This is a genomic window from Cypionkella aquatica (assembly GCF_030161095.1).
Classification (GTDB): Bacteria; Pseudomonadota; Alphaproteobacteria; order Rhodobacterales; family Rhodobacteraceae; genus Cypionkella; species Cypionkella aquatica.
Genome location: NZ_BSPP01000007.1, coordinates 112,927 through 226,779, shown reverse-complemented (window position 1 = coordinate 226,779; position 113,853 = coordinate 112,927). Strand labels below are relative to the sequence as shown.

The 113,853-nt window shown below is 60.5% G+C and carries 105 protein-coding genes (2 of these 105 cut by a window edge); 42 read left to right on the top strand and 63 right to left on the bottom strand.

Annotated features, from left to right (window positions below; translation table 11 throughout):
* Positions 1–562 carry the beginning of a UDP-N-acetylmuramoyl-L-alanine--D-glutamate ligase gene (murD, locus tag QQJ98_RS09675; RefSeq protein WP_284325129.1) on the bottom strand. It extends 839 nt beyond the left edge of the window, so the window shows 562 of its 1,401 coding nt (coding positions 1–562); its start codon is at positions 560–562; its stop codon lies beyond the left edge, outside the window.
* Positions 563–918: 356 nt separating this feature from the next.
* Here murD and QQJ98_RS09670 point away from each other — a divergent pair, with 356 nt between their 5' ends.
* Positions 919–1,617 (top strand): hypothetical protein, encoded by a 699-nt coding sequence (locus tag QQJ98_RS09670; protein WP_284325128.1) that lies wholly within the window; start codon positions 919–921, stop codon positions 1,615–1,617.
* Between the two features lie 146 nt (positions 1,618–1,763).
* On the opposite strand, the gene mraY is transcribed toward QQJ98_RS09670, so the two are convergent.
* The 8 genes from mraY to QQJ98_RS09630 form a co-directional block, all read right to left on the bottom strand.
* Positions 1,764–2,846, bottom strand: a complete 1,083-nt coding sequence (gene mraY / locus QQJ98_RS09665) for a phospho-N-acetylmuramoyl-pentapeptide-transferase (protein ID WP_284325127.1) — start codon at positions 2,844–2,846, stop codon at positions 1,764–1,766.
* On the bottom strand, positions 2,846–4,288 hold the full coding sequence (locus QQJ98_RS09660) for a UDP-N-acetylmuramoyl-tripeptide--D-alanyl-D-alanine ligase (RefSeq protein WP_284325126.1): 1,443 nt from the start codon (positions 4,286–4,288) through the stop codon (positions 2,846–2,848). The genes mraY and QQJ98_RS09660 overlap by 1 nt, the downstream gene beginning before the upstream one ends.
* Positions 4,285–5,778 (bottom strand): UDP-N-acetylmuramoyl-L-alanyl-D-glutamate--2,6-diaminopimelate ligase, encoded by a 1,494-nt coding sequence (locus QQJ98_RS09655; RefSeq protein ID WP_284325125.1) that lies wholly within the window; start codon positions 5,776–5,778, stop codon positions 4,285–4,287. Before QQJ98_RS09655 ends, QQJ98_RS09660 begins: the two co-directional genes overlap by 4 nt.
* Before the next feature lie 16 nt (positions 5,779–5,794).
* Positions 5,795–7,582, bottom strand: a complete 1,788-nt coding sequence (locus QQJ98_RS09650; RefSeq protein ID WP_284325124.1) for a peptidoglycan D,D-transpeptidase FtsI family protein — start codon at positions 7,580–7,582, stop codon at positions 5,795–5,797.
* On the bottom strand, positions 7,579–7,953 hold the full coding sequence (ftsL, locus tag QQJ98_RS09645; RefSeq protein ID WP_284325123.1) for a cell division protein FtsL: 375 nt from the start codon (positions 7,951–7,953) through the stop codon (positions 7,579–7,581). Before ftsL ends, QQJ98_RS09650 begins: the two co-directional genes overlap by 4 nt.
* Before the next feature lie 3 nt (positions 7,954–7,956).
* Positions 7,957–8,970, bottom strand: a complete 1,014-nt coding sequence (gene rsmH / locus QQJ98_RS09640; RefSeq protein ID WP_284325122.1) for a 16S rRNA (cytosine(1402)-N(4))-methyltransferase RsmH — start codon at positions 8,968–8,970, stop codon at positions 7,957–7,959.
* Position 8,971: 1 nt separating this feature from the next.
* Entirely contained in the window at positions 8,972–9,469 is a 498-nt protein-coding gene (locus tag QQJ98_RS09635; protein WP_284325121.1) for a division/cell wall cluster transcriptional repressor MraZ, read from the bottom strand.
* A gap of 814 nt (positions 9,470–10,283) precedes the next feature.
* Positions 10,284–11,372 carry an Mrp/NBP35 family ATP-binding protein gene (locus tag QQJ98_RS09630; RefSeq protein ID WP_284325120.1) on the bottom strand — a complete coding sequence of 363 codons (1,089 nt, stop codon included), beginning with the start codon at positions 11,370–11,372 and terminating at the stop codon, positions 10,284–10,286.
* A 414-nt stretch (positions 11,373–11,786) separates the two neighbouring features.
* Here QQJ98_RS09630 and QQJ98_RS09625 point away from each other — a divergent pair, with 414 nt between their 5' ends.
* Together QQJ98_RS09625 and QQJ98_RS09620 are read left to right on the top strand one after the other, a co-directional pair.
* A complete protein-coding gene (locus QQJ98_RS09625; protein ID WP_284325119.1) occupies positions 11,787–12,002 on the top strand; it encodes a DUF1127 domain-containing protein in 216 nt (71 codons plus the stop codon).
* Positions 12,003–12,713: 711 nt separating this feature from the next.
* Entirely contained in the window at positions 12,714–13,862 is a 1,149-nt protein-coding gene (locus tag QQJ98_RS09620) for a benzoate/H(+) symporter BenE family transporter (protein WP_284325118.1), read from the top strand.
* A 39-nt stretch (positions 13,863–13,901) separates the two neighbouring features.
* Here the strand turns inward: QQJ98_RS09620 and QQJ98_RS09615 are convergent, their stop codons facing one another.
* Complete coding sequence (locus tag QQJ98_RS09615) at positions 13,902–16,334, bottom strand: ATP-dependent helicase (RefSeq protein ID WP_284325117.1); 2,433 nt, start codon at positions 16,332–16,334, stop codon at positions 13,902–13,904.
* A 338-nt stretch (positions 16,335–16,672) separates the two neighbouring features.
* On the opposite strand from QQJ98_RS09615, the gene QQJ98_RS09610 reads away from it, so the two are divergent.
* A complete protein-coding gene (locus tag QQJ98_RS09610; protein WP_284325116.1) occupies positions 16,673–20,113 on the top strand; it encodes a pyruvate carboxylase in 3,441 nt (1,146 codons plus the stop codon).
* A 209-nt stretch (positions 20,114–20,322) separates the two neighbouring features.
* On the opposite strand, the gene QQJ98_RS09605 is transcribed toward QQJ98_RS09610, so the two are convergent.
* The 5 genes from QQJ98_RS09605 to phaC all read right to left on the bottom strand — a co-directional run bounded on the left by QQJ98_RS09605 (position 20,323) and on the right by phaC (position 24,975).
* Positions 20,323–20,844: a PhnA domain-containing protein gene (locus QQJ98_RS09605; RefSeq protein ID WP_284325115.1), complete on the bottom strand. Its 522-nt coding sequence runs from the start codon at positions 20,842–20,844 to the stop codon at positions 20,323–20,325.
* A gap of 53 nt (positions 20,845–20,897) precedes the next feature.
* A complete protein-coding gene (locus QQJ98_RS09600) occupies positions 20,898–21,845 on the bottom strand; it encodes a LysR family transcriptional regulator (RefSeq protein WP_284325114.1) in 948 nt (315 codons plus the stop codon).
* A 15-nt stretch (positions 21,846–21,860) separates the two neighbouring features.
* Positions 21,861–22,415 carry a polyhydroxyalkanoate synthesis repressor PhaR gene (gene phaR / locus QQJ98_RS09595; protein ID WP_284325113.1) on the bottom strand — a complete coding sequence of 185 codons (555 nt, stop codon included), beginning with the start codon at positions 22,413–22,415 and terminating at the stop codon, positions 21,861–21,863.
* A 145-nt stretch (positions 22,416–22,560) separates the two neighbouring features.
* Positions 22,561–23,016 (bottom strand): Phasin, encoded by a 456-nt coding sequence (locus tag QQJ98_RS09590; protein ID WP_284325112.1) that lies wholly within the window; start codon positions 23,014–23,016, stop codon positions 22,561–22,563.
* A gap of 153 nt (positions 23,017–23,169) precedes the next feature.
* Positions 23,170–24,975, bottom strand: a complete 1,806-nt coding sequence (gene phaC, locus QQJ98_RS09585) for a class I poly(R)-hydroxyalkanoic acid synthase (protein WP_284325111.1) — start codon at positions 24,973–24,975, stop codon at positions 23,170–23,172.
* A gap of 103 nt (positions 24,976–25,078) precedes the next feature.
* Between phaC and phaZ the strand changes: the two genes are divergently transcribed.
* Positions 25,079–26,353 carry a polyhydroxyalkanoate depolymerase gene (phaZ, locus tag QQJ98_RS09580; RefSeq protein WP_284325110.1) on the top strand — a complete coding sequence of 425 codons (1,275 nt, stop codon included), beginning with the start codon at positions 25,079–25,081 and terminating at the stop codon, positions 26,351–26,353.
* A 222-nt stretch (positions 26,354–26,575) separates the two neighbouring features.
* On the opposite strand, the gene QQJ98_RS09575 is transcribed toward phaZ, so the two are convergent.
* Positions 26,576–27,292, bottom strand: a complete 717-nt coding sequence (locus QQJ98_RS09575; RefSeq protein ID WP_284325109.1) for an alpha/beta fold hydrolase — start codon at positions 27,290–27,292, stop codon at positions 26,576–26,578.
* Positions 27,292–28,062, bottom strand: coding sequence for an alpha/beta hydrolase (locus QQJ98_RS09570; protein ID WP_284325108.1), 771 nt, complete (start codon positions 28,060–28,062; stop codon positions 27,292–27,294). The genes QQJ98_RS09575 and QQJ98_RS09570 overlap by 1 nt, the downstream gene beginning before the upstream one ends.
* Positions 28,063–28,187: 125 nt before the next feature.
* On the opposite strand from QQJ98_RS09570, the gene thrS reads away from it, so the two are divergent.
* Positions 28,188–30,134, top strand: coding sequence for a threonine--tRNA ligase (thrS, locus tag QQJ98_RS09565; RefSeq protein ID WP_284325107.1), 1,947 nt, complete (start codon positions 28,188–28,190; stop codon positions 30,132–30,134).
* A gap of 171 nt (positions 30,135–30,305) precedes the next feature.
* Here thrS and QQJ98_RS09560 read toward each other — a convergent pair whose 3' ends face one another.
* Positions 30,306–30,662 carry a hypothetical protein gene (locus tag QQJ98_RS09560; RefSeq protein WP_284325106.1) on the bottom strand — a complete coding sequence of 119 codons (357 nt, stop codon included), beginning with the start codon at positions 30,660–30,662 and terminating at the stop codon, positions 30,306–30,308.
* A 148-nt stretch (positions 30,663–30,810) separates the two neighbouring features.
* On the opposite strand from QQJ98_RS09560, the gene QQJ98_RS09555 reads away from it, so the two are divergent.
* Positions 30,811–31,017, top strand: coding sequence for a cold-shock protein (locus tag QQJ98_RS09555; RefSeq protein ID WP_054008012.1), 207 nt, complete (start codon positions 30,811–30,813; stop codon positions 31,015–31,017).
* Between the two features lie 163 nt (positions 31,018–31,180).
* Here the strand turns inward: QQJ98_RS09555 and QQJ98_RS09550 are convergent, their stop codons facing one another.
* The 3 genes from QQJ98_RS09550 to QQJ98_RS09540 all read right to left on the bottom strand — a co-directional run bounded on the left by QQJ98_RS09550 (position 31,181) and on the right by QQJ98_RS09540 (position 33,236).
* On the bottom strand, positions 31,181–31,504 hold the full coding sequence (locus tag QQJ98_RS09550) for an arsenate reductase family protein (protein ID WP_284325105.1): 324 nt from the start codon (positions 31,502–31,504) through the stop codon (positions 31,181–31,183).
* Positions 31,501–31,905, bottom strand: coding sequence for a DUF2177 family protein (locus QQJ98_RS09545; RefSeq protein WP_284325104.1), 405 nt, complete (start codon positions 31,903–31,905; stop codon positions 31,501–31,503). Before QQJ98_RS09545 ends, QQJ98_RS09550 begins: the two co-directional genes overlap by 4 nt.
* Before the next feature lie 128 nt (positions 31,906–32,033).
* On the bottom strand, positions 32,034–33,236 hold the full coding sequence (locus QQJ98_RS09540) for an acyltransferase family protein (protein ID WP_284325103.1): 1,203 nt from the start codon (positions 33,234–33,236) through the stop codon (positions 32,034–32,036).
* A gap of 181 nt (positions 33,237–33,417) precedes the next feature.
* Here QQJ98_RS09540 and QQJ98_RS09535 point away from each other — a divergent pair, with 181 nt between their 5' ends.
* The 4 genes from QQJ98_RS09535 to QQJ98_RS09520 are packed head-to-tail and all read left to right on the top strand — an operon-like array spanning position 33,418 to position 37,574.
* Positions 33,418–34,023, top strand: coding sequence for a CDP-alcohol phosphatidyltransferase family protein (locus tag QQJ98_RS09535; protein ID WP_284325102.1), 606 nt, complete (start codon positions 33,418–33,420; stop codon positions 34,021–34,023).
* 52 nt (positions 34,024–34,075) lie between these two features.
* Positions 34,076–35,260 (top strand): ABC transporter substrate-binding protein, encoded by a 1,185-nt coding sequence (locus QQJ98_RS09530; protein WP_284325101.1) that lies wholly within the window; start codon positions 34,076–34,078, stop codon positions 35,258–35,260.
* Positions 35,257–36,948 carry an ABC transporter permease gene (locus QQJ98_RS09525; protein ID WP_284325100.1) on the top strand — a complete coding sequence of 564 codons (1,692 nt, stop codon included), beginning with the start codon at positions 35,257–35,259 and terminating at the stop codon, positions 36,946–36,948. The genes QQJ98_RS09530 and QQJ98_RS09525 overlap by 4 nt, the downstream gene beginning before the upstream one ends.
* 44 nt (positions 36,949–36,992) lie before the next feature.
* Entirely contained in the window at positions 36,993–37,574 is a 582-nt protein-coding gene (locus QQJ98_RS09520) for an ATP-binding cassette domain-containing protein (protein ID WP_284325577.1), read from the top strand.
* Positions 37,575–37,668: 94 nt separating this feature from the next.
* Here the strand turns inward: QQJ98_RS09520 and QQJ98_RS09515 are convergent, their stop codons facing one another.
* Positions 37,669–38,145, bottom strand: coding sequence for a dihydrofolate reductase (locus QQJ98_RS09515; RefSeq protein WP_284325099.1), 477 nt, complete (start codon positions 38,143–38,145; stop codon positions 37,669–37,671).
* 12 nt (positions 38,146–38,157) lie between these two features.
* Positions 38,158–38,991, bottom strand: coding sequence for a thymidylate synthase (locus QQJ98_RS09510; RefSeq protein WP_284325098.1), 834 nt, complete (start codon positions 38,989–38,991; stop codon positions 38,158–38,160).
* A gap of 255 nt (positions 38,992–39,246) precedes the next feature.
* Here QQJ98_RS09510 and QQJ98_RS09505 point away from each other — a divergent pair, with 255 nt between their 5' ends.
* The 3 genes from QQJ98_RS09505 to QQJ98_RS09495 all read left to right on the top strand — a co-directional run bounded on the left by QQJ98_RS09505 (position 39,247) and on the right by QQJ98_RS09495 (position 42,073).
* The gene (locus tag QQJ98_RS09505) at positions 39,247–40,194 is read left to right on the top strand and encodes a hypothetical protein (RefSeq protein ID WP_284325097.1); all 948 of its coding nucleotides are present in this window, start codon (positions 39,247–39,249) and stop codon (positions 40,192–40,194) included.
* A gap of 17 nt (positions 40,195–40,211) precedes the next feature.
* Entirely contained in the window at positions 40,212–41,576 is a 1,365-nt protein-coding gene (locus tag QQJ98_RS09500; protein WP_348523135.1) for a tetratricopeptide repeat protein, read from the top strand.
* 68 nt (positions 41,577–41,644) lie between these two features.
* Positions 41,645–42,073 (top strand): VOC family protein, encoded by a 429-nt coding sequence (locus QQJ98_RS09495; protein ID WP_284325095.1) that lies wholly within the window; start codon positions 41,645–41,647, stop codon positions 42,071–42,073.
* 78 nt (positions 42,074–42,151) lie between these two features.
* Here the strand turns inward: QQJ98_RS09495 and ribD are convergent, their stop codons facing one another.
* From ribD to QQJ98_RS09480, 3 genes are all read right to left on the bottom strand, one after another.
* Positions 42,152–43,219, bottom strand: coding sequence for a bifunctional diaminohydroxyphosphoribosylaminopyrimidine deaminase/5-amino-6-(5-phosphoribosylamino)uracil reductase RibD (ribD, locus tag QQJ98_RS09490; protein ID WP_284325576.1), 1,068 nt, complete (start codon positions 43,217–43,219; stop codon positions 42,152–42,154).
* A 14-nt stretch (positions 43,220–43,233) separates the two neighbouring features.
* Complete coding sequence (gene nrdR / locus QQJ98_RS09485; protein ID WP_284325094.1) at positions 43,234–43,701, bottom strand: transcriptional regulator NrdR; 468 nt, start codon at positions 43,699–43,701, stop codon at positions 43,234–43,236.
* Positions 43,702–43,849: 148 nt separating this feature from the next.
* Positions 43,850–44,296, bottom strand: coding sequence for a thiol-disulfide oxidoreductase DCC family protein (locus QQJ98_RS09480; protein WP_284325093.1), 447 nt, complete (start codon positions 44,294–44,296; stop codon positions 43,850–43,852).
* Between the two features lie 220 nt (positions 44,297–44,516).
* Here QQJ98_RS09480 and yghX point away from each other — a divergent pair, with 220 nt between their 5' ends.
* Complete coding sequence (gene yghX / locus QQJ98_RS09475; protein WP_284325092.1) at positions 44,517–45,404, top strand: YghX family hydrolase; 888 nt, start codon at positions 44,517–44,519, stop codon at positions 45,402–45,404.
* 22 nt (positions 45,405–45,426) lie between these two features.
* On the opposite strand, the gene QQJ98_RS09470 is transcribed toward yghX, so the two are convergent.
* Complete coding sequence (locus tag QQJ98_RS09470; RefSeq protein WP_284325091.1) at positions 45,427–46,812, bottom strand: NAD(P)/FAD-dependent oxidoreductase; 1,386 nt, start codon at positions 46,810–46,812, stop codon at positions 45,427–45,429.
* A gap of 131 nt (positions 46,813–46,943) precedes the next feature.
* Positions 46,944–47,843 carry a LysR family transcriptional regulator gene (locus QQJ98_RS09465; RefSeq protein WP_284325090.1) on the bottom strand — a complete coding sequence of 300 codons (900 nt, stop codon included), beginning with the start codon at positions 47,841–47,843 and terminating at the stop codon, positions 46,944–46,946.
* Positions 47,844–47,920: 77 nt separating this feature from the next.
* Between QQJ98_RS09465 and QQJ98_RS09460 the strand changes: the two genes are divergently transcribed.
* A complete protein-coding gene (locus QQJ98_RS09460; protein WP_284325089.1) occupies positions 47,921–49,141 on the top strand; it encodes an acyl-CoA dehydrogenase in 1,221 nt (406 codons plus the stop codon).
* 236 nt (positions 49,142–49,377) lie between these two features.
* Here the strand turns inward: QQJ98_RS09460 and QQJ98_RS09455 are convergent, their stop codons facing one another.
* The 4 genes from QQJ98_RS09455 to QQJ98_RS09440 all read right to left on the bottom strand — a co-directional run bounded on the left by QQJ98_RS09455 (position 49,378) and on the right by QQJ98_RS09440 (position 53,514).
* The gene (locus QQJ98_RS09455) at positions 49,378–50,247 is read right to left on the bottom strand and encodes an ABC transporter permease (RefSeq protein WP_284325088.1); all 870 of its coding nucleotides are present in this window, start codon (positions 50,245–50,247) and stop codon (positions 49,378–49,380) included.
* A 10-nt stretch (positions 50,248–50,257) separates the two neighbouring features.
* Positions 50,258–51,181 (bottom strand): ABC transporter permease, encoded by a 924-nt coding sequence (locus QQJ98_RS09450; protein ID WP_284325087.1) that lies wholly within the window; start codon positions 51,179–51,181, stop codon positions 50,258–50,260.
* A complete protein-coding gene (locus tag QQJ98_RS09445; protein WP_284325086.1) occupies positions 51,181–52,263 on the bottom strand; it encodes an ABC transporter ATP-binding protein in 1,083 nt (360 codons plus the stop codon). The genes QQJ98_RS09450 and QQJ98_RS09445 overlap by 1 nt, the downstream gene beginning before the upstream one ends.
* Positions 52,264–52,389: 126 nt before the next feature.
* Positions 52,390–53,514 carry an extracellular solute-binding protein gene (locus QQJ98_RS09440; RefSeq protein WP_284325085.1) on the bottom strand — a complete coding sequence of 375 codons (1,125 nt, stop codon included), beginning with the start codon at positions 53,512–53,514 and terminating at the stop codon, positions 52,390–52,392.
* A 487-nt stretch (positions 53,515–54,001) separates the two neighbouring features.
* On the opposite strand from QQJ98_RS09440, the gene QQJ98_RS09435 reads away from it, so the two are divergent.
* On the top strand, positions 54,002–55,264 hold the full coding sequence (locus QQJ98_RS09435; RefSeq protein WP_284325084.1) for a D-amino acid dehydrogenase: 1,263 nt from the start codon (positions 54,002–54,004) through the stop codon (positions 55,262–55,264).
* Between the two features lie 52 nt (positions 55,265–55,316).
* Positions 55,317–56,552 carry an aminopeptidase gene (locus QQJ98_RS09430; RefSeq protein WP_284325083.1) on the top strand — a complete coding sequence of 412 codons (1,236 nt, stop codon included), beginning with the start codon at positions 55,317–55,319 and terminating at the stop codon, positions 56,550–56,552.
* Positions 56,553–56,660: 108 nt separating this feature from the next.
* Here the strand turns inward: QQJ98_RS09430 and QQJ98_RS09425 are convergent, their stop codons facing one another.
* The 12 genes from QQJ98_RS09425 to QQJ98_RS09370 form a co-directional block, all read right to left on the bottom strand.
* Positions 56,661–57,074, bottom strand: a complete 414-nt coding sequence (locus QQJ98_RS09425) for a c-type cytochrome (protein WP_284325082.1) — start codon at positions 57,072–57,074, stop codon at positions 56,661–56,663.
* Between the two features lie 63 nt (positions 57,075–57,137).
* Positions 57,138–57,821 (bottom strand): ABC transporter ATP-binding protein, encoded by a 684-nt coding sequence (locus QQJ98_RS09420; protein ID WP_284325081.1) that lies wholly within the window; start codon positions 57,819–57,821, stop codon positions 57,138–57,140.
* Complete coding sequence (locus QQJ98_RS09415; protein ID WP_284325575.1) at positions 57,814–59,103, bottom strand: lipoprotein-releasing ABC transporter permease subunit; 1,290 nt, start codon at positions 59,101–59,103, stop codon at positions 57,814–57,816. The genes QQJ98_RS09420 and QQJ98_RS09415 overlap by 8 nt, the downstream gene beginning before the upstream one ends.
* Before the next feature lie 87 nt (positions 59,104–59,190).
* Positions 59,191–59,526, bottom strand: a complete 336-nt coding sequence (locus QQJ98_RS09410) for an AAA+ family ATPase (RefSeq protein WP_284325080.1) — start codon at positions 59,524–59,526, stop codon at positions 59,191–59,193.
* 35 nt (positions 59,527–59,561) lie between these two features.
* On the bottom strand, positions 59,562–60,599 hold the full coding sequence (locus tag QQJ98_RS09405; RefSeq protein ID WP_284325079.1) for an endonuclease/exonuclease/phosphatase family protein: 1,038 nt from the start codon (positions 60,597–60,599) through the stop codon (positions 59,562–59,564).
* Positions 60,596–61,309, bottom strand: a complete 714-nt coding sequence (locus tag QQJ98_RS09400) for a molecular chaperone DjiA (RefSeq protein WP_284325078.1) — start codon at positions 61,307–61,309, stop codon at positions 60,596–60,598. Before QQJ98_RS09400 ends, QQJ98_RS09405 begins: the two co-directional genes overlap by 4 nt.
* A 31-nt stretch (positions 61,310–61,340) precedes the next feature.
* On the bottom strand, positions 61,341–61,814 hold the full coding sequence (locus QQJ98_RS09395) for a GNAT family N-acetyltransferase (RefSeq protein ID WP_284325077.1): 474 nt from the start codon (positions 61,812–61,814) through the stop codon (positions 61,341–61,343).
* The gene (locus QQJ98_RS09390; protein WP_284325574.1) at positions 61,811–62,425 is read right to left on the bottom strand and encodes a VOC family protein; all 615 of its coding nucleotides are present in this window, start codon (positions 62,423–62,425) and stop codon (positions 61,811–61,813) included. Before QQJ98_RS09390 ends, QQJ98_RS09395 begins: the two co-directional genes overlap by 4 nt.
* Positions 62,412–63,959: a Ppx/GppA family phosphatase gene (locus tag QQJ98_RS09385; RefSeq protein WP_284325076.1), complete on the bottom strand. Its 1,548-nt coding sequence runs from the start codon at positions 63,957–63,959 to the stop codon at positions 62,412–62,414. The genes QQJ98_RS09390 and QQJ98_RS09385 overlap by 14 nt, the downstream gene beginning before the upstream one ends.
* 39 nt (positions 63,960–63,998) lie before the next feature.
* Positions 63,999–66,161 (bottom strand): RNA degradosome polyphosphate kinase, encoded by a 2,163-nt coding sequence (locus QQJ98_RS09380; protein ID WP_284325075.1) that lies wholly within the window; start codon positions 66,159–66,161, stop codon positions 63,999–64,001.
* A gap of 45 nt (positions 66,162–66,206) precedes the next feature.
* A complete protein-coding gene (locus tag QQJ98_RS09375) occupies positions 66,207–66,878 on the bottom strand; it encodes a P-loop NTPase family protein (RefSeq protein ID WP_284325074.1) in 672 nt (223 codons plus the stop codon).
* The gene (locus tag QQJ98_RS09370; RefSeq protein WP_284325073.1) at positions 66,875–67,960 is read right to left on the bottom strand and encodes an AI-2E family transporter; all 1,086 of its coding nucleotides are present in this window, start codon (positions 67,958–67,960) and stop codon (positions 66,875–66,877) included. Before QQJ98_RS09370 ends, QQJ98_RS09375 begins: the two co-directional genes overlap by 4 nt.
* Positions 67,961–68,241: 281 nt before the next feature.
* On the opposite strand from QQJ98_RS09370, the gene QQJ98_RS09365 reads away from it, so the two are divergent.
* The 8 genes from QQJ98_RS09365 to QQJ98_RS09330 all read left to right on the top strand — a co-directional run bounded on the left by QQJ98_RS09365 (position 68,242) and on the right by QQJ98_RS09330 (position 73,793).
* Positions 68,242–68,508 (top strand): PepSY domain-containing protein, encoded by a 267-nt coding sequence (locus tag QQJ98_RS09365; RefSeq protein ID WP_284325072.1) that lies wholly within the window; start codon positions 68,242–68,244, stop codon positions 68,506–68,508.
* The gene (locus QQJ98_RS09360; RefSeq protein WP_284325071.1) at positions 68,508–69,149 is read left to right on the top strand and encodes a cytochrome b/b6 domain-containing protein; all 642 of its coding nucleotides are present in this window, start codon (positions 68,508–68,510) and stop codon (positions 69,147–69,149) included. The genes QQJ98_RS09365 and QQJ98_RS09360 overlap by 1 nt, the downstream gene beginning before the upstream one ends.
* 6 nt (positions 69,150–69,155) lie before the next feature.
* The gene (locus tag QQJ98_RS09355) at positions 69,156–69,677 is read left to right on the top strand and encodes a helix-turn-helix transcriptional regulator (protein WP_284325070.1); all 522 of its coding nucleotides are present in this window, start codon (positions 69,156–69,158) and stop codon (positions 69,675–69,677) included.
* Between the two features lie 172 nt (positions 69,678–69,849).
* Positions 69,850–71,187 (top strand): proline--tRNA ligase, encoded by a 1,338-nt coding sequence (gene proS, locus QQJ98_RS09350; protein ID WP_284325069.1) that lies wholly within the window; start codon positions 69,850–69,852, stop codon positions 71,185–71,187.
* Positions 71,187–71,771, top strand: a complete 585-nt coding sequence (locus QQJ98_RS09345) for a DUF998 domain-containing protein (RefSeq protein WP_284325068.1) — start codon at positions 71,187–71,189, stop codon at positions 71,769–71,771. Before proS ends, QQJ98_RS09345 begins: the two co-directional genes overlap by 1 nt.
* A 66-nt stretch (positions 71,772–71,837) precedes the next feature.
* Complete coding sequence (locus QQJ98_RS09340; protein ID WP_284325067.1) at positions 71,838–72,827, top strand: potassium channel beta subunit family protein; 990 nt, start codon at positions 71,838–71,840, stop codon at positions 72,825–72,827.
* A gap of 87 nt (positions 72,828–72,914) precedes the next feature.
* Positions 72,915–73,574 carry a ThuA domain-containing protein gene (locus QQJ98_RS09335; RefSeq protein WP_284325066.1) on the top strand — a complete coding sequence of 220 codons (660 nt, stop codon included), beginning with the start codon at positions 72,915–72,917 and terminating at the stop codon, positions 73,572–73,574.
* Positions 73,575–73,793 (top strand): DUF4287 domain-containing protein, encoded by a 219-nt coding sequence (locus QQJ98_RS09330; RefSeq protein WP_284325065.1) that lies wholly within the window; start codon positions 73,575–73,577, stop codon positions 73,791–73,793.
* Positions 73,794–73,841: 48 nt separating this feature from the next.
* Here QQJ98_RS09330 and scpA read toward each other — a convergent pair whose 3' ends face one another.
* The 8 genes from scpA to QQJ98_RS09290 all read right to left on the bottom strand — a co-directional run bounded on the left by scpA (position 73,842) and on the right by QQJ98_RS09290 (position 81,814).
* Positions 73,842–76,007, bottom strand: coding sequence for a methylmalonyl-CoA mutase (gene scpA, locus QQJ98_RS09325; protein ID WP_284325064.1), 2,166 nt, complete (start codon positions 76,005–76,007; stop codon positions 73,842–73,844).
* Between the two features lie 67 nt (positions 76,008–76,074).
* Positions 76,075–78,078, bottom strand: coding sequence for an acetyl-CoA carboxylase biotin carboxylase subunit (locus QQJ98_RS09320; RefSeq protein WP_284325063.1), 2,004 nt, complete (start codon positions 78,076–78,078; stop codon positions 76,075–76,077).
* Positions 78,079–78,195: 117 nt separating this feature from the next.
* Complete coding sequence (locus QQJ98_RS09315) at positions 78,196–78,405, bottom strand: hypothetical protein (RefSeq protein ID WP_054007663.1); 210 nt, start codon at positions 78,403–78,405, stop codon at positions 78,196–78,198.
* Between the two features lie 360 nt (positions 78,406–78,765).
* Complete coding sequence (locus QQJ98_RS09310; RefSeq protein ID WP_284325062.1) at positions 78,766–79,167, bottom strand: hypothetical protein; 402 nt, start codon at positions 79,165–79,167, stop codon at positions 78,766–78,768.
* Positions 79,168–79,227: 60 nt separating this feature from the next.
* Entirely contained in the window at positions 79,228–79,359 is a 132-nt protein-coding gene (locus tag QQJ98_RS09305; protein ID WP_284325061.1) for a hypothetical protein, read from the bottom strand.
* 174 nt (positions 79,360–79,533) lie between these two features.
* On the bottom strand, positions 79,534–79,674 hold the full coding sequence (locus QQJ98_RS09300; RefSeq protein WP_284325060.1) for a hypothetical protein: 141 nt from the start codon (positions 79,672–79,674) through the stop codon (positions 79,534–79,536).
* 202 nt (positions 79,675–79,876) lie between these two features.
* Positions 79,877–80,239 carry a DUF6497 family protein gene (locus tag QQJ98_RS09295; RefSeq protein WP_284325059.1) on the bottom strand — a complete coding sequence of 121 codons (363 nt, stop codon included), beginning with the start codon at positions 80,237–80,239 and terminating at the stop codon, positions 79,877–79,879.
* Positions 80,240–80,287: 48 nt separating this feature from the next.
* Positions 80,288–81,814, bottom strand: a complete 1,527-nt coding sequence (locus tag QQJ98_RS09290) for an acyl-CoA carboxylase subunit beta (protein ID WP_284325058.1) — start codon at positions 81,812–81,814, stop codon at positions 80,288–80,290.
* Between the two features lie 251 nt (positions 81,815–82,065).
* On the opposite strand from QQJ98_RS09290, the gene QQJ98_RS09285 reads away from it, so the two are divergent.
* The 3 genes from QQJ98_RS09285 to QQJ98_RS09275 all read left to right on the top strand — a co-directional run bounded on the left by QQJ98_RS09285 (position 82,066) and on the right by QQJ98_RS09275 (position 85,182).
* Positions 82,066–82,419 carry a DMT family protein gene (locus QQJ98_RS09285; protein ID WP_284325057.1) on the top strand — a complete coding sequence of 118 codons (354 nt, stop codon included), beginning with the start codon at positions 82,066–82,068 and terminating at the stop codon, positions 82,417–82,419.
* Positions 82,420–82,518: 99 nt separating this feature from the next.
* Entirely contained in the window at positions 82,519–83,736 is a 1,218-nt protein-coding gene (locus QQJ98_RS09280; protein ID WP_284325056.1) for a multidrug effflux MFS transporter, read from the top strand.
* 48 nt (positions 83,737–83,784) lie between these two features.
* Positions 83,785–85,182 (top strand): helix-turn-helix domain-containing protein, encoded by a 1,398-nt coding sequence (locus QQJ98_RS09275; RefSeq protein ID WP_284325055.1) that lies wholly within the window; start codon positions 83,785–83,787, stop codon positions 85,180–85,182.
* Between the two features lie 263 nt (positions 85,183–85,445).
* Here QQJ98_RS09275 and betA read toward each other — a convergent pair whose 3' ends face one another.
* The 3 genes from betA to betI form a co-directional block, all read right to left on the bottom strand.
* Positions 85,446–87,110 (bottom strand): choline dehydrogenase, encoded by a 1,665-nt coding sequence (betA, locus tag QQJ98_RS09270; RefSeq protein ID WP_284325054.1) that lies wholly within the window; start codon positions 87,108–87,110, stop codon positions 85,446–85,448.
* Between the two features lie 101 nt (positions 87,111–87,211).
* Complete coding sequence (gene betB, locus QQJ98_RS09265; RefSeq protein ID WP_284325053.1) at positions 87,212–88,663, bottom strand: betaine-aldehyde dehydrogenase; 1,452 nt, start codon at positions 88,661–88,663, stop codon at positions 87,212–87,214.
* The gene (gene betI, locus QQJ98_RS09260; protein ID WP_284325052.1) at positions 88,660–89,244 is read right to left on the bottom strand and encodes a choline-binding transcriptional repressor BetI; all 585 of its coding nucleotides are present in this window, start codon (positions 89,242–89,244) and stop codon (positions 88,660–88,662) included. Before betI ends, betB begins: the two co-directional genes overlap by 4 nt.
* Positions 89,245–89,330: 86 nt before the next feature.
* Here betI and choX point away from each other — a divergent pair, with 86 nt between their 5' ends.
* The 3 genes from choX to choV all read left to right on the top strand — a co-directional run bounded on the left by choX (position 89,331) and on the right by choV (position 92,215).
* The gene (gene choX, locus QQJ98_RS09255) at positions 89,331–90,266 is read left to right on the top strand and encodes a choline ABC transporter substrate-binding protein (protein ID WP_284325051.1); all 936 of its coding nucleotides are present in this window, start codon (positions 89,331–89,333) and stop codon (positions 90,264–90,266) included.
* Positions 90,267–90,358: 92 nt separating this feature from the next.
* Positions 90,359–91,189, top strand: a complete 831-nt coding sequence (gene choW, locus QQJ98_RS09250) for a choline ABC transporter permease subunit (protein WP_284325050.1) — start codon at positions 90,359–90,361, stop codon at positions 91,187–91,189.
* A 3-nt stretch (positions 91,190–91,192) separates the two neighbouring features.
* Positions 91,193–92,215 (top strand): choline ABC transporter ATP-binding protein, encoded by a 1,023-nt coding sequence (gene choV, locus QQJ98_RS09245; protein ID WP_284325049.1) that lies wholly within the window; start codon positions 91,193–91,195, stop codon positions 92,213–92,215.
* A gap of 1 nt (position 92,216) precedes the next feature.
* Here the strand turns inward: choV and topA are convergent, their stop codons facing one another.
* Positions 92,217–94,994 carry a type I DNA topoisomerase gene (gene topA, locus QQJ98_RS09240; protein ID WP_284325048.1) on the bottom strand — a complete coding sequence of 926 codons (2,778 nt, stop codon included), beginning with the start codon at positions 94,992–94,994 and terminating at the stop codon, positions 92,217–92,219.
* Between the two features lie 208 nt (positions 94,995–95,202).
* Positions 95,203–96,330, bottom strand: coding sequence for a DNA-processing protein DprA (gene dprA, locus QQJ98_RS09235; RefSeq protein WP_284325047.1), 1,128 nt, complete (start codon positions 96,328–96,330; stop codon positions 95,203–95,205).
* A 277-nt stretch (positions 96,331–96,607) separates the two neighbouring features.
* On the opposite strand from dprA, the gene QQJ98_RS09230 reads away from it, so the two are divergent.
* The 4 genes from QQJ98_RS09230 (at position 96,608) to QQJ98_RS09215 (ending at position 100,076) form a co-directional block, all read left to right on the top strand.
* Positions 96,608–97,897 (top strand): 4-aminobutyrate--2-oxoglutarate transaminase, encoded by a 1,290-nt coding sequence (locus QQJ98_RS09230; RefSeq protein WP_431307805.1) that lies wholly within the window; start codon positions 96,608–96,610, stop codon positions 97,895–97,897.
* A 262-nt stretch (positions 97,898–98,159) separates the two neighbouring features.
* Positions 98,160–98,885, top strand: a complete 726-nt coding sequence (locus QQJ98_RS09225) for an energy-coupling factor ABC transporter ATP-binding protein (protein WP_284325046.1) — start codon at positions 98,160–98,162, stop codon at positions 98,883–98,885.
* Positions 98,860–99,453 (top strand): energy-coupling factor transporter transmembrane component T family protein, encoded by a 594-nt coding sequence (locus tag QQJ98_RS09220; protein WP_284325045.1) that lies wholly within the window; start codon positions 98,860–98,862, stop codon positions 99,451–99,453. The genes QQJ98_RS09225 and QQJ98_RS09220 overlap by 26 nt, the downstream gene beginning before the upstream one ends.
* 80 nt (positions 99,454–99,533) lie before the next feature.
* Positions 99,534–100,076 carry a biotin transporter BioY gene (locus QQJ98_RS09215; protein ID WP_284325044.1) on the top strand — a complete coding sequence of 181 codons (543 nt, stop codon included), beginning with the start codon at positions 99,534–99,536 and terminating at the stop codon, positions 100,074–100,076.
* Positions 100,077–100,174: 98 nt separating this feature from the next.
* Here the strand turns inward: QQJ98_RS09215 and QQJ98_RS09210 are convergent, their stop codons facing one another.
* The 4 genes from QQJ98_RS09210 to metF all read right to left on the bottom strand — a co-directional run bounded on the left by QQJ98_RS09210 (position 100,175) and on the right by metF (position 103,856).
* On the bottom strand, positions 100,175–101,275 hold the full coding sequence (locus QQJ98_RS09210) for a thiolase family protein (protein ID WP_284325043.1): 1,101 nt from the start codon (positions 101,273–101,275) through the stop codon (positions 100,175–100,177).
* The gene (locus QQJ98_RS09205) at positions 101,272–102,354 is read right to left on the bottom strand and encodes an AMP-binding protein (RefSeq protein WP_284325042.1); all 1,083 of its coding nucleotides are present in this window, start codon (positions 102,352–102,354) and stop codon (positions 101,272–101,274) included. The genes QQJ98_RS09210 and QQJ98_RS09205 overlap by 4 nt, the downstream gene beginning before the upstream one ends.
* Before the next feature lie 46 nt (positions 102,355–102,400).
* Positions 102,401–102,838 carry a type II 3-dehydroquinate dehydratase gene (aroQ, locus tag QQJ98_RS09200; protein WP_284325041.1) on the bottom strand — a complete coding sequence of 146 codons (438 nt, stop codon included), beginning with the start codon at positions 102,836–102,838 and terminating at the stop codon, positions 102,401–102,403.
* A 139-nt stretch (positions 102,839–102,977) separates the two neighbouring features.
* Positions 102,978–103,856: a methylenetetrahydrofolate reductase [NAD(P)H] gene (gene metF / locus QQJ98_RS09195; protein ID WP_284325040.1), complete on the bottom strand. Its 879-nt coding sequence runs from the start codon at positions 103,854–103,856 to the stop codon at positions 102,978–102,980.
* A gap of 87 nt (positions 103,857–103,943) precedes the next feature.
* On the opposite strand from metF, the gene QQJ98_RS09190 reads away from it, so the two are divergent.
* From QQJ98_RS09190 to QQJ98_RS09165, 6 genes are all read left to right on the top strand, one after another.
* On the top strand, positions 103,944–104,864 hold the full coding sequence (locus tag QQJ98_RS09190; protein ID WP_284325039.1) for a LysR family transcriptional regulator: 921 nt from the start codon (positions 103,944–103,946) through the stop codon (positions 104,862–104,864).
* 86 nt (positions 104,865–104,950) lie between these two features.
* Positions 104,951–105,412 carry a MarR family winged helix-turn-helix transcriptional regulator gene (locus tag QQJ98_RS09185; RefSeq protein WP_284325038.1) on the top strand — a complete coding sequence of 154 codons (462 nt, stop codon included), beginning with the start codon at positions 104,951–104,953 and terminating at the stop codon, positions 105,410–105,412.
* Between the two features lies 1 nt (position 105,413).
* Positions 105,414–106,571 (top strand): HlyD family secretion protein, encoded by a 1,158-nt coding sequence (locus QQJ98_RS09180; protein WP_284325037.1) that lies wholly within the window; start codon positions 105,414–105,416, stop codon positions 106,569–106,571.
* A gap of 6 nt (positions 106,572–106,577) precedes the next feature.
* Positions 106,578–108,116, top strand: coding sequence for a DHA2 family efflux MFS transporter permease subunit (locus QQJ98_RS09175; RefSeq protein WP_284325036.1), 1,539 nt, complete (start codon positions 106,578–106,580; stop codon positions 108,114–108,116).
* Positions 108,117–108,323: 207 nt separating this feature from the next.
* A complete protein-coding gene (locus QQJ98_RS09170) occupies positions 108,324–109,838 on the top strand; it encodes an ATP-binding cassette domain-containing protein (protein WP_284325035.1) in 1,515 nt (504 codons plus the stop codon).
* Between the two features lie 100 nt (positions 109,839–109,938).
* Entirely contained in the window at positions 109,939–110,727 is a 789-nt protein-coding gene (locus QQJ98_RS09165; protein ID WP_284325034.1) for an inositol monophosphatase family protein, read from the top strand.
* A 203-nt stretch (positions 110,728–110,930) separates the two neighbouring features.
* Here the strand turns inward: QQJ98_RS09165 and QQJ98_RS09160 are convergent, their stop codons facing one another.
* Positions 110,931–111,668, bottom strand: a complete 738-nt coding sequence (locus QQJ98_RS09160) for a rhomboid family intramembrane serine protease (RefSeq protein ID WP_284325033.1) — start codon at positions 111,666–111,668, stop codon at positions 110,931–110,933.
* Between the two features lie 137 nt (positions 111,669–111,805).
* Positions 111,806–113,853, bottom strand: the 3' portion of a protein-coding gene (gene putA, locus QQJ98_RS09155; protein ID WP_284325032.1) for a bifunctional proline dehydrogenase/L-glutamate gamma-semialdehyde dehydrogenase PutA. It continues 1,381 nt past the right edge of the window; the window shows 2,048 of its 3,429 coding nt (coding positions 1,382–3,429); the start codon falls outside the window, past its right edge; the stop codon is at positions 111,806–111,808.

Genomic DNA, 113,853 nt, shown 5'->3' with positions numbered 1-113,853 from the left:
GCGTCAGGCTGCGGGCGAGGTCGGTTTGATAGGAGGACAACTCCAGCACCACGACCTCGCCATCCTGCGCGGGCTCGATATCCAGCACGCCACGGCCGATGTTTCCGGCCATCTGGGTGGCACGGCCCGCCACGTCCAGAATGTGATGGATCAGCGCCGTGGTGGTGGATTTGCCGTTCGATCCGGTGACGCAGATCACGCGCGGAGTGATGTCGAAATCGTCCCACTCTGGCCCGGCAAAGCTGCGAAAGAACAGACCGATATCGTTATCCAGCGGCACGCCTGCTTCTAGCGCCCGCGCGATCACTTTGTTGGGGGTGGGATAAAGATGCGGGATACCGGGCGAGGTGATCAGCGCCGCCACCCCGTCAAACGCGCCCGCACGGGTCAGATCGGTGCAGATGAAACCCTCGGCCTCGGCCTTGGCGCGGGCCTCGGGGCTGTCGTCCCACAGCAGCGCCTCGGCCCCCCCGGCAATCAGAGCGCGGGCGGTGGCAAGGCCCGAGCGGCCCAGCCCCAGCACGGCCAGTTTTTGGCCCTCATAGCCTTTTACGGGAATCATCGCAGCCTCCGGTTTTAACTCGGGCAGACAATGCCCCGAGCCGGGGGGGCGCGGCAAGCGGGCATCGTGTCCACGCGTGGACAGGGTTTCTGTTCATGACTTATCAACGCGTTAGCGAATGGCTTTAGGAAGTTGTTAAGCTTTGCCGCGCCGCAGCCCCACCGCATATCAAAGCGCCTGACAGGGCGGGTTCAATCCCTTGCCGGATTGCCGAAACCGCAAGCCCCTCGCCCCAAGGTGAGTCTAACCCGCAACACCATCGCAACAGCTGACGCGATCTTGCCACCAAAGCTAGAGCCGCATGCGGTAGAGGTCTATGCTGCACCCAAGCAGTCAACGATAAGAAAGAGTGTATGATGATGGTTCATAGCCCCAAAACCCTGGCGACCCTTGCCCTGATCCTTGCCGCCTCGACGGCGCAGGCTGAAATCACCGGCGGGCAGGTCAAGCTGTCGCAATCTGGATTTACCGATGATTTCTCGGTCGCCAAGACCAATATCAGCGGCTCGCTCGAACTTGGCTTTGGCGAGCGTTTTGGCATGCAGATGGATCTGGGCGTCAACCTGCTGAATTTCGCCGACGAGACCGCGATCAACTACGTGACCCACGGAACCTACAAATTGTCCGACAGCACGGCCTTGGGCGCGTTCATCGGTATGGATTCGGTGAACGGCGGCAGCACCAGCATCTACGGGATTGAAGCCGCGCAAAACTTTGGCACCGGCGGCGTGCAGGGCTATGTGGCGCATGCGCAGGATGGCAATGGCAACGGCAATGCACTGGGCGTCAGCGGCGGCATGGTGATGGGCAATGGCGTCGGGATCGGCGCGTCCTTGGACCACGGCTCGTTCGATGGCACATCGCTGACCCGCTACGGATTGCGCGGTTCGTTCGGCTTGGGCGAAAGCTCTAAAATGTATGCGGAACTGGGTGCGTTGAACACGGATGTTGGCTCGGAAACCTATGCCAAGATCGGCGCCAGCTATAACTTTGGCAGCAATTCCGGCCTGATGTTCGGCGACCGCAGCCTGTTCAACTTGCTGCCCGGTTCCTGAATCCTATCCAAGTTTGCGGCCAAGACCCGCAGGGGCGAGGCCGCCGAAGCGGGACGCAAAATAAGGCTCTGCACAGCAAAGCGCCTGACATTTCAAATGTCAGGCGCTTTTGTTTGACGCGGGTAAGTGGCGGCGAAGTCTGCGGTTCAGCGGACTTTCAGCGTCGCGAGGCCAATCATCGCAAGGATCAGGCTGATGATCCAGAACCGGATCACGATTTGCGGCTCGGCCCAGCCTTTTTTCTCAAAATGGTGGTGGATCGGGGCCATCAGGAACACGCGCTTGCCGGTTTTCTTGAAGTAAAGCACCTGAATGATCACCGACAGCGCCTCGACCACGAACAGGCCGCCGACGATGGCAAGCACGATTTCATGCTTGGTGCAGACGGCGATTGCGCCCAAGGCCCCGCCCAAGGCAAGGCTACCGGTATCGCCCATGAACACCGCAGCCGGCGGGGCGTTATACCACAGAAAGCCCAGACCAGCACCAAACAGCGCTGCGGCGAACACCAAAAGCTCGCCGGTCTGCGGCACGAAATGCACGCCCAGATATTCCGAAAAGTTGAAGTTGCCGACAACATAGGAAATCACCCCCAGAGTCGCCCCGGCGATCATCACCGGCATGATGGCAAGCCCGTCCAGCCCGTCGGTCAGATTGACCGCATTGGCGGCACCGACAATCACGATCATGCCAAACGGGATGAAAAACACCCCAAGGTTCAGCAGGACGTTTTTCAGAAGTGGCAGCGCCAGTTGGTTGGTAAGCTCGGGCGGGTGAAAGCTGGACGCCGCATAGGCGGCCATGGCCGCGATGGCCAGCCCCGCCAGCATCCGCACCCGTCCCGACACGCCCTTGGTGTTCTGTTTGGTGACTTTGGCGTAATCGTCGGCAAAGCCGATCAGCCCGAAGGCCAGCGTCACCAGCATGACAATCCAGATATAGGGCGTGTCCAGTCGCGCCCACATCAGGGTAGAGACCATCAGCGCAGACAGGATCAGCAAGCCGCCCATCGTCGGAGTGCCCGCCTTGATGAAATGGCTTTGTGGGCCATCGTCGCGGATCGGCTGGCCCTTGCCCTGTTTGCGGCGCAACAAGTCAATCAGGGGTCGCCCGAAGATAAAGCCGAAGATCAGCGCTGTGGCGAAGGCGCAGCCCGCGCGGAAGGTGATGTAGCGAAACAGGTTGAAAAAATCGCCGCCGTCGGAAAACTCGGTGAGCCAGTATAGCATTACGCTTCTCCTTGTGGCGCTTTGGCCGCTGCCTGCCCCAATTTGCGCAGGGCGTCAACGATCAGACTGACTTTTATGCCCTTGGAGCCCTTGACCAGCAGAATATCCCCCGCGTCAATCAGGCTGCGCGGGCGGTGGGCAAGATCGCGGGCATCGGCCACCCATTCGCCACGCTGGCCACGCGGCAGTTTTTTCCACAGCGATTTCATCCGCGGCCCGACGCAATGGATCAGGTCGATTTTATGCAGGCCGGGATGGTCGGCCACGGCCTCGTGCAATGCGATCTCGGTCGGGCCGAGTTCCAGCATATCACCCAGAATGGCGATGCGGCGGCCTTTGCCGACACGGCCAACCCCGTCTTGCGGCGTGGCTGCAATCAGCACCTCCAAGGCCGCGGCGAGCGAGGTCGGGTTGGCGTTGAACGCATCGTCGATCAGATCAAAGCTGGTTTCCTCGACAATATCCAGAACGATATGTTCGCGGGTGCCCCGGCCTGCGGGGGGTTGCCAGCGGCCCAGATCGCTTGCGGCGATCATCGGATCAAGCTGCAGCGCATCGGCGACGGCCAAAGCGCCCAGACCGTTGGCGGCGAAATGGCGACCGGGGGTCAGCACCTTGAACAAAGCGGGCGTGCCTTGACGGCTGGCTTGCACGATGGTGGCGGCATCACAGAGCTTCACTTGCGTCAGCCGGTAGTCGGCATCGTCCGACGCACCAAAGCTCACGGCTTTGGCGTGGGCAGCTACGGCTGCGGCGCGCAGGATCGGGGTGATGCTTTGATCTGACGGGAAGATGGCGGTGCCGCCCGCGCGCAGACCTTGAAAGATCGCGGCTTTCTCGTGGGCGATTGCAGCGAGATCGGCAAAAGCCTCCAGATGCGCCGGCGCGACAATGGTGATCAGCGCCACGTCCAGATCGGCAAGGCGGGCGAGTGGGGCGATCTCGCCGGGGTGGTTCATGCCAATTTCAATCACTGCGAAATCGGCGTCTGTGGGCATCCGCGCCAGCGTCAGCGGCACGCCCCAGTGGTTGTTATAGCTGGCCTCGGCGGCATGGGTGCGGCCCTGCCCGCCCAAAATCTGGCGCAGCATTTCCTTGGTCGAGGTTTTGCCGACCGATCCGGTGACGCCGACCACTTTGGCGCGGGTGCGCGCACGCGCGAACGTGCCAAGGTTTTCCAGCGCTTGCAGCACGTCATCCACGATCAGCAAAGGGGCATCCGGGCTGACGCCCTCGGGGATATGGCTGACAAGGGCAGCGGCGGCACCTTTGGCCAAGGCTGCGGCGACAAAATCATGGCCATCGCGCACATCTTTCAGCGCCACGAACAGATCGCCGGGTTGGATGGTCCGGGTGTCGATCGAGACGCCATTGGCCGCCCATGCGCGGGCGGAGAGGCCCTTGGTGGCGGTTACGGCATCGGTTGAAGTCCACAGCGTCATAACAATCCATCCAATGCGGCCACGGCGATGCTGGCCTGCTCTACATCGTCAAACGGGTAAATATTGCCCATGATCACTTGGCCGCTTTCATGCCCCTTGCCCGCCACCAACAGCGCGTCGCCGGGTTGCAGGGCATCGACGGCCAGCAAGATCGCCTCGGCGCGGTCGCCAACTTCATTGGCCTCGGGGCAAGCGGCCATGATCGCCGCCCGGATCAGGGCGGGGTCTTCGGAACGGGGGTTGTCGTCGGTGACGTAAAGCACATCGGCATTGGCCTGCGCAGCCGCCCCCATCAGCGGGCGTTTTGTGGTATCGCGGTCGCCGCCTGCGCCGAACACCACGATCACCCGGCCCATCACATGCGGGCGCAGGGCGCGCAGGGCAGTTTGCAGGGCATCCGGCGTATGGGCGTAATCGACGAACACCGAGGCGCCATTCAGCCGGGTGCCCGCCAGTTGCATCCGCCCGCGCACGCCCGTCAGTTGCGGCAGCACTGCAAACACGTCGCGCGCGGATTCGCCTGCGCCGATCACCAGACCCGCCGCCAATGCGACGTTTTCGGCCTGAAATCCGCCGATCAGATTAAGCCGCACCTGATAGGGCGTGCCTTTCCAAGCGTAGCGCACATCCTGACCGCCCGCGTCAAAGCGCTGGCCAAGGATGCGCAGATCGCAGCCCTCGCCCTGCCCGACCGAGATCAGGCCTTGGCCGCGCGCCACGGCGATAAGGGCTATGTCATGGCCCTTTGGGTCATTCATGTTGACGACGGCAACACCATCGGGCGGCAGCACGCGGTCAAACAAGGCGGCTTTGGCGGCAAAGTAAGCCTCGAATGTGTGGTGATAATCCAGATGATCTTGGGTGAAATTGGTGAAACCCGCCGCTTTCAACCGCACGCCGTCCATGCGGCGTTGATCAAGCCCGTGGCTGGACGCCTCCATCGCGGCATGGCTGACGCCTTCGGCCGCGGCCTGTGACAGCATCCGGTGCAAAGTGATCGGATCGGGCGTGGTATGGGCCGAAGGCGCGGACCATGCGCCCTCTACCCCGGTGGTGCCGATGTTGATGGCGGGATAGCCCAAAGCCGTCCAGATCTGACGCGCAAAGGTCGCAACAGAAGTTTTACCATTGGTGCCTGTCACCGCCACCATCACGGCAGGTTGCGCGCCAAACCACAAAGCGGATGCCCCCGCCAAAGCCTCGCGCGGGTCTTGAGCAACAATCAGGGCGGCATCCGATGCAGCCAAGGCATCAGCGGCCATAGCCGCCCCTGCGGCATCGGTCAGGATCGCAGCAGCGCCGCGTTCCAACGCCCCGGCTATAAAGCTTGCGCCATGCGCCGCACTGCCCGGCATGGCCGCGAACAAAAAGCCGGGGGCCACCGCGCGGCTGTCCTGCGTGATGCCTGAGAGCGTTGGATTGCGGCCATCGCGGGCGGTCAGGCCCAAATCTGCCAATGTCTTTGCCCGATCTGCCGCCCGATCCGTCATCGCCTATCCCCCAAGCTTAGTTCTTGACGGCTACTAGCCCATCCAAGCTGGCGGCTTCAACCTGTGGCCGCATCCCCAGCAAGGGGGCGGCACGGCGGATGATCTCGGCTGCAACCGGAACAGCCGTCCAGCCTGCGGTGCGGCGCGGCTTCGGACCGGTGGTCTCGACGGGTTCGTCAAGCGTCACCACCAACACATACTGCGGATCATTGGCGGGAAAGACGCTGGCAAAAGTGTTCACCACTTTGCCGTTGTAATAGCCGCCGCCGGGCTTGGCCTTGTCAGCCGTGCCAGTCTTGCCCGCCACCGCATAGCCCGGCACATCGCCCAAGCTGGCGGTGCCTTCTGTGACCACACGGCGCATCATCGCGACCGACATCAAGGCCACGCGCTTGGACAAAACGCGCTCGCCCTGCATCGGCTCGGTGCGCTTCAGCAAGGTCGGCGTGACCTTGATGCCGCCATTGGCAATCGTGGCATAGGCTGCGGCCAAGTTCAGCGGGCTGCCCGCAACGCCGTGACCATAAGCTGCCGTAATCGTGACGATTTCAGGCCACCGCGCCGGGCGCAGAGGTTTGGCACCCTTGGCCTCGACCAGCTCAACCGGCGATGGATCGAACAAGCCGAGTGCCTTCAGGAACGCCTGCTGCCGCTCGCCGCCGATCATCATGGCGATATGAGCGGTGCCGACATTCGAGGATTTGGCAATGACATCGGCCACCGACAGCATCGGGCCATAATTGTGGTTTTCAAACTCTTTGATGGTGAATTTGCCGTAGCGCATCGGCGCATTGGCATCCACCAAAGTCTCGGGTGTCAGCAGGCCCAGTTCAATCGACTGCGCTGCGGCAAAGATCTTGAAGGTCGAGCCAAGCTCGTAAATCCCCTGCACCGCACGGTTGAACAAGGGGCTGTCAGACGGATCGCCCTTGGTTGGGTTGGCGGGGCGGTCGTTGGGATCAAAGGTCGGGCCCGCGGCCAAAGCCACGATTTCACCGGTGTTGACGTTCATCAGCACGGCCGCGCCGCCCTTGGCGTTCATCATGGTGATGCCAGAGCCCAGCACATCCTCGACCGCCGCTTGCACGGTGATATCCAGCGAGGTCACAAGTGGCGTGCCCGCCTGAGCCGGATCACGCAGCCGCGCATCGGCGAATTTCTCTAGCCCTGCGGTGCCGATCACCTCGGCGCTGTGCACGCCCTCGGCCCCAAAGGACGACCCACCCAGCACATGCGCGGCCAAAGTGCCGTTGGGGTAAAGCCGCATCTCGCGCGGGCCGAACAGCAGGCCGGGGTCGCCGATTTCGTGGACTTGCTGCATCTGCTCGGGGCTGAGCACTTTGCGCACCCAGAGAAAGCTGCGACCATCGGTAAAGCGGCGCAGCAGGGTTTTCTCGTCCAGATCGGGGAAAATCCGCGCCAGCTCTTGGGCGACATGCTTGGCGTCGATCAGATCGCGGGTCTGCACATACAGCGCATGGGTCAGCATGTTGGTGGCCAGAATCCGGCCATTGCGATCAACAATATCGGCGCGGCCCGCATCAATGTCGGTGCCAGCGGATGCGGTGCGCGGCTCTACCGGTTCCGAGGCCGCAATCGTGCCCATCCGTGCGCCGATCAGGGTGAACACGCCGAAAAAGAACAGCGCCAGAAACACCAGCCGCACCTGAGCGCTACCACGCGATTTATCGCGCATCACTTCATGGCGCAGACGCAGATTTTCGCGCTCGATTGAATCGGGGTTTTCGCCCTTTTGACGGGCGTTCAGAATCCGGGCCAGCGGGCGCAGCGGGGTGCGGGTCATGGCGTCTGCTCCGCATCAGCTGACGTATCAAGCACACCCGAGACCATTTCCGTGCCATCCAGCGGCAGATTGGTGACCAAAGGCGCGGGCGGAAACGCCACCGCGTTGACCGCGCCAAACTGCGACGGCTCCATCGGCAACAGGCCCAGACGATCAAAGTTCAGCGTACCCAGATCGCGCAGACGGTCGGGGCGGTTGAGGTAAGCCCATTCGGCGCGCTCAATCGACAGGCTTTCGCGCAAGCCCGCGATTTCATTCTGCAAATCCGTCACATCGCGCAAAGCGGCCTGGGTCGCGTAATTCTCGCGATAGGCCCAGAAACCCAATGCCATCACGGCAAGAAACGACAGAACGTAAAGCACGGGGCGCATGGCTTAGCGGTGTCCTTTTTTGGGGTTGGATTTTGGCAGATCGGGGGCGTTCAGGCTTGCGCCTTCCACGTCTTTGGCAGGCGCTGCGGTGCGACGGGCGACCCGCAACTTGGCCGAGCGCGCGCGCGGGTTTTCTTCCAGTTCAACATCATCCGGGCCGACGGCCTTGCGGGTTACCAGTTCAAACCGCGCGGTGGTGTTTTCCTTGACCGGGGCATAGCGGTTGGAATTGGGCTCTTCGCCCGCCGCTTGTTGGAAAAACCGCTTCACAACCCGGTCTTCCAGCGAATGAAAGGTCACAACCGCCAGCAAGCCGCCGGGTTTCAGCGCGCGTTCCGCCGCCAGAAGCCCCTGCACCAACTGGCTGAATTCTTCGTTCACCGCGATGCGCAGGGCTTGGAAAGACCGCGTGGCGGGATGGCTTTGCCCCGGCTTCGGGCGCGGCAGGCATTTGGCAACGATTTCGGCCAGCCGCAGCGTTGTGGTGATCGGCTCGGCCCGCTGTTCCACAATCGCATGGGCAATGCGGCGCGAGGCGCGTTCTTCGCCGAAATGATACAGAATGTCGGCCAAGCGCTGTTCAGACGCGGTGTTGACGATATCGGCGGCGGATTCGCCAGATTGGCTCATCCGCATATCCAAGGGGCCGTCTTTCTGGAACGAAAAGCCGCGCTCTGCCTGATCAATCTGCATCGACGACACGCCAAGATCCAGCACAACGCCGTCCAGCAGCGCGCCCGCATGCACGTCCATGTCCGAGAAATTGCCCGCCACCAGCCGCAGACGATCGCCATATTGACCCGCCCAAGCAGACGCCATCTGCAAGGCCAATGGGTCACGATCCACGCCGATCACGCACTCCGCCCCGGCGTGCAACAGACCTTGAGTATAGCCCCCTGCCCCGAACGTGCCATCCAGCCACAGCCCCCGCACAGGGGCGACGGCTGCCAGCAACGGGCGCAACAACACCGGGATATGGGCAGAGCGGCCGATGTTCTGGTCGCGGACCTCTTCCATCTCAGCCCGCCCGCGCGGCCCGGCCCACAAGGGCCAAGGGATCTACGCCGTCATCGTCATCATCATTGAACTCGGCATCGTAAACTTCGCGGCGATACAGCTTGAAGCGGTTGGTATAGCCCGCGAACACGGCCTCTCCGGCATCATCTGCGCCAAATCCCATCTTGGCGCGCACCTTCAACGGCAGCACGACGCGGCCATCGGGTTCGACTTCGACCATGACAGAACGCGAGATCAAATCGCGCTCGGCGCGGTCACGCTCGGGGGAACCAAGTTCCATCGCTTCAATCTTGTCGGCCAGAATATCCGCGCCGACTTTCGAATAGCACTCGACGAAATTGCGGTTCTTGCCACCGTACACCATGTAAACGCGGGGGCGGCTGCCGTTTTCGGACGGATCATCGGCTTCCAGAATACGGCGGAAGGCTGCTGGGATGGATACCCGCGCCTTGCTGTCTATCTTCTGATAGACCTCGCCTCTGAACGCCTCACTCGCCATTGGCCTTTCGGCTCCTTTTGGGGTTTTTGGCCCCGGAAATAGAAAAGGCGGATCGAGCTGCTGCCACTGCTCGATCCGCCCACTGTCCCATCGCTGGGCGTCCTGCTGCGCAAACCACCTGGGGGAGATGTCTGCTCGCTTGCGCGCCGGATCTGTCAAAGTCGGTAAGGCGGGGTGCCTGTATGAGCCTGTCTTTTTTCGCCTTGTTCGGGGTCTTCAGCCGCCCCTGCTTTTTTTGTCCCGCCGTTCCGTCTTCGTGAGAACAGGGATGCCATGGGATTTCATGGGAAGCAACGGAAATTTTTGGGAAACGACAGGGAATATGTTGTTTCTGCGGCAGGTCGAAAACAGCATCTAGTGGTGCATGTCGCTAAATTTAGGCGGTAACGGCCCAATCACGGGGCTGTGAGCACTAGATATAGGGGGGCAAAAAAATTTCCAGCACCGCCCATGATTTCCCAGAAATTTTCATGCCCCGGTCGAGTCTGTGATCATTTTGCACAAAACGACACCAAATCCCGCGCCAACCCTTGGGCATAAACCCAAAAAACCGGGGTTTCCCCCGGCTTTCCCATGATTTCCCAAGCAAAGTGATTCGGACGGACTGCATGGTTTCAGGCGGAACCGGCATGCAGGCCGGTCGGGAGAGCAGACCGAAACCGGAAAACTCTGCGGGGCAGAGTTTTCCGGTTTGTTGTTCATAAAGCCGAAGGCCGTTGAGCAAGCGGCAGGCAGGTGCTGCCCAACTTGGCGCGGGCCAAATCAGGCAAGAAAAGATCGCATGTTAGATCACAAGCAACGCCCGACCCGCCGCTTACGCCACGCCACCCGCGATAAGCCTTTGCGCCAGTCGCGCGTAGGCCTCGGCATGCGGGCCATCCCCCACCGCAATCGGCGTGCCAGCGTCGCCCGCCAACCGCACATCTATAGACAGCGGCAATTCCCCCAAGAACGGCAGGTCCAACCGCCGCGCCTCTGCCGCCACGCCACCGTGGCCGAACAGATGTTCCTCGTGGCCGCAATTCGGGCAGATATAAGTGGACATGTTCTCGATCAGCCCCAGCACCGGGGTTTTCAGCTTGGCGAACATATCCAGCGCCTTGCGGGCATCCAAAAGCGCCACATCCTGCGGCGTGGACACCACAATTGCCCCGGTCAGATGCGTGCGCTGGCACAGGGTCAGTTGAATATCCCCCGTCCCCGGCGGCAGGTCGATGATCAGCACATCCAACTCGCCCCAAGCCACCTGCCCCAGCAACTGCTGCAACGCGCCCATCAGCATCGGGCCGCGCCAGATCACTGCCTCGTCTTCCTTCAGCATCAGGCCGATCGACATCATGGTGACGCCATGCGCATGCAACGGTTCGATGATCTTGCCATCAGGGGATGCCGGGCGCTTGTTCACCCCCATCATCCGCGGCTGGCTGGGGCCATATATATCAGCGTCCAGCAGCCCGACTCGCCTTCCCTGCTTGGCCAAAGCCACCGCGAGGTTCGAGCTGACGGTGGATTTGCCGACCCCGCCCTTGCCCGAGCCAATCGCAATGATCCGGTCCACCCCGGCAATCCGCGCAGGCCCACCCTGATGCGGCGTCGGGTGCTGGCCGATTTTCACCGGCCCCAGATTCGGGGGGGCCGCGGTGGCAGCTTTCGGCGCAGGACCATGCGCCGTCATCACCGCCTGCACATCTGTCACGCCGGGCAAAGCCTTGACCGCCATCTCAGCCGCCACCTGCGCAGGCGCCAGATCGCGCGCCTCGGCAGGTGTGGGCGCTTCGATCACGAATCGCACCGTGCCGCCATCCACCATCACCGCCCGCACCAGATCGCGGGACACCAGCGTGCCCCCCGGCACCTGCACCCGCGCCAGCACCGCCAACACGTCATCGCGCGATACAGCCATTTTGTTTCCTTCGCCCCATTACTATCCGCCAAGCATCGGCCCGAATCTGCCGCGCACTACATTTGTTCTGCCCACGCGCCGCAATTCGGTATGATTCTTCTGCGCAACCCATCTGCTGCGCAGTCTTCATGCTGCACGGTGTTTAAGCTTACGCTCCGCAAAGTTGTGCGCTTTGTCGGAAAGGGCAAGCCCCCGTTTCAAATCCGGTTTACCAATCGCTCAAATATTCAGCGAAGCGCCTGTTAAGTATGAATATTTTGCGACACTAAGCCATGCGATTTCTGCATGGCAGCAATGAGCACTCGGCCATTGTGCAGTTGCAGCAATTGCCCCATGTTATCCCTAACAGCGGAACAGATGAGGTGAGGCATCCGGCCAAACCAACCCGCTCGCAGAAAAAGAAGTGAGGCTATCATGGCATATGTAAATTCGACCCGCACCGTTTCGGCAACCGCATCCGACCGTTTCTCGGGCATCTTCGCCTCGATCTCGGCCATGCTGGCACGCCGTCGGGTCTATGACCGCACCATCCGCGAACTGCGCCAGTTGACTGATCGTGAGCTTTCCGATCTGGGCATTGCGCGCTCGCTGATCACCGAAATCGCTCGTGAGGCAGCTTACGGCAAGTAATCCTTGAACCGGCCGCTACCTCCTCCCAGCGGCTAGGTTTCACGGCGCGGCGGCGCGCTCCTCCTCCCTTGCGCCGTCGCCTTTTTATTCTCTTCGATGAGCCTTTCCTCCCTTAGGCTCTCGGACACGCAGCGATCTGTTCTCCTCCCTCAGATCGTTGCACCCTATTCGCGCGGCCCACCTCCTCCCGGGCCAAGTGATCAGGCGGTGATCCAACCTCCTCCCTGGATCGCCGCCACCCTATTCGAGCGGCCAACCTCCTCCCTGGCCGAGCGATCAGGCGGTGATCCAACCTCCTCCCTGGATCACCGCCACCCTATTCGAGCGGCCAACCTCCTCCCTGGCCGAGCGATCAGGCAGCGGCCCTTACCTCCTCCCAAGGGTCGCTGCCGCTTCTATCCACCGGCCTACCTCCTCCCGGGCCGGAGATGACGGCAGCTGCGCCCACCTCCTCCCGGGCACAGCACCAAGAGTTCGAGCGGCCAACCTCCTCCCTGGCCTGTGTGATTTGCGGCACCCCTCTCCTCCTCCCTAGGGGTGCCGCACCTCCTTCATCCAAGCCCAAGATTTCAAGGCCGCGCCAGCGCAAGTGCCGCTTTGGGCTGCGATAATCCCCGCCCCCCCAGCTTTCGTGATCACAGCCGCTGACGGCTTGCATCCCCCACCGACAGGCCCGATAGTCCGCGCCAGCGCGGTTGATCAGGCGGACAGATGCGGATTTCAATGATTTCAGCGGCATTGGTCGCATCCCTTGTGGGATATGGCTCGACCATGGCCCTTGTGCTGTCCGCGGCAGCGGCGCTGGGGGCGACACCGCTACAAACCGCAAGTTGGGTGTTTGCCATCGGCATCGCAAAGGCGGTCGGATCAGCCTATCTCAGCACCCGGTACCGCGTGCCTATCGTTCTGGCATGGTCCACACCGGGGGCGGCGCTTTTGGCGGCCACCACTGGCGTCACCTTGCCCGAAGCGGTCGCGGCCTTCCTGTTGGCAGGCGCCTTGATCGCGCTGACCGGCGCGTTTCGCCCGCTGGGCCGGCTGGTCGCGCAGATCCCGGACGGCATCGCTGCGGCCATGCTTGCGGGCGTGTTGCTGCCGTTTTGCCTGAAAGCCAGCCTTGCTGCGCAGGCGCTGCCGCTGCTGGTGCTGCCAATGATTGCGGTTTTCCTGCTGGTGCGGTTGAAAAACCCCGCCGTTGCCGTGCTTGCCGCACTGGGAACCGGGCTGGCGCTGGCCTTCCTGACCAAAGCCGCACATCTGCCGCCGCTGTCATTGCCGCTGCCAACGCTGACCTTCATTGCGCCAGAACTGCGGCTGGATGTGCTGCTGGGCATCGGCGTGCCGCTGTATCTGGTGACGATGGCCTCGCAAAACCTGCCCGGTTTCGCCACCCTGCGCGCGCATGGATTTGAGCCCCCCATCGCCCCTTCCCTGATCACAACCGGCGGCATCTCGGCAGTGGCGGCGCTGTTTGGCGCGCATACCGTCAATATGGCCGCGATCACCGCTGCGATCTGCCTGTCCGATGACACCCACCCCGATCGCAACCAGCGCTGGAAAGTCGGGGTGATCTATGGCGGGTTTTGGGTGGTGCTGGCATTGCTTGGCCCGGTGATCCTGCCGATTCTGGCAAGCCTGCCGCCTGCCTTGATGATGGCGCTGGTGGCGCTGGCCTTGCTCGCCCCACTGATGGGCGCGCTGAGTGCTGCGTTTTCGCCACCAGAAACCCGCTTTGCCGCAACGGTGACGGTGGCGTTCACCGCATCCGGCGTCGCTGCCTTTGGCATTGGCGCTGCGTTCTGGGGCCTGCTGACGGGACTGCTGGTCTACGCGCTAGAGCATTTGAAAACGCGCGCCTGACGCCGCCGCCAAGCCGAAATGCGCAAGAATCCCGCCTGATCAGAACGGCACGTCATCGACCTGATGCGCAGGCACCACCCAGCGCGCCACGATCATCTTTGCCCCGGCATGGTCAAATTCGATCTGCAGCTTGTCGCCTTCGATATCAATGATCTCGCCATAGCCAAACTTGGTGTGAAACACCCGGTCGCCGGTGACATAAGACGAGACCGCCTGCGCATCAATCGTCACATTGCGGGCCTCTCGCGGCTGGGCGATGGGCCGCTGCGCAGAACGATCCTGCATCCGCTTCCAACCCGGCGAGTTATACACATCCGCCTTCACCGCGCGATCTTCCAGCGCCGCGCCATACTGCGGGGCAGCAGCCCCAAACCCGCCGCCATAAAGCCCCGGCGGCGTCAGCACTTCGACGTGCTTTTCGGGCAATTCGTCAATGAAACGGCTGGGAAGCTGGCTTTGCCACTGACCATAGACCCGGCGGTTTGAGGCAAAGGAAATCGTGCACAACTCTTCCGCCCGCGTGATGCCGACATAGGCCAGACGGCGTTCTTCTTCGAGTCCCTTCTTGCCAGACTCGTCCATCGAACGCTGGCTGGGAAACAGACCGTCTTCCCATCCCGGCAAGAAAACCACCGGAAATTCCAAGCCCTTGGCCGCATGCAGCGTCATGATCGACACCTTTTCGGCGGCCTCTTCGTTGTCATTCTCCATGATCAGGCTGACGTGTTCCAGAAAGCCTTGCAGGCTGTCGAACTGCTCCAACGCCTTGACCAATTCCTTCAGGTTTTCCAGCCGCCCCGGCGCTTCTGGCGTCTTGTCGTTCTGCCACATCGAGACATAACCGGATTCCTCCAGAATAATCTCGGCCAGCCGCACATGGCTCAGATCATGCGCAGGCGGCGTATCGGGCAACATCGGCTCGATCAGCGCATCCTCAGGCGGGGTCACGCGCGCGCCCATCAGGCTGGCATGCCAGCGGTCCACCCCCTCGACAAAGCCGCGCAACTGCCCGGCCCCCTTGCCGCCAATGCCGCCCCGCGCCAGCAGACTGCGCGCGCCATCGAGCAGCGGCAAGCCCTGCCCGCGCGCCTCGCGTTGAATTTCCTGCTGCGCCTTGTCGCCAAGCCCGCGCTTTGGCAGATTAACCACCCGCTCAAACGCCAGATCATCCTCGGGGGACACCGCCAGCCGGAAATAGGCCATCGCATCGCGGATTTCCTGCCGTTCATAGAACCGAGGCCCGCCAATCACCCGATACGGCAGCCCGATGGTCAGAAACCGATCTTCAAACGCCCGCATCTGGTGGCTTGCGCGCACCAGAATAGCCATACCGTTCAAAGACTTGGCTTCAATGCCGCGCCGCCCACGCTGCGCGGCCTCAATTTCCTCACCAATCCAGCGCGCCTCTTCCTCGCCATCCCAATGGCCGATCAGCCGCACCTTTTCGCCCTGCTCGCCCGCGGTCCACAAGGTTTTGCCCAAGCGGCCCGCATTGGCGGCAATGATCCCCGACGCCGCCGCCAGAATATGCGCGGTCGAGCGGTAGTTTTGTTCCAGCCGCACCACTTTGGCACCCGGAAAATCCGCCTCAAACCGCAGGATGTTGCCGACCTCGGCCCCACGCCAGCCGTAAATCGACTGGTCATCATCGCCGACGCAGCAGATGTTGCGATGACCCTGCGCCAGCAGCCGCAGCCACAGATATTGTGCGACGTTGGTATCTTGATATTCGTCGACCAGAATGTAGCGGAACCAGCGCTGATATTGCTCCAGCACATCGGGATGGGTCTGAAAAATCACCACGCAATGCAGCAACAGATCGCCGAAATCAGTGGCATTCAGGGTTTTCAGGCGGTTCTGATACTGCTCATACAGTTCCGTGCCCCGGTTGTTATAGGCCGAGGCTTCTGACGACGGCACCCGGTCCGGCGTCATCGCGCGGTTCTTCCAACTGTCGATCATACTGGCCAACATCCGCGCGGGCCAACGCTTTTCATCAATATTCGCCGCTGAAATCAACTGCTTCAGCAGCCGCAACTGATCATCGGTGTCCAGAATGGTGAAATTAGACTTCAGCCCCACCAGTTCCGCATGCCGCCGCAAAATCTTCACCGAGATTGAGTGAAAAGTGCCCATCCACCTCAGCGGCTCTTGCACACTAAACGGCGTCACGGCCAGACGAGTTTTCATCTCAAGCGCGGCTTTATTAGTGAATGTCACCGCTAAAATTTGATCTGCGCGAGCGCTGTGCGTTTCTATCAGATGCGCAACCCGCGCCATCAGAGCTTTGGTCTTACCCGTTCCAGCCCCAGCCAACATCAACACAGGACCATCCAAAGCTTCAACCGCCTCACGCTGAGCGGGGTTAAGCCCGTCCATGTAAAGCGCAGGCCCAGATGGGCCGCGAGCCAAGGCGCGCTGCGAAAGCGGCACCGCCGCTGCGAAAGCATCTTCGTCATCCGTCCAATTCATCACACCAGCCTAAACGTGTTCTCGGTCAAGATAAAGCAGTGTTCCTGCATTGTTCGCTGGAAACTTTACGCAATTTGCGGCCGTGATTCCAACCTCTGCCCGCCGCGATTTTCAGCGCCTTGCCCAATCGCTAGGCCAAAGCCGGCCAAATCGACCACACGATTCATAAACCGCCCAAGAATCAGGCAAATAAACGCCGCATCTGCGATGCTTGGATGTTAGCGTCCGTCATATCGCAAATCTGTCATATCACGGCGTTTCCGCCCCTTGCGCTGCACCGCAGCACGGCTAGTGTCAGTCTCGATCACGCCCCCTCTCCCGTTTTCCCGGAGCCGCTTATGACCGAATTCAAGAAAATCCTGATCGCCAACCGTGGCGAAATCGCGATCCGTGTGATGCGGGCGGCCAATGAGATGGGCAAGAAGACCGTCGCCGTCTATGCCGAGGAAGATAAGCTGTCGTTGCACCGCTTCAAGGCCGATGAGGCCTATTTGATCGGCGAGGGCCTGTCGCCGGTTGGCGCCTATCTGTCGATCCCCGAGATCATCCGGGTGGCGCGGGCTTGTGGCGCCGATGCGATCCACCCCGGCTATGGTTTGCTGTCGGAAAACCCCGATTTCGTCGATGCTTGCGATCAGGCGGGCATCACCTTTATCGGCCCGAAAGCCGATACGATGCGGGCTTTGGGCGATAAGGCCAGCGCGCGGCGCGTGGCGATGGAGGCAGGCGTTCCGGTCATTCCGGCCACCGAAGTTCTGGGCGATGATTTCGACGCCATCAAGAAAGAGGCCGCTGCGGTTGGCTATCCCTTGATGCTGAAAGCCTCTTGGGGCGGCGGCGGTCGCGGCATGCGCCCGATCCTTGGCCCAGATGAACTGGTCGATAAAGTCCGCGAAGGCCGCCGCGAGGCCGAGGCCGCTTTCGGCAATGGCGAAGGCTATCTGGAGAAAATGATCATCCGCGCCCGCCACGTCGAGGTGCAGATCCTTGGCGACAAGCACGGTGCGATTTACCACCTGTATGAGCGCGATTGCACCGTCCAGCGCCGCAACCAAAAGGTGGTCGAGCGCGCCCCCGCCCCTTACCTCACCGACGCCCAGCGCGCCGAGGTCTGCGAATTGGGCCGCAAGATCTGCGCCCATGTTGGCTATGAATGTGCAGGCACCGTCGAATTCCTGATGGATATGGACAACCAGCAGTTCTACTTCATCGAGGTTAACCCTCGGGTGCAGGTCGAACACACCGTCACCGAACAGGTGACAGGCATAGACATCGTCCAAGCGCAAATCCTGATTGCCGAGGGCAAAACTCTGGCCGAAGCCACTGGCAAGCCCGCGCAATCTGACATCCACCTGACCGGCCACGCGCTGCAGTGCCGCGTGACGACGGAAGACCCGCAGAACAATTTCATACCCGACTATGGCCGCCTGACCGCCTACCGCTCTGCCACCGGCAACGGCATCCGTCTGGATGGCGGCACGGCTTACGCGGGCGGCGTGATCACCCGGTATTACGACTCGCTGCTGGTGAAAGTCACCGCCACCGCCCAAACCCCGAAAGCCGCCATCGCGCGGATGGACCGCGCCCTGCGCGAATTCCGTATTCGTGGCGTGTCGACCAATATCGAATTCGTCATCAACCTGCTGAAGCATCCGACCTTCCTGGATGACACCTACACCACCAAATTCATCGACACGACGCCCGACCTGTTCCAGTTCAAAAAGCGCCGTGACCGCGCCACCAAGATCCTGACCTATATTGCCGACATCACCGTCAACGGGCATCCCGAAACCGCAGGCCGCCCGAAACCCCATGCCGAAGCCCGCACCCCGCGCGCGCCAAAAGCCCACGCAGAACCCGCGATGGGCACCCGCAATCTGCTGGAACAACACGGCCCCCAAGCCGTCGCCGACTGGATGGGCAAGCAAAAGAAACTGCTGCTGACCGACACCACCATGCGCGACGGCCACCAATCGCTGCTGGCGACCCGGATGCGTTCCATTGATATGATCAAAGTCGCACCCGCCTATGCCGCCAACCTGCCGCAACTGTTCTCGGTGGAATGTTGGGGGGGGGCTACCTTCGACGTGGCCTACCGCTTCTTGCAGGAATGCCCATGGCAGCGCCTGCGCGATCTGCGCGCTTTGATGCCCAACGTCATGACCCAAATGCTGCTCCGCGCCTCTAACGGCGTCGGCTATACCAACTATCCCGATAACGTCGTGCAAGCCTTTGTGAAACAGGCCGCCCTGACCGGCGTTGACGTGTTCCGGGTGTTCGACTCACTCAACTGGGTCGAAAACATGCGCGTCGCGATGGATGCGGTGATTGAGGCGAACAAGGTCTGCGAAGGCACCGTCTGCTATACCGGCGATATGCTCGACCCCGATCGTGCGAAATATGATCTGAAATACTACGTCGATACCGCCAAGCAGTTGAAAGCCGCAGGCGCGCATGTGCTGGGGCTCAAGGATATGGCGGGCCTGTTGAAACCCGCCGCCGCCAAGCAACTGATCAAGACGCTGAAACAAGAGGTCGGCCTGCCGATCCACTTCCACACCCATGATACCAGCGGTGCTGCAGCGGCGACGATCCTTGCCGCCGCAGATGCAGGCGTCGATTGCGTCGATGCGGCGATGGATGCGTTTTCGGGCGGCACCTCGCAGCCCTGCTTGGGCTCGATTGTCGAAGCTTTGCGCCACACCGACCGCGACACCGGCCTTGATATGGCCGCGATCCGCTCAATCTCGAACTATTGGGAAGCGGTGCGCGGCCAATATGCGGCGTTTGAATCCGGCATCCCTGCCCCGGCTTCCGAGGTCTATCTGCACGAGATGCCCGGCGGCCAATTCACCAACCTGAAAGCGCAGGCGCGGTCTTTGGGGCTGGAAGAACGCTGGCACGAGGTCGCGCAAACCTATGCCGATGTGAACCAGATGTTCGGCGATATTGTCAAAGTCACGCCGTCGTCCAAGGTCGTCGGTGACATGGCGTTGATGATGGTGGCGCAGGGGCTGACCCGCGCGCAGGTCGAAGACCCGAAGGTCGATGTGGCCTTCCCGGACTCGGTCGTCGATATGCTGAAGGGCAACCTTGGCCAACCGCATGGTGGCTGGCCGGAAGCGATCAGCAAAAAGGTGCTGAAAGGCGAAACTGCCTCGACCGCACGTCCCGGCGAAAGTCTGCCCCCCGTGGATCTTGAGGCGACCCGCGCGAAACTGTCCGAAGAACTCGGCGGCTTCAAGATTGATGACGAGGATCTGAACGGGTACCTGATGTATCCAAAAGTGTTCCTCGATTACATGGGCCGCCACAAGGCTTACGGCCCGGTGCGCACCTTGCCGACGCGGACGTTCTTTTACGGCATGGCCCCGGGTGAGGAAATCTCAGCCGAGATTGACGCCGGTAAAAAGCTGGAAATCCGGCTGCAAGCAGTGGCCGAAACCACCGACGACGGCGATGTGAAAGTGTTCTTTGAACTCAACGGTCAGCCCCGCGTCATCCGGGTGCCAAACCGCGCGATCAAGGCCAAAACTGCCGCCAAACCCAAAGCGGTTGAGGGCAATGCGGGCCATATCGGCGCACCGATGCCCGGCTCGATTGCGTCGGTGGGTGTGGTTGTTGGCCAAAAGGTCAGCGCCGGGGATCTGTTGCTGACGATCGAGGCGATGAAGATGGAAACCGGCATCCACGCCGACCGCGCCGCCGTGGTCAAGGCGCTGCATGTGCAGCCGGGCAGCCAGATTGATGCCAAGGATCTGCTGGTCGAGTTGGAGTGAACCAGACCGATTTTTGAGAAAAATCGTGGCCCGGATGATAAACCTCGCGCTGTCTGGCGCGGGGTTTTTTCATGTATCTGCACGGTCCTTTTTGGCTATCTTTGCGAAAATCCACTATATGTTGTGGAAAATAGCCAGAAAATCAGCGAAAAACACAAGTCTGTCCCCGCTGGGACAGATTTTGCCGCGCTGTTTCAGCCGCGCGCGGCTTAGATTTTCTTCACAAACTCGGTCAGGATCACAATGCGCTGATCCTCAACCCGGCCTTCAATCTGGCCCGGATTATCGGCGACCAAGGAAATCCGCCGCACCGCTGTGCCACGCTTGGCGGTGAAATTCGCGCCCTTCACCACCAGATCCTTGATCAGCATGACGGAATCGCCCTGCGCCAGCACAACCCCATTGCTGTCGCGGTGCTCGACCACGCCCGCAACCTCGGTCCAGCCTTGCACCTCATCCGACAGCATCATGCCGTCGCGCACCTCGGCGGCCCAAGGTTGATCCAACTGTCCAAGTTTCCGCCAGACCGCCAGCTGCACCGCAGGTTCGGCAGACCAAGCGGCCCCCTCAAGACAACGCCAGTGCGCCGCATCGGCGGGCACCTCCTCGCGGCAGGTCGGGCAAAGCGCGATCTCGCCCGCAGGCGGCACATCAACCGCCGCCAGATCAGATGTCGCGCCACAAAATTCACACGCATTGCCCGCGCGGGCCAGAAGATCGGAAAGTGCCATGGGATATCCTTTGATTGCCTCTGCCCTATGCCCTGACGGCCGCGAAGACCAGCCTAAAGCACCCGCAGGCTTTCCCCCAGCCAAGGCCATTCCGCCTGCGCCGGGGCCACGATCTGCGCCGCAATCAACCCGCGCAACCGGCCAGCAATCTGGCGCGGCATCTCGCGCAACACGCCTTCGCGCGCCGACAGCGACAGCGTGCGCTGCAACGGTTCAAACGGCAGCGGCGCCACATCAATCGCGCCATGAAACCGCGCGGCATGATGCAACGCCAGCGGCGTCAGGATCGTCCACCCCTGCCCGCCCGCGACCATCGCCAAAATCGCGTGATAGCTGTCCAACTCGAACCGATGCGCCAGCCGCAGGTTTTGCCGCGCCAGATGGCCCGCTATTTGCCGCCCCATCACATGCCGCGCGGTGTATTGGATCAGCGGCAAATCGGTGTGGCTGCGGCCCTTGGGGGTGATGGCGAGGAAGGGTTCGGCCAGCAGCGGATGCACCTCCCGCCAGCCCTGATCGGCGGTGTCGGAATCGAGATCGGCGGCGACGACGATATCCAGCGAGCGGCTTTCAAGCTGGTCCAGCAGGCGGTGGCTGGCCCCGGTTTCAAGAAGGAATCGGCAGCCTTTGAGTTCCCCCGCCAAGGCTGACAGCAGGCTTGGCGTCACCTCGGCATCGAAATCTTCGATCATCCCCAGCCGCAGCGTGGTCAGGCCCGAAAGATCCGCCACGGCCAGATCAGCCCGCGCCTCGGCCTCGGCGTTCAGAATGGTTTGGGCATGGCGGCGAAACATCGCACCCGCAGGGGTCAGCCGCATCGGGCGGGCAGAGCGATCCAGCAGAACGGCGGCGAGGGCGGTTTCCAGCCCGGTCAACTGCTGACTGATCGCCGAGGGACTGACGCCCAGACGCTTTGCAGCCGCAGAAATCGCGCCCTCTTCGGCGACGGCAAGGAAAACCTCGATCCCCCAAAGCGTGACGCGACCTTGTTGTTCTGCCATCTAAAGTCTGGGCATTTACAGCTTCGACAGCTTCTTCTGAAGCTCGGCGAATTGCTTTTTGATCTCGGCCAGCTCCTCAGCCGGGTCCTGCGCCGCGTCTTCCTTGGCGGGCCCCGAAGCCCCCCAGCCCGGCACGCCGCCCATCATGGTTTTCATGAACGCTTCCTGTTGCTTTTTCATCAAATCAAACCCCGGCATCGACGTCAGCGGGTTTGGAATTGCGTTCATGTTTTCAATGACTTTTGTGGGACCATCGCGCAACATCTCAAAGCTGGCTGCCAGAAATTGCGGCACCACGGATTGGATATTGGAAGTATAGCTGCGCACAAGATCGGTCAGCACATTGGTGGGCAGCACAGTGTCGCCCTTGGATTCGTGTTCAGCCACAATCTGCAACAGATATTGCCGGGTCAGATCATCGCCCGATTTCAGATCAACAATCTGCACTTCGCGACCCGCGCGGATAAAACCTGCGATATCTTCCAATGTGACGTAATCAGAGGTCTCGGTGTTATAGAGACGGCGGCTCGCATAGCGCTTGATCAGCAGCGGCTTTGCAGGTTCGGCCATAGTTCTCTCCCCAAGATATTGCAGTGCAGAGAAAGTCTAGGCCAGCGCAGAATAAAAAGAAAGGGCGGGCTCAATGGCCCGCCCGATACTCATTACCTGCGCATCCCAAATCAGGGAGGAGATCAGAATGCGCGATCCTTGCGGATTACTTCGCAGCAGTTGCCGCGGTGGCTTTTTTGGTTGCAGCCGACACTTCGTCGGTGGCTTTTTTCACAACAGCCGAAGCTTCAGCCGAAACGTCTTTGCCAGCAGCCAGCATCAGCTCGACGGTTTCCATTTGGACTTTTTTCGCCACTTCCGCGAAAGCAGCCAGATTTTCCGAAGCCAGTTCAGCAGCAGCCGAAGCGAAATCGGTCACGGCCTTGGAGTAATCCGCAGGCTCTGACTTGGCTTTAGCAGCGCCCGACAGCTTGGAGATGGTCTCTTTTGCCCATTTGGACGAGATTTCGGTCGATTTTTCAGCAGCTTCCAAAGCCACTTTCGACAGTTTCTCGCCGAATGCGGCTTGGGTCTTGAATGCGTTCTGGAACGCCGAAGCGTCAACCGGGAACTTAGCCATCATGTCTTGCATGACTTTGGTGAAATCGTTGGCATTGGTCATTTTCATGCTCCTACTGGTTACACGGGGCAGCCCCGCTTTCCGATGAGCCAGATATAAATGCTGCAGTGCAGCATTGCAAGTGAATTTTCTGCAACGCAGCAATGACAGCGCCGCGAGGGCTTGCAGCTTAACCCTGTGAAAAGCTTCGCAGTCTCAACCTTTTGGAGAGTTTGGCTGCGCTGTCACATAACTGCCCGGCGCAGCGCATAGCACCGGATGGCCCGAATCACCCGGCACGCGCGCGTCAATCTGGTCGCCCGATTGCGCTGCAAGCCATGCCCCCCAGCGCGGCCACCAGCTGCCCTGATTGAACGTCGCGCTGGCCATCCAGGCATCTGGGTCTCCTGCCACCGGACCTGCGTTGGTGTAATGGCCGTATTTGCCCTTGGACGGTGGGTTGATGATGCCTGCGATATGGCCGGACTGTGAGACGATGAAGGTTTTATCGGCGGCCCCCATTTGCTGAAAGCCGTTAAAGCTGCCGCGCCAATGCGCGATATGGTCGGTCTCACATGCGATGGCGCAGACTGGGATCTGCACATCTTTCAGGCTGACATTATGGCCAAAGACTTTGTAAGCGCCATTGGCAAGGCCGTTGTCCTGGCAAAGCCCGCGCAGATATTCCATGGCCATCTTGCAGGGCAAATTGGTGCCATCGCCGTTCCAATACAAAAGGTCGAACGCCGGAGGTGCCTCGCCCAGCATGTAGCTTTTGATCGCGGGGCCATAGATCAGATCGTTGGAGCGCAGATAGCTGAAGGTGCGGCTCATGAAGGTTTTTGACAGGATGCCGTCGGCGTTGCTTTGACGCTCGATGCCGTCAAGGAAGTCATTGTCGAGGAACACCCCGACCTCGCCGGGATCAGAAAAGTCGGTGAGCATGGTGAAGAAGGTCGCCGATTTCACCGAAGTATCCCCGGCGCGGTGCAGATGCGACAGGGTCAGCGACAGCGTGGTGCCGGCGATGCAATAGCCGACCGCGTTGATTTGGGCTTCGCCTGTGATGCGGCGGACTTCGGCCATTGCGGTCAGATAGCCCTCGCGGATGTAATCATCCATGCCGATATCTGCATAAGAAGCGTCCGGGTTGACCCAAGAGACCACAAAAAGGGTAAAGCCTTGATCGACGATCCATTTAATCAGGCTGTTCTGCGGTTTCAGATCCATCACATAGAATTTGTTGATCCATGGCGGAAAGATCAGCAGCGGCGTTTGATAGACGGTTGCGGTGGTGGGGGCGTATTGGATCAGCTCTAGCATGCGGTTGCGGAACACCACAGAGCCCGGAGTGGTGGCGATGTTTTCGCCCAAAACGAAAGCCTCACGGTCGGCCAAGGTCACGGCCAATTCGCCGTTGTTGGCCTCTATATCTGCCACCAGATTTTCAAGGCCACGCACGAGGCTTTCGCCATCGGTCGCCACGGCCTTTTCCAGCGCATCGGGATTGGTGCCCAGAAAATTGGTCGGTGACAGCATATCGACGATTTGCTTGGTGAAATATTCGACCCGCTTTTTATCGCCGGGGTCGATCGAGTCCATCACGCCAATCGCATCCTGCACGGCTTCGGCGTTAAAGAGGTATTGCTGCTTGATGTAATTGAACGCGGGATGCGTGTCCCACAAGGGATTGGCAAAGCGGCGGTCTTTGGGGCCGGTGTCGGCGGGGGCGCGCAATTCGCCCGAGGCCAACGCGGTTTGCGCCTCGACATAATGCTTCATCGTGCGGCCCCAATAGGCGATCTGCTGCTCCAGCACTTTGCCGGGGTTTTGCATCATCGCGGCAAGGTAAGCGGCGGCGGCTTTCATGTAGATTTCCTGCCCCGGCGCCTGCACACCGGGGTCGGTGGCACGTTTGTTCGCCAAAGCCGCCATCAAACGCGTCGACAATGCTTCTATCTTGGCAAGATTGGCTGTCATCTTCTCCAATTTTGCACCGGCAGCATTGTCTTCAGTTGTCATGTTAATCTTTCGCCCCTATTCTTTCTGCTATGCAGCATAGCGCGCCCCTCCCGTGGGCCTCCGTGCAGATCGGGCCGGGGCCCTTCCCCGCCAAGGAGTCGTCATGAAGTATATGGCCACCTACGACCTTATGGAAACTATTCGTAACACCAATGAGTGGATGGGCGCCACCGCGCGCGCCATGGCGTCTTATCCGGCGTTTTCGATGACAATGAACCCGATGCTGAACGTGATGGCCGCTTGGGGTGAGGTAACAGAGCGCAGCTTTAGTCGCATGGTGGTCAAACCTGACTGGGGCATCCGCTCGATCCCCGGACCAGAGGCGCAGGATCATCTGGTCGATGTGGTGCCAGTTGTGGAACGCCCCTTTGGCAGCCTGATGCATTTCAAGGTGCGCCGCCGCGCCCCGATGGCGCGCAAGGTTTTGCTGGTGGCCCCGATGTCTGGCCATTACGCAACGCTGCTGCGGTCCACCGTAGCCAGCCTGTTGCAGGATGCCGATGTCTACATCACCGATTGGCACAATGCGCGCGATATTCCGGTGTCGGCGGGCAAGTTCGATATCGAGGATTACACGCTTTACCTTGTCGAGTTCATGCGCGCGCTGGGGCCTGACATTCATGTCATCGCCGTCTGCCAGCCAGCGCCTTTGACGCTGGCCGCCACGGCCTATCTTGCGGCGGAAGACCCGGATGCGCAGCCGCGCACGCTGACGCTGATCGGCGGGCCGATCGACCCCGATGCAGCAGCAACCGATGTGACCGACTTTGGCCGTCGCATCACCATGGGCCAGTTGGAGCAGATCGCCATTCAGCGGGTGGGCTTCAAATACAAAGGCGTCGGGCGTCTGGTTTATCCGGGGCTGTTGCAGCTGCAAAGCTTTATGTCGATGAACTCTGAGCGGCATAACAAGGCCTTTACCGATCAGATCATGAAGGTCGCGCAGGGTGAGGCTTCGGATCACGACGCGCATAATCGATTCTACGACGAATATCTGGCGGTGATGGATATGACCGCCGAATTCTATCTTTCGACCGTCGAGCGGATCTTCAAGAACCGCGAAATTGCCAAGAATGAATTCGTGGTCGCTGGCAAAAAGGTGGATATTGGCGCGATCACCCGCGTGGCGGTGATGACGGTTGAGGGTGAGAATGACGATATTTCCGCCCCCGGCCAATGCGTCGCGGCGCTGGATATGCTGACCGGCCTGCCTGCCGCCCAAAAGGCCCAGCATCTGGAGCCGGGTGCCGGACATTACGGGATTTTCGCGGGCAAAAGCTGGCGGATCAACATTCGGCCATTGGTTTTGAAGTTCATCGACGCCAATTCCGGCACTGCAAAAGTGACAAAACTGGCATCGGTCAAGGCGGCTAAATAAGCTGGTTTGGCGGGATGACGGGGCTTGCTGCCGCAGGCTTAGCTTTGGGATTTCGGTGGCGAAAACTGTCCCCGCGGGGACAGGGGCGCAAATCTGTCCCCGCGGGGACAGGCGTGTAAATCTGTCCCCGCTGGGACAAATTTATACAGGTTGTGATTTTGCGCCGTGGGCATACCCTATCTAGGGTGCGCGGTGGTATCTGCTTCGGTTTAGCGCCCCATCTTAGCGCAGCATCATGGGGCCGGCCAGAAAAGCGGCGATGGCTTCGGAGACCGCCTCGGGCTGCTCCAGGCTTGCCAGATGGCCTGCACCTTCGATCACCAACAGCTTGCCATAGGGCATCAGATTGGCGGTAAATTCCTGCCTGCGCATCGGCACCAGAGTGTCGGATTCGCCTGCAATCACCAGCACCGGCAGCTTGACCCGGCGCATGGTTTTCTGCTGATCGGGCCGGCGTTGCAGGGCGCGCGATTGCCGGATGAACACGCCTTCGCCCAAACCCAGCGCCATATCCTGCACCAAGGCCATGATTTCGTCGCGCCAAGGTGCCTCGACGATGGCGGCGGCGGGGATCTCTTGTCGCATCGCCTCGGCCAGACGGCCCGATTTCGCGGCAACGATGCGGGCTTCGCGGGCGGCGGCGGTCTGCGGCGGCTCGGCCAACGGATCGGTCGCCATCAGCACCACACGGCTGACGCGGTCTGGGATGCGGCGGATCAGATCAAGCGCGATATCGCCGCCAAGGCCATGGCCCAACAGGGCAAATTTCTCGGGCAGACCGGGCAGGATGGCTTCGGACATCTGCTCGACCGTCTCGCCCTTGGTCGGAAGTGCGATCTGCATGGCGCGGTCGGCGCCCAGTTGCACCATCTGCGGCAGGAACAGCCGGGCATCGGCCATCAGGCCGGGGATCAGCACCAAAGGCTCGGCGAAGGCCATCAGGCGGACCCTTTCAGCACATCCGTGATCGCATCGGTGATCAGCGCCAGACAGGCCGGGGTGGAAAAGCGGTGATCGGCGGCTTTCACCAAGGTCAGGCGGATATCCGGGCCATTGGCGTGATTAAGCAGCCGCAGGGCGACGGCGGGCGGCACGTCGATATCGGCGGTGCCTTGCAGCAGCCGCGTCGGGAACGGCAGGTTCAGGGGGGTGCGCAGCACCAGTTGAGTGCGGCCCTCTTCGATCAGGCGGCGGGTGATGATATAGGGGCTGTCGGCGTAGTCTGACGGTAAAGCGATCTGGCCTTTGTCAATGATTTCAGCGCGTTGCGCGTCAGTGAAATCGGCCCACATGCTGTCTTCGGTGAAATCCGGCGCTGCAGCAATGCCAACCAGGCCCGCGATCCGCTGTGGCATCGCGCGGGCCAGCAGCAAAGAAATCCACCCGCCCATCGAGGAGCCAACCAGCACCAGCGGGCCGGTGGTGGCAGCCTCGATCACCGCGCGCGCATCCTCAAACCAATCGCCAATCGCGCCATCAAGGAAATCGCCCGACGACACGCCATGCCCGGAATAATCAAGCCGCAGAAAGGCGCGGCCCGCAGCCTTGGCCCAATCTTGCAGATACACCGCCTTGGTGCCGGACATATCCGATTTGAAGCCGCCCAGAAACACCACGCAAGGCCCCCCATCCTGATCAGGGCGGCCCGGCGTGACATGATAGGCGATGCGGCGGCCTTGCGGCGTGGTGATGTGATGCGGTTCGGTCATTCTGCCTCGCTTTTTGGCCACCTTAGCCGCCTGCGGTTGACAACACCACGCACCATAGGCAAAACCCCGCCCACATAACCCGCAACCGGGCGTTTCGTAGGCGCCAAAACGACGAGGAGGACTGCATGTCCCAGATTTCCCTGACTTTCCCCGATGGCAATAAGCGCGATTTCGCAAGCGGCGTCACGGCGGGCGAAGTGGCGGCGAGCATCTCGACCAGTCTGGCCAAAAAGGCGATCAGCGCCACGGTCAACGGCGCGCATTACGATCTGCAATGGCCGATCCATGGCGACGCCAGCATCGCCATCCACACGCTCGCCGATGATGCGCAAGCGCTGGAACTGATCCGCCACGATGCAGCCCATATCATGGCGCGCGCGGTGCAGGAAATCTGGCCGGATGTGAAGGTCACCATCGGCCCGGTCCGCGATTACGGCTGGTTTTACGATTTCGACCGGGCAGAGCCGTTCACGCCCGAAGACCTTGGCGCGATCGAGGCGAAGATGAAGCAGATCATCAACGCCCGCGATCCGGTGAAAACCGAAGTCTGGGACCGCGCCCGTGCGATCAAATTCTACGAAGACAAGAACGAACCCTTCAAGGTCGAACTGATCAACCGCATCCCCGAAGGTGAAGACCTGCGGATGTATTGGCATGGGCCTTGGCAGGATTTCTGCCGCGGGCCGCATTTCGCCCATACAGGACAAGTCCCGGCTGATGCGTTCAAGCTGACGCATGTGGCAGGGGCCTATTGGCTGGGCGATGCCAGCCGTCCGATGTTGCAACGCATCTACGGCCTTGCCTTCAAGAACCGCGATGACCTCAAGGCCCATATGACCATGCTGGAAGAGGCCGCGAAACGCGACCACCGCAAGCTGGGCCGCGAGATGGATCTGTTCCACATTCAGGACGAAGCGCCGGGGATGGTGTTCTGGCACCCGCATGGCTGGACGGTGTATCGCCAGTTGGAAGATTACATGCGCGGTCGCCAAAAGGCGGCTGGCTACAAGGAAATCAAGACGCCGCAAGTGGTTGACCGCATCCTGTGGGAGAAATCCGGCCATTGGGAAGCCTACCGCGAGAATATGTTCATCGTCGAGGTTGACGAAGAAGGCGCCAAGGAAAAGCGCATCAACGCGCTGAAACCGATGAACTGCCCCTGCCATGTGCAGATCTTTAACCAAGGCCTGAAATCCTACCGTGACCTGCCCTTGCGGCTGGCCGAGTTCGGCTCTTGCCACCGCTACGAAAGCTCTGGCTCGATGCACGGGCTGATGCGGGTGCGCGGTTTCACGCAGGATGATGCGCATATCTTCTGCACCGAAGATCAGATCGAATCCGAATGTGCCGCCTTCATCGCGCTGCTGTCCTCGGTCTACAAAGACCTTGGCTTTGAGAAATTCGACATCAAACTTTCTACCCGCCCCGAGGTCCGCATCGGCTCGGATGAGACATGGGACAAGGTCGAGGGCGCTTTGACCAGCGCCATCGAAAATCTCGGCCTGCCCTATGAGATCAACGCAGGTGATGGTGCGTTCTACGGCCCGAAGCTGGATTTCAAACTGACTGATGCGATTGGCCGCGAATGGCAGTGTGGCACCTTCCAGGTCGACCCCAACCTGCCCAATCGGCTGGATGCGGAATATGTCGGCGAAGATGGCGCGAAACACCGCCCCTATATGCTGCACCGCGCGATCCTCGGCTCGTTCGAGCGTTTCATCGGTATCCTGATCGAAAACTATGCCGGCAAACTGCCGTTCTGGCTGGCCCCGCGTCAGGTGGTGGTGGCCTCAATCGTCTCGGATGCCGACCCGTTCGTGCACGAGATCACCAATGCGCTGATCAAGGCGGGCGTGCGGGCCGAGGCCGACACCCGCAATGAGAAAATCAACTACAAGGTGCGCGAACATTCTGTCGGCAAAGTGCCGGTGATCCTCGCCATCGGCATGAAAGAGGTCGAAGATCGCACGGTGTCCGTGCGCCGCTTGGGCGACAACCGCACCGAAACGCTGACCTTAGAGCAAGCTTTGGCCGAGTTTGGCTTTGCCGCCCTACCGCCATCCGGGGACTGACCTGCGCAGGTTCACATTGGCCTAAATATTCCCGCCGGAGGCATCTGCGCTTGCCGCGTATGCCTCCGGCGACCAGACTGAGACCATTCCGTTTGTGTCTTTGAACAAAAGCAAATCCTTCCCCGGCAGCGCCGCTTCGGTGGGCTCGATGCCCGCCGAGGCGGCCCTTGGTCAGTGGCTGTCAGGCTGGCGCGCGGCCAAGGCCAGCACGCCGCCAAGGCCACACATCGCAATCGGGAACATCGTGAAGACGTTGAAACCGAAGGCAACATAGATGCCGATGGCTGCAGCCAGCAGCAGAATCCCGGCGGGGACATTCTGCGACCGCGCCATCGCCGCGCCGCCAATCGCCAGGATCGGAGCCAGAAAACTGGCCAGTTTGATCATTGCCGGATGATCGACTTGGGTGCCAAAATCACCGATTGCCCCATTTCGCGCCACAAATTCCGTATAGCCATAGCCGAAAAACCCAACAATCATGGCTAAAACGCCGCCAATCAGGCCTAAAGTCAGTGCTGCGTTTCTCACCCGAATCTCCGTGCTTGATTTTCAATTTAGGTTTGGCATGATTTGCGCAGTGACGACAGACTTTCTGAACGCCTGCTTGGCCCGGAAGACCTGGATTGCACGGCCCGCGGTAATGTCGCCTCGGGAGGGTTGAGATAGGAGAGACGGCATGCCAACCGGCACCGTAAAATGGTTCAACAGCACAAAGGGCTACGGCTTTATCGCGCCCGATGATGGTGGGAAAGACATCTTCGTTCACATCTCGGCAGTCGAGCGCGCCGGGTTGAAGGGCCTGAATGACAACCAGAAAATCGGCTTCGAGCTGCAATCTGGCCGTGACGGCAAAGAATCCGCAGGCGATCTGCGCTTGCTTTAAAGTTTGAAAGCGGCCCCTTTGCCGGGGCCGCTTTTCAGGCGCAGGCCATTTTCTGGCCCAAGATCTTTTGTGGTTTGCCGTCTTTTGTGGTTCGCCGTCTTTTGCGGTTCGGCGACTTTCAGGTTCAACGTCTTTTGCGGTTCGGCGTCTGGACGCCAAAAGCTTACAGCAAAGCCGCCTGCACGGCATCGTCCCAGCCAAGATAGAACTTGCCATCCGCATCAATCACTGGCCGTTTCATCACGGCAGGCTGCGCTGCGATCTGCGCCTCGGGATCAGAGGCTTTCAGAAAATCATTAAAGCCGCGATAGGTGGTGGATTGCTTGTTGACCGCGCGGTCACCAAATTCCATCACGATCTTGTCGATCTCGGACTCGCTGAGGGGTTGTGCGCGCACATCACGAAAGGTCACGGATTTGCCCGCAGCCTCCAGCGCTTTCAGGGCTTTCTTGCAGGTGTCGCAGGTAGAGATGCCGTAAAGGATCATTGCAGGCCTTTGAATATCAACTTGGTCAGATACACCCCGCCCCATGCCGAGATGCCGGTCAGGATTGAGCCCCAGATCACATCGGTTGCGACCATTTCTGGGCTCCATGCTTTCATAATCGCGTAGCTGGTGAATTCATAGGTGCCGTAGGCCATCGCCCCCAGAATTGCCGCCGGAAGCAGCACCGGGCTGTCATCTTTCAGACCGGGGACCGAGACCAGATACAAAAGACCCGCGACATAGGCTGCGTAGAACGCGGCGGCGGGCAGGTAGCGGATGTCGGTCAGCAGCTGGTCGCCCAGATAGCGGCGGAACATCGGCTGCATGTGCAGGGTCAGCATCACCGCATCAAGGATCAGAAAGATCAGCGCCGTAAGGATATAGAGGGTGATGATTTGCATGGAACTCTCCTTTGGGTAACCAAGGTAGGGTAGCGGTCGCATTTGGCGAGGGATATTTGAACGCGCGGCGTGGTTTGAATTTTTCGTTCTTATTTATCAAAGGCTTGCTGCGTTTATTTTCCTGCGCATCACGCCTTGGTGGTGAAGATCCGCTGCATTCCTCGGTTCAGGCGCGGCAGATACCATGCCTCCCAGCGCAGCACGGGATAGGCAAAGACGATGGCAAAGGCCCAAGTGGCGGCAAAGCTTGTGGCAAGCTGGATCTGCGGCCCATAGGGTGCGGTCTGGCTGTAGGCAAAGCTCGCCAGCGTCAAAATCCCGATCGTATGGCTGATGTAGAGCGGGAACGACCACCGCCCCAGAAACTGCCCGAAATCGCCCGTCAGCAGGCGCGGGCTTGCCCCCGGCGTGGTGACGCCCCAGACCAGCAGCGCGGCCCCCAGCATGGCTTGGCCGACGACTGGCGCACCAAGCAGCATCAGCCCCAAAATGCTGCACACAATTGCGGCACCTTTGGGCAAAAACCTTTGTCTGACATAGGCATAAGCGATCAATGCGCCGATTGTGAAGCTCCAACCCAGTTGCTTTGGGATCGCCAGATTGATCGCCACCAGCGCCAGCGCCAACAGCAGGCCGACCACAAGGCGCAGTGGGCGGACGGGCCTGCCTGTCAGCAGATACCCCACCACAAAAGCCGCACACAGCGCCAGCAAACTGCCGTAAAACTCTGCCACCATTGTCCACAGATTGGTGTTGAACTGCAGCGTGCGGAATTTCAGAAACATCCTGACGCTTTCCTTGGCAGCCCGCACCAAACTGGGTGCATGGCTTTGATCGCTATAGGCAAATTGCGCCAGCCAGTCCGAGCCGCTGATCGCCGCCGCCGCGCCATTGCCGTTCAGCTGCAGCACAAGCGCCAGATAACCCAGCAAAACCCCATAAGCCGCAGCGGGCCACAGCCGTGGCAGGCGCTTGACGGCGGCCATCAGCAAGATGCGCGGATCGGTTGTCTGGTAGAATTTCAGCGTCAGCACAAAGCCCGACAGCACAAAGAACACATAGACCGCAGCGGTGCCGTTCAGCAACCAGCCGAAAGTATAGGCCACCACGCCGTCAGACATATTGGCCTTCAACCCCGGCAAAAAGCCCAGCGCGAAATGGTGCAGCACCACGATCACACAGGCATAACCGCGCAGACCTTCTAGCGCGCGCAGGCCGGGTGCCCGTAATTCGGAAGTGCGTAGGTCGGGGGTGCGTGGTTCTGGGGTGCGTAATTCGGGGGCACGCAAAGGTGGCGCGATGGCGCGGTCGGCAGGCAAGGTGGACGGCACGCACATATACTCCGAACTTCACGGCTGCATTACATCACGGCTTTGTGCAATCTGCACAGCGAAAACCGCCATCTTATTGCGGCATTGCGGTGAAGCTCAGCGGCTTGTGGCGAAAAGCTGCAGCGCGGGCGTCAAAATCGTGTCAGATAGATCGGCGATGTGGGTGGAATTGTGAGGCTGGATGATTGATGCGAAACTTCTGCCGTTGCAACGGCGGCTGCTGGCGGCCCCGGCGCGCTGGCTGGGGGCGCGGATGACAGCGGATCAGATCTCTGTTCTGGGGTTTGGCTTGGGCGCGCTGACGGTGCCAGCCTTGGCGGCAGAGTGCTTTGGGATCGCGTTGATTTTGCTGGTTTTGAACCGGCTGGCGGATGGTTTGGATGGGGCGGTGGCGCGGATCAAGGGGGCGACGGATCGCGGCGCATTTCTGGATATTGGCCTTGATTTCGTGTTCTACGCGCTGTTTCCCTTAGGCTTTGCGCTGGCGGATCCGGGCCAGAACGCGCTGCCTGCGGCTGTGCTGATCAGCAGCTTTGTCGGCACCGGATCGTCGTTTCTGGCCTTTGCCAGCATTGCTGCCAAGCGTCGCCAAGTGGCAATATCCTTTCCGAACAAGGGGATTTACTATTTGGGCGGCTTGACAGAAGGCTTTGAAACCATTGCTATCTTTGCAGCCATGGCGCTGTTTCCGGCATGGTTTGCCATTCTGGCCTACAGCTTTGCCGCCCTGTGTTGCATCTCGACGCTGCTGCGTTGGCGGCAGGGTTGGCTTGCCTTTGCCGACTGAAAGACAATCTTAATCTCTCTGCCATAGCTTAATTCTGAACATCGGAGCCACCATGAGATTTCCGCTTTTTGCCGCCCTTTCGCTGCTGCTCGCCACCCCGGCGATGGCAGATTGGTCGCAAACCTTGGCAGAGGCCAAAGGCCAGACGGTCTATTTCAACGCTTGGGGCGGCGATGCACGCACCAACGCTTTTATTGCTTGGGTCAGCACGCAAACCGAAGCGCAGTTTGGCGTCAAGGTGGAACAGGTCAAGCTGACAGATACCGCCGAGGCGGTGACGCGGGTGGTGGCGGAAAAGGCCGCGGGGCAGGATCAGGGCGGCTCGGTCGATATGATATGGATCAACGGGCCGAATTTTCTGGCGATGAAGGAACAGGGGCTGCTGCACGGGCCGTTTGTCGCGAGCTTGCCCAATGCGCAATATTTGGATCTGGGGCCTGCCTCGGCAGCCACGGTCGATTTTACCGTGCCGGTCGACGGCATGGAAAGCCCGTGGCGGCTGGCCAAGTTCGTGTTCAGCTATGACAGCGCCAAAGTCAGCGAAACCCCTGAGACTATGGCAGGATTTGTCGATTGGGCCGCAGCGCACAAAGGGCGGATGACGCATCCCGATCCGTCAAATTTCATCGGAGCGACATTTCTGAAACAGACGCTGATCGAACTCGCGCCGGATCCTGCCGCCTTGCAACAGCCGGTGACGGATGCGGCCTTTGCTGCGGCAACCGCACCGCTTTGGGCATGGTATGACGCCTTGCGCCCCAATCTGTGGCAAGCCGGTGCCAGCTTTCCAGCCAGCGCCGAGGTGCAGGATCAGATGCTGAACGATGGCGAGGTTGATATCTCGATGTCGTTCGATCCGGCCTCGACCGCGGCTGCGATCAAGGCGGGCAGTCTGCCGGATACCGCGCGGGTGTTCGTGCCAAAGGCGGGCAGCATCGGCAACATCAGCTTTGTGGCGATCCCGTATAATGCCGCGCATCAGGCGGGGGCGGAGGTGGTTGCGAACTTCCTGCTTGACCCCGCAACCCAAGCCCATATGCAGAATATTGAGGTTTTAGGCTCGTTTGCGGTGTTGGATGCGGGCAAACTGGATGCGGCAGCGCAGGCCGAATTTGCGGCTTTGCCAACCGCGCCCGCCCTGCCCGCTTTGGCCGATCTGGGGCCGGTGTTGTTGGAACCACATGCCAGCTGGATGACCCGACTTGTCGCAGAATGGGCACAACGCTACACCAAATGAGCCGGGGCCGGGCCTTGCGCGGGCTGGTGCTGGGCGTGGTCGGGCTGGGCCTGATCGCGCCGATCGCGCTGGGGCTGGGGCAAAGCCTGCAGGCGGCGTTTGGGATTTTGCCTGCCCTGGACCTGCGCGTCTGGTCGCTGGAGCCGTGGCGGATGCTGCTGGCGCAGCCGGGCTTTGGCAGCAGTCTGCAGCTAAGTCTGCTGACAGGGCTGGGATCGACGCTGATCGCGCTGGTTCTGGCGTTGGGGTTTTGCGCGGCGGGATCTTTTGGAAGGGGGCCGGGGCGGCTGCGCTGGCTGGCACCGTTTCTGGCGGTGCCGCATGCGGCGATGGCGGTGGGATTGGCGTTTGTGCTTGCGCCCTCGGGCTGGATCGCGCGCGGCTTGGCGCTGGCGTTCGGCTGGAACCGCCCGCCCGATATTGCCAGCGTGCATGACGCTTGGGGCTTGGCGCTGATGCTGGGGCTGGTGGTGAAAGAGCTGCCGTTTTTGCTGTTGGTGATCGCCTCGGGGCTGGCACAACTGCCCGTGGCGCGGCAGATCGCGGCGGGGCGGGCGTTGGGCTATGGGCCGGGAGTGGCGTGGATCAAGCTGATCTTGCCGCAGCTGTGGCCGTTGATCCGGCTGCCGGTCTGGGTGGTGCTGGCTTACGGTTTGTCGGTGGTCGATATGGCGATCATTCTGGGGCCGTCGAACCCGCCCAGTCTGGCGGTGGCGGTGGTGCGGCTGTTCAGCCAGCCGGATCTGGCGATGATTCTGCCCGCCTCTGCCGGGGCAATGCTGCAAGCGGCGCTGGTGGTGGTGTGTATCGCGGCGCTGTGGGGGGCGGAAGCGGCGTTGCGTCTGCTGGGGCGTTGGTGGGTGCCGCGCGGCGGGCGGGGAATGTCTTGGGCGCCGGGGCTGCGGCTGGCGTCGGGCGCGGTTTGGGCGCTGATGGCGCTGGCCAGTCTGGCGCTTGTGTCGCTGCTGCTGTGGTCGCTCGCGTGGCGGTGGAGCTTTCCGCTGATCTGGCCGGAAAGCTGGTCGGCGGCGGCTTGGGCGTCACCCTCGGCCACATGGGGCGCGGCTTTGTACAATACCGTGATACTGGCGGCGGCAAGCACCGCTGTCTCGCTGGCCTTGGCAGTGCTTTGGCTGGAGGCTGAGGCCGATCTGCCGCGCGCGCCTTGGGCCGAGGCGCTGATCTATCTGCCGCTGTTGATGCCGCAGATCGGCTTTCTATACGGGCTGAACGTGTGGTTTTTGCGGGCTGGCCTGTCGGGCGGTTATCTGGCGGTGATCTGGGCGCAGGCGCTGCTGGTGTTTCCCTATGTGATGATCACGCTGTCAGAACCGTGGCGCAGTGTGGATCCGCGCTTGTTGCGGGTGGCTGCGGCTTTGGGTGCCGGGCGCTGGCGGCGGTTGCTTGGCCTGCGGCTGCCGATCCTGCTGCGCCCGATCCTGACGGCGGCGGCCATTGGCGTCGCGGTGTCGGTGGCGCAATATCTGCCAACCTTGTTCATGGGCGCGGGGCGGATCGCCACGCTGACGACCGAGGCGGTGACGCTGGCTTCGGGGGCGGATCGACGTGTGGTCGGGGTATACGCCAGCCTGCAAGCCGCCCTGCCCTTTGCGGCCTATGCAGCGGCGGCTTTGCTGCCGATGTGGTGGCATCGCAACCGCCGCGATCTGCGAGGGGGTGGAGTTTGAGCCTTGAGTTGATTGGGTTTTCGGTAAGCCATGCAGGCAAGCCCATGTTCGCGCCGATAACCCTGCGGGTTGCAGCAGGCGGGGTGGCTGTGGTGATGGGGCCGTCGGGGGTGGGGAAATCCACGCTGCTCGACGGCATCGGCGGCCATTTGGCGCATGGGTTTTTGGCGCAGGGGCGGGTCTTGATTGCGGACCGCGATGTCACCGCTTTGCCCGCCGAGACCCGGCGGATCGGGGTGATGTTTCAGGATGCGCTGCTGTTTCCGCATCTGTCGGTCGGCGACAATCTGGCCTTTGGCTTGACCCCGACCCTGCGGGGGCGGTCGCAGCGTCGCGCCGCGGTCGAGGCCGCTTTGGCGCAAGCGGGATTGGCGGGGATGTATCTGCGCGACCCTGCCACGCTGTCAGGCGGGCAGCGCGCCCGTGCGGCGCTGATGCGGACGCTGTTGGCAGAACCGCAAGCGCTGCTGCTGGATGAGCCGTTTTCAAAGCTGGATGCCAGCTTGCGGGCCGAGATGCGGCAGTTTGTGTTCGACCACGCGCGCGCACGCGGCATTGCCGTGTTGATGGTGACGCATGACCCCGAGGATGCGACTGCGGCGGGCGGGATCGTGGTGGAGCTGTAGGGGTGATCTGGCACAGCCTTGGGGTTTCACAACCCCCGGCCCCCGTGAGATATTTGCGCACAGAGGATGATAATTTTAGATAGATTGCAGCAGGTTAACGCCGCAGGTATTCGGTGGCGATGCAAGCGGGCGCATCCGTGCGCAAAGGGATGGCCGGGCTTTGCTGCCAGTGTTTCGCATCAAACTCGGGGAAAAACGCGTCAGCATCGGTGATGTCGAGCGCGACTTCCGTGATCAGCAGGCGGTCGGCGCGCGGCAAAAGAGCAGCATAAATGCCAGCGCCACCGATGCCATAAACGCGCGCGTAGCCCTGCGCATGGGCGAAATCCAAAGCAGCTTCGGGTGTGGCAAAGACGTGCTCGGCCAAGGTCGGATCCGAGGATACCACGCAATTCAGGCGGTTTTTCAACGGCTTGAATGGCAGGCTTTCCCACGTCTTGCGCCCCATGATGATCGCACCCCCGGTGGTTTCGCGCTGGAAAAATGCCAGATCCTCGGGCGCGTGCCACGGGATTTGGTTGTCTTTACCTATGGCGCCATTGCGGGCGCGCGCGACGATCAGGCTTAACATCAGATCCCTCTTTTACACAGCCACGGGGGCTTTGATCGCGGGGTCGGGATCATAGTTCAGCACCTCAAAATCCTCATATTTGAAATCGAAGATCGAGCTGACCTGCCGCTTGATCCGCAGCCGCGGCGCAGGTTTCGGCCTGCGCGAAAGTTGCAGCTGCACCTGATCCAGATGGTTGGAATAGATATGCGCATCGCCCATCGTGTGGATGAAATCGCCCGGCTCGTAGCCCGTGACTTGCGCGAGCATGGTTTGCAGCAGCGCATAGGAGGCGATGTTGAACGGCACGCCAAGGAACATATCGGCCGAGCGCTGATAGAGTTGCAGATGCAACTTGCGCCCGGCGATGCGGACTTGCCATAACGTATGGCAGGGCGGCAGCGCCATATTCGGCACCTCGCCCGGGTTCCAGGCCGAGACGATCAAGCGGCGACTGTCGGGGGTTTTGCGAATGGCGTCCACCAGATCGGCGATTTGATCCACGCTGTCGGCATAGAAAAGCGGGCGGCCCGCCGCATCGTCACCAGCTGGGGTCAGTTTCGGAAACCGCCGCCATTGCGCGCCGTAAACCGGGCCAAGATCCCCATTGGAATCAGCCCATTCATCCCAGATGCCGACGCCATTGGCCTTGAGATAGCCGATATTTGTGTCGCCGTTCAGGAACCAAAGAAGCTCGTGGATGATGGATTTCAGATGCAGTTTCTTGGTGGTGACCAAGGGAAAACCCATCGACAGATCATAGCGGCTTTGCAGGCCAAAATGCGAAATCGTGCCCGTGCCGGTGCGATCGGTCGAGCTCTGGCCCTCGGCCAGCACGGTGCGCAATGCGTCAAGGTAGGTCTGCACGTCGGGGCTCCGCCAGCTGAAAATTCAGGATTTGCGCCACCGATGACAACCCATTGTCGGCGCCCTGATTTGATTGTCTACATATAGACAGGTTCACCCTGCCGCGCCAAGGCCGAAGCTGTGCGCTTGCCCCAAATGGGGGTGATGCGAGGCGAACACAGGGCTGAAAGATCAAAGCAGGAAAACGAATCCGCTTTGACTTTCAAGGGTTTTGCACGCAAAGTTGATGTGATTTTACTTAGGGTGGTCCAGCATATGAAACCGTATTTTATCCTGTTGGCGGCCGCGCTGACCTTGGCTGCTTGTGGTGGAAATCCGTTTTTGGCCGATCCCGAAGTGCCTGTTGATCCACCTGTTGATCCAGAGGTTCCCGTTGATACGCCAGATCCGGGCACCGGCGTTATCGTGCCAGCCTCGGTGAAAAAGAACATGCAGTCGGCCAGCCTTTCGACTTATGCGCCGGGCGATGCGACGATCAATGTGCAAATGAGCGCGCAAGATGCGGCGGCTTTGCGCGCGACTTACCAGCGCAACGCGGCTTTTGATGTTGGCGGCTATCAAGCCTATACCTATCAGGAAACCACCTCGAACCGCTATGTTGTGGCACTGGTTGCCACTGCGGGCGATGCAAGAGGTTTGATTGCCGTCGAGGCTGGGCAGTTTGCCAATTATCACGGTGGCGGCATTTTCTCGCGCGCGGATGTGTTTACGGTGCCGGTGGGCGATGTCGGGGCGCAGAACAAGTTCAATTATTCTGGCACTTATGCCGGGCTTTTGAACTTTGGGCAAAACCCAGGATCGGGGCCGGGCGGCGACCTTGACCCGGTACGGTCCTATCGCACCACGGGCCGCATGCTGGTCACCGCGGATTTCAACGAAATGACGGTTTCGGGGGGTGTTGATCAACGCCGGATCGTCGATACCAATACAGCCTTGGCGACACAGTTCCTGTTCGAGTCAAATCTGATCGACTCGGCTGGTAACTTTAATGGCAGAACCCAGCGGTTGGACGTTGACCCCGATACGCTGCAAGGCACGCTTTCGGATTCCGGCAGCTATGCGGGCACGTTCTCGGGCACTGATGCGTCAGAAATTGCGATGCTTCTGGTATTCCAGCCGATAAGCGATAGTGCCGAGGCGATGGAACACGGGCTGTTCGTGTCATCAAACTGCGAACTGGTTGGTGGGCCGGCGTGTCCCTGACGAGTCGTGCCTTGACCATGTGGCCACGAAGGGCTGCTTGGGTCGGCGCGGTTTGGATTGCCTTGCTGGGCGCGTGGCTTGGCGAAGGTGCCAAAGCGGAGCCGGGCGGTGATGTGACCATGCAAGTGACGCCACGGGCTGCACGGGTGCTGGTGGCGCAGGCAATCTCGCGCGGCAATCCAGAACTTGCGGTGCGTATTGCGCGGCAAGTGTTGGCGGCCAATCCGAATGATATCGAAGCGCAGGTGCTGCTGGCAGCGGCACTGTCGCGGTCGGGCCAAACTGCCCTTGCAGAAACCACGGGCAAGCGCGCGTTCCGTGCCACCAAAGATCGGCCGTGGAAATTTCAGGCCGCATTTCTGACCGCCGAGGCGTTGGCATCGCAGGATCGCCTTATTGCCGCGAAATGGTGGTTGCGCCGGGCCGACAGCTACCGGACAGCCCCAACGGACATGGACTTGCTGCGGCGCGGCTTCGCGACATTGGAGCAGCGCATGCCGCTGAAATTCAGCGTGAGTCTGGCTGCCGGGCCAAGCAACAACGTCAACGGCGGCAGTCTGCACGAGTCATTTGATTTCTACGGCATCCCGATCCCAATTGAGCAGGCCTTGCCGGGTTATACAGCCGTCGCCGCTGGCACTTTGTCCTACCGATTGCAGAACAATGCGACATCCACCGTCAATGGCTTTGTCAAACTGCGGCGGCGTGAAGTTTGGCTGTCGCACAAAGCCCGCAAGCTGCAACCCTTGGCGAATGCGTCGGATTACTCGAACAATGGCCTCGATCTTGGCATCTCTGGGCAAGTGCGGACCTCGCAAACGCTTGGACTGACCTATGCGGCGCAGGTTGGGCGGCAATGGTATAGCTTTGGGCGGCAAAGCGAGGTGCAGCGCCTGCAATTCGGGCTGGCAAAACTGATCTCGCCGCAGCAAGTAGCGCGGTTGGATCTGACCGCCGAGGCGGTGCAATCGCCTGCGACACCGCGCAACAATTCGGTCCGGCTGGCGGCAGAGGCCTCTTTGGGCATGGCACTGGGCAAAGGGCGGCTGACGGGAATTATCGGGCTTTCGCAGTTGGATGCCGCAGCGCCGGGGCTGCCTTATCGCGGAATTTCCCTTGGGCTAGAGGCACAGCCAGCCGACTTAGTGCAAGGTCTGGATCTGCAGTTTTTCGCATCGGTCGAGGCCAAGGATTACTGGAAGGCCCAATTGGATAACCCTGATCTGGTGCTTGAGGCCGGGGCCACGGCCAGCTTTAGCAATATGTCGCTTTTGGGCTTTCGCCCCACCGCCACCGTGTCGGCAACGCGCTCTGTTTCCGATTTGGTGATCCGCGATTCGATGAATTTGGGCTTGTCTGTCGGCATCCGCTCATCGTTCTGAAGTGACCGCGCCCCCTCGCCTTTTCGCAATCGCCTGCTAAGTTCGCCAGCAGGAAAAAGGAGACTGCGATGACAATTCGGTATTTGCACACCATGGTCCGGGTGCTGGATCTGGACGCCTCTTTGGCGTTCTACAAGCTGCTGGGGCTAGAGGAAACGCGGCGGATCGACAATGATAAGGGGCGGTTTTCGCTGATCTTTCTGGCACCTCCGGGGCAGCCGGAATGTCCGGTTGAGCTGACCTATAACTGGGATGGCGATACCGGTCTGCCATCGGATTCGCGGCATTTCGGGCATCTGGCCTATGAGGTTGATGATATTTACGCCACCTGCGCCGCGTTGCAGGCCAAGGGCGTGCTGATCAACCGGCCGCCGCGCGATGGCCATATGGCGTTTGTACGTTCACCCGACAATATCTCGATCGAGATTTTGCAAAAGGGCGCTGCGCTGGCGCCTGCCGAGCCTTGGGCGAGCATGGGCAACACCGGCAGCTGGTAAGATCCGGGCGATAAACCTCGGATGGGGGCGCGGGTTTATATCTGCGCCTCTGGCGGGGATATTGAGACCAGTGTGAATTTACACAGACCAAAGACTGTAGGCGTCTGGTCCAAAGATTTTGGTCTCGCGCAGGGTCAGGCGCGGGGCGTCTTTCAGGGCGGCAAGGTTCAGGGCGGCAAGACTGGCCTGACCGTCAGCACCGATCAGCGCGCCAGCTGTGAACAATGCCAGATCATCGACCAGTTTGGCGCGGATCAGGCTGGCCGCCAAAGTGCCGCCACCTTCGCAGAAAATCCGGGTCAGGCCTTGCGCGGCAAGCCTCTGCAGCGCAGCGCGCGGATCTAGGTGATTGTTTTCGCAGGCCGATTCCAGAAGGATCGCGCCCTGCCCTGCCCATGCGTCGCGGGCCTGCGCCGGGGCATCGGGGCCATGGATCAGCCATATCGGATGGGTTTTGGCACTGCGCCCCAAGCGGCTGTCGGGGTTGTGTGAGAGATGGGTGTCCATCACGATGCGCAGCGGTTGGTGGCCCGCCCCCAGATCACGCACCGTCAGATCGGGGTCATCGGCGCGCGCGGTGCCTGAGCCGATCATCACCGCATCATGGTTCAACCGCATCGCATGGGTGGCGCGGCGTGCGCTGGCCCCGGTGATCCAACGCGATTCGCCGCTGGCGGTGGCGATCCGGCCATCCAGCGTGGTGGCGAGTTTCAGCGTGACAAAGGGCAGACCTGCGCGCACGCGCTTCAGAAAGCCCGCATTGGCGCGGATGGCTTCGGCGTGCATAACATTTTCAATGACTTCGACCCCCGCCCCGCGCAGGATCGCATGACCCTGACCGCTGACGCGCGGGTCCGGATCTTGCAGCGCCGAGACCACCCGGGCCACGCCTGCCGCCACCAAAGCCAAAGCACAAGGACCGGTTTTGCCATGATGGGCGCAGGGTTCCAGCGTGACATAGGCCGTCGCGCCCTGCGCATTGGCCCCGGCTTGGGCCAGCGCCATCACCTCGGCATGCGGACGCCCGCCGGGTTGCGTCCAGCCGCGCCCGACGATCACGCCTGCCTTGACGATCACACAGCCGACCGCCGGATTGGGCCAAGTGCGACCCAAGCCCCGCGCAGCGATGCGCAGGGCATGGGCCATGTGTTCAGTATCGCTCACTCTTCGGTCAGGCTGCCGGGGCGAAGTTCGGACACGAAGCGGTCGAAATCATCAGCGGCCTGGAAGTTCTTGTAAACGCTGGCAAACCGCACATATGCCACGGTGTCGATGCGGGCGAGCGATTCCATCACGATCTCGCCGATCACCTTGGAAGATATGTCGGTATCGCCCAAAGATTCCAAGCGGCGCACGATTCCCGAGATCATCTGATCAATCCGTTCAGGATCAATCGGGCGTTTTTGCATGGCAATGCGGATCGAGCGTTCCAGTTTGGTGCGATCGAAATCCTCGCGCTTGCCAGAGGTTTTGACCACGACAAGATCGCGCAGCTGGACGCGTTCATAGGTGGTAAAGCGACCTCCGCAGGCCGGACAGAACCGACGCCGCCGGATCGAGACGTGATCCTCGGCGGGGCGTGAGTCTTTGACTTGCGTATCGACGTTACCGCAGAATGGGCAGCGCATAGGCTCCCTCCTTGCTTGTTATTTGTGACTGCCTCTGTCCCGGCTATCTTGCCGAGTTATCCACAGAGCCTAGCGCCATTCGCTAGCCTTCGCATAGGGGCCAGATGCGGGATACTGCATATGGGGCGCGGACTGTGGCGGGTAAGACTCAGGTCAGGTCCAGAAACCGGGATTTCAGCGCGGCATCGGGGATCAGGCAGGCATCATAGCGGCCGAAAATCCGGTATCGGTTGCGGGCGATGGGTTTGTAGATCGCATCCTTCAGCGGTTTGGGCAGCAGGCGGATGTGGCGGGCAAGGCTAAACGGCAGCGGCAATTCGGCCATTGCGGCGGCAAAGGCATCAAGGCGTTGGTGAATTGTGCCCTGTGTGATCACCAGATTGGTTTCAAAATCGACCAGCGGCAGATCGAGGGCGGCATAAAGCGCTTGCCCCAGCGCGCTTTGGGCTGTGGCGTAGTGGAACTTTTCGGCGGTATCGTGGCGCTGCATGAAGCGGAAAAAGGCCGAACAAAACACGCAAGCACCGTCGAACACGATCAGGTTTTTGCCTGACAGCCGCGCGTTCAAGGATTTTGGCAGATCGGCGGTGCGCATGCGGGCAGATTGCTGCAGATTTTGCGCGATGGCGAGGGGGTGAGGGGGTGAGATGTCGCAGAGAGGGCGAGCCCCTTACCCCGGGATATTTGCGTACAAAGGATGCAAATTTTAGCTAAATTGGCGAGAGATGGCTGATCTGTGCTGCGGTCACGCAAGCGTGAGTTGGCGTGCGTTCACTCTGAATTAGCTTTTAGCCTTCACAAGGATGGAGAGCGCGATGACCCGGATGACGGCAAAGGATTTCAGCCCACAACTGCTGGAGCTTTATGATTTCTATGCGCATGGCCAGATCTCGAAGCGCGAGTTTTTGGACAGGGCTGCCAAGTTTACCGTGGGCGGGCTGACGGCGGCGGCGCTGATGGGGGTGATGTCGCCGAATTATGCCTTTGCCGAGCAGGTCAGCTTTAATGATCCTGAGATTTTGGCCGACTACGTCACCTATCCCTCGCCCAATGGCAATGGCGACGTTCGCGGCTATCTGGTCAAGCCTGCGGGGGCTGCGGCCAAGCTGCCCGCTGTGGTGGTGGTGCATGAAAACCGTGGGCTGAACCCCTATATCGAGGATGTGGCGCGGCGTTTGGCAAAGGCCGGGTTTCTGGCTTTGGCCCCGGACGGGCTGACCAGTCAGGGCGGCTATCCGGGTAATGACGAGGAAGGCAAAGCGCTGCAGGCCAAGGTTGATCCTGCCAAGCTGATGAACGATTTCTTTGCCGCGATTGAGTGGATGATGGCGCATGAGGGCTCTACCGGGCGCGTTGGCATCACCGGGTTTTGCTATGGCGGCGGGGTGTCGAACGCGGCGGCGGTGGCCTATCCAGAGCTGGGCGGGGCGGTGCCGTTCTACGGGATGCAGCCGAAATCCGAGGATGTGGCCAAGATCAAATGCCCGTTATTGCTGCATTATGCGGCGCTGGACACACGGGTGAATGAAGGCTGGCCTGCCTATGAGTCCGCGCTGAAGGCGGCGGGGACCAAGTATGAGGCGTTCATCTATGACGGCGTCAACCATGGTTTTCACAATGATTCGACACCGCGCTATGATGAGGCTGCAGCCGAGTTGGCTTGGGATCGGACTTTGGCGTTCTTCCGCGCCAATCTGGCGTGAGCCAATCTGACGTATCAGCGTGTTAATGACGCCCGGTTAACCAATTGCCGAAGGCTGCAAATTTCGATGGCGGGATGCCAAGTTTGGCCTCTCGCTGATCGGCGATGCGCAGCAATTTGTACATCAGATGCACGCCAAACCAGCGGAAGGGTTCGGGCTCCCATTGGCGCACGCGGCGGTTGACCCATGGAAATTTGGCGATTTTGCTGTCGCGGTTCAGCGCAAGGTCAGCGAGGGTGCGGCCCGCAAGATTGGCGGTTGAAACACCCGTGCCAACATAGCCACCGGCCCAGCCGAGGCCAGTTTTGCGATCTAGCCCGACGGTCGCGCACCAATCACGCGGCACGGCGATGACACCGCACCACGCATGGTCGATGGGATAAGCGGCTGCTTCGGGGAAATGCGTGTGAAGCACTTCGGTCAGCCGGCGAATGGTTTCCGCATCTGGTTCGCCGTTTTTATCCATTTGTGACGCATACTTATATGGCACCCCACGCGCGCCCACGGTGATGCGGCCCTCGCACGTGCGCTGGCAGTAGCAATAGGCATTGTTCATGTCGCCGATCAACTCGTGCCCGTCCCAGCCGATTTTCTCCCAAACCTCGGGCGGCAGCGGCACGGTCGCGATCTGCGCCGAGTTCAGCGGCAACCATTCGCGTTTGTGGCCCGGAAGCGTCGCGGTGAAGCCTTCGGTGCAGCGCAGGATGATCGGGGCTTTGACCACGGCTTTGGCAGTGATCACTTCGCCTTGGTCGTAGCTGAGAACCTCGGTCGCCTCGGCTATGCGCACGCCCATCCGCTCGCAAGCATCGGCCAGACCGCGCACCAGTTTGGCTGGCTGGATGCGGGCCATACCAGAGACCACCATCGCACCCAAAACATTCGGGGCGGTGATGCGCTGCTTAACCTCGGCTGGCGACAGTTCGCGGACGCGGTGGGCATTGCCCCAGTGTTTGTGATGCGCAATCGCCTCGTGCATCCGCGTCAGTTGCGCGGGGTTGGTGGCGATCATCAGTTCTTCAGAGGGGATGATGTCGGCATCAATGCCCTCTTCGGCGCAAATGCGGGTGATTTCGGGCACGGTGGCTTCCAGCTCGCGCACCATTTCCAGCACCGCATCGCGCGAAGTGGCCTTCGCATAGGCTTCATGGTTCCAGGCAAAGGTGCCCATGCACCAGCCGCCATTTCGGCCCGATGCACCAAAACCTGCGAATTCTTTCTCAATCACCAGCACATTCAGGCCAGGATTTGTCTTTTTCAGATAATAGGCGGTCCACAGGCCCGTGAAACCCGCGCCGATGATTGCGACATCGGCTGTGGTGTTCTGGGTCAGGCTGGCGCGACGGGTTTGCGGCAGGCCAATGTCAGCATACCAGAAAGACACGTCTCCGATGTGGTTGGGTTGCATGGGCGGGCCTTTCTTTTTACGCAAGATGGCGGGCGATTTGATCAAACGCAAGAGGAGGCGGCTCGCCCCCCGGCCTGCGGCCCTATCCCGAGGATATTTTTTTTTGCAGAGGCCGACCAGTTAACCAGATATCAGGCGTTTTGTTCGATGGTAAGCCAGTTGCGGAACGAGGTGAGTGGCGCACGTGGCGGGGCGTCTTTTGGCCAGACCAGATAATAGCTGCCCAAGGATTTCAGGGGTTGGCCGAAGGCGGGGATCAGGCGATTTTCCTGCAGTTCGCGTTCGATCAGAAACAGCGGCAGCAGGGCAAGGCCAAGACCGTGGATCGCGGCTTGGGTCATGGTGGCAAATTGGTCGAACAGCATGGCAGGCGGGCGTTGGTTGGGGTGATCGTGATGGGCAAGCCAGCGGCCCCAATCGCCCGTTCGGCTTTCAAGTTGCAACAGCGGGTATGAGAGAATGTCATGCGCCGCCGCAAGCGGTGACTTCAGCAAACCGGGGCTACAGACCGCGAGCAACTCTTCTTCCATCAGCGGCAGGTAATCGACGCCGGGCCAGTCTTGGCGGCCGTAGTGGATGGCGGCATCGAAATGGCTGTTGGTGAATTCAAACGGTTGCAGGCGGGTGGACAGGTTGATCGTCACCTCGGGATGTTGGGCCGCGAACCGGGCAAGCCGCGGGGCAAGCCAGTGCATGCCGAAGGCGGGCAGGATGGCGAGATTGAGCGCACCGCCGTTGGGATTGGCGCGCAGGGTCAAGCTGGCTTGCGAGAGCGATTGTAATGCACGGCGGATTTCACGGCAGTAATCTTGGGCTGCCGGGGTCAAGCGCAGACGCTGTTTGTCGCGGATCAGCATGGGCAGACCCAGTTGGCCTTCAAGCACTTGAAGTTGCTTTGAAATAGCGCCTTGGGTCAGGTTCAGCTCTTCAGCCGCGGCGGAGGCGGAGCCTAGGCGCTCTACGGCTTCCAGGGCCAGCAGGGATGGCAATGACGGCAGGTAGCGGCGCGAGATCATATGAGGTTTGCTCATGCTGTGTTGCCAGAACCTCGTTAGGCTTTTTGCGCGGCCTATGCAATATAATCGGCAAAGCCATAGGAGATTGCGCCATGACCGATAAGCCGAAGTTGAAAGCCAAAGATGCACCCGATTTGGGGCGGTTTGATTGGCAAGACCCGTTCCGCATGGAAGATCAGTTGACCGAGGAAGAGCGGATGCTGCGCGACGGGGCGCGGGCCTATGCGCAGGAAAAGCTGCAACCTCGGGTGATTGCGGCGTACCGCGACGAGTCGACTGACCCGGAGATCTTCCGCGAGATGGGCGAGATGGGGCTGTTGGGCGTCACTGTGCCCGAGCAATACGGCGGTTTGGGCGCGTCTTACGTGGCTTACGGTTTGATCGCGCGGGAAGTCGAGCGCGTCGACAGCGGCTATCGGTCGATGATGTCGGTGCAATCGTCATTGGTGATGTATCCGATTTATGCCTACGGCACCGAGGCGCAGCGGATGAAATATCTGCCAAAGCTGTCTTCGGGTGAATGGATTGGCTGCTTTGGTTTGACCGAGCCGGATGCGGGCAGCGATCCTGCCGGGATGAAAACCGTGGCGAAGAAAACTGCCAATGGTTACGTTTTGAACGGCGCGAAGATGTGGATTTCCAATGCGCCGATTGCCGATGTTTTCGTGGTTTGGGCGAAATCCGAGGCACATGGCGGCAAAATCAAGGGTTTTGTGCTGGATAAGGGCACCAAAGGGCTGACTGCGCCGAAGATCGGCGGCAAGCTGTCGTTGCGGGCCTCGATCACTGGCGAGATCGTTTTGAAGGATGTGGAAGTCGGCGAGGACGCTTTGCTGCCGCATGTCGAGGGGCTGAAAGGGCCGTTTGGCTGCTTGAACCGGGCGCGTTATGGCATTTCCTGGGGTGTGCTGGGGGCTGCCGAGTTCTGCATGGGGGCTGCGCGTCAATATGGCTTGGATCGCAAGCAGTTCGGCAAGCCGCTGGCGCAGACTCAGCTTTATCAGCTGAAGCTGGCGAATATGCTGACCGAGATTTCGCTGGGGATGCAGGCGTCGTTGCGGGTTGGGCGGTTGCTGGATGAGGCCAATGCCGCGCCTGAAATGATCTCGATCGTCAAGCGCAACAACTGCGGCAAGGCTTTGGATGCGGCACGTTGGGCGCGGGATATGCATGGCGGCAACGGTATCCAAGAGGATTATCAGATCATGCGCCACATGGTGAACCTTGAGACGGTCAACACCTATGAGGGCACGCATGATGTGCATGCGCTGATTTTGGGGCGGGCAGTCACCGGGTTGCAGGCGTTCTTTTGAGTGGAAGGTGCGTGCAAGCACGCACCCTACACCATCCCGATCTGAAGCCTTGTTCGATGAGCTAAAGTATTGGGATCGCTGCGTTAATCTCTTGGCTTACCAAAAGATTTACGACCCAGAAAGCGGCCATATTTGATACGGAAAACGGCCAGAGTAACGGCCGGCTTTCACCGTCCTAACCATGTTTGCGAATCGGTTGGTGACAAAAGGCCCGGATTGCTCCGGGCCTTTTGCTGTCAGATGATCGCCTCTTCCAAAGCTGCGGCGCGGCGGGCTTCAGCCTCGCGTGCGGCTTCGATATTCGCGCTGCGACGGCGTTTGATCTCGTAAAGCACGGCCAGCAACAGGGTCACACCGATCAGCAGCAAAGCCAAAGCGTTGATCGTCGGCGTGATGCCAGAGCGGACCTTTGAAAACACATAGACCGTCAGCGTATCGGCCCCGCCACGGGTGAATTGCGTGACGTTGAAGTTCTCAATCGACTGAAAGAACGCCACCGCCGCCCCTGCCCCGATCGCCGGATAAAGATGCGGCAGCAGGATACGCTTCATCACTTGGGCATGGGTCGCGCCCAGATCCAACGCAGCCTCTTCCAGCCCCTGATCAAAGCTTTGCAGGCGGGCCAGCACCAGCAACATCACGATGGACGCGATATAGCTGACCTGCCCTAGCACCGACAAATGCAGGCCGGGTTTGAACAGAATAAACTCGGTATCCAAGGCGTTGCCCATCTTGGTCCACATGATCATGGTGGAAATCCCGATCACCGCGCCGGGGATCAGGATGGTCGAGATCATCGTGCTGTACAGCACCGCGCGCAGATTGCCGGACACCGAGTTGATCAGGATGGCCGCTGCGGTGCCGATGATCACCGAAATCAAACTGACGGCGATGGCGACAAAGATGGTGTTCTGAAAGGCATGCCACATCCGGTCATCGGCCCAAAGTGCCGAGAACCATTTCCATGTGAAGCCCTTCCACGGCACGATGGAGGGGGTTTTGTTGTCGTTGAACGCGGCGGCCGACATGATGACCAGCGGGATCAGCATGTAGAAAATGAAGGCCCCGGCATAGACGCGGGCAAGGGTTTGGCGAATGGCGTGCATGGCGTCCCCCTTAATTCGCGATGTCAGAAAGTTTGACGCGGAAGACCCGCATCACAAGGCTGACGAACAAAGTGCACATCAGCAGCAGAATGAAGGCGTAGGCGGCGGCGGTGTTCCAATCCAGCGCATCCAGCATCCATTGCTGCACCGTCTGGGTGAACCATTGGGATGTGGTCGATCCAAGGATCGACGGAACCAGAAGCGAGCCTGCCGACAGCATGAAAACCATGACCGCCCCAGAGGCGATACCCGGCTTGGCATGGGGCAGCACGATGCGCCAATGGATGCGCCACCACGGCGCGCCGAGGTCTTCGGCAGCCTCTATCTGGTTGGAATCCAATGAGGAAATCGCGTTGAACACCGGGAAGATCATGAACAGAACATAGGTGTAAACCAGCCCGATCATCACACCGTTATAGCCGACGATCCAACGCACCTCGTGGTCGATCAGGTGCAGTTGCATCAAGATCCACGACAGAGGACCTTTCAGCGCAAGGATGATCCACCAGGCAAAGGCGCGCAGCACCTCGGACACCCACAGCGGCACGAACAGCAGCAGGAACATGGTGGGAAGTGAGCGCGGATGCAGGATTTTTGCCATGAAATAGGCCAAAGGATAGGCCAAGGCAAAGCAGATCAGCGTGACGATGACCGAGTAGAAAATGGTCAGCGAAAACGTCAGCACATGCACTGGTATTTGGAATGAGAAGCCAAAGGGTGAAATCTCAATCGCGCCGTTGAACACTTTCATGTAGTTGGCGGCGGTGTAGACGTCTTTCGGGCCGCCGATTTCAGTGACGGGCAGGTAGGGGCGGAACGAGCTTTCCAAAAGCGTGATGTTCGGCACGATCACCAGCATCACCAGCCAGAACGCGGTGAGCAGGCAGATCAGCAGGGTCAGACTTGTGCCGTAGCGGCGGATCATATTACCCATTATGCCACCGCCGTGGTGTCGGGCAGGATCGAGGCATGTGCGGCGTTGAAATGCGCGAAACGGGCGGCGCCGATCTCTGGCACGGTGGCAGAGCCGTCGTTGCGCACCTCGGCCACGATGGTTTGGCCGCTGGCAGTTTTGCCGTGCACAGCGATGAACGCACCTTCAAACGAGACTTCCGATACCGTCACCGGCACTGCGTTTTCGGCGGCTGCGGTTTCGGACAGGATGGTGTGTTCGGGGCGGACGTAAAGCTTGATATTGCCGCTTTTGGCTTGCTCGCCCAGACGGGCGCGGAACATGCCAAAGGCAGTGTCAAAGCCTGCCATCCCACCCGCGGGATTGGTGACGGTGCCGGTGAAGATGTTGTTTTCACCCACAAAAGACGCCACAAAGCCGTTGACCGGGTTGTTGTAAATGTCGCGCGGATTGGCGACTTGCTGGATGCGGCCTTGGCTCATCACGCCGACGCGGTCCGACATCGCCAGCGCTTCGCCCTGATCGTGGGTGATGTAGATAAAGGTCACACCGGTGCGTTTCTGGATGGCGCGCAACTCTGCCCGCATGTGTTGGCGCAGCTTCAGATCAAGCGCCGAGAGCGGTTCATCCAGCAGCATCACCGCAGGTTCGACCGCCAAAGCGCGGGCGATGGCGACGCGCTGTTTCTGGCCGCCCGAAAGCTGGCTGACCATTTTATCGGCGGCACCGGGCAGATCGACCATTTCCAGCAGCGCTTGGGCTTTGGCGCGGCGGGTGGCTTTGTCAACGCCGCGGACTTCAAGGCCGAACGAGATATTCTCCCAAATCGACATCAGCGGGAACAGCGCAAGGTTCTGGAAAATCAGCGCGGTGGGGCGCTGGTTCGGGCGTTGGCCCTTCATATCCTTGTCGCCGATTTTGATCGTGCCGGCGGTCGGCTCGATAAAGCCGGAAATCATCCGCAAAATCGTGGTCTTGCCGCAACCGGATGGCCCAAGAAACGAGAAAAACTCGCCGGGTTTGATCGCCACAGTGGCGTTATCGACGGCGCGAAAATTGCCGAAATCGCAGCTTACATTTTGAAGATCAATCCCAGCACTCATGGACCGTCATTCCCCTGATATGTTTTTGTTATGAGGCCCCTGCGGTTGATCGCGGGACCATTGGGCAGCATAGAAAATATCAACGCCGGGCCCCTTCGGACCCGGCGTCGGTGTCAGGCTGATCGCTTACGCGGCCTTGAACTTGTCAGCATATTCCGCCCGTTTGGTCAGGAATTCTGCCGATTGCGTCGGCCACCACCACAGTTTCGCCAGCGCTTCATCGTTGAAGGTGCCGTTGTAGTAGGTCGCAACATCGGGATCCATCAGCTCGGACGCGCCCTTGCCCACCGGGTTCGACGAGAAGGCGGTTGCCCACATCGACGCACCTTCCGGGGTCGAGACCCATTTGGCGAATTCATGCGCCTGATCGACGTTGACGGCGTTTTTCAGCAGCACGAAGCCCTGATGCCACGCAAACGCGCCTTCCACCGGAGCCATATAGCCGTAGCCATCGTTGCGCAGGTTAAAGCCGGTCGAATCCCAGCAAAGGCCGACGGTTGCGCCGTTGGCGGTGAAGCCTGCATTGGCTTCGTTTTCGCCCGACCACCACTGCACCACGTTGCCTTTGGCCTTGATGGCTTCGGCCAAAGCGATGTCCCACAACTGGGTCATCTTGCCCATGTCGGAATAGCCATCGGTCCATGGGAACGGCAGTTTGCCTTGCGCATCCAGCCAACGGCCCATGGCTGCCAGTGCCGAATGAGGACGCAGAACAACCTGGTTGGCCGGGTCGAACAAAGCGCCCAAGGACGGAGGCTCGCCCAGTTTTGCGGATTCTTTGTTATAGACCAGCGATTCTGTGCCCCAGTTCGACGGCACATACATCAGGTTGCCGTCGATGCGCGACCGCTCGCCTGCCGAGCCATCGGCCAGACCGGGCAAATAGTTGTCCATCGCCAGTTTCGCCGGATCCCAAGCGCCGAGCAGGCCGTTGGAGTTCCACGCGCCGACACGCTCGATCGTCGGTTCGGTCATATCCATGCCGCCGGCTTCCAGCGCGACTTTGGCTTCACCAAACATGGTGTCCTGATCGGGAAGTTCTTTGAAGTTCACCTTGATGCCGGTCGCGGCGGTGAACGCGGGAATCACTTCGGCGGACAGCTTGTCATAGCCAGCCCAGCCGGTGAAGTTCAGCTCGCCCGACGAGGCGAGCGCCTTGGAGGAAATGATCGCGGGGGCCGCAAGTGCGCCCACGCCGACGGCCGACGACTTTAGAAAGCTGCGGCGGTTCAATGCGATGTCTTTTTTCACAAAAGTCTCCCTGGTGTTGGTCCGCTTTTTCGCGGATGGCAGCAGATGCTTTGCGCATCTTGTTTGAGTAACCTTGACGCATGATGACAGTTTTATGACACCCATCGCCAAAGCCATCCGCGAAGCCTACTCCTCAGCAGGGGGATTGTGTCAACAAGAGTTGTTGATCCACCAATCAATAATCCGCGCGCCCTGCGGTTGGCTTAGGCAAATGCGTGTAAATCAGGCATCCGGGCAGCGGGCCTGCGCTGCTTGGCGCTGCAGTGCAGCAAGAATTTTCCCGCATCGCTGGCGGAGATCCCTGATTGCCGAAAGGTGTCTTATGCGGCACTTGCGTTCTTAATACGCCCAAGATTTCAGCTTTTGATCCAAGCTTGGAAGAATCTTCGAATATCAGCGCATTGTTGCGGCACCTTTCCAAACTCCTTTCATCGCTTTGCGCTATGCTGCGGCAAATAGCCAAGGTCGGCACACGAAGGGGTTGCATATGAAGATCGTCATTCTCGGCGCGGGCGTCATTGGTGTCACCTCGGCTTGGTATCTGGCGAAAGCCGGGCATGAGGTGACGGTGATCGACCGCCAATCCGGCCCGGCGCTGGAAACCTCGTTCGGCAATGCGGGCGAAATCAGCCCCGGCTATGCCAGCCCTTGGGCCGCCCCCGGTATTCCCGCCAAGGCAATGAAATGGCTGTTCATGCGGCACGCGCCGTTGATCATTCAACCTGCACCCGATTTGGCCAAGGTCTCGTGGGTGATGCGGATGCTGATGAATTGCACCAGCGCCGCCTATACGGTGAACAAAAGCCGCATGGTGCGTCTGGCCGAATACAGCCGCGATTGCCTGATGGCCCTGCGCGCCGACACCGGAATCACCTATGACGAGCGGATGCAGGGCACGCTGCAATTGTTCCGCACGCAAAAGCAGGTCGACGGAGCCTATAAGGATATCAAGGTGTTGAAGGCCGACGGTGTGCCGTTTGAGGTGCTGGACGCCGATGGCTGCATCAAAGCCGAGCCGGGTCTTGCCCATCGCCGCGATGCGATCAAGGGGGGCTTGCTGCTGCCCGGCGATGAGACCGGCGATTGCTTCAAATTCACCAACAGCCTGCAAGATATGGCAATCGCGGCGGGGGTCACCTTTCGCTATGGCGTCAAGATTGAACGGCTGGAGGCTGAGGGCGGCAAGATTTCTGGCGTGCAAACCTCGGCCGGGCGGTTTGTGGCGGATGCCTATGTGCTGGCTTTGGGGTCGTTCTCGCCGCTGCTGGCGCGGCCTTTGGGGATCAAACTGCCGATCTACCCGGTGAAGGGCTATTCGATCACAGTGCCCATCGTCGATGCGCAGCGTGCGCCCGAATCAACCGTGATGGATGAGACCTACAAAATCGCGATCACGCGGTTGGGGGATCGGATTCGGGTGGGTGGCATGGCCGAGATTGCCGGGTTTGACATGACGCTCCACCAAAAGCGCCGCGATACTTTGGTCCATTCGGTGGAAGATCTGTTCGGCGGTGCGGGCGATCAAAGCCGCGCGACCTTCTGGTGCGGTTTGCGCCCGATGACGCCGGATGGCACGCCGGTGCTGGGCCGCTCGCCAATTTCCAACCTGTATCTGAACACCGGGCATGGCACATTGGGCTGGACGATGGCGGCGGGTTCAGGGCGGGTGCTGGCCGATCTGATCTCGGGGCGCGCTGCCGAGATTGAGACCGGCGATTTGGGCTATGCGCGCTACCAGCGCTTAGGTTGACCCTGCCCTGCTGGCCGCTATGGTCTGGCCAAGCAGGCGAAGGAACATAAAGATGAGCAGCCCGATTGATCCGGTGAAACTGGCAAAACTCGCCGAGGTGGCTGTCAATGTCGGGGTGGGGTTGCAGCCCGGGCAGGATTTGATCCTGACAGCACCGATGACGGCGCTGCCCTTGGTGCGGCTGATTGCGGCGGCGGCCTATCGGGCGGGTGCGGGCGTGGTGACGCCGATTTTCGCGGATGAGGCGATTGCCTTGGCGCGCTATCAGCATGGGCAGGATGCCAGCTTTGATACCGCCCCGAACTGGCTTTACAACGGCATGGCCGAGGCTTTTGCCAACGGTGCCGCGCGGATGGCGATTGTGGGCGACAACCCGATGCTTTTGGCATCGCAAGACCCCGGCAAGGTGGCGCGGGCTGGCAAGGCCAATTCCTTGGCCTATCAACCCGCACTGGCGAAGATCGCCGGGTTCGACATCAACTGGTCGATTTGTTCTTACCCCGGCGAGGCTTGGGCACAGCAGATTTTCCCGGATTTGGACGCGGATGCGGCGGTGCATCAGCTGGCCGAGGCGATCTTTGCCGCCTCGCGCGTCGATCAGGCCGACCCTGTTGCGGCTTGGGCGGCGCATAATGCGGCCCTGCGCGCCCGAACGCAGTGGCTGAACGGCAAGCGGTTTGCAGCCTTGCATTTCACCGGGCCGGGGACAGATTTGACGGTGGGGCTGGCCGATGGCCATGAATGGCAAGGCGGCGCATCAACCGCGAAGAATGGCGTCACCTGCAACGCCAATATCCCGACAGAAGAAGTCTTCACCACGCCGCACGCCTTGCGGGTGGAAGGATTTGTCAGCGCCACCAAACCCTTGGCGCATCAGGGCACGTTGATTGATGGGATTCAGGTGCGGTTTGAGGCGGGCCGGATTGTCGAGGCCAAGGCCACCAAAGGCGAGGCTGTGCTGCAAAAGCTGATCGATTCAGATGAGGGCGCGCGTCGGTTGGGCGAAGTGGCGTTGGTGCCGCATGGCTCGCCGATCTCGCAATCGGGGCTGTTGTTTTACAACACGTTGTTTGACGAAAACGCCGCCTGCCACATCGCTTTGGGCCAATGCTATGCGAAATGTTTCTTGGGCGGCGCGGATTTGACACCTGCGCAGATCGCAGCGCAGGGCGGCAATGCAAGCATGATCCATGTCGACTGGATGATCGGCTCGGGTCTGGTCGATATTGACGGCATTGGGGCCGATGGCAGTGCCGAGCCGGTGTTCCGGCGCGGCGAATGGGCTTGAGGCGGGGCGGTTGAGGCCAGTCGCCGGGGGATCGCACCCCCCGGACGCCGGCGGGTCACTTGCGTGCAGAGGATGACGATTTTCGTCAAATCAACCGGATCAATAGCGCTACTTGACCTGTAGCGTCTTCAGATATTCCGCGAGTTCCACCAGTCGGATCGGCGTCGGCGTGGCAATACCGTCGCCGCCGTCATAGGGCATGGTTTCGCCTGCCAACAGCGGTGCGAAATCGGGCATCACACCTTTGCCCTTCTTGCCCGCATAGCCCCAAATCTGCGCCATCACTTTGGTGGTCGGAAACGCGCCCTTGTTGCGGGCGGCGAGTGTGCTCAGATCCGCGGGCTTTTTGCCAAGCCCGGTTGCGGCCTCACCATCGCCCTTGCCGGTAGGGCCGTGACAGGCCGCGCAATAGGAATTGTAGTCTTCTGCGCCGCTGGTTTTCTCGCTTGGCTTGCCATATTCGACGCAGGCAAACAGCAACGCAGAAAGCCCGATGGCGGCGGCAGTTGGCGCAATGCGCATGGCGATCTCCTGATCAGTGGGACGCTTTATTGCACAGATGCACAGCGTCAACCTTGATCTAGATCAGGACGTTACAACGCGGCCCTTGTCCAGCCGCACCACACGGTCCATCCGCGCCGCCAGTTCCAGATTATGCGTGGCGATCAGCGCCGAAAGCCCGGTTTCGCGCACCAAAGACATCAGCGCCGCGAAAACCTGATCCGAGGTGGTCGGGTCAAGGTTGCCGGTGGGTTCATCGGCCAGCAACAGTTTTGGCTTATTCGCAAGCGCACGGCAGAAGGCGACGCGCTGTTGCTCGCCACCCGAAAGTGCTGCGGGGCGGTGGTCGGCGCGGGGCAGCACGCCGACATGGGCCAGCAATTCACGCGCGCGGGCCTCGGCCTCTGCTTTGGCCACGCCATTGGCCAGCTGCGGGATCACCACGTTTTCAAGCGCTGTAAATTCCGGCAACAGGTGATGAAACTGATAGATGAAGCCCACGTCATTGCGACGGGCTTCCGTGCGGGCGCGGTCACCCAACCCCACCATATTGCGGCCACCCAAGGCAACCGAGCCTTCATCTGGTGTGTCCAAAAGCCCGGCAATATGCAGCAACGTCGATTTGCCAGCCCCCGAGGGGGCCACCAAAGCCACCACTTCGCCACGCTTGACCTCTAGCGTTGCCCCATGCAGCACGATGACTTCGGACGGCTTGCCCCGGTTGTAGCCCTTTTCAAGCCCTGCGAGTTCCAGCGCAAAATCACTCATAGCGCAACGCCTCTACTGGGTTCATCCGGGCCGCGCGGCGTGCCGGGAAAATCGTAACGATGAAAGACAGCCCCAAAGACAAAGCCATCGCCGAAGCCACATCACGCAGCTTCAGCTCGGCAGGCAAAGCGTAGATGCCGCGAATGGACGGATCCCAGACATCGCCGCCCGTCACCAAATTGATCAACGCCACCACGTCATCAATATAAGTGGCAAACAGACACCCGATCACCACCCCCAGCAGCGTGCCAACCACCCCGGTGAACGCGCCGCAGATGAAGAAAATCCGCAGGATCGCGCCTTCGGTCAGCCCCATGGTGCGCAAAATCCCGATGTCGCGGCCCTTGTTTTTCACCAGCATGATCAGCCCGGAAATGATGTTCAGGGTTGAGATCAGCACCAGAATCGACATGATCAGGAACATCACATTGTCTTCTATTTTCAACGCGTTAAGATAGCTTCCGGCGCTATCCATCCATGTCCACAGCAGCGCATCCTGCCCCGCCGCCGCCATGACTTGATCGCGGTAGGCGTCGATTGCTTCGGGGTCTTTGACCATCACAGCGAATTCATCGACCAAATTCTCACGGTTGAAATAGCTTTGCGCCTCGGCAAAGGGCATATACATCCGGCTTTGGTCGATCAGGTAATTGCCCGAAGTGAAGATATAAACCACGCTATAGGCGTTGATCCGGGGGCTGAACCCCATCGGGCTTTTGACCCCCGAGGGTGAAATCACCCGCACTTTATCGCCCACCGTCACGCCCAACGTCCGCGCAAGGCCCGAGCCAATCGCAATGCCGCTGTCGAAATCATCAAGGTTTCCATAGGCATCGGCACCGTCGCCAATGCGCGGGATCCGGCGCAGATCTGCCAAGCGCAGCCCGAACACCTCTGACCCGCTTGATCCATCGCCGATGGCCGTCACCATCACCTGACCTTTGATTTGCGGTGCGGCCTCAATCACGCCGGGGATCGCCGCCAGTTTGGCCGCCACCGCGTCGTAATCGGCAAATCCCTTGACCATCTGGCCCGACGCGTCGAGATGCCCCGCCGAATAGACCGTGACATGCGCGTTCGATCCAAGGAAGGTCGAGACCAGTTCGGTGCGAAAGCCTGATCGCACCGCCAGCGTCACGATCAGCGCAAACACCGCCAAAGTGATGCCGATCAGGCTGATCCATGTCATCACCGACACGCCCCCTTCGGCACGTTTGGCGCGCAGATAGCGCCAGGCGATCATGAATTCAAAGCGCGAAAACGGGCGGGTGGAGGCCAAGATGCTGCTCTTTCTTTTTGCAGCAAAGTGCAACGTCCAGCCGGCAGGGTCAAGCAACGCTTGTGTGAGAGGCGGGACGGGCGCTTTGGCCTAAAGCTCTGTCTCAGGCCCCGGCAAGGCGTCCGGTTTCAACTCTGCCGGGGTTTTGCGGCGCAGGATGATGTCGCCATTGGGCAGCTTTTCCGGCGCGTGGTAATTGGTCAGATCATCCACCATCGCCAGAATTTCCATAATCTTCGGCTGCGCGTCTTTCAGCGCCTGTGCCATATCTTGAAGGCTAGGTTCCACCTGCCCCATCATGTGGTTGAACAGCAGCTCTGCGCCTTGCTGCATCAGGCTTAGGCCCTTATCCGCATCCGATGGCGGCGCGGTCTGCGCCATGGCGGGCGCGGCAAGCAAAAGCAGGGTCAGAGCTGCGTGTTTCATCCCACCAATATGCGGCAAAACCGCTGAATTTCCAATCACAAAGCCAGATCAATCGTCACTGGAAAGTGGTCCGAGGCGGAAAGCAGCGCATCCGCCAGCCCCGGCTCCGCCAAAACGCCGGGGTCGTTGAACGGGTGCCAGATCCGCCACGCGGGTTTGGTCGCCGCGAGATCGGCCGAGACCATGATGAAATCCAGCAAAGCCTCAAAAAACCGCTGTTGCGGCGGCAGCCAGAACCGCGCCGAGCTGGGGGCGAGCGCGTTGTTTTCGGTCAGCGCCATCTGGGCATGCGGATCAAACAAACGGGTCTGGCCGCCCTGCCCCAGCACAACCTCGATGCCAGAATGGCCAAACAGCTTTTCAAACTCGTCCAGACCCGGACCATCGTTGAAATCGCCCAGCACGATCAGACTTTCGCCCGCCGCCAGCACCCGATCCACGCGGGCGCGCAGCCACAGACATTCGGCCAACTGCTTGCGGCGGTTCTCAATCGAGATGCGTTTAAAGGCGGCATCATCGGCGGCCCCATGCGGGGCTTTCGACTTGGCATGCACGCCGATCAACCGCAGATGCCGTCCGGCCTTGGTCCGCACCGCCAGCTCTAACGGCGGTTTTGAAAACCGCACAAGATCGTCGATGCCATCGCCGTTGATGTCCAGCCGCAGCTGGCTGTCAAAGCGCGGCGCACCCGGCGCACCGTGGCTGGGGGCGGGATCTCCTTGCGGATCGTGGCGCACGTCCAACCGATCCGGGTCATAGAGAAACGCGATTTCCTGTTCTGTGTCAGAGATATAGCCGATCACCGCCCGCCGCGTGCGCAAGTGATAGCGGCGGGCAAAATTCTCAAGCGCTGTCACGGTGGAACGGCGAGAGTTGGTATCTGGCGCCTCAATGATCATCACCGCATCGGCGTTCAGCGCGGTGAAAACGGACCCCAAAGCTGCCAATTGCGCGCCGCGATTGATCTGAAACCGCGCCGAGGCTTCGGTATCGTCCAACACGCGGCCCTGATCATCAAACAGCGCGTTGAACCATTCGACGTTATAGCTGGCCAAGCGCAGCCGTTCGGTCATGCCGCGACCTTGGCCTGAATCTCGTCCCAAGCGGCGTTGATCGCGATCAGACGTCGGGTTGCCAGCTGCACAGCCTCGGCCGGAACGCCGCGCGCCATCATCACATCGGGGTGGCTGTCCTTCACCGCCGCGCGCCAGGCGAGGCGCGCATCGGCAAGGCTGGCCTGCTGCGAGATGCCAAGAACATCATAGGGATCGCGCGGCGCACCGTCGACAAAACGCCCACGCAGCACGCGGAAACAGCGGTCATCCAGCCCGAAAATCTGCGCCACTTCGCGCAGAAACTGATCCTCTGCCGGATGATAATGGCCGTCCGACATTGCGATCTGAAACAGGCCCTCAAGAATATCAATCAGCACATTGCGATCATCCGCACAAAGCGGCAATCCAGGTTTGTTGAACAAAACCGCGATCTTACGGGCGTAAGTGTCAAAGCCCGCCACATCCTGTCGCGCCAAGTTGTACACATGTGCAGCATTGGCTTCTTCGGATTTTGAGATCGAGAAGATGCGCCGGAACGTCGCCACCTCGTCCCGCGTCACCTCGCCATCCGCCTTGGCCATCTTGGCCCCCAAAGCGATCACCGCAATGGTAAACCCAACCGAGCGTTCCGGCACCGCCCCGCCGCGCAGGCGGTCGAAAACAGCCCCCAGCCCCTCACCCGAAGCCAAGGCGGCAATAGCTTCGATGATGCGGTTCCAGATCGACATGGGCTCAGTCTAACGGTTTCAGGGCGGCCTGTCAGGACAGGAATTTCTGCATCAGCACAAGATCGATAAACCGGCCAAATTTAAAGCCCGCATCGCGGATGATAGCGATTTCGTGATAGCCCACGGCGGCGTGAAAGGCGTGGCCCGCAGGGTTTTCGGCGGAAATTGCCCCAATCATCTGATGCGCGCCAGCCGCTTTGGCATGCGCCTCGACCGCCCCCATCAGCGCCCGACCCGCGCCCAAGCCGCGCGCTGTGGGTGACAGGATGATCGTGTGTTCCATGCAGGTCGCATAGCCATTCCCGTTGCGAAATTGGCTATATGTCGCAAAGCCTTGCAGGCCATTATTGATGTAAACCAGAAAGCAATCGCGCGCCGCGATCAGGGCTGCAACATCTGCCTGTGACTTTTCAGCAGCGGCGAAAGTGATCGCGGTATCGCGGATCCACGGGTTCCACAAAGCCGCCAAATCACGGGCATCTTCGGGGCGTGCGGGCCGGATCATTCCAACACGCGCAAGCCCTGCGGCGTGGTAAAGGTCGCGCGCATCGCCTTTTCGGGGCCGGGCAGGATCACCACGCGCGGATCGCGGAACAAGGGCGCAAGTGCAGCAATCAGTTCGTCCGCGTCAGGATGCGCAAGTTCTAGCTGGTGCAACCGCACATGGCTTTCGGGCAGCGCCTTGGCAGGATGCAGGCTGCCCGCCCATTCGATCAGTGCGGGAAAGAAGCCGTCAAATGGCAGCTTTCCATCGGCGGGCACGGCCATCTGCCAGCGGTAGTCGCCGCGCTGCAAAGCCACCGGAATCCCCGTCCCAGCCGGGCTGGCAGCGACTGCTGCACTTATACTATCGCAACATGCAACCCAGTTTGTTAGCCTCGGGCGGCCCTGAAAATTGTCTAAATCGAACCATCGCGGCCAATTGGGTGCGGTTTGATCAGGGTCTGCCGCGATGACTTCAAGATAGAGATCCCCCAAGCCCAAAAGCCGATTATGCGTCGCCATATGCGGATGCTGACCGCCACCCGCCAGCGCCACGCCCAAGGCCTCCTCGACCGCCGCAACGCCCTCGGCAAGATCCACGGCAGAGATCGCGATATGGTCAAACCGCAGCATCATCCATCACTCCCAGACTGGTTTGCGCCTTCAGAACCTGCGCCAAAGCGGCAAAGCGCGCCTCGACGACCTCGCCATAAAGACCCCGGCCTTCTTCGGTAAGCTCTAGATCCAGCTGCCTTTTCTTCGGTTGCCAGACCAGACGCCCTGCCCGCTGCGGATCGCCAACCGAGAATGTCGCCCCGAACCGCATCGCCTTGCCCAGAATCTCGGCATCAAGCAGCTCTTCTTCATTCAGCAGCCGAAACAGCGGCTCCATCCGCGACCCGGCGCGGCTGTTTTTATAGCGGTGCAGCAGCGCCAGCCCCAAAAACACCCGGCCCGGATGATCCAACCCGCCCAAATTCGCCCGCGTCGCATTGTCAAAACAGGCCTCGGCGCGGTAATCGGGGTGCGCGCGCCAAGTGGTGTCGTGCAAAAGACAGGCCGCCTTGATCAGACGCAAACGCTCTGCACTGGCCTCGGGGAACAGCGGCAGCAGGAATTCATACAGCTTTTTGCCAAAGCCGGGGATGCGCGACGAGATTTTCTCGGCCATCCGCGCCGCTTCGATCAGCGGGTCACGCGCGCGCAACTTTTCCGGCATCTGTTCATACAAAAGCCCCTCGCGGATGCCGAAGGCCGAGATGTCGATTTCGGAGGGTTTCAGCATCTTGATCAACTCGCGCAGCACTTCGCAAGCCAGCGGCACCAGTTCCATCCGCTCGCTCGACGTGCCGGTCTTGCTGCGCAACGCGGCCAGATCACTGGCGGCGATCCAATCGAGTGTTTCCAGCAAGTCCTTGGGCTGCATACGATATTCGTGCAAAACCGTCAGCGGATAATTGCGCCGTTCCATATCCAGCCGCGCGATCACCCGCCATGAACCGCCCACCAGATAGATGCGTTCGCCTTCCGAGCCAAGCTGGGCCTGACAGTCCTTCAGGATGCGATCAATATGGGCGGCGCGCTTTTTCGGGGTGTCGGCGACCTGCTGCAAACGAAACGGCCCCAGAGGCGTCGAGACGCGCTGGCCCACGGTGCCGTTGCCGATCCGCGCCAGTTCCATCGAGTTGCCGCCGATGTCGCAGACGATGCCCTTGGCATCCGGCCAGCCGACCAGCACGCCTTGCGCCGACAGACGCGCCTCTTCGTCGCCATCGACCACCCAGATTTTCAGGCCCGTCTGCTCCAGCACCTCGGCCTGAAATGCCGGGCCATCGGCGGCCTCGCGCGCGGCTGCGGTGCCAACAACGGTCAGGGTATCAATGCCCATGCCCTTGGCCAGTAACGAGAATCTTTTCAACGCCACCAAAGCGCGGCGGCGGCCTTCCGGGTTCAGCCGTCCGGTTTCGGCAAGCCCCTTGCCCAGACCGCACATCAGTTTTTCGTTGTAGAAATACGCGGGCGCACGGGCGGCACCATCAAACACCACCATCCGAACCGAGTTCGAGCCGACATCAACCACGCCGACGCGGCTAAGCGCGCGCGCTGACGGATCGTCAAACAAAGGGCGGCCAAACGGGCCGTGGTCGTCATCATGATCTTCGGTCATTGGTATTCCGTTCCGGTATTTTGCAGCAATAACCGCTGCTTAGGCAGGCTTTCGCACATCCTTCGCCCCAGCCGTGCCACGACCGGAAAGCGAGGGATTCTCCATAAAGAACCGATGACAGTTGAACGCCTGCCCGTCCATAGGCGTCTGCTCGCGCTTGTAGGTGCCGCCGGGTTGCAGCACCCAGGATTGGGTCTCATCAGCCAGATTTGCTGCCATGATCTGCCCGACAATCTGGGCCTGCACGGTCGGATTGTGGATTTCAACCAGCGTTTCGACCCGCCGCGTCAGGTTGCGGCCCATCCAATCCGCCGAGGAAATGAACACCCGCGCCTGTTTCGATGGCAGACCATGGCCATTGCCAAAGCAGATGATCCGGCTGTGTTCCAAAAAGCGTCCGACGATGGATTTCACCCGAATATTCTCAGACAAGCCCTTGATTCCGGGGCGCACGCCGCAAATGCCGCGCACGACCAGATTGATCTGCACCCCAGCCGCCGAGGCGGCATAAAACGCGTCGATCACATCGGGATCAATCAGCGAATTGACCTTGCCCCAGATTTCAGCAGGGCGACCAGCGCGGGCGTGCATGGCCTCGGCGGCGATCATCTCAAGCAGGCGCGATTTCAGCGTGAACGGAGAGATTGCAAGGTTTTCAAGGCCTTGCGGTTCTACATAGCCCGACAGATAGTTAAAGACCCGCGTGGCATCGCGCCCCAAGGCCGCATCGCAGGTGAAAAAGCTAAGGTCGGTATACACTTTGGCGGTGATCGGGTGATAATTTCCAGTGCCGTAATGGGTGTAAGTCACCAGATTTTCGCCCTCGCGGCGCACCACGGTGCTGATTTTGGCGTGGGTTTTATAGTTCATGAAACCATAAACCACATGCGCCCCTGCACGTTCCAACCGGCGGGATTGGCGGATATTGGCAGCTTCGTCAAAGCGGGCTTTCAGCTCGACCAGCGCTGTGACCGACTTGCCGGCCTCGGCGGCTTCGCACAAAGCCGCGACAATCGGGCTGTCCCAAGAGGTGCGATACAGCGTCTGCTTGATCGCCAGCACATTCGGGTCGCGCGCGGCTTGTTCCAGATAATTGATAACCAGATCAAAGGTTTCATAGGGATGATGCAGCAGAATATCCTTCTGCTTGATCGCCGAAAACAGATCACCATCGTGGTCCTGCACCCGCTCTGGCACCCGCGGGCTGAATGGCGGCCACAGCAGATCGGGGCGCTGCGACAGCACCAGTTCCTTCAGATCGGCGACGCCCAAAAGCCCGCGCACTTCGACCATTTCATCGGGCGTGACACCCAGTTCTTCCATGATCAGCGCGCGCAATTCGGGCGGTGCCCCCGAGGACAGCTTCAGCCGGATCACCTCGCCGCGGCGACGGCGTTTCAGCGCGGTTTCAAACTCGCGCACCAGATCTTCGGCCTCGTCCTCGACCTCCAGATCGCTGTCGCGCAGCACCCGGAACAGGCAATGGCCACGGTCCTTATAGCCGGGAAACAGCATATCCAGATGGATCAGCAGCAGCTCTTCCAGCGGCAGGAAACGGTATTCGCCATCCTTGTCGGGCAGCCGCACAAAGCGGGCGATTTGCTGCGGGATCGGCAAGAGCGCCTGCAGGCTGCGTTGATCGCTTTCGCGTTCCAGCTGCAAAGCCAGCGAGAATCCGGCGTTTGGGATGAAGGGAAACGGATGCGCGGGATCAATCGCCAAGGGCGACAAAACCGGGAACACCTTGTTCAGAAAATGATCTTCCAGAAACTTCAGATCGCGCATCGTCAGCTTGGAGCGCGTCAGCAGCGTGATGCCCTGCACCTCCATCTGCTTTTTCAGCTTGTTGAACACCGCTTGCTGGGTATGCATCAAGCGGCGGGCATTGGCGTGGATCAGCACCAATTGCTCGGCAGCCGAGCGGCCATCTTCGGATAACGTCGCGTTTTTGGCCCGCACCAATGCGCGCAAGCCAGCGACGCGAACGGTGTAAAACTCATCGAGATTGGTGGCCGAAATCGACAAGAACCGCAGGCGTTCCAGCAGCGGCACGGCGGGGTTTGAAGCCTCGTCCAGCACCCGCCAGTTGAAGGCCAACCAACTGAGTTCACGGTTAAAAAACCGACGCGGACCGGTGATTTCAGCCTCGGGCACCTCAATCGGTGCGGGAAACGGCGATTTGAGAAAGTCGGATTGGGTCATCGGGCCTTCATGCAACTTTTGGCGTAACAGCACGGTGACATTGTTTCACCTCACCCCGGCCAAGTCCAGCACCTCGGCGGCCAAAGCGCGGGTGATCGGGCGGCCCAAAGCCAGCGCCCTTGTGTCGAGAAACTTGACCCATTCGCACGCAGCCGCAATCGAGCGATCCATCCGCGACACCAGATAGGGGATCAGATTGGGCGCAACCACGATCTGACGATCCGCGAACAGCTTAAGAAGCACTGCCGACAGCAGCATGTCATCGGGCGCGTTCAGCTGCGCCACCGAAGCCGCCTGCATCCGGCTGAGCAGATCGGCAAGCCGCAAGCGCCAATCGCGCGCAGGGCTCGCGGCCGTGATCAAGAGCCCGCGCCCGGCCAGCAGATTGTGCAGATGAAACAGCGCGGTCTCGGCCTCGGGGTCGCCTGCAATGCGGTCGGCGTTTTCGACCGCAACCGGGTTTTGCGCCAGATCATGCAGGTCGGTGTCGACCAGTTTCGCCGCCGAAATCACCTCGGCCCCGGCAAGATCGGACCAGATATGCGTCAGATGGGTCTTGCCCGACCCTTCGGGGCCGATCAGCAGCAGCTTGCCATCCGGCCAATCGCGCCAGCCCTCAATCTGCGCCAAAGCCTGTGCATTGGCAGCCGAGACGAAGAAATCGGCACGCCGGAAGGCCTCGCGGCTGGGCAGGTCGAAGGCAAGTTGCAGGCTCACCGAACGTCCTCGGGGGGGGCAGAGTCTTGACCGCTGACGCCTTGATACAAGGTGCTGGCCTGATATTGCGCGATGGCAAAGCGGATCAGCACCCCCATCGCGGCGGCAACCGGAACCGCGACCAGCATGCCGACAAAGCCGAACAACGAGCCGAACACAGACAGCGCGAACATCAGCCAGACCGGGTGCAAGCCGACCGATTTGCCGACCAGTTTCGGCGTCAGCACGTTGCCTTCAAGGAACTGACCGATGGCAAATATCCCGGCCACCAGCCCGATCGACACCCAATCGCCCCAGAACTGGAACAAGGCCAGACCAATTGCCAAGGCCCCGCCGACCAGCGCGCCAATGTAGGGAATGAAGGTGATCGCCCCGGCAATCGCCCCCACCACAAGCCCGAATTGCAAGCCGACCAGCATCAGCGTTGTGGCGTAAAAGGTGCCCAACGCCACACAAACCGTCAGCTGGCCGCGCACAAACGCCGACAGCGCATCATTGATCTCGCCCGCCAGACGCCGCACCACCGGGGCATGATCGCGCGGCAGCATCGCATCAATCCGCGCCACCATGTGATCCCAATCCAACAGCATGTAAAACGTCACCACCGGCACCACAACGATGAACACCACCGCAGACAACAGGCTGAGCGCCGAGGTCAGCACACCCTGCGCCAAAGTTGCGCCCTTGGCCTGAATGGCCGCGCCGATTTCGGCCAAAGTGGTGCGGATGGTCGAGGTGCTGTCGGTCAGCTCGGGGAATTTCTCGATCATAAACCCTTGCAGACGCTTGGCAATCTCGGGCGCTGCATTGATCAGGGCAGAGGTCTGCGAAATCAGCGTTGGAATCACCGACAGCACGATCAGCACCATCAAAAGCAGGCCGATCAGCGTGATCACCGTGGTCGCCGCCACCCGGCTTAGGCCCAGACGTTGCAGCCGGTCTGCCACCGGATCAAGGAAATACGCCATCGCGCCGCCGACCAGAAACGGCAAGATCACCGAGCCCAAAAGCATCAGCAGCAGGAACAGCACCGCCAAGGCGATACACCAATATTTCACCTGCTCACGCACCGGCAATGCCATGACTACGCCCCTTTTTCTGCCCCAGACATATCGCCTTTGGGGGGCTTGGTTGCAAGGGGGCGGCGTGGTCCGGCAAAGTTTAGCGGTGCGGGCCTGCGCCAGAGCCCTGAAAATCACCATAAGCAGCCGCTTATGCCCGCAAAACTAAGCCGCAGATCAATAGATGGCTGCGCAAAAGCCTGCCATTTCGCAGCAAGCCCACCACGGCCAGAGGCGCGGCAGTGGGCTGAACCCGCAAATCAAGGCTTTGATCCCAAGGCCCCCTATCGAAGGAAACTGACATGACCCGCACTTTGCTTTTGACGCTTGCTTTGCTTGCCACGCCGTTTGCCGCCTCGGCTATGCCTGCGGTTGGTGATATTGTCGGCTCGAACGCCGATGCCGCCAAAGCCGCACTGAAAACCGCCGGATGCCCGGTCGAGATGTTCGAGGCCGAAGATGGCAAGATCGAAGCCGTCTGCACCGATGCTGCAAGCATGAAGAAGATGGATGTCATGATCGACCCGGCGTCGGGCGCGGTTCTGTCGATCAAGGAAAGCAACGATTGATGGCACAAACGGACACGGGGGCCGCGCGCCCCCCTGCCCTGTGGGATCGCATCGTGCGCATCAGCCATTGGGGCATCGTCATTGTCATCCTTGCCAATGAGATTTTCACCAGAGGCGGCAGCCCCACGCATGTCTGGTTCGGCTGGGGCGGCTTGGTTTTGCTGGCGATCCGCATGCTTTGGGGCGTGATCGGCACCCAAGAGGCACGGTTTTCTGCGTTTCCGCCCAATGCTTTGGCCGCTCGGCGCCATATGAAACAGCTGATGATCGGCAAGCCTGCCAGCTATCGCTCGCACAATCCTGCCGGGGCGATGATGGCCTATGCTTTGTGGGCCTGCATCGCGGTGATGGTGTCCACTGGGCTGACCATGTCGGGCGCAAACCCGTTTTCAGTGGCCCAGCGGCAGGCGATTGTGGATGGTGGCGACTGGTCGCAGCTTGCGCAAACCGAAGCAGCGGGTGAGGATGAAGGCGACGGTTGGGTGAAAGATGTGCATGAAATCACTGCCAATCTGATCTGGTTGCTGGTGGCCCTGCATGTCGGCGGCGTGATCGTGGAAAGTGTTGCGATGCGGCATAATCTGCTCGCACCGATGCTGCTGGGCCGCAGGAAGGTCAAAGCAGCCAAGCTGGGAAAATAGCCGTCGATGAAGTTTCTGACCGGATTGAAGCAAAGCAAGGGTGGCCGCCCCGCTGTCCTTGCGTTGGTATTGCTGCTGCAAGCTTCGGCTGCAGTGTTCTTTGTCGCCAATATTTTGAATGAATGGTCCGAAGATGGCCCCGGCGCGCAGTTGTGGATGCAAACTCTGGTGACTCTGGCGCTGATCCTGGGGGTGATTTTGGGCGCGATGGAATTGCGCCGCGCGCTTGACCATCAACAGGACCAAGATGCCACCATCGCCAAGGCCAGCGGCGAAATGCACAGCGTGATCCAGCGCCAATTCGACGCTTGGGCGCTGAGCCGCGCCGAGCGGGACGTGGCCTATCTGGCGCTGAAGGGCCTTGATGTCGCCGAGATCGCCCAAGCCCGCCAAGCCGCTCCGGGCACGGTGCGCGCGCAGTTATCGGCAATCTACGCCAAGGCCGGGATCAGTGGCCGCGCCCAATTCGCCGCGCATTTCGTCGAGGATTTGCTGGCCGAAGGCTTGCCGGGGGATCAAAGCCTATGAATGATGTGCGGGCAATTCTTAACAAGAGGTGAATCCCCCCCGGTTAAGCCGTTGATTTTGCATGCGCGCAGGTCTTGTCCACGCGTGGACACTGCCCTGCGCCGAAAGCCTGCGCTTGCTTGACCAATCTCAACCCGCTAGGAAAGCCCAAACCCCAATCCAAGAGGCCGCGATGCGCGTTTCCCGTTACTTTATGCCTGTTCTCAAGGAAAACCCCGCCGAGGCGCAGATCGTCTCGCACCGCTACATGCTGCGCGCAGGCATGATCAAACAGCAGGCGGCGGGGATCTATTCGTGGCTGCCCTTGGGCCTGCGGGTGCTGAACCGCATCCAACAGATCGTGCATGAAGAACAGGTCCGCGCGGGCCACATCCCGTTGCTGATGCCCACGCTGCAACCCGCCGACCTGTGGCGCGAAAGTGGCCGCTATGATGACTACGGCCAGGAAATGCTGCGCATCAAGGATCGTCAGGATCGTGAGATGCTGTATGGCCCCACGAATGAAGAGATGATCACCGACATCTTCCGCGCCCATGTCGGCAGCTATAAAGACCTGCCGCTGACGCTGTATCACATCCAGTGGAAATTCCGCGACGAGATGCGCCCCCGTTTCGGCGTGATGCGCGGCCGCGAGTTCCTGATGAAAGACGGCTACAACTTTGACGTCGACAAGGCCGCCGCCCTGCATGCCTACAACCGTCATATGGTCAGCTACCTGCGCACCTATGAACGCATGGGCCTGACCGCAATTCCGATGCGCGCCGATAGCGGCCCGATTGGCGGCGAGGATACCCATGAATTCCTCGTGCTGGCGGCGACAGGCGAGTCGGAAGTGTTCTTCGACAGCGCCGTAACCGACCTGCGCCTTGGCAGCCGCGAGGTCGATTACGACAACCGCGAAGACGTCGCCGCTGTCTGCAAAGAATTCACCACGCTTTACGCCCGCACTGACGAGACCCACGATCAGGCCTTGTTCGACGCGATCCCGGAAGAGCGCCGCAAAGTCGCGCGCGGCATCGAAGTGGGACAGATTTTCTACTTCGGCACCAAGTATTCGGAAAGCATGGGCGCCACCGTCGTCACCGCTGACGGCAGCAAAGTTCCGGTCGAAATGGGCAGCCACGGCATCGGCGTCAGCCGTCTGCTGGGCGCGATCATCGAGGCCAGCCACGACGACAAAGGCATCATCTGGCCCGAAGGCGTCACCCCGTTCCCGGTCGGCATCGTCAACCTCAAACAAGGCGATGCCGCCGCCGATGCGGCTTGCGAGGGGCTGTATAAAGCCCTGAAAGCCAAGAGTCTGGAAGCGCTCTATGATGACCGCGAGGAACGTGCAGGCGCGAAATTCGCCACGATGGATCTGATCGGTCTGCCTTGGCGCATCACGGTCGGCCCCCGCGGATTGGCGAATGGCGTGGTCGAGCTGACCAGCCGCCGCACCGGAGTTTCCGAGGAAATGGCCCCCGAAGCCGCCGTCGCCCGTATCGCCGAGATTTACGCAGGCATCTGATGGAAATTGTCGCCGCCGCCCTGTTCAGCTGCGACATTCTTATGCTGATCTCGTTTCAAGTGCTGAACCGGGACGCACCACAATTCGCCCATGCCATAAGTGATTATGGCGTGGGCAAGAAAACCGCAGGGCTGTTCAAAGCCTATGTCATCGCGGGCGCGCTGGCGGCACCTTTGTTGGCGTGGCAATTCTGGCAAGCGCAATCGCCCAGCTATCCCGCCAGTGTTCCATTTTACCTGATGTTGGTTGCCCTGGGCCGTTTGGGTCTGGGGCTGTTTCCCAATGATCCGCGCGGTGCGGTGCGCACCCAGACAGGCCAGATCCACCATGCCGCAACGCTGCTGGCCTTCACCTGCGCCTTCATGGCGGTCGCTGAAGCCACGCCGCTGCTGGCCGCAAGCGTGGCCGATTTTCCCGCATCGCTGCTGTCCGGCCTGAAACATCTGATCAGCCTTGGTTTTATCGCCGTCACCCTGACGATCTCGGCGCCGCTGCGGCGCTTTTTTGGCATAGCCGAGCGGTTGTTCCTTTATGCCACCGCGCTTTGGTTTCTGACCGCATCACTGACCTTGCCGCCGCTGTAGCGCGCACTACCTTTACGCCAAAGGCGACTGCGGCGCAGCGCCCTCTTCCCCCGAAAGGATCGCATGATGGATTATCGTCGCTTGGGCAAATCCGGCCTGAAGGTTTCCGAGTTTTCCTTTGGCTCTTGGGTGACTTTCGGCAAACAGGTCGATGGCAATGACGCCAAATCCATGATGACCTTGGCCTATGATGCCGGGGTGAACTTTTTTGACAACGCCGAAGGCTATGAGGCCGGCAATTCCGAGCTGGTGATGGGGCAGGCCCTGCACAGTCTTGGCTGGAGCCGTGATAGCTATATCGTGTCATCGAAAGTGTTCTGGGGGGGTGAAAAACCCACCCAGCGCGGGCTGTCGGCCAAGCATGTGATCGAAGCCGCCCATGCGGCGCTGCGGCGGTTGCAGGTCGATTACCTTGATCTCTATTTCTGCCACCGCCCCGATATCGACACGCCGATCGAGGAAACCGTGCGGGCGATGCACAATCTGATTGTGCAGGGTAAGGTGCTGTATTGGGGTACTTCGGAATGGTCGGCGCAGCAGATCACCGAGGCGCATATGGTCGCCCGCGCCGCTGGCCTCACGCCCCCGGTGATGGAGCAGCCGCAGTATAATCTGTTTGAGCGTCAGAAGGTCGAGGCGGATTATGCGCCACTGTATGACACGCTGGGTCTTGGCACCACGATCTGGTCGCCGCTGGCCTCGGGTATTCTGACCGGCAAATATAATGCGGCGATTCCGAACGACAGCCGGATGAACCTGCCCGGCTATGAATGGCTGCGTGATATGTTGGCATCAGACGCGGGCCAAGAAAAGTTAAGCAAAGCCAAGGCTTTGGGTGATCTGGCTGATCGGGCTGGGCTGCCGTTGGCGCATCTGGCGCTGCTGTGGTGCCTGACCAATCCGCGCGTCTCGACGGTTATTCTGGGCGCGTCGCGTGCCAGCCAACTGAGCGATAATCTTGCCGCCTTGCAATCCAAGGCCAAGCTGACGCCCGAGGTGATCGCCGAGATAGAGACGATCATGGCAAACAAACCGGCCGCGCCACAACGGTTCTAAGTTGACCAATACAGTGCTCTTGGGTGAGGTTGCGCGGGGGGCCAGCCTCCCTGAACGACCCGGGATATTTGCGCACAGAGGATGACCATGACCAAAGCATTGATCACTTGGGGCGGCTGGGACGGGCATCAGCCGGATAAGGTCGCGGCGCTGTTCGCGCGTGAGCTGAGCGCGCTGGGGATGCAGGTTGAGGTTTTCGACACTCTTGCCTGTTTCGATGATCCGGCGCGACTGGCCGATCTGGCGCTGATCGTGCCGGTCTGGACGATGAGCAGCATCAGCCAGACCCAATCTGAGAATGTCGCGGCGGCGGTGGCCGCCGGTGTGGGACTTGCGGGCTGTCATGGCGGGATGTGCGACGCCTTTCGAGCCGATGTGCTGTGGCAGTTCATGACCGGGGCGCAATGGGTGGCGCATCCGGGCAATGATGGCGTGGAATATCGGGTGCGGATGGTTTCGGATGATCCACTGGTGGCCGGGATCAGCGATTTCGACGTGAAAACTGAACAATATTACCTGCATACCGACCCAGCCGTGCGCGTGCATGCGGTTTGCGATTTCCCGGTGGCGGAAGGCCCGCACAGCGCGAACGGGCCAGTTGCGATGCCGGTTGTGTTTTCCAAGATGTGGGGACAGGGCCGGGTTTATTACAACGCCTTGGGCCATCATGCCGATGTGATCGACCACGGCGCTCCGCTGGAGTTGCTGCGGCGCGGAATGACTTGGGCCGCCAAACAGGAGGGCTGAATGTCTTTCCAAGCCTATTTGGACAATATCCAAGCCAAAACCGGCAAAACGCCCACAGATTTCAAAGCGCTGGCGCTGGCAAAGGGCTTTGCCACAGCGGATGGACTCGCGCCGGGTGTCAAAGCCACCCAGATCACAGATTGGCTGAAAGCGGATTTCGGCCTTGGCCACGGCCACGCCATGGCGATCGTTGCGCTTTTGAAGGGCAAATCCGCATAACCCAAGGCCTGCCGCACCGGATCACGCTTGGGGCGGCGGGACTTGGCCCTAAGCGCGTGCCTTGCGGATCAGATCGAGAATATCCTTTGCTGCCGTTGGAATGTTGGTCCCCGGCCCGAAGATCGCTTTCACCCCGGCATCATAGAGAAACTGGTAATCCTGCTGCGGAATAACGCCGCCACAGATCACCAAAATCTCACCCGCGCCCGCATCGCGCAAGGCTTGCACGAGTTTCGGTGCCAAGGTCTTGTGCCCTGCCGCTTGTGACGAAATCCCCACCACATGCACATCATTGTCGATGGCATCCTGTGCTGCCTCGGCGGGCGTCTGGAACAGGGGGCCCACATCGACATCAAAACCAATATCGGCAAAGGCGGTGGCGATCACTTTGGCACCGCGATCATGGCCATCTTGCCCCATCTTGACCACCAGCATCCGCGGGCGGCGGCCCTCTTCTTCGGCAAATTTCTCGACATCGGCCTGAATGGTGGCGAAACCTTCGTCGCCCTCGTAGGCCGCACCATAAACCCCGGCGAGAGTTTTGACCTCGGCCCGGTGGCGGCCAAACACTTTCTCCATCGCCATGCTGATCTCTCCGACCGTTGCCCGTGCCCGTGCCGCCACGACCGCCGCTGCGAGCAGATTGCCGTCATGGCCCGCGATCCGGGTCAATTCATCCAGCGCCGCCTGACAAGCCGCCTCGTCCCGTGCGGCGCGCGTGCTGTGCAGCCGTGCGATCTGCGCCTCGCGCACCGCGACGTTATCAATATCCAGAATGTCGATGGCGTCTTGCTGCGCGAGTTTGTATTTGTTCACCCCGACCACGACATCCGCGCCGCGATCAATCGCCGCTTGGCGTTTGGCCGCTGATTCCTCGATCCGAAGTTTGGGCATGCCGCTTGCAACGGCTTTGGTCATGCCGCCCATCGCTTCGACTTCCTCGATCAGCGCCCAGGCCTGTTCCGCCATCTGCGCGGTCAGGCTTTCGACGTAATACGACCCCGCCAAAGGGTCGACGACATGGGTAATGCCGGTTTCTTCCTGCAAGATCAGCTGCGTATTGCGCGCGATGCGGGCGGAAAACTCGGTCGGCAGCGCCATGGCTTCGTCCAAGGCGTTGGTGTGCAGGCTTTGGGTGCCGCCGAGCACCGCCGACATCGCCTCATACGCCGTGCGGATGACGTTGTTATAGGGATCTGCCTCTTGCAAGGACACTCCGCTTGTCTGGCAATGCGTGCGCAGCATCAGCGAGCCCGGCTTTTTGGGCTGAAATTCCGACATAATGCGGTGCCACAGCAGACGAGCGGCGCGCAGCTTTGCGGCCTCCATGAAAAAATTCATCCCGATGGCAAAAAAGAACGACAGCCGCCCAGCGAAGTCATCGACATTCATCCCGCGCGCAATCGCCGCGCGCACATATTCGCGGCCATCGGCCAAAGTATAGGCCAGTTCCTGCACCAGATTGGCCCCGGCTTCCTGCATATGATAGCCGGAGATCGAGATCGAATTGAATTTCGGCATCTGCGCGCTGGTGTATTCGATGATATCCGCAATGATCCGCATCGACGGTTCCGGCGGATAGACATAGGTGTTGCGCACCATGAATTCCTTCAGAATATCATTCTGAATGGTGCCAGAGAGGTCTGCGCGATCGACGCCCTGTTCTTCCCCGGCGACGATGAAACTGGCAAGGATCGGGATGACCGCACCATTCATCGTCATGGAAACGCTGACTTTATCCAGCGGGATACCGTCAAACAGGATCTTCATATCCTCAACACTATCAATCGCCACCCCGGCTTTGCCGACATCGCCTTCCACGCGGGGATGGTCTGAATCATAGCCGCGATGGGTGGCCAGATCGAAGGCGACCGACACGCCTTGCTGCCCTGCGGCGAGGTTTTTGCGGTAAAACGCGTTGCTGGCCTCGGCGGTGGAAAACCCGGCATATTGCCGGATCGTCCACGGGCGACCCGCATACATCGTGGCCTTGACGCCACGGGTGAACGGCGCAAAGCCGGGCAGTTCGCCCATCTGCGGCAAGTTGGCGGTATCAGCGGCAGTGTAGAGCGGCTTGACGGTGATCCCCTCCAGCGTTTGCCAGTTCAGGCTGGCCGGATCGCCGCCCTTCATTTCTTTCGCGGCAAGCGATTTCCATGCATTCAGATCGGTCATAGCGTGTTCCTCAAACGAGAAGTGTCCGGTTTGCGCCAAGCGCCGGGGGTTTCACACCCCCGGACCCCCGTGGGATATTTGTGCAGAGTGGATGAACCCGTGCAGTTCATTCAAACTCCATGATCACTTCATCAACCTTCAGACTGCTGCCCGCCACGGCCTTGACCGCTTTGACCACGCCGCGACGTTCGGCTTTCAGGATGTTTTCCATCTTCATCGCCTCGACCGTGGCAAGCGCCTGGCCTTCCTGCACCTCGTCGCCGACCGCGACCATGATGCGGGCAACCAGCCCCGGCATCGGGCACAGCAGGAATTTCGACGTATCGGGCGGCAGCTTTTCGATCATTAGCTTGGCGAGTTCCGCCTGCCGCGGGCTGCGCACGAAACATTTCAGATCCGCCCCGCGCAGGCGCAACCGGAAGCCGCCCGAAATTTTGCCAACCTTCATCACCAGCGCCGCGTCGTCCACGATCAGCCGCGCCAATGTCTGCCCCGGCGTCCAGTCCGAGGTGACGCGCAGGCTTTGGCCACCCGCGAAACTCACCGTCGACCCTGCGGGGTCTGCCGCTATTGTCACAGCATATTCAATGCCTTGCAGCGACACAACCCAATCATCACCGACACGGCGGCTGTGGTTGTCCATCGTGCCGCTGATGCGGGTGCGCCGAATTTCTGCGACGCGGTTCATGGCCGCAGCGGCGGCTGCAACGCGGGCCAAAGTATCGGCATCCAAGCTAGCCCCTTGGAAGCCTTCGGGGTATTCTTCGGCAATGAACGCCGTGGTGATATTGCCTGATTGAAAGCGCGGATGCTCCATCACCGCGCTGACGAAGGGCAGGTTGTGGCCGATGCCTTCGACCTCGAACGTGTCCAAGGCGAGGCGCATTTCCTCAATCGCATCAGCGCGCGTCGGCCCCCAAGTGCAGAGTTTCGCAATCATCGGGTCGTAGAACATGCTGATTTCGCCGCCCTCAAACACCCCGGTATCATTGCGCACAACACCGCCGCGTGGCGTTTCGCCTTCAACGGGGGGGCGGTAGCGGGTCAGCCGACCAATCGAGGGCAAAAAGTTGCGATAAGGGTCTTCGGCGTAAAGCCGGCTTTCCATCGCCCAGCCGTTGATCTTCAGATCAGCTTGGGCAAAGGGCAATTTTTCGCCGTAAGCCACCCGGATCATCTGTTCGACCAGATCGACGCCAGTGATCAGTTCGGTGACGGGATGCTCGACTTGCAGGCGGGTGTTCATTTCGAGGAAATAGAAATTGAGGCTGCCGTCTACGATGAATTCGACCGTGCCAGCACTTGTATAGCCAACGGCGCGGGCCAAGGCGCAGGCTTGCTCGCCCATTGCTTTGCGGGTTTCAGGATCAAGGAACGGCGACGGCGCCTCTTCGATCACCTTTTGATTGCGGCGCTGGATCGAACATTCACGCTCGTGCAGATAGACGGTGTTGCCGTGTTTATCAGCCAGCACCTGAATTTCGATGTGACGCGGCTGGGTGACGAATTTTTCAATGAAAATCCGGTCATCACCAAAGCTGGCGGCGGCTTCGTTCTTGGACGATTGGAAGCCTTCGCGCGCCTCGGCATCATCCCAAGCGATCCGCATACCCTTGCCGCCACCGCCCGCAGAAGCCTTGATCATCACCGGATAACCAATCACGCGGGCGATTTTCACCGCATGTTCGGCATCATCAATCAGCCCCATATGGCCCGGCACGGTCGAGACTCCGGCCGCCATCGCCAGCTTTTTTGAGGTGATCTTGTCGCCCATCGCTTCAATCGCCGGGCTGGGCGGGCCGATGAAAACAACGCCCGCAGCCTCCAAAGCCGCCGCGAAATTCATGTTTTCACTTAGGAAACCATAGCCCGGATGCACCGCCTCGGCGCCCGAGGCTTTGATTGCCGCCATGATCTTGTCGATCACGATATAAGATTGCGCGGCGGGGGACGCGCCGATGTGAATGGCCTCATCGGCCATTTTCACATGCAGGGCACCGCGGTCGGCATCCGAATAGACCGCCACCGTCTTGATGCCCATTTTTCGCGCGGTCTTGATCACCCGGCAGGCGATTTCGCCACGATTGGCGATCAGGATTTTCTTGAACATAGCTCTCTCCCTCCCCGCCCAGGTCTGGCCAAAAACCGGGGCAGCAATGCAAAACGGCCAGCCGGGGAGTGCCCCGACTGGCCGTCAAAATGGTACGCCGCGATTGCGGCGGTTAGATCAGTAGCAGGGCGGCAGGCCGATGTTGACGCCGCAGGTTGCTGCACCTGCAAGGCCACCAATGACCGCGCCAGTAACCGCATTGTTGTCGGTGACATCGGCAATTGCCGCGCCCGCCGCAGCGCCAGCCAGCCCGCGCGAAGCCGGGTCTTGCAGACAGCCAGCCAATGGCATGGTGAGAATCGCGAGAAGAAGAAGGGATTTCCGCATTTTGAACTGCCTCTTTTGTTTGTTGTTCTAGCAACAGATTCTACCGAATCTGGCGACAAAGCAAACCGAAAAAAACGCAAACTGCACAAGAAGGCGACAAGCCGCCAACAGGCTGCCTTGGCTGCCCTCCACTGTGCGGAAAAAAATGGCCCGACCCCAGAAGAGTCAGGCCAAAGGGTAGGGAAAGGGTAACAGTCTTGCGCGAAACGCTGCGGTGCAAGCCACATCCCGCGCACAGATGGATCATCGCCGAAGCCACGCGCCCGCGCAAAGCCCAATTCAGGCAGCGCAAAGCCCTGCGCGAATTGCTGCCAGTTGGCCAAGGGCTTGCGCGGAATCATGCTCAGACCTGCCCCATACCTAGCCCTGATCCTCGTCATCGTCCCAATCGCCAAAATCATAAGGTTCGGCATCGGCTGCGAAAATCTCGGGGAAGGACACTTGTGCGACTTTGAGGTTGATCTTCAACAGCGCATCATACGAGGCTGGATTGAACGGATCTTCGGCGGCGACGACCTCGCGGCCAAACAGCCATGACAGGCGGCCCGCATCCAGATTGCCGCGCTCGAACACCTCTTCACCAAACTGCGCCCAAAGGGCAGCCATAAAGCCCTTGTCAGCGGCGCGATCGGCGTTTTTGCGATCGGCAAAGCGCTCGCGTCTTATGATCTTGGCGGCACCAACTTTCATATTGGCGCGGCGGATCACGAATTGGAAATCAGTGCCAGTCAGGCGACCGGGAAAACCGCGATGTTTCAGCATGATACGCCCCCCATGACGGAGCGGGCGCCGGAGGCGGGGCCAAAACCCCGCCCAGCTGGATTATTTGTATTTGCCAGTTTGAACGGGCTCGACGGTGACATCCATCGGAGCGGGCTCCATCGGTGGTTCTTTTTTAGCGCAAGCAGCGAAAGCGCTAAGCGCGATGAAGGCGAGGATAGTTGCGGAACGCATGGGATACTCCAGTTTGCAGCGTTGTAGACCGCCGCACCATAGGCCCGTGCCTCCAGAGGTGCAAAGCCCAGGCCCGTCACTGAGAGTATTTTTGCCGACCGCCCGCAAGCCGTTGCGGCAGATATAAAAAGGGCGGGCCGAGGCGCTTGGCCCCTGAACACCCGCCCCTTAGTCTTACTTGTATTTGCCGGTGTAAACGGGCTCTTCGGTGACAGCCGGTTGGTCAACGTAAACGACTTCTTCGGCTTTCTTGGCGCAAGCGGCCACGAAAGCGACCATGCACAGTGCCAGAACGGTGAATTTAGTGCTCGACATCCTCTACTCCATTTATTTGCGGGAGGCGTGCTTTGTGCCGCCCCCTTCTGCGAGGGAAAGGCCGCTTGGGTTCGGCCTACGTGAACAATAGCGGATAAACCGCCGTATTGACACGCAAATTCGCCAAATGCCCAAAGCTGTGGCAAGGCTACATCAGCCAAGGGTTGTGACATGGCATTGGCCGCTAGATTTTGTGCTTTCATCAAAAAGCCTCCCATATACAGGCGTCGCCTTCGATGCGATACGCCTCAAAAAACTGCGTGGCGTCAGGAGAAGCCTCGCCGAACGGCACGTCGCGGTCGGCAAAAGAAATGATGATCTGGCTTGGCACGGGCCCGGTTGATGCGATCCGTGGCAACGCAAAGCTGTTGCACAGATGTTCCATATCCAGCGCCGCCACATCATAGCTGATGCCGCCGCCATCCTTGGCAATCGCCGGAGCGACAAAGCGGAACCGCGCCACCAGACCTTCCGGCCCCGGCGCGTTCATCACCACTTCGACAAAGCGCACTGCCTGCCCCGAGGGCACGACAAGCGCCGCCTCATTCACCGCTGGATCGGTCATCGCCACCCTAGCCTTCCGCCGCCCACAAACATTGCCGCTCTCCTATCGTCACAGCGGAATGTTATCGTGCTTTTTCCACGGGTTCGCCAGCTTCTTACCGCGCAAAGATGCAAATGCCCGCGCAATGCGGCGCCGCGTCGAATGGGGCATGATCACCTCGTCGATAAAGCCCTTTTCGGCAGCGACAAACGGATTGGCAAAGCGGTCTTCATAATGCTGGGTCAGCCGCGCAATTTCTTCGGGCGATTTGCCGCGATGGATGATTTCAGTCGCTCCCTTGGCACCCATCACCGCGATTTCCGCCGTAGGCCAGGCATAGTTGAAATCGCCGCGCAGATGTTTGGACGACATCACATCATATGCGCCCCCATAGGCCTTGCGGGTGATCACCGTGACCTTTGGCACCGTGGCTTCTCCGTATGCAAACAACAGCTTAGCACCGTGTTTGATGACGCCGCCCAGTTCCTGCGCCACCCCGGGAAGGAACCCCGGCACATCCACCAAAGTCAGGATCGGAATTTCAAACGCATCACAAAACCGCACGAAACGCGCGGCTTTGCGGCTGCTGTCAATGTCAAGGCAGCCCGCCAGCACCATCGGCTGATTGGCGACAACGCCGACCGATTGGCCCTCGATCCGAATGAACCCAGTGATGATATTGGCGGCAAAAGCGGCCTGAATTTCAAAGAAATCGCCCTCGTCGGCCAGCTTTTCGATCAGCTCTTTCATGTCATAGGGCTGGTTCGGGTTTTCCGGGATCAGCGTATCAAGGCTGGCTTCCAACCGCGCCGGATCATCAAAAAATGGCCGCACCGGAGCCTTCTGGCGGTTGTTCAGCGGCAGAAAATCCACCAACCGACGCACTTCGGCCAAAGCCTCGACATCGTTTTCAAAGGCACCATCTGCGACCGAGGATTTCTTGGTATGGGTCGAAGCCCCGCCCAATTCTTCCGCCGTAACCACTTCATTCGTCACGGTTTTCACCACATCGGGGCCGGTGACAAACATGTAGCTGGAGTCCTTCACCATAAAGATAAAGTCCGTCATCGCCGGGCTGTAAACCGCACCACCCGCGCAAGGCCCCATGATCACAGAGATCTGCGGCACCACCCCCGATGCCATCACATTGCGCTGAAACACCTCGGCATAGCCCGCGAGTGAGGCCACACCTTCCTGAATCCGCGCACCACCAGAATCGTTCAATCCAATCACCGGCGCACCGTTCTGCATCGCCATATCCATGATCTTGCAGATCTTTTTCGCATGCGTTTCCGACAAAGACCCGCCAAACACGGTGAAATCCTGGCTGAACACATAAACCATTCGCCCGTTCACAGTGCCCCAGCCAGTGACCACGCCGTCGCCAGCCGGACGATCCGCCTCCATCCCGAAATCGGTGCAGCGGTGGGCCACGAACATGTCGAACTCTTCAAAAGAGCCCTCATCCAGCAGCAATTCCACCCGCTCGCGCGCGGTCAGCTTGCCCTTGGCGTGCTGCGCGTCAATCCGGCGCTGGCCCCCACCTTGCCGCGCGACAAGGCGGCGGTCTTCCAGCTGTTGCAGAATGTCACGCATCGGCAATTCCTTTGAAAATCGCAGCCAGCATAGCGCTGCATCGCAGCGGCGCAAAGCAGAACCTCGAAAATATGCAAATGATTGCGGATCATAAAATTGCAAACTGCAAAGTTGCAAACAAGCGCCATTCAGACCCAACCGGAACCCGCAATCCCGCGACGCACCAATCACTATGCACCGCCGCTTGAAATCATGGCCAGCGCCGCAGCGATATGCCATACAGCGCCAACGCCCCAACCGCGGAAGCTGTCATGCCAACCCTGCCCGTCCCCTTCGTCACCATTGGCCTCTTGACCCTGTCGAACGTCTTCATGACTTTCGCTTGGTATGGCCACCTCAAACACAAATCCACCGCCCTGATTACGGTGATCTTCATCTCTTGGGGCATCGCATTCTTTGAATACTGCCTGATGGTCCCCGCCAACCGCATCGGCTCGTCGATCTACAACGGCGCCCAACTGAAAACCATTCAAGAGGTGATCACCCTTTCGGTTTTTGCCGTGTTTTCAGTGTTCTACCTGAAAGAGCCGCTGACATGGAACCACGCGCTCGGCTTCGCCTTCATCGCCCTCGGCGCCTTCTTCATTTTCCATAAATGGAGCTGACCAGCAGCCCCGCCGCCGCCCAAGGCCCCTCCTCTGTGCCCAAATATCACCGCCGGAGGCATCGCGCTATCCGCCAGCGCATCCGCAAAAGGCCTTACAATGCCGCATCGCAAAGCCATCTTCCTTGACCGCAAGACCCCGCCGAAAGTCCTGACCCTGACCCTGCTCGCCGGGCTTTCGGCCTTGGCAATGAACATCTTTCTGCCCTCGCTCCCGGGCATGGCGGCGTGGTTCGACGCCCCCTATGCGCTGATGCAACTGTCGGTGGCGCTCTACCTCGCCCTGTCGGCTGTGCTGCAAGTCGTGATCGGGCCAATCTCGGATCGCTACGGCCGCCGCAACGCCATTCTGATCGCGTTGATCCTGTTCCTGATCGCCACCATCGGCACCCTCACCGCACCCAACGCGACGGTGTTTCTGATCTTCCGTATGGCGCAAGCCGTGGTGGCGGCAGGCATTGTGCTCTCGCGCGCCGTGGTGCGCGACATGGTCTCTGATGCCGAGGCGGCCTCCATGATCGGCTATGTCACCATGGGCATGTCACTGGTGCCGATGATCGGCCCGGTGATCGGCGGCGTTTTGGATGAATATTTCGGCTGGCAGGCGAATTTCGGCCTGCTGCTTGGCTTGGGGATCGTCGTATTGGCCCTCGTCTGGGCCGATCTGGGCGAAACCGCGACCCTGCAGCGCATGTCGTTCAAAGATCAGATGGCCAGCTATCCGTCCTTGCTGAAATCGCAACGCTTCTGGGGTTATTGCGGAGCCGCCGCCTTTGCTTCGGGCTGCTTTTACGCCTTCCTTGGCGGTGCGCCCTATGTCGGCAACCAAGTCTATCATCTGACCTCGTCGCAAATCGGGCTGCTGTTTGCCATCACAGCCGTCGGCTACATGGCCGGAAACTTCTTTGCCGGCCGCTATTCGGTGCGGTTGGGGATGAACAAAATGGTGCTGATAGGCACCAGCGTCACCACGGTTGGCATGGCTGTGCTTGCGATCGTATCCGCTCTAAACCTGTCCAGCGCCGTGATTTTCTTCAGCCTGACCATCACGATGGGCCTTGGCAACGGCATCGCCTTGCCCTCGGCCAATGCGGGCATCCTCTCGGTGCGCCCTGATCTTGCGGGCACCGCATCCGGCCTTGGCGGCGCGATCATGGTGGGCGGTGGCGCCGCACTCGCCGCCCTCGCAGGGGCGATGCTGCCCCCCGGATCAACCGAGATGCCACTCGTGCTTTTGATGCTGGCCTCGTCGGTGATGTCCAGCTTGTGCATTCTGCTCGTGCTCCGCCGGGCGCGCCGACTTGGCATTGCCACTTGACCAGCCGAGTTTGCAAAGTCTACTTTCCGCTTTGCAAAGGAGGGTGCAATGGCCATCCAGAAACTTTACGCAGGCGCAAAGCTGCGCGAATTGCGCGGCCGTCTGACACTGACGCAACGCGCCTTTGCCGATAAACTGGGCGTCTCGCTGCCCTATCTGAACCAGATGGAGAATAACCACCGCCCGGTCTCTGCCACCGTGGTGTTAGCGCTGGCGCAAGAGTTTGGTCTTGATGTCACCGAACTGAACGCAGGCGAAGGCGAGCGGCTGGTATCCGACATGCGCGAGGCCCTCGCCGATCCGGTTTTCGTCAAAACCATACCGCCCTTGGCCGATCTGCGCCTTGCCGCCTCGAACGCGCCAGCCTTGGCGCGCGCCTTTCTGGATCTGCATCGCGCCTACCGGCAAAGCCACGAACGCCTCGCCTCTCTGGACGAGGCTTTGGGGCGCGACGACACCGCCCTGCGCGCAAGCCCGTGGGAAGAGGTCCGGGATTTCTTTCACTATTGCGACAATTACGTCGATGCTGTCGATCGTGCCGCCGAACATTTCATACATTCTGCAACCACTGGAAAAGACGCACTTATGATCGGCATAAATGCGTTAGAACGCCGCGGTATCAGTATAGATTTTTCGAACATTGCCCCACTGCGCCACTTCGACGCGACCCATCGCAAGCTCGCGATCTCGGCCCGTGCCGCAGCCCCCACACAACGCTTCCAACTGCTTTACCAAGTCGCGCTGCAAACCCAGAATGACCTGCTGGAAGCCACCTTGGATCTCGCCCGCTTCCAAACGCCCGAGGCCCGCGACATCGCCAAAATCGGCATGGCCAACTATTTCGCCGGGGCCGCCTTAATGCCCTATCGCGCTTTCCTGCAAGCCGCCCAAGACACCCGCCACGACCTCGAACGCCTCGCCGATCTGTTCGGTGCCAGCATCGAACAGGTGGCGCACCGTCTCTCAACCCTGCAACGCCCCGGCGCAAAAGGCGTGCCATTCTTTTTCGTCCGTGTCGATCAAGCCGGCACCATCACCAAACGCCACTCGGCCACCCGGCTGCAATTCGCCCGCTTTGGCGGCGCTTGCCCGCTGTGGAACGTCCACCGCGCATTTGAAACCCCCGGTCAATTCCTGCGCCAACTGGCCGAAACCCCCGATGGCGTGCGCTATTTGTGCCTGTCGCGCGATGTCTCCAAGCCCGGTGGCGCCTATCTCGCCCCCATCCGCCGCTACGCCATCGGTCTTGGGTGCGAAGTGACCCATGCCTCAAAGCTGGTGTATTCTGACGGCCTAGACCTGAAGGGCCGCTTCGAGCCAATCGGCATCTCATGCCGCATCTGCGAACGTCCAAACTGCCACCAACGCTCGGTCCCGCCCTTGGAACGCCGCCTCAAAGTAGATCCGGACCGCCGTGGCCTGCTGCCATATGACATCGTGGATTGATGGGTCGGAGCGCTCTGCGGGGGATATTCAACCCAATGTGAAATCATCGCGGTTTGGCGTTTCACATTGGCTCAAATATTCCCCGCGGAGCGTTCAACCGAACCACCGCACTGCCGCCTCAGGCACATCCAGCGGCAGCAGCGGTCGCGTGCCGCCTCGATGGCGGCCAAGACCGCCCTTGGCTTCAAGGATTAACAAGATATGAATGACTTCGCGTAACCTGTTGATCTTTATACACCCAGAACCCTGTCCACGCGTGGACACTAGCGTTGCGACACCCGCCAGTTCTCATTGATCACCGGCTGCAAATTCGACTTCGCCAGCCTACGCCCCAGAATATGATCTGCCGCTTTCTCGCCGGTCATGATCGACGGCCCATTCAAATTCCCATTCGTCACCTGCGGGAAGATCGAGCTGTCCGCCACCCGCAGCCCCGCGACCCCGATCACCCGGCACTCTTCATCCACCACCGCCATCGGATCATCGGCCCGCCCCATCCGACAGGTGCCGCAGGGATGATAGGCGCTCTCAACATGCTCTTTCAAAAACGCGTCCAATTCCGCATCCGATTGCACCCCGGTCCCCGGCTGAATCTCGGCCTTCACATGCTCTTTCATCGCGGGCTGCGCGAACACCTCGCGGGTCAAGCGGACGCAGGCGCGGAAATCCTCCCAATCGCTGGGGTCAGACATGTAATTGAACAGGATTTTCGGCGCATCTTTCGGATCAGCAGACCGCAAGGTGACAGACCCCCGCGACTTCGAGCGCATCGGTCCCACATGCACCTGAAACCCATGCCCCCCCGCCGCTGCCTTGCCATCGTAGCGGACGGCAATCGGGAGGAAATGATACTCAATATCCGGGTAATCCACCCCGGCCTTGGAGCGGATAAACGCGCAAGCCTCAAACTGATTGCTCGCACCCAATCCCTTGCCGGTGAACAACCATTGCGCCCCGATCAGCGCCTTGCCCCACAGGTTCCAATATTTATACAAAGTGATCGGCTTCTTGGCCTGAAACTGCATGTAGATCTCAAGGTGATCCTGCAAATTCGCCCCCACGCCGGGCCGATCCGCCACCACCTCGATGCCATGCTCGCGCAAGGCTGCTGCATCGCCGATCCCGGAAAGCATCAGGATTTTCGGGCTGTTGATCGACGAAGCCGCCACAATCACCTCGGCGCTGGCGCGGATAACCTCAACCACACCGCCACGCTCAATCTCCACGCCCACCGCTTGGCCATCCTCGATCACCACACGGCGCGCAAAGCCGCGCACCAGCTTCACAAGCCCGGTTTTCAACGCCGGACGCAGGTAAGCATTGGCCGCCGACCAGCGCACACCTTTGAAAATCGTCGCCTCCATCGCGCCGAAGCCTTCTTGCGCCTGACCGTTGTAGTCGCTTGTCACTGGATAACCCGCCTGCTGGCCCGCCTTGATAAAAGCGTTGAACAACGGGTTTTTACGCGGACCACGGCTGATATGCAGCGGGCCATCCTTGCCGCGATAGGCCGGATCGCCCGAGGGCGCACCATCCGCCTCACCGTGCCAAGTTTCCATGCGCTGAAAATATGGCAACACATCGGCGTAGGACCAGCCTTGCGCACCCATTTCCTCCCAAGTGTCGTAATCGCGGGCATGGCCGCGCACATAGACCATGCCGTTGATCGAAGACGAGCCGCCGATCACCTTGCCGCGCGGCGTCGCCAGGCGACGACCATCCAAGTAAGGCTCGGGTTCCGACTGAAAGCCCCAGTCGTAAACGGACATGTTCATCGGATAAGACAAAGCCGCCGGCATCTGGATGAACGGGCCAAAATCACTGCCGCCTTGCTCAATCACCACCACGCTTTTGCCCGCCTCGGCCAGCCGATATGCAATCGCCGATCCCGCCGAGCCTGAGCCAATGATCACATATTCCGCCGTCATATCCATCTCCTGCCCATGCTTGGGGCGACTTTTATCTTAAACGTCCCAACGCTGCGGCCCGACACGCCGGGGCGGTCGGACGGGCCGCGTGTCAGGGCGCGTTAGTAGGGCGCGTCCACCGGCCCCATGCCAACGTAAACGCTTTTGATTTGGCTGTAGTGCTCCACCGCCGCATGGCCGTTTTCACGTCCAACACCCGATAGCTTTGATCCGCCGAACGGCATCTCAACTGGGGTGAGATTATAGGCGTTGATCCAGCAAGTACCTGCTTGTAAATTAGAAATCACCCGATGGGCGCGGGTTATGTCGGCGGTAAAAACGCCTGCGGCAAGGCCAAACTCGGTGGCATTGGCGCGTGCCACCGCTTCTTCTTCAGTGTCGAAATCCAGCACCGCCATCACTGGGCCGAACACCTCTTCCTGCGCAATCGTCATGCCATCGGTGACATCGGCGAAAACCGTCGGCTGCACAAACGCCCCCTCGGCCCCCGCTTGGCCACCACCACACACCAAGGTCGCCCCCTCAGCTTTGGCGGTCTCGATATACCCGAGTACCTTTGCAAGCTGCGCACCCGAAACCAGCGGCCCCATCTGCGTCGTCTCGTCCAGCGGATCCCCCAATTTGATCGCCGCCGTGCGTTCTGCAAGCCGTTTCAGGAACTTGGCCTTGATGCCCTTTTGCACAAACACCCGCGTGCCATTGCTGCACACTTGCCCCGCGGAATAGAAATTCCCCAGCATTGCAGCCCCCACTGCATCCTCGATACTTGCATCATCGAACACCAGAATTGGGGATTTGCCGCCTAGCTCCATCGTCACATGCCGCACGCCTGCCGCCGCCAGCGCGTAAACCTTCTGCCCGGTCGGCACCGATCCGGTTAGCGAAACTTTCGCCACACGGGCGTCCGACACCAAAGCCGACCCGACCATGCCGCGGCCTTGCACCACATTGAACAGACCCGCAGGCAGCCCCGCCTCGATAAAAATTTCTGCAAGTTTCAGCGCGCCCAAGGGCGTTACTTCGGACGGCTTGAAAATCATCGCATTGCCCAAAGCCAAGGCAGGCGCCGATTTCCAGCAGGCGATCTGGCTGGGGTAATTCCACGCGCCAATGCCGACACAAACCCCCAAAGCCTCGCGGATCGTGTAAGCAAAATCGCGGCCAAGCGGGATGGTTTCGCCGCCAACCGTTGGCGCAAGGCCCCCGAAATATTCCAAAGCATCGGCACCCGACGGCCAATCGGCGACCAAGGTTTCCTGAATTGGCTTACCGGTATCCAAGGTTTCCAGCCGCGCCAATTCCGGGTTGCGCTCGCGGATCAGATCGGCGGCGCGGCGCAAGATCCGGGCACGCTCGACCGGACGGGTCGCAGCCCAAAGCCCCTGCGCGCGCGCAGCACTGGCCAAAGCCTGCTCGATCACCGCCGCTGTTGCTTCATGCAGCACCGCAATCACAGCGCCCGTGGCAGGGTAAATCACCTCAATCACCGGACCGGCTTTGTCTTCAACATACTGACCGTCAACGAAATGACTGGCCTTTGGCTGTGCCATCATGGGCGCGCCCCTTCCAACTTAGAATTCAGATAATTCAACGCCGTAGCTACCGCCATCTCGCGGTCCGGCGGCCCCGATTTCAACACTTCGCGCAAGTAAAGCCCATCAATCAACGCACCCAATCCGGCGGCGATCGGTTCTGCCCGATCCCCCGCCAAGGGCCGCAAACCCGCCAAAAGGTTCGAGCGCAACCGCCCCTGATACACTTTGAGCAGCCGCTTTGCTTCCGGCACGGTTTGCGCCAAAACCCAGAAATTCAGCCAAGCTCCCACCGCCTCGCGCCGGAAATTCGCGGCACTGAAAGATGCCGCCAGCACCGCCCGCAGCCGACTTTCCGGCCCTTCGGCCAGCGCCAAAGCCCCGCGAACTTCGGCACCGTACAACGTCAGAATGTGCCGCATCGCCGCCAGAAACATCTCTTCCTTGCTGCCAAAATAGTGATGGGCCAGCGCCGAGGACATGCCCGCACGCTTGGCGATCTGACTAACGGTCACGTCCAACGAGCCCACCCGCCCGATCTCAACAATCGTGGCTTTGACGAGCGCCGCCTTTCGGATAGGCTCCATTCCAAGCTTCGGCATGATGCGGCCCTTGATAATAATGCTTGCCAAAGGCAGCTAGCTTGAAGTTTATTGACTCGTCAATCAACAAAAACAGGGAAGCCAACATGACCCTCAAATCAATGCTGCTCGCCTCGGCTATCAGCTTCGCTTTCGCCGGATCGGCTTTTGCAGCCGGCTGCGACAAAGTTACCTTCTCGGACGTCGGCTGGACTGACATCACCGCCACCACCGCAGCCACCTCGCTGGTGCTGGAGGCCTTGGGATATGAAACCGAAACCAAAGTGCTGTCGGTGCCGGTGACTTATGAAGGCCTCGCCTCGGGCGACGTCGACGTGTTCCTTGGCAACTGGATGCCGACGATGGAAAGCAACATCGCCCCCTACCGCGATGCCAAAACCGTGGACACCGTGCGCACCAACCTCGAAGGTGCGAAATACACCCTTGCGACCAACGCCAAAGGGGCCGAGCTTGGCATCAAGGATTTTAAGGACATCGCCGCGCATGCTGCTGATCTTGATGGCAAAATCTACGGGATTGAAGCTGGCAATGACGGCAACAAGTTGATTCTTGATATGCTGGACAAAGATGCGTTCGGCCTGAAAGCGGGCGGGGTTGAACTGGTCGAATCCTCCGAGCAAGGCATGTTGGCACAGGTGGCCCGCGCCGACAACGAAGGCAAAGCGGTGGTTTTCCTTGGCTGGGAACCGCATCCGATGAACGCCAACTTCAAGATGACCTATCTGACCGGCGGCGATGATTTCTTTGGGCCGAACCTCGGTGGTGCCACCGTCGCCACCAACACCCGCGCAGGCTATGTCGCCGAGTGCCCGAACACCGGCAAATTGCTGTCGAACCTCTCGTTCAGCCTCGCGATGGAAAACGAGATTATGGGCTCGATCCTGAACGACGGCACCGACCCGCGCGAAGCCGCAAAAACCTGGCTGGCAGCGCATCCCGATGTGATCGGCCCGTGGCTGGACGGTGTGACCACCAAAGACGGTGGCGATGCGGCGGCGGCTGTCACCGCGGCTTTGCAGTAACCAAACCCAAGGCCCCGGCATCTGTCCGGGGCCTTTTGCTAATCATAATAAGCGCCCGCAAAGGGCCTTTTCACCACCTGCGGGGATATTGAATGGACTGGTTGACGGCGTATAAAATTCCGATTGGCGCATGGGCGAACACTGTTTTCGTGTGGATGAAGACAAATCTCAGCGCGCTGTTCAACGTGATCGCGGATGGGCTTGAGGGGTTGATCAACGGCTTTCTGTGGCTGCTTCAAGCACCTAACCCACTGGTGATCATCACGATTTTTGTGGCGCTTGCGTGGGTGTTGCAACGCAATTGGAAAATCTGTGTCGGCGTTGCGCTTGGATTTCTGTTCGTCGTCAACCAAGGCTACTGGAAAGAAACGACTGAAAGTTTGACGCTGATCCTGTCGTCCTGCGCCGTTTGCATGGCCATCGGGGTGCCCATTGGCATAGCCTGCGCCCATAACGCCAAATTGAACCAAGCGCTGTCGCCGATCATGGATCTGATGCAAACCCTGCCGACCTTCGTTTACCTCATCCCCGCGATCATTTTCTTTGGCATCGGCATGGTGCCGGGGCTGATCGCCACGGTGATCTTCGTGCTGCCCGCGCCGATCCGGCTGACACAGCTTGGCGTCTCGTCCACCCCCACTGCTTTGCTGGAAGCCGCGACTGCCTTCGGCGCGACCCCGCGTCAGCGGCTTGTGAAGGTCGAATTGCCGTGGGCGCTGCCGCAAATCATGGTGGGTCTGAACCAAACCATCATGCTGTCGCTGTCGATGGTGGTGATCGCTTCGATGGTTGGTGCGAATGGTCTGGGCGTGCCCGTCATGCGCGCCTTGGCAAGCGTGAACGCAGCCAAGGGCTTTGAAAGCGGTTTTGTCATCGTCGTGGTCGCCATTGCGTTGCGCGCCACCTTCCAACGCAAGGTGTAAGCCATGGTAAATGCAGTAGAATTTGACCGCGTCTCTATCGTGTTCGGGGACCATCCCGACCGTGCCCTGCCCCTGATGGATCAAGGCATGTCGCGCAGTGACATTCAGGCGCAAACCGGACAAATCCTGGGTGTGCATGACTGCTCGCTGTCGGTGGCCGAGGGTGAAATCCTTGTTTTGATGGGGCTTTCCGGGTCTGGAAAGTCCACACTTCTGCGCGGCGTCAACGCGCTGAACCCCGTTGTGCGCGGCGAGGTCAGGGTGTGGGACGGCGCGCAAATGGTCTCTGTGACCAAGGCCAAGGGCGAATCCCTGCGCGGTTTGCGGCTGTCAAAAGTAGCGATGGTGTTCCAGCAATTTGGCCTGCTGCCGTGGCGAAGCGTGCGCGACAACGTGGGCTTAGGTCTTGAACTTGCCGGACAATCTCCCGAGGCCCGCCGTGCAAAGGTCGATCAGCAACTTGCATTGGTGAACCTAAGCCAATGGGCCGACCGCAAAGTTGGAGAGCTTTCCGGCGGTATGCAACAGCGCGTCGGCCTTGCCCGCGCCTTTGCCACCGAAGCCCCGATCCTGTTGATGGACGAGCCGTTCTCGGCGCTTGACCCGCTGATCCGCGCCCGTTTGCAGGATGAGTTGCTCGATTTGCAAGCCAAGCTGAAACGCACAATCATCTTCGTCAGCCACGATCTGGATGAGGCGTTCAAACTCGGCAACCGTATTGCCTTGATGGAAGGCGGCCGCATCGTGCAAATCGGCACAGCGCGCGAGATCATCGCCAACCCGGTCAGCGATTATGTGGCTGATTTCGTGGCTCATATGAACCCGCTGGGCGTGCTGACTGCGCGGGATGTGATGCAGGCGGGGTCATGTGATGGGGCGTCGATTGATTGCGAAATGCCGGTCAAATCCGTGATGACCCGGCTGTGCAATGACGAGCCTGAATTGAACGTCACTGAAAACGGCACCCATATCGGTGTGATCCGTGCGGCGGGGTTGATGGCAAAACTCATCAACCCACGCGCCTAGATCAACTGTCGGAAGCATCCTCGGAAGCGGCGGCTTTGGCCGCCGTTTTCTTTGCAGCAGGCTTCTTCGCAGGCGCTTTAGCAGCCACCTTCGCCGGAGCCTTCGCTGCCGCTGTCTTAGCTGCTGGCTTCTTGGCAGCTGCCTTCTTTGCAGCCGCAGGCTTGGCGGGCGCTTTCTTGCCGGATTTTCCGGCCTTTTCTGCAATCAAAACAAGTGCTTCTTCCAGCGTCACAGCTTCGGGCGAAAGTTCCTTTGGCAAGGTCGCGTTGACTTTGGCCCATTTGACATAGGGGCCATATTTGCCAGGCATGACCTGCACAGGCCCACCATCAGGATGCTCGCCCAAGGCACGCAACGGCTCTGCCACAGCAGCGCCCCGACGACCGGCGGCCTTCAAAGCCAGCACTTCCACGGCGCGGTTCATCCCGATGGTAAAGACTTCCTCAACATCCGGGATATTTGCGTAGACCGTGCCGTGCTTCACATAAGGCCCAAATCGCCCAATCGCCGATTCGACCATCACGCCATCTTCCGGGTGCGGCCCGATCTGGCGCGGCAGCGACAGCAACTCAATCGCCCGCTCCAACGTCAAGGCGCCCGATTCCCAGCCCTTCGGCAGGCTTGCACGCGGCGGTTTTGGAGCCTCCTCCGACGCCTCACCTTTCTGCACATAGGGGCCAAACCGCCCGGCGCGCAGGCTGATTTCCACGCCTTCGGCATCAGCGCCCAAAACCCGGCCATCAACCGAGCCACCCTCTTCACCCGAAATCGGGCGGGTGTAGCGACATTCAGGATAGTTGCCGCAGCCGATAAATGCGCCGCCGGAACGCGAGGTCTTCAGATGCAATCGGCCCGTGCCGCAACTTGTGCAAACCCGTGGATCAGACCCATCTTCGCGCAGGGGATACAGATGCGGGCTAAGGAAGTCATCAATCTTATCAAGAACTTCCCCAATGCGCAGATCTGCTGTCTCGGCAATCGCCGCAGAGAAATCGCGCCAGAACCGCGCCAGCACTTCCTTGTAGTCCCGCTCGCCTGCCGAGACGTCGTCCAGTTGGGACTCAAGATCGGCGGTGAAATCATACTCGACATAGCGGCGGAAAAAGTTGGTCAGAAACGCTGTGACCAGCCGCCCCTTATCCTCGGGGAACAGCCGGTTCTTGTCTTTGCGAACATATTCGCGGTCCACAATCGTCGTCAAAACCGACGCATAGGTCGAGGGTCGCCCGATCCCCAACTCCTCCATCCGCTTCACCAAAGTCGCCTCGGTATAGCGCGGCGGCGGTTGGGTATGGCTTTGGCTGGCCAGAATCGCGCCATCCGGGCTGATTACCGCAGAAGGCAAGCGGCGCAATGCGGATTGAGGCTGCGCGGCCTTCGCCTCGATCAAGTCGAAATCATCCTTGCCAGCAGCGTCAGACTGCTTCTTGAACGCGGCCTCAAAACCACCCTTCTTCGGCGCGGCAGCCTCGCCCTGCATGATCTGTGGCAACCGGCCTTCATCTTCGCCTTCTTCGTCGCGGCCTTCCTCGTAAACCTTCAAAAAGCCATCAAACAAAACCACTTGACCATTGGCGCGCAGGCCAACCTGACCATCGGCGCTGCCGATTTCCACCACGGTTCGCTCCATCCGCGCGCCTGCCATCTGGCTGGCAATCGTGCGCTTCCAGATCAGCTCATAGAGGTTTTGCTGATCGCGTTCCGACAAACGCAGGTCCGCCGGGGCCACGGCCATATCGGTGGGACGGATACATTCATGCGCTTCCTGCGCGTTCTTGGCCTTGTTCTTATAGATGCGCGGCGCGTCCGGCACATAGGCCGGACCAAAGCGTTTCCCAATTTCTGACCGCGCCTGCGCCACCGCTTCGGGTGCCATATCGATGCCGTCGGTCCGCATATAGGTGATGTGGCCCGCCTCATACAACCGCTGAGCCGCCGACATACAGGCCTTGGCCCCCATGCCATACTTGCGGCTGGCCTCTTGTTGCAAAGTCGAGGTCATGAACGGCGGATAGGGGTTGCGGCTGGCAGGCTTCGCTTCGACAGACGACACGCTCAATGTTCGTGAAGTGACAGCTTGCACGGCCAATTCGGCGGCCTCGGCGGTCGGAATATCGAACTTGTCCAACTTGCGGCCACCAAGAACCGTCAGCCGCGCTTCAAACTCCTGCCCGCGTGGGGTGTTCAGAACGGCGGAAACCGACCAGAATTCACGCGCGCGAAACGCTTCAACCTCCATCTCACGCTCAACGATCAGACGCAGGCAAACCGACTGCACCCGCCCGGCCGAACGCGAACCCGGCAGCTTGCGCCACAGCACTGGCGACAGCGTAAAGCCGACCAGATAATCCAACGCCCGGCGCGCCAGATAAGCATCCACCAAGGGTTGATCGACCTGACGCGGATGCTTCATCGCCTCGGTCACCGCCTCTTTGGTGATCGCGTTGAAGGTCACGCGAGACACCTTCTTGCCCTTCTTCAGCGTACTGGCCAAAGCTTCTTGCAGATGCCAAGAGATCGCCTCGCCCTCACGATCAGGGTCGGTTGCAAGGATCAGCGTGTCGTCGGTTTTCAGGGCTTCGGTGATGGCGCGAATGTGCTTTTTGCTATCCGCTGCCACCTCCCACAGCATGTCGAATCCGTTCTCGGTATCGACAGAACCATCCTTTGGCGGCAGATCGCGTACATGGCCGTAAGAGGCCAAAACCACATAGTCCGAGCCAAGATATTTGTTGATTGTCTTGGCCTTAGCGGGCGATTCTACAACGACAACGGGCATGAAATTCCCTTGAAAACAGGCATATGAGCGGCGAGGCACCATGTGGGGCATTAGGCGCCGTTGTCAACCGCGCCTATGGCAATACCCGTTGCCTACTTGGAAGTTCGTGGTTTCACATTGGTCTAAATATCCCCGCCGGAGGCTCCTTTGGCACATCGCAGATGCCTCCGGTGCAGATATTTAAGCCATTGTGAAGCTCTGGGCGCTTTCAATCCACCCGGCTGAGCAGGCCACCGGATTGGCGCAAAATTCGACCTTCAAGCTCTAACGAGATCAAGGCCGGGGACAAGGTACCGGGTGGCAAGGCCAGATCGCGGATCAGTTGATCTTCGGCCAAAGGGCTGGGGCCAAGGCGGGCGAGGATCTGGCTGTGCAAGGCGGCGCTTTCGGACAGCGGGCGACGTTGCGGAACAGGGCCGGGCAGCGGATCTGGCACTGCAACAGGCTCAATCGGCAACTGTTCTTGCACGGCAAAATGCCCGTGCACCCCGATCGCCTCAAGGATATCCTGCGCCGATCGGACCAACACAGCGCCGTCGCGCAGCAGTATATTGCAGCCCGCAGCCCTTGCATCAAAGGGATGCCCCGGCACCGCAAGAACCTCGCGCCCCTGATCAAGCGCGTTTTTCGCGGTGATCAGGCTGCCAGATCGGGCTGCGGCCTCAACCACCACTACGGCGCGTGAAAGCCCCGAGACGATGCGGTTTCTTTGCGGAAAATGCCGCGCTTGGGGCACCAGCCCCATCGGTTGTTCCGAAACCCGACACCCGCGTGCCGCAATTGCCATCGCCAATTCCTTGTTTTCGATGGGATAGATCACATCCACCCCACCCGCCTGCACCGCCACCGTGCCGCTGTCCAATGCCGCCTGATGCGCTTCAGCATCAATACCGCGCGCAAGGCCCGAAACCACCACCTGCCCAGCCAGTGCCAACCCTTCGACCAAGCGGCGCGTCATCCGCAACCCCAGAGACGACGCGTTACGTGCGCCGACCAGCGCCACCATCGGGCGCGCCAACAAATCGATGTCACCCTGCGCCCACAGCACGGGCGGCGCATCGGGCAGATCCATCAGCGCTTGCGGATAGCCCTTTCGCCCCCACAACAGCAGCCGCGCAGATGCCAGCCGCGCTTGCGCAGCCTCGGCTTTTACCACCTCAATCGGGCAGAGGCTGTAATCTTGCACCCCGGCGGCACGGGCAATGCCGGGCAATTCTGCCAAAGCGGCCTCGATCCCGCCGTGATCGGCCACCAAGCGGTGAAATGTCACCGCCCCGACGCGACGCGAGCGAATAAGGCGAAGCCAAAGCAGCGGGTCCGCGTCCGGGGCAGCCATGCTGCGGGAACGGGAAGTTGGGGTTTGGGATGTGTTCAGACCCGTTGCCATTTGCGCTAGCCTCATTGACGATTCGCAGTCTGCGCCGGCCGAGGTTAACAACAGATGAATCGCCCTTAACTCTGCGCCAGACCCCAAGCCAGACTGGACTGACCCACCCCCAAATCTGGCCTTATCGAAACCAGTTCTGGGTGGATTGCCGGATCTGTCGAATTTTGATCATATGCACGGCAAGAACGTCGCCCGCTTACGCGGCCCCTGAGCTAAGGAAAACGCCATGACCACCACCCTGAAAAATGCCGAAATCGCACGCCGCCGCACGGATAGCATCTCTCGCGGGGTGGGGGTGCAGACCGAGATCTACGTTGATCGCGCGCTGAATTCCGAAGTTTGGGATATCGAAGGCAACCGCTATATCGACTTCGCCGCAGGCATTGCCGTGGTGAACACCGGCCATTGCCACCCGAAAGTCATGGCGGCTGTTACCGCACAGTTGTCGAAATTCACTCATACCTGCCATCAGGTTCTGCCTTATGAGAACTATGTGCGCTTGGCCGAGCGTCTGAACGCCCTCGTCCCCGGCGATTTCCCGAAGAAAACCGTCTTCGTGACCACCGGCGCCGAAGCTGTTGAAAATGCGGTGAAAGTCGCGCGCATCGCCACGGGGCGCAACGCCATCATCGCTTTTGGCGGTGCCTTCCACGGCCGCACGCTTTTGGGCATGTCGCTGACCGGCAAGGTGGATCCCTACAAGAAAGGCTTCGGCGCGATGATGCCCGATGTCTACCATGTGCCGTTCCCGCAAGAAATCCACGACATCACCACCGAAGACGCGATGGCCGGCATCACCAAATTGTTTAAGGCCGATCTTGACCCCACCCGCGTCGCCGCGATCATTCTGGAACCCGTGCAGGGCGAAGGCGGCTTCTATCCTGCGCCAAAGGATCTGCTGCGCGCCGTGCGCAAGCTGTGCGACGACCACGGCATCGTCATGATCGCGGATGAGGTGCAAACCGGCTTTGCCCGCACCGGCACCATGTTCGCCATGGAACAATCGGGCGTAAGCGCCGACATCACCACCATGGCCAAAGGTCTGGCAGGCGGTCTTCCGCTGGCCGCGCTGACCGGTAAGGCCAGCCTGATGGATGCAGCGCATCCGGGCGGTTTGGGTGGCACCTATGGCGGCAACCCGATCGGCATTGCCGCCGCCAATGCGGTTCTTGATGTGATCGAGGAAGAGCAGCTTTGCGCCCGCGCCAACGAACTCGGTGGCCGCCTGAAACAACGGCTGGAAGCCATCCGTTCGGTTACCCCCGAGATCACCGACATTCGTGGCCCGGGCTTTATGGTTGCGGTCGAATTCGCCAATCCGGCCAACCACGAACCCGATGCAGGCTTCACCACCCGCGTCCGCGTTGAGGCGCAAAAGCGCGGGCTGATCCTGCTGACTTGCGGTGTTTATGGCAATGTGGTGCGCTTCCTTGCACCAATCACCATTCCAGACGCGCATTTCGCCGAAGCGATGGATATTCTGGAAGCCGCAGTGGCAGCCGCACGCCAAGGCTGAGCATCAGATTGAACGCTTGGAACGGGCCGGGGCGCTGATGCGTTCTGGCCCGTTGCCATTTGTGGCCTCTGCCCTCGGTGTTGGCGGCAATCTTCCGAAGCCAGAGCGCTCAAATGGCAAAGGTTTAGTGCCTGCCGCAGCAGTCGGATGCCTCCGGCGGGAGTATTTTAAAAAGAGCAACGCCAAAAGCCGGAGAAAGCTTTTGCAAGCGGCCTTCCCCCCTACACGCCGTCGCGCTATCAGGCGATGCATGGGGGAATTTATGGCCACGCGAAACGGGATCAGTTTGGAAAATGCCTCGGTCACGCTTGGCGGCACGCGCATTTTGTCCAATCTGACCCTGCATCTGACCGAACGGCGTATCGGCATCATTGGCCGCAACGGCTCGGGCAAGACCACATTGCTGCGGCTGATGGCAGGGCTGATCCCGGCCACCACGGGATCGGCCACGATTGACGGCATTGCGCCCACAGACCGCAAAGCGATTTTGCCGCGCCTTGGCATCCTGTTTCAAAACCCCGACCACCAGATCCTGTTTCCCACCGTGGCCGAGGAGCTGGCCTTTGGTCTGCGCCAGCAAGGCCAAAGCCAAGCCGCGGCAGATGCAGCCGTCACGGCTTTGCTGATACGCGAGTCGCGGGGGCATTGGGCGAAGGCGCTGACGCACACGCTGTCGCAAGGCCAGCGCCATTATCTATGCCTGCTGTCGATCCTGCTGATGCAGCCGCAAACCATCTTGCTGGATGAACCCTTTGCCGGGCTTGATTTGCCAACCCAGATCCGGCTTGCCCGCCGCTTGGCGGCACTGCCACAACGGCTGATCACCATCAGCCATGACCCTTCCGCCGTCGCTAACTGCGACCGCGTGTTGTGGTTGGAGCAGGGTCAGATCCGTGCGGATGGCCCGCCTGATGTTGTCCTGCATGCCTTCAAAGCCGAAATGGCACGGTTAGGAGAGCAAGATGCTGACACTGACCTCACCAATTGAAACCTATGCCCACCGCCTGCCTGCAGGGCTGAAGCTGGTGCTGCTTTGCGGCTTTACCGTGCTGCTGTTCGCGCTGAAATCACCGCTGGCGCTGCTGTGCGCAGCGCTGCCCCTGATTGTGGGCATAGCCGCAGCCGGGCGCAGCTTTGCGACAAGCTCGGTCCGCATGCTGCGGCCACTGTTGCCGTTTGTGGTAATCGTCGCACTCTGGCACCTGATCACCAAAGACCCGTTTGGCCTGCCGATCCTGATACGCATGATTACTGCGGTGGCGGCTGCGAACTTTGTAACCATGACCACGCGGCTTTCCGACATGATCGCAGTGATAGAGCGTCTCGCCCGCCCGCTTGCGCCGATTCTGCCGCCCAAGGCGCTGGCGCTGGCGATGGCACTGACCGTGCGTTTCACCCCAACGCTGCTGGCCCGCGCTGCCGAGATTGCCGAAGCCTGGCGTGCGCGGTCGCCCAAACGCCCCGGCTGGCGCATCCTGCTGCCCACTACGCTGGCGGCTTTGGATGATGCTGACCGGGTGGCCGAGGCGATAAGGGCGCGTGGCGGCAGCGCCTGAGACGCGCAGGCTCGAACGCAAAAAACTCTTGCCGCAGCGCAGAAAGTCGAGATAGGTCTGCGTCAAACAGGGAGAGCACTTTGGAAAAAAACCTAACCTATATCGCACTATTCGCTGCCTTGATCGCAGTGTTGGGCCTTGTGCCCAAGATTGACTTGGCCTCGGGCGTGCCGATCACCGCGCAATCCTTGGGCATAATGCTGTGCGGCACCGTGCTTGGCGCTAAGCGCGGCGCGTTGGCCGTGCTGTTGTTCTTGGCATTGACCTTGGCAGGTTTGCCATTGCTGTCAGGCGGACGCGGCGGCTTGGGTGTGCTGGCCTCACCAACCGTGGGCTATATCATTGGCTTCCCAATCGCCGCCTTTGTCACCGGCCTGATCGTGCAAAGCTGGCGCGCGCCGATCCTGCCTGTGGCCATCGTCGCAGCCTTTGTGGGCGGGCTCGTGGTTCTGAACCTGATCGGGATTGTGGGCATGGCCTTCATGCTGGGCAAAACCCTGCCCGAGGCCACCTTGCTTGCCGCCCCCTATATGATCGGCGACACCATCAAGGCCGTGCTTGCAGGCCTTGTCACCCAAGCGATTGGCCAAATGCGCCCCGACGCGTTGCTGTCACGCGGCTAAATTTTCGGACCAAAGCCGCCCCCAAGTCTGCGGGGCGGCTTCTTCGCGTCAGGCTATTGACTTTATTGGTATTATATCGCGGATGCACGCCCCGGCAGTCACTGGCCCACGACTGATCGCTGCACCAATATTGCAGAGCCAATCCCCCCCGCCGCCGCAATGGCCGCAAGCCCAAACCCCGCCTTTAGCTCGTAGAACAACCGCACCGCCAATATCGCGCCAGAGGCCCCAATCGGATGCCCGCGCGCCAATGCGCCGCCGCCCAGATTGACCCGCGCCGTATTCAGGCCCGCCCCGCTGACACAGGCTATTGCCTGCACGGCATAGGCCTCCATAATCTCGGCCATGGCGATCTGGGTCGCCGCAAGCCCCGCGCGGGCGAGCACCGCCGCAATCGCGGCAACGGGGGCCAGACCCGGCTCAACTGGATCTGCACCAAGCGTGATCCCGCCCAAAATCCGCAACCCGCGTCCGGTCGGAAAATGCACTGCAACCTTGTCGGAAACCACCAGGACAAATGCCGCTGCATCCGCCGCAACAGCTGTGTTCGCCGTCGTGATCGAGCCTGCGATCACCTGCGCCCGCGCGGCCACTGCAAGGCTTAGATCGCGGGCGAAAACGTCACGGTCCTGCCCAGCCAAAAGGACGATCTCACCCGGGCAAACCCTTGCTTTCGCATGACTTTGCACCGCCCACGCATCCTGCGCCGCTCTTGAAATACCTAAGCGCACGGCCAAAGCCGATGCTGCATCCGCCATCGCCGGATCGCGGTCCGCCCAAGGCGTGAACCGCGCCTGATCATAGGCGACCGCCGCGCCGCCATCCGGGTCGGTGCGCAGCCGCAAGGGCCTGCGCGAATAGCTTTCCACCCCGCCCGCGATGACCGCTTCGGCTGCACCGCTGTCCACCAAAGCCCGCGCCAGCAGGATCGCATCCAAGCCCCCCGCGCATTGCCGATCGACCGACAATCCGGCCACCCGTTCGGGCAAACCTGCGGCCAGCGCAACGCGCCGCGCCGGATTGCCCCCAGCCCCCAAGGCATTGGCGCAGATCAATTCATCAACCTGCTGCCCTGCAATCCCTGCCGCCTCCAGCAGAGCCTGCACAACGGGAGCGGCCAGATATTCAATCTCCAACCGTGCAAAAGCGCCGCCGCGCGGCACAACGGCTGTGCGTTTGGCAGCCACAATAACGCTCATAGCCCGACCTGATGCGCAAGCGCGACAAGATCGGTTTTACCAGAGGCCAACACCGGCCAATCCAACACCCAGATGACTGCGCGCGGGGCAATCAATGGCCCCAAGCGCGCCCGGCACGCCGCCAGTATTGCGGCCTCGGCACTGGTATCACCGCGGATCACCGCAACCATGACCGCACCGCGCAAAGCATCCCGGCGCGGCAGTATCGCAACGCGGGTTACCCCCGGCAGCCCGCCGATAAACTCTTCAATTTGCTCAGGAAACACATTTTGATCAGCAACCGTCACCATCCGCCCTGCCCGTCCAGACAGATAGAGATACCCGCCGTCCAGCCTCCCCATTTCGCCCACCGACAACCAGCCCTGATCCCAGATAGCCCCCCCCACATCCGCCCCCAAATCCTGACCGGCATAGCCCTGAAACAGATAGGGCGAGCGCACCCAAATCAGCCCTGCCCGCACTTCAATCTCGACCCCGGGATAGGTCGATCCGACCGAATTCGCAGGCGCATCCGGCCCTGCCAGCGTGATGAAACTTGCCTCGGCGGCACCGTAGAATTCGGTGATCCGCGCCCCCGCCATAGCGGCCCGCAAGCCCGCATCCAGCTTTGATCCGCCAACTAAGATCAAGCCAGACGCCTGCCAACCAGCCTCGATCAGCAGGCGCAACTGTGCAGGCGTTGCATAAATCACCGAAGCCCCCCGCAGCGCGCGCACCTGCCGATCCGGCCGCATCCCACCCAGCAAAGACAACTCTGCGCCCAGATGCAGCGCCTCCAGAGCGCCATAAAGCGCCAGCGAGTGAACCAGATCCCCCAGCACGGCCACGCGACAACCCGGCCCCACGCCAAACAACCCGGCATTGATCGCAAAGCTGTGCGTCCACGAGGCCATGCTGCGCAAAATCCGTCGTGGTGCTCCGGATGAGCCAGAGGTCAGCGTCTCAAACATCCCCTCGCCACGCGGCTGCGGCCCACCCCCGCCAATCCGAAACGGACGCCCCGGCACTGCCAAGGCCGCGCGCAAAGCCCGATCATCACCTACGACACGCGCCTTTGGATGCCACTGAAACCATTTCATACTCGTCCAAATATCCCCGCCGGAGGCTTCCACAGCTGAACCATGCTTAGCGTGTCAGCAAAGTCGCCATCCGCCGCAGCGCCAGCAGATAACCTTCAGTGCCGAAGCCCGCGATCACCCCCTCGGCGCGGCTCGAAACAAAAGAATGATGCCGGAACGCCTCGCGCTTGTGGATGTTTGATATATGCACCTCAAGCACCACGCCTTCAAACAGGTTCAGCGCATCCAGAATCGCCACCGAGGTGTGCGAATAAGCCCCCGGATTGATGATAATGCCAGCCGCAACGCCGCGCGCGTCTTGAATCCAATCGACCAATTGGCCTTCGTGGTTGGATTGCATCGCCTCGACGCTCAGCCCCAGTTCCGGCGCCAAAGCGGTCAGTTGCGCCACCACATCGGCCAAGGTTTCTTGGCCATAAATTTCGGGCTGGCGCTGGCCCAGCATGTTCAGGTTCGGGCCATTCAGAACGAAAATCGGCTTCATTGCGGGCATCCTTGCGATATTTCCCAAGCTTTAACGCATCCTGCCCATGGCCGCATAGGAAAAACGCGCCTCCCGTGGGGGGAGGCGCGCAAGTAGGGTCGCCGGTCTGGGGGACCTGCCGTCAGGGAGACGTTAACGCTTAAGCGACCTTTTCGAGTGCAATTTGGGGGGCAATTTCCGGCGCAATTCCCAATGCCCGCACCACCTCACGGGTTAGATCCGGGCGGTTGAGCGTGTAGAAATGCAGATCCTGCACGCCACCTTCCAACAGACGGCTGCACAGAGTTGTGCATTGCGTCAGCGCCAGCAAATCTTCGCGCCCGTCGCGTTTGGCGGCGGCAAAGCCCTCATCCAGACGCAAAGGCACGCTTGTGCCACACCGGGCGGCGAATTTCTTGGTGCCTTCCCAAGATTGGATCGGCAAGATACCCGGAATGATTGGCGCATCAATCCCCGCTTTGACGCAAGCATCGCGGAAACGGAAGAACGTGTCGGCTTCAAAGAAAAACTGGGTGATGGCGCTGCTGGCCCCTGCGTCTATCTTGCGCTTCAGCCATGTCACATCAGCAAAACGGTCGGCGGCATCCGGGTGCGGTTCGGGATAGGCCCCAACACGGATGTTGAACTTGCCGATTTTTGCCAAGGCCGCCACCAGCTCGGAGGAATCGGCAAAGCCTTCGGGATGTGGCGTGAAGCGGTCAGCCCCTTTCGGTGCATCCCCGCGCAAAGCCACAATCTCGTTCACGCCAACCTCGGCATAAGCATCTGCAATCTCAAGCGTTTCGGTACGGCTGGCATCCACGCAAGTCAGATGCGCCGCCACGTTCAGCCCGTAATTTCGCTTGATTGCGCCCACTGCCTCATGCGTCAGTTTGCGGGTTGTGCCGCCTGCGCCGTAAGTCACGGAGACAAAATTTGGTTGCATCGGGGCCAGCACCTGCACGGTTTCCCAAAGTTTGAACGAGGCGTCCAGGCTTTGCGGCGGGAAGAATTCAAACGAGATGCGCGGTGCGGTCATGATAGGCTCCTTTTACTTGCCCCTTTCTGACATGCTGCGTAAATTGAATCCAATTCATAGTTTTCAACATAAACATGAGAACCACGCATGTATCTGGAACTCCGCCATCTGCGCACAATCCGCGCCATCCATCAGGCCGGTGGCCTTGCCCGCGCGGCCGACCTGATGAACATGACGCAATCGGCGCTGTCGCATCAGGTGGCAGGACTGGAGGCGCAGGTTGGGATGGAGCTGTTTGTGCGCCGATCCAAACCGATGACGCTTTCTGCGGCGGGGATCAGGATGCTGCGCGCGGCCGAGAGGATTTTGCCCGAGATCACCGCGCTGGAAGAAGAATTTCGCGCGCTTCAGGCCGGAAAAACCGGGCGCTTGCACATCGCCATCCAATGCCACGCCTGCTTTGACTGGCTGTTTCCAGTGCTGGAATTGTTCCGCCACGCTTGGCCCGAGGTCGATGTGGATATCCGTGCCGGCCTCGCCTTTGACAGCTTCCCCGCGCTTTTGCGCGAAGAGGTGGATCTGGTGATCTCGTCCAACCCCGAACCTTTGCCCGGCATCACCTTTAACCCGTTATTCGATTATCATCCGATGTTCATCGCTTCGGCACAGAACCCATTGGCCGAGAAATCGCTGATCGAGGCCGAGGATTTCCGCGACCAGACCCTGATCACCTATCCTGTGCCCCGCGATAAGCTGGATGTGTTCACCGAACTGCTGACCCCCGCCAAGATCGAACCTCGCGCCCAGCGCCCTGTGGAACTGACCGCGGTGATCCTGATGCTTGTCGGCTCTAATCGGGGTGTAGCGGTGCTTCCGGATTGGGTTCTGCGCGATGTGAAATCCAACGCCGATTACGTTACCCGCGCCTTGGCCCCGCCGCCCGGCAAAACCGACGCGATCACCAAACGCCTATTTGCGGCGACGCGTGAAGAAGATGCTTCAAAGCCCTACATTGGTCATTTCTTGCGGCTTGGTCGGTCCGAAGCGGTGAAACTGCAACGCAGCTAAGGTTTTGCGCCGCTGCGGCGCGGCTTGCAAATGAGCCATGCAAGAATTGCATTGGAAATATAAGCAGGCTTATTATATCTAGCCTTATGAATTTTGCACATGATCAGCTTGGCCCTCTGCTGCACGACGCGTCGCGTCTGGTGCGCAAGCGTTTCGCGCAGCGGGCGTCGGAATATGGGCTGTCTTCGGCGCAGTGGCGGCTTTTGGCAGTCGTATTGCGCGAAGGCAGCGCCAGTCAGGCGCGCATCGCTGACAAGCTGGAAATCGAGCCGATCTCGGTCTCGCGGCTGGTCGATAGGATGGAGCAAGCCGGTTGGGTCGCGCGCCAGCCTGATCCCGAAGATCGACGGGTGCGGGTGATCGTGGCAACGCCCTCGACCATGCTGATTCGCAACGACTTAAAGGCAATGGCGGATTCCGTATTTGCCGAAGCGCTGTCAAACCTGACCCCTGACGCGCGCCATGCTTTGATCACCGGGCTTGCCTCGGTGACATCAACTCTGTCTCAGGCCGTTTGCGATGCAGCGGCAGACGTGAAGGACATCTGATATGACCGCAACTTCGACCAACACCCCAGCTGCAAATACCCCAGCCACAAACAATGCAGCCGCGGCGAATGTCACGCCGATCACCCCGGCAGCAGAGCCTTTGGCAGCGCCCGCGCCGCCACCGCGCAAAAAGCGCCGTGCTTTGATGATCGCGGGGCCGGTGGTCGTGCTGCTGGCAGCCGGTGGCTATTGGCTGATGGGCGGGCGCTATGAGGAAACCGAAAACGCTTATCTGCATCAGGCCCGGATTTCGGTCGCCTCGTCGGTGCCGGGGCGGATTGATAAAGTGCTGGTGAAAGACAATCAGACAGTCAGCACTGGCGATGTGCTGTTTCAAGTTGACCCGGTGCCGTTCCGTCTGGCGCAAGCCCAAGCCGCAGCCGCCGTCAGCGCCGCCCGCATCTCGGTCGAGCAGTTGAAGCTGGCCTATGGCACAGCGCAAGCCAATCTGGTGCTGGCCGAGGATGAAGCAGCCTATCAAACGCTGGAGCGTCAGCGGCAAGAAAGCCTTGGCGCCAAAGGTGTTGCCACCGACTCCAACCTGATCGACGCCCGCCACGATGAACGCACGGCACTTGATAAGCGTGATCTGGCGAAACAGGCTGTAGCCTCGGCCCTCGCCGCGATTGGCGGCGACCCGAACATCCCGACCGACAATCACCCCACCGTCCGTGCGGCGGTCATTGCGCGCGAGCAAGCCGCCTATAATCTGGCCAATGCCGTCGTCAAAGCCCCGGCAGATGGCGTGATCTATCAAGCATCCTCGTTCAAACCGGGGCAGATGGTTGCGGCGGGCCAAAGCCTGTTTGCCTTGGTGCAGACCGACGACATTTGGGTGGATGCCAATTTCAAGGAAACCCAACTTGCGGGCATCACCGTAGGCGCACCCGCCGAGCTGACGTTTGACGCCCATCCCGGCCGCACGATCGAGGCGGTTGTGGCGGCCATCGGTGCGGGCACTGGATCAGAATTCTCGCTGCTGCCCGCGCAGAACGCCACTGGCAACTGGGTCAAAGTCACCCAACGGGTGCCGGTGACGCTGAAACTGGTCAACCCAGATGACGCGGCGGGTCTTGCCTCGGGTGTCAGCGCCTCTGTGTCGGTGGATACCGGGCGTCACCGCAGCCTGTCCGACCTGCTGCCCGGCTTTCTGAAGTAATCCGCCATGAGCAGCGCAGCCTCTGGGCCCTCTACGGAAGTGCCACATAAGGGCCTGATCACGCTTTCGATCATGCTGGCGACGATCATGCAGGTGCTGGATACCACCATCGCCAATGTGGCATTGCCCACCATGACCGGCGACCTTGGTGCCAGCCAAGACACCATCACATGGGTGCTGACCAGCTATATCGTTGCATCCGCCATCATGACCCCGGCGACGGGTTGGGTGTCCGACCGCATCGGCAAGCGCGAGTTCTTTCTGATCTCGATTGCGGGCTTCGTGATCACCTCTATCGCCTGCGGTCTGGCGTGGAGCCTGCCTTCCATGGTGTTTTTCCGTCTGTTGCAGGGCATCTTTGGCGCGGCCATCGTGCCGTTGTCGCAGACGTTCCTGTTGGACATCAACCCGCGCGAAAAGGCGGGCCAAGCCATGGCTTTGTGGGGCGCTGGCATCATGGTCGGCCCGATCATCGGCCCGACTTTGGGCGGCTGGCTGACCGAGAGCTTTAGCTGGCGCTGGGTGTTCTTCGTCAACCTGCCCGTCGGCATCATCGCCTTTTGGGGCTGTGCCGCCTATCTGCCAAAATCCATCACCCGCCCGCGCCGCTTTGACTTTTTCGGCTTTGCCATGCTGTCGTTGGGCATTGGGGCCTTGCAACTGATGCTGGATCGCGGTGGAGAGGTTGATTGGTTCTCATCTGGGGAAATCTGGCTTTATCTTTTCCTGACGCTGACCGGGATGTGGGTGTTCGTGCTGCACATCTTGGGGGCTGACAAGCCGTTCCTGAACCCACGGATGTTTCTGGATCGCAACTTTTCGACGGGCCTCGTGTTCATCTTTATCATCGGCATCATCCTGCTGGCCAGCCTTGCACTGCTGCCACCGATGCTGTCGAAAATCTTCGGCTATCCCACCATCACGACCGGCGTTGTCATGGCACCGCGTGGGGTTGGCACGATGATTTCGATGATCATGGTCGGGCGCTTGGTGCAAAAGGTCGATGCGCGCTTGCTGGTTTCTGTCGGGCTGATCCTGACTGCTGGTTCGCTGCATTTCATGACGCAGTTCACGCCGCAGATGGATTCGAGTCTGGTGATCTGGACCGGCGTTTTGCAAGGTCTTGGCCTTGGGCTGGTGTTCGTGCCGCTGTCGACCATCGCCTTTGCCACCATCGCACCCGAGTTCCGCGCCGATGCCACCAGCCTGTTTTCACTGGTGCGCAACATTGGCTCGTCCATTGGGATCTCGATGGTAACGCTGATGCTGACGCGCAATGTGCAGATCAACCATGCCGACATCGGCACCGCGATTTCACCGTTCAACCCCAATTTCAACATGGTGGTGCCGCCCGGAACGATGAGTGCCACCACATTGCAACAGATGGAGGGGCTGGTTTCCACCCAAGCCCTGATGATCAGCTATATCGACGATTTCTATCTGATGATGGTGATCACGCTGTGTGCGCTGCCGTTGACGCTGCTTTTGAAAAAGGCGCAGCCGCGGGTGATGGCCCCCGGTGAGGCCCCGGTTGCACATGATTGATTTCCGCTTGGGCAGAGGTTAACCTGCCCAAGCACACGCAAATCAGGAGGGGTGCATGATCCAAATCTGTCACCCACGCACCTATGGCCCTGCATCGGCCCTGCTCTTGTCGCAGGGCTGACCCAAGCCAGATTGCAGGTTTCACCTGAGAGGTTTTTGGTCCGCCCCCAACGGCGCTTTTGCGCTATTTCTGATGCGGATAAAAACATGACCCTGCTTGCCACCAAATCCTTGGCTCTGACGCTTGGCCAATCTCTGTTCACCGATCTGACCTTCAGCATCGAGCAAGGCGACCGCCTTGGCCTGATCGCCGCCAACGGGCGCGGCAAATCCTCGCTGCTGCGGTGTTTGGCGGGCATGCTGGAGCCGACCTCGGGCGATGTGACGCGCGCGCGTGGGCTGAAATGGGCGCTGGTTGATCAGGATGTGCCTGCTGCCATCCTGCCGCTTACGTTCCGCGCGGCGACGCTGGCCGCACTTGACCCTGATCAGGCCGAATACGAATCTTGGCGGGCCGAGATTGTGCTGGATGATCTGGCAGTGCCCGAAGCCCTGCGCGACACGCCGCTTGGTGCATTGTCGGGGGGCTGGCAGCGCACCGCTTTGCTGGCGCGCGCCGCAATCACTGAACCCGACCTCTATCTGCTGGACGAGCCGACAAACCACCTTGATCTGTCGCGCATCGGCACCCTGCAACGCTGGCTGGACGCGCTGCCCCGCGATACGGCCGTGATCACCACCAGCCACGACCGCGCTTTTCTGGATGCCGCGACCAATCGAAGCCTGTTTCTGCGGGCAACCGCCAGCCGTCTGTTCGCCCTGCCCTATTCCCGCGCGCGGGTGGCATTGGAGGAAACCGACGCTGCCGACAGCCGCCGCTTTGAGAATGATCTGAACAAGGCCGATCAGCTGCGCCGCCAAGCCGCCAAGCTGAAGAATATCGGCATCAACTCGGGCTCTGATCTGCTGATCACCAAGACCAAGCAGCTGAAAGACCGCGCCGAAAAGCTAGAGGCCGCCGCCCGCCCCGCGCATCGTGAAACCTCATCCGGGGCGATCAAACTGGCCAATTCCGGCACCCATGCCAAGGCGCTGATCACCCTGAACGATGCGCCCATCACCACACCAGACGCGCGGCCCCTGTTTCACACCGGGCAGAAATGGATCGAGCGCGGCGACCGCGTGGTGATTTTGGGCGCGAATGGCACTGGCAAATCGCAAATGATCGGCGCCGTTCTGGCCGCGATCCAAGACGCGCATCCGACGATCAAGGCCGCCGCAACCCTTGTGCTGGGATACTCTGACCAGAACCTTGCGCAATTGCCCGAGTCTATGACCCCGCAGGCCCTGATCAGCCAGCATGCCAATGACCAGACCACCAAGACCCTGTTGGCAGGCGCTGGCATCAAACCCGATTGGCAATCCTGGCCCTTGGGCAAGTTGTCGGGTGGCCAAAAGGCCCGGCTTGCGATGCTGTTGCTGCGGCTGTCGAACCCGAATTTTTACCTGCTGGATGAACCAACCAACCATCTGGACATCGAAGGCCAAGAGGCGTTGCAATCCGAGCTGCTGACCCAAGGCGCGACTTGTCTGTTGGTCAGCCACGACCGCGATTTCATCCGCGCCGTGGGCAGCCGGTTCTGGCAAGTTGAAAAGCGCCGCCTGATCGAAGTTGACAGCCCAGAGCCGTTCTTTGCCGCAGAACTGAGTCGCCACAGCTGACCAGCCCGCCGAAACAGCCAGCTTGACTGCACGCCGCCGCCTTGCGCTCTTGGCGGCAGCCGTGTATGCCCGCCACCTTACATCCCACCGGAGTCCGTCCATGCAAGGCAGTGCCAACCTCAACGTGATGATCAAGGCTGCCCGCCGCGCTGGCAAAGCGCTGGTGAAAGACTTCCGCGAGGTCGAACAGTTGCAAGTCTCGACCAAAGGCCCCGGTGATTTCGTCACCCGCGCCGACCGCGAGGCCGAGCGGATCATCAAAGAGGATCTCATGGGCGCGCGGCCAACCTATGGCTGGCTGGGCGAAGAAACCGGCGAAACCGAAGGCCAAGACCCGACCCGCCGCTGGATCGTTGACCCGCTGGATGGCACCACCAACTTCTTGCACGGCATGCCGCATTGGGCAGTTTCGATTGCGTTGGAGCATAAGGGCGAGATCATCGCGGCGGTGGTGTTCGATGCCGCCAAAGACGAGATGTTCTGGGCCGAAAAAGGCTCGGGCGCTTGGATGAACGACCGCCGCCTGCGGGTGTCTGGTCGCCGCGCGATGCACGAGGCGGTGTTCGCCACCGGGGTTCCGTTCAGCGCCAAGAAAACCCTGCCCGCCACGTTGGCCGACCTTGCCCGCCTGATGCCCGCCTGCGCCGGGATGCGGCGCTGGGGGGTGGCGTCCCTGGATCTGGCTTATGTCGCCGCTGGCCGCTTTGACGGCTATTGGGAGCGTGAGTTGCAGCAGTGGGACATCGCTGCCGGGATTCTGCTGGTGAAAGAAGCTGGCGGTCTGATTGGCCCGGTGCGCGAAGGCTATGACATTCTGGAAAAGGGCGCGCTGATCTGCGCCAATGAAAACCTGTTCGCGCCGCTGACCAAGATCATCCGCGACGAATAAGTCATCCATTCTGGACACAAATCTTCAGAGCCTTTCGGCCTGCGATGTGATCTGAAGCAGTAGATTTTGACCGCAAAATCTGTCCCAGCGGGGACAGACTTGTGATTTTGACTCGATTTGTGATGAATTTCCACAAGATATAGTGGTTCAAGCGGCTGAATGGGTCGTTGAGCCGATTTGACCCCGGCGTGCTGCGGTGCCGTTCAGCGCCTTGGCACGCGCGGGATGCGGCTGGGGCTGATGGGATATTCTGCCGCTGGATGCGGCGGTTTGCCGTGGTTCTTTGCCCAATAGGCCCGCCCACCGCGCCGCAGCCAGACCGGCAGCACCAGCACGGCACCTGCGATAAAGCCGCCGATATGGGCAAGATACGCCACACCGTCCTCGGTCGCCGCATAGCCGTTAAAGCTTTGGATCGCAAACCAGACCCCCAGCACGATCCAGGCCGAGATCGAGAACACCCGGAAAAAGATGATGAAGATGAACAAGACATCGACCTTGGCGCGTGGAAACAGCACCAGATAGCCGCCCAGCACCCCCGCAATCGCGCCCGAGGCCCCGATCAGCGGGCCGTCGAACCCCGGATCGCCCGCGATTTGCAAGCCCGCCGCCGCGAGGCCGCAAGCCAGATAGAACAACAGATAGCGGACATGCCCCAGCTCATCTTCAAGATTATCGCCAAAAATCCACAAAAACAGCATGTTGCCCGCCAGATGCATCCAGCCGCCATGCAGGAACATATGCGTCAGCAGACCTTCGTAGCCCTGCCCTTGCATCAGCCACGCAGGCACCACGCCCCAAGTGTAATAGAATTCTGCCAGCGCATAATCGGTTTTCAGACCAAACCAGCCCAGCAGAAACACGGCGATGTTCACCACAAGCAGCGCGTAGGTGACATAGGGCACCCGGCCCGAAGGGTTATGATCGCGGATTGGAAACATGCGCTAGGGTTTCCGATCTGGCGGGCGGCGTCAAGCGGTCACGGGGGGCTGTCTGCCCCCACCGCGGCTTTGGCACGCCCCCCGTGGATATTTGGGCCAGAGGATGCGCTGTGCCGAAGATCACATGAGACCCGAAATCAGCCCGAGACTTCTGCCAGCAGTTGCGCATTGCCGCCCGAGGCTGTGGTGTCGATGCAGACATGCCGTTCTAGCATCGCATGCGCCATGTCTGGCATATCGCCGATCAGCGGCAGGATTGGACCTTTGCGCGCGGCCAAAGCCTGCGCCCGCGCCCGCCCACCCGTGGCATCGCCCCACCACAGCGCACCGGAAAAGCCTGTCAGCCGGGTCAGGGCCAGCGGGGTCAGGCCATCCGCAAGCACGGCTTGACCGCCCAAGGCGCGGATCGCCTGTGCCTGTGCCGCCGCCGCTTTCGCGCCCGGACCAAGGCACAAAAGTGGGGCGCGTGGGGTGGCGGTCAGCCGGTTGGATTCGCCCGTTGGTCCCGGAAGCACCCGTGCATGCGGCGACTCAGCCGGTGCAGGCAGGCTTTGCAACGCTTTGGCCACAGAGGCTTCGGGCAGATCGGGGCTGGTGTCGGCCGAAGTCTCAACCGGGGTCGCGGTGAAGCGCAGCAGATATTCTGGCCCGCCCGCCTTTGGCCCGGTGCCGGAAAGCCCTTCGCCGCCAAAGGGTTGGCTGCCCACCACCGCGCCAATCTGGTTGCGGTTGACGTAAAGGTTGCCGACATGCAGCGCCTCTGTCACGGCCTGCACGCGGTCGTCAATCCTTGTGTGCAGGCCAAAGGTCAGCCCGTAGCCGGTGGCATTGACCGCCTGCACCACGCGATCAACCTCGCCTGCCTTGAAGGTCGCAATATGCAGCACTGGCCCGAAAATCTCACGCGGCATCGCGGCGATTCCAGCCACTTTGATCACCGTGGGCGCGATGAACGTGCCCTGCGCAGGTGCCGTCATTTCGCGCAGCACCCGACCTTCCGCGCGGGCGGCAGCGACATAATCAAGGATACCGCCCTGTGCCTGCACATCAATCACCGGGCCTACATCGGTGGCAAGGTCAATGGGGTCGCCCAATGTCAGCTCATCCATCGCGCCGAACAGCATGTCCTGCACCGAATGGGCGACATCCTCTTGGACATAAAGGCAGCGCAGCGCCGAGCAGCGTTGCCCCGCCGATTGAAAGCTGGAGGCCAAAATATCGCGCACCGCCTGTTCGGGCAGAGCCGTGCTGTCGACCAGCATGGCGTTCAGACCGCCGGTTTCGGCGATCAAAGGCGCGGTCGGGTCCGCAAATTCTGCCATCACCCGACGGATTTTCTGCGCGGTTTCGGTCGAGCCGGTAAAGGCCACGCCCTTGATCCGGGGATCGCGGGTGATCCAGCCGCCAACCGCGCCATCGCCCGGCAGCAGTTGCAAGGCGCTGGCCGGGACGCCCGCTTGCCACAGAAGATCCACCGCCAATGCCGCGATCAGCGGAGTCTGTGGCGCGGGCTTTGCCAGCACCGCATTGCCAGCCGCCAAAGCAGCGCCAATCTGGCCCGAGAAGATCGCAAGCGGGAAATTCCACGGGCTGATGCAGGCAAAGATCCCGCGCGCAGGTTGGGTCAGGCCCGCAGCGCCATCAGCATAATACCGCAGAAAATCAACGGCTTCGCGCAGCTCTGCCACCGCATCGGCCAGCGATTTACCAGCCTCGCGCGCCAGCAGCGCAAAGAAGGCACCGAAGTTTTCCTCATAAAGATCAGCGGCGCGGCGTAGGGCTGAGGCACGGGTTTCCGCAGATGCGGCCCAAGGCTGTGCCGCGCCCAGCGCCGTGGCGACATCCGCCTCGGCCGCAGGGGTGCAATGGCCCACCAATGCCCCGGTGGCCGGGTTGATCACCGCGTGGCGCGCCCCGCCTGCAACCGCGCCCGCCAGCATCGGGGCTGCCTCAAAAACACGGTCCAGATGCGGCGCGCGTGCGGTTGCAATCGCCGCCAGATCGCCCGCATCGGTCAGATCCCAGCCCTGCGCGTTCTTGCGCGCGCCAAACAGCGCGGGCCCGGTCGCAATCGCCGGGCTTGGCACCGGGGACATCGCCTCCATCGCGGTGATTGGGCAGGCGGCGACGGTTTCGGGGCTGACCTCTTCATTGACGATCTGGTTGACGAAAGATGAGTTCGCGC

Coding starts and splice junctions, on each gene's coding strand:
- QQJ98_RS09670 (WP_284325128.1), top strand. CDS start 919: ATGATGGTTCATAGCCCCAAAACCCTGGCGACCCTTGCCCTGATCCTT.
- mraY (WP_284325127.1), bottom strand. CDS start 2,846: ATGCTATACTGGCTCACCGAGTTTTCCGACGGCGGCGATTTTTTCAAC.
- QQJ98_RS09660 (WP_284325126.1), bottom strand. CDS start 4,288: ATGACGCTGTGGACTTCAACCGATGCCGTAACCGCCACCAAGGGCCTC.
- QQJ98_RS09655 (WP_284325125.1), bottom strand. CDS start 5,778: ATGACGGATCGGGCGGCAGATCGGGCAAAGACATTGGCAGATTTGGGC.
- QQJ98_RS09650 (WP_284325124.1), bottom strand. CDS start 7,582: ATGACCCGCACCCCGCTGCGCCCGCTGGCCCGGATTCTGAACGCCCGT.
- ftsL (WP_284325123.1), bottom strand. CDS start 7,953: ATGCGCCCCGTGCTTTACGTTCTGTCGTTTCTTGCCGTGATGGCATTG.
- rsmH (WP_284325122.1), bottom strand. CDS start 8,970: ATGGAAGAGGTCCGCGACCAGAACATCGGCCGCTCTGCCCATATCCCG.
- QQJ98_RS09635 (WP_284325121.1), bottom strand. CDS start 9,469: ATGGCGAGTGAGGCGTTCAGAGGCGAGGTCTATCAGAAGATAGACAGC.
- QQJ98_RS09630 (WP_284325120.1), bottom strand. CDS start 11,372: ATGGCTGTATCGCGCGATGACGTGTTGGCGGTGCTGGCGCGGGTGCAG.
- QQJ98_RS09625 (WP_284325119.1), top strand. CDS start 11,787: ATGGCATATGTAAATTCGACCCGCACCGTTTCGGCAACCGCATCCGAC.
- QQJ98_RS09620 (WP_284325118.1), top strand. CDS start 12,714: ATGCGGATTTCAATGATTTCAGCGGCATTGGTCGCATCCCTTGTGGGA.
- QQJ98_RS09615 (WP_284325117.1), bottom strand. CDS start 16,334: ATGAATTGGACGGATGACGAAGATGCTTTCGCAGCGGCGGTGCCGCTT.
- QQJ98_RS09610 (WP_284325116.1), top strand. CDS start 16,673: ATGACCGAATTCAAGAAAATCCTGATCGCCAACCGTGGCGAAATCGCG.
- QQJ98_RS09605 (WP_284325115.1), bottom strand. CDS start 20,844: ATGGCACTTTCCGATCTTCTGGCCCGCGCGGGCAATGCGTGTGAATTT.
- QQJ98_RS09600 (WP_284325114.1), bottom strand. CDS start 21,845: ATGGCAGAACAACAAGGTCGCGTCACGCTTTGGGGGATCGAGGTTTTC.
- phaR (WP_284325113.1), bottom strand. CDS start 22,415: ATGGCCGAACCTGCAAAGCCGCTGCTGATCAAGCGCTATGCGAGCCGC.
- QQJ98_RS09590 (WP_284325112.1), bottom strand. CDS start 23,016: ATGACCAATGCCAACGATTTCACCAAAGTCATGCAAGACATGATGGCT.
- phaC (WP_284325111.1), bottom strand. CDS start 24,975: ATGACAACTGAAGACAATGCTGCCGGTGCAAAATTGGAGAAGATGACA.
- phaZ (WP_284325110.1), top strand. CDS start 25,079: ATGAAGTATATGGCCACCTACGACCTTATGGAAACTATTCGTAACACC.
- QQJ98_RS09575 (WP_284325109.1), bottom strand. CDS start 27,292: ATGGCCTTCGCCGAGCCTTTGGTGCTGATCCCCGGCCTGATGGCCGAT.
- QQJ98_RS09570 (WP_284325108.1), bottom strand. CDS start 28,062: ATGACCGAACCGCATCACATCACCACGCCGCAAGGCCGCCGCATCGCC.
- thrS (WP_284325107.1), top strand. CDS start 28,188: ATGTCCCAGATTTCCCTGACTTTCCCCGATGGCAATAAGCGCGATTTC.
- QQJ98_RS09555 (WP_054008012.1), top strand. CDS start 30,811: ATGCCAACCGGCACCGTAAAATGGTTCAACAGCACAAAGGGCTACGGC.
- QQJ98_RS09550 (WP_284325105.1), bottom strand. CDS start 31,504: ATGATCCTTTACGGCATCTCTACCTGCGACACCTGCAAGAAAGCCCTG.
- QQJ98_RS09545 (WP_284325104.1), bottom strand. CDS start 31,905: ATGCAAATCATCACCCTCTATATCCTTACGGCGCTGATCTTTCTGATC.
- QQJ98_RS09535 (WP_284325102.1), top strand. CDS start 33,418: ATGATTGATGCGAAACTTCTGCCGTTGCAACGGCGGCTGCTGGCGGCC.
- QQJ98_RS09530 (WP_284325101.1), top strand. CDS start 34,076: ATGAGATTTCCGCTTTTTGCCGCCCTTTCGCTGCTGCTCGCCACCCCG.
- QQJ98_RS09525 (WP_284325100.1), top strand. CDS start 35,257: ATGAGCCGGGGCCGGGCCTTGCGCGGGCTGGTGCTGGGCGTGGTCGGG.
- QQJ98_RS09520 (WP_284325577.1), top strand. CDS start 36,993: ATGTTCGCGCCGATAACCCTGCGGGTTGCAGCAGGCGGGGTGGCTGTG.
- QQJ98_RS09515 (WP_284325099.1), bottom strand. CDS start 38,145: ATGTTAAGCCTGATCGTCGCGCGCGCCCGCAATGGCGCCATAGGTAAA.
- QQJ98_RS09505 (WP_284325097.1), top strand. CDS start 39,247: ATGAAACCGTATTTTATCCTGTTGGCGGCCGCGCTGACCTTGGCTGCT.
- QQJ98_RS09500 (WP_348523135.1), top strand. CDS start 40,212: ATGTGGCCACGAAGGGCTGCTTGGGTCGGCGCGGTTTGGATTGCCTTG.
- QQJ98_RS09495 (WP_284325095.1), top strand. CDS start 41,645: ATGACAATTCGGTATTTGCACACCATGGTCCGGGTGCTGGATCTGGAC.
- ribD (WP_284325576.1), bottom strand. CDS start 43,219: ATGGCCCATGCCCTGCGCATCGCTGCGCGGGGCTTGGGTCGCACTTGG.
- nrdR (WP_284325094.1), bottom strand. CDS start 43,701: ATGCGCTGCCCATTCTGCGGTAACGTCGATACGCAAGTCAAAGACTCA.
- QQJ98_RS09480 (WP_284325093.1), bottom strand. CDS start 44,296: ATGCGCACCGCCGATCTGCCAAAATCCTTGAACGCGCGGCTGTCAGGC.
- yghX (WP_284325092.1), top strand. CDS start 44,517: ATGACCCGGATGACGGCAAAGGATTTCAGCCCACAACTGCTGGAGCTT.
- QQJ98_RS09470 (WP_284325091.1), bottom strand. CDS start 46,812: ATGCAACCCAACCACATCGGAGACGTGTCTTTCTGGTATGCTGACATT.
- QQJ98_RS09465 (WP_284325090.1), bottom strand. CDS start 47,843: ATGAGCAAACCTCATATGATCTCGCGCCGCTACCTGCCGTCATTGCCA.
- QQJ98_RS09460 (WP_284325089.1), top strand. CDS start 47,921: ATGACCGATAAGCCGAAGTTGAAAGCCAAAGATGCACCCGATTTGGGG.
- QQJ98_RS09455 (WP_284325088.1), bottom strand. CDS start 50,247: ATGCACGCCATTCGCCAAACCCTTGCCCGCGTCTATGCCGGGGCCTTC.
- QQJ98_RS09450 (WP_284325087.1), bottom strand. CDS start 51,181: ATGGGTAATATGATCCGCCGCTACGGCACAAGTCTGACCCTGCTGATC.
- QQJ98_RS09445 (WP_284325086.1), bottom strand. CDS start 52,263: ATGAGTGCTGGGATTGATCTTCAAAATGTAAGCTGCGATTTCGGCAAT.
- QQJ98_RS09435 (WP_284325084.1), top strand. CDS start 54,002: ATGAAGATCGTCATTCTCGGCGCGGGCGTCATTGGTGTCACCTCGGCT.
- QQJ98_RS09430 (WP_284325083.1), top strand. CDS start 55,317: ATGAGCAGCCCGATTGATCCGGTGAAACTGGCAAAACTCGCCGAGGTG.
- QQJ98_RS09425 (WP_284325082.1), bottom strand. CDS start 57,074: ATGCGCATTGCGCCAACTGCCGCCGCCATCGGGCTTTCTGCGTTGCTG.
- QQJ98_RS09420 (WP_284325081.1), bottom strand. CDS start 57,821: ATGAGTGATTTTGCGCTGGAACTCGCAGGGCTTGAAAAGGGCTACAAC.
- QQJ98_RS09410 (WP_284325080.1), bottom strand. CDS start 59,526: ATGAAACACGCAGCTCTGACCCTGCTTTTGCTTGCCGCGCCCGCCATG.
- QQJ98_RS09405 (WP_284325079.1), bottom strand. CDS start 60,599: ATGACCGAACGGCTGCGCTTGGCCAGCTATAACGTCGAATGGTTCAAC.
- QQJ98_RS09400 (WP_284325078.1), bottom strand. CDS start 61,309: ATGTCGATCTGGAACCGCATCATCGAAGCTATTGCCGCCTTGGCTTCG.
- QQJ98_RS09395 (WP_284325077.1), bottom strand. CDS start 61,814: ATGATCCGGCCCGCACGCCCCGAAGATGCCCGTGATTTGGCGGCTTTG.
- QQJ98_RS09390 (WP_284325574.1), bottom strand. CDS start 62,425: ATGCTGCGGTTTGACCATATCGCGATCTCTGCCGTGGATCTTGCCGAG.
- QQJ98_RS09385 (WP_284325076.1), bottom strand. CDS start 63,959: ATGACCGAAGATCATGATGACGACCACGGCCCGTTTGGCCGCCCTTTG.
- QQJ98_RS09380 (WP_284325075.1), bottom strand. CDS start 66,161: ATGACCCAATCCGACTTTCTCAAATCGCCGTTTCCCGCACCGATTGAG.
- QQJ98_RS09370 (WP_284325073.1), bottom strand. CDS start 67,960: ATGGCATTGCCGGTGCGTGAGCAGGTGAAATATTGGTGTATCGCCTTG.
- QQJ98_RS09365 (WP_284325072.1), top strand. CDS start 68,242: ATGACCCGCACTTTGCTTTTGACGCTTGCTTTGCTTGCCACGCCGTTT.
- QQJ98_RS09360 (WP_284325071.1), top strand. CDS start 68,508: ATGGCACAAACGGACACGGGGGCCGCGCGCCCCCCTGCCCTGTGGGAT.
- QQJ98_RS09355 (WP_284325070.1), top strand. CDS start 69,156: ATGAAGTTTCTGACCGGATTGAAGCAAAGCAAGGGTGGCCGCCCCGCT.
- proS (WP_284325069.1), top strand. CDS start 69,850: ATGCGCGTTTCCCGTTACTTTATGCCTGTTCTCAAGGAAAACCCCGCC.
- QQJ98_RS09345 (WP_284325068.1), top strand. CDS start 71,187: ATGGAAATTGTCGCCGCCGCCCTGTTCAGCTGCGACATTCTTATGCTG.
- QQJ98_RS09340 (WP_284325067.1), top strand. CDS start 71,838: ATGGATTATCGTCGCTTGGGCAAATCCGGCCTGAAGGTTTCCGAGTTT.
- QQJ98_RS09335 (WP_284325066.1), top strand. CDS start 72,915: ATGACCAAAGCATTGATCACTTGGGGCGGCTGGGACGGGCATCAGCCG.
- QQJ98_RS09330 (WP_284325065.1), top strand. CDS start 73,575: ATGTCTTTCCAAGCCTATTTGGACAATATCCAAGCCAAAACCGGCAAA.
- QQJ98_RS09320 (WP_284325063.1), bottom strand. CDS start 78,078: ATGTTCAAGAAAATCCTGATCGCCAATCGTGGCGAAATCGCCTGCCGG.
- QQJ98_RS09315 (WP_054007663.1), bottom strand. CDS start 78,405: ATGCGGAAATCCCTTCTTCTTCTCGCGATTCTCACCATGCCATTGGCT.
- QQJ98_RS09310 (WP_284325062.1), bottom strand. CDS start 79,167: ATGCTGAAACATCGCGGTTTTCCCGGTCGCCTGACTGGCACTGATTTC.
- QQJ98_RS09305 (WP_284325061.1), bottom strand. CDS start 79,359: ATGCGTTCCGCAACTATCCTCGCCTTCATCGCGCTTAGCGCTTTCGCT.
- QQJ98_RS09300 (WP_284325060.1), bottom strand. CDS start 79,674: ATGTCGAGCACTAAATTCACCGTTCTGGCACTGTGCATGGTCGCTTTC.
- QQJ98_RS09295 (WP_284325059.1), bottom strand. CDS start 80,239: ATGACCGATCCAGCGGTGAATGAGGCGGCGCTTGTCGTGCCCTCGGGG.
- QQJ98_RS09290 (WP_284325058.1), bottom strand. CDS start 81,814: ATGCGTGACATTCTGCAACAGCTGGAAGACCGCCGCCTTGTCGCGCGG.
- QQJ98_RS09285 (WP_284325057.1), top strand. CDS start 82,066: ATGCCAACCCTGCCCGTCCCCTTCGTCACCATTGGCCTCTTGACCCTG.
- QQJ98_RS09280 (WP_284325056.1), top strand. CDS start 82,519: ATGCCGCATCGCAAAGCCATCTTCCTTGACCGCAAGACCCCGCCGAAA.
- QQJ98_RS09275 (WP_284325055.1), top strand. CDS start 83,785: ATGGCCATCCAGAAACTTTACGCAGGCGCAAAGCTGCGCGAATTGCGC.
- betA (WP_284325054.1), bottom strand. CDS start 87,110: ATGACGGCGGAATATGTGATCATTGGCTCAGGCTCGGCGGGATCGGCG.
- betB (WP_284325053.1), bottom strand. CDS start 88,663: ATGATGGCACAGCCAAAGGCCAGTCATTTCGTTGACGGTCAGTATGTT.
- betI (WP_284325052.1), bottom strand. CDS start 89,244: ATGCCGAAGCTTGGAATGGAGCCTATCCGAAAGGCGGCGCTCGTCAAA.
- choX (WP_284325051.1), top strand. CDS start 89,331: ATGACCCTCAAATCAATGCTGCTCGCCTCGGCTATCAGCTTCGCTTTC.
- choW (WP_284325050.1), top strand. CDS start 90,359: ATGGACTGGTTGACGGCGTATAAAATTCCGATTGGCGCATGGGCGAAC.
- choV (WP_284325049.1), top strand. CDS start 91,193: ATGGTAAATGCAGTAGAATTTGACCGCGTCTCTATCGTGTTCGGGGAC.
- topA (WP_284325048.1), bottom strand. CDS start 94,994: ATGCCCGTTGTCGTTGTAGAATCGCCCGCTAAGGCCAAGACAATCAAC.
- dprA (WP_284325047.1), bottom strand. CDS start 96,330: ATGGCTGCCCCGGACGCGGACCCGCTGCTTTGGCTTCGCCTTATTCGC.
- QQJ98_RS09230 (WP_431307805.1), top strand. CDS start 96,608: ATGACCACCACCCTGAAAAATGCCGAAATCGCACGCCGCCGCACGGAT.
- QQJ98_RS09225 (WP_284325046.1), top strand. CDS start 98,160: ATGGCCACGCGAAACGGGATCAGTTTGGAAAATGCCTCGGTCACGCTT.
- QQJ98_RS09220 (WP_284325045.1), top strand. CDS start 98,860: ATGCTGACACTGACCTCACCAATTGAAACCTATGCCCACCGCCTGCCT.
- QQJ98_RS09210 (WP_284325043.1), bottom strand. CDS start 101,275: ATGAGCGTTATTGTGGCTGCCAAACGCACAGCCGTTGTGCCGCGCGGC.
- QQJ98_RS09205 (WP_284325042.1), bottom strand. CDS start 102,354: ATGAAATGGTTTCAGTGGCATCCAAAGGCGCGTGTCGTAGGTGATGAT.
- aroQ (WP_284325041.1), bottom strand. CDS start 102,838: ATGAAGCCGATTTTCGTTCTGAATGGCCCGAACCTGAACATGCTGGGC.
- metF (WP_284325040.1), bottom strand. CDS start 103,856: ATGACCGCACCGCGCATCTCGTTTGAATTCTTCCCGCCGCAAAGCCTG.
- QQJ98_RS09190 (WP_284325039.1), top strand. CDS start 103,944: ATGTATCTGGAACTCCGCCATCTGCGCACAATCCGCGCCATCCATCAG.
- QQJ98_RS09185 (WP_284325038.1), top strand. CDS start 104,951: ATGAATTTTGCACATGATCAGCTTGGCCCTCTGCTGCACGACGCGTCG.
- QQJ98_RS09180 (WP_284325037.1), top strand. CDS start 105,414: ATGACCGCAACTTCGACCAACACCCCAGCTGCAAATACCCCAGCCACA.
- QQJ98_RS09175 (WP_284325036.1), top strand. CDS start 106,578: ATGAGCAGCGCAGCCTCTGGGCCCTCTACGGAAGTGCCACATAAGGGC.
- QQJ98_RS09170 (WP_284325035.1), top strand. CDS start 108,324: ATGACCCTGCTTGCCACCAAATCCTTGGCTCTGACGCTTGGCCAATCT.
- QQJ98_RS09165 (WP_284325034.1), top strand. CDS start 109,939: ATGCAAGGCAGTGCCAACCTCAACGTGATGATCAAGGCTGCCCGCCGC.
- QQJ98_RS09160 (WP_284325033.1), bottom strand. CDS start 111,668: ATGTTTCCAATCCGCGATCATAACCCTTCGGGCCGGGTGCCCTATGTC.